The sequence below is a fragment of the Lactobacillus sp. B4026 genome, assembly GCF_026535825.1.
Taxonomy (GTDB): domain Bacteria; phylum Bacillota; class Bacilli; order Lactobacillales; family Lactobacillaceae; genus Lactobacillus; species Lactobacillus panisapium.
Window position 1 is genome coordinate 57,672 of sequence record NZ_JAFNPD010000004.1, and the last position, 89,121, is coordinate 146,792.

The following is an 89,121-nucleotide window of genomic DNA, read 5'->3' on the forward strand; positions in this document are numbered from 1 at the left end:
TTGCGACCGCATTTGGTGTGTCGATGGGTAAAAGTGCTGGGCTGGCAATTGGACTACCAGTTGGGATGCTGGGTGTCCAATTAGATGTCATTGTTAAAATCCTAAACGGCTTTGTTGCTAAAAAAGCTAAAAGCTATGCGGATGCGCATCAGTTTAAAAAAATGACCGCCGTAACTTGGCTTGGACCGTTGTTCTTTGGTTTATCGGCTGCCATTCCCGTTTTTATTGCGGTAACTTTAGGTCAATCGGCAGTAAACTTTATTTTACAGGTAATGCCCAAATGGTTTATGAGCGGTTTAACAATTGCCGGTGAAATGTTACCAGCAGTTGGAATTGCAATGCTGCTAAATTATATGCCTACGGGAAAACTGGTTAATTATTTGTTAATTGGCTTCTTCTTAGCCGCCTTTTTGAAAGTACCGATTATTGGTGCAGCAATTATTGGCTTTGCGGCTGCGTTTGCAACGTATAAGCAGGCTGAAAAAGAAGGACAAAATAGGGCAGCTGCTAGTGCAGTAAATACTGCTGGCATAGGAGAGGACGAATAAAATGACAAAGAAAAATGACCAGAAAATATACGGGCCAATCGTAACCAAAAAGGATCTGCACAAGGCAAATTACCGCTGGTTAATGAGTGTTGAAACCTTTAACTATGAAACTCAGCAAGGGGCCTCTGTTGCGTATGCCTTATCACCGATTTTACGAAAAATTTATCGTAACGATGACGACTACGTTGAAGCACTCGACAATCATTTTCAATACTATAATACCCAACCTTGGTTAGCCGCAATTGTTCTTGGTGCATGTGTTGCCATGGAAGAAAAGCAGGGACTGGCAGCAAAAAGCGCTATCAATGATTTTAAAGTGGGGACAATGGGCCCTTTAGCAGGAATTGGTGACTCACTTTTAATGACAATGATTCCGACTATCATGGGCTCGATTGCTGCTTACATGGCACTACAAAATAATCCGTTTGGCATTTTGCTTTGGGGAATTTTAATTGCAGTAATCTTTTTCTTACGAATGCATTGTTTTGAATTTGGTTATCGTCAAGGTTCAAAGATTATCACTGAATATGGCGATAAAATCAATTATTTAACGGAAGCAGCTTCAGTTTTGGGAATTACCGTAGTTGGCGCCCTAATTGGCTCGGTTATTTCCGTTACTTCACCATTAAAATTTCAGTTTGGCAAGGTTTCAATGCAGATTCAGCCGATGCTTGATAAAATTCTGCCGCAGATGATTCCTGCTTTATTAGTTTTATTGGCATACAAACTTTTAAAATCGAAAAAGCTAAGCATGACTTGGGTAATTCTATTATTCATTGTTATTGCAATGTTTGGTGCGGCTTTCGGATTTTTGAAATAAGGAATGTTTATGAAAAAAATAATTGTAATCACTCATTATAAGTTGGCACGTGGCTACCAAGAAACGCTTGCCGGTTTGACCGGTGACCAAGAAATTGTGACATCTGTCTGTGCCTATATGCATAATGAGGGAACAGAGGAATTAAAAGCGCAAATAAGTGCTTTGCTTAATCCAGAAGATGAGTTCTATTTATTAACGGACTTGGGCTTTGGCAGTGTGAATCAAGTTGTTAGCCAGTTTTTAGCAAATAATGTTCACGTGATTACGGGCGTCAATTTGCCCTTCACACTTGAATTAGCCTTGGCGGTTAAAAATAAGCAGCCAATTGATCTTGACCAAATGATTGCGGCTGCAAGACAGCAGCTTTTTCAAGTAACAATAACAGACACCAATGATGATAACGATGAATAGGTAAGCATAATGAGTACTTTAGATGACGTATTACATTTTAAAAATGAAAAAAGCAGGACAATTTCGGCTGAAAACAAAACTGGTGAACCAGGAAGGGCTGCAATGGCCACGGGAAAATTGGGCCCGCAAAGAAAGGGCAGCGCTGATATTTCACTTGACCAAGGCGAAACCGTTACTTTGGCCGATATTCAGGGCCCCGGTGAAATTAGGCACATGTGGTTTACCGTAACGGATAAAACGACCAAAGGCAGCTTTGTTTTACGGGATTTGGTTCTAAGAATGTACTGGGATAATGAAGAAAATCCGTCAGTTGAGGTTCCGCTGGGCGACTTCTTTTGTAACGGTTTTGCCAGTCGGTGCTTGGTTAATTCGGTACCAATTGTCGTCAATCCTTTTGGAGGGATGAATTCTTACTTTAAGATGCCTTTTAACCGCCATGCTAAAATCACGATTACTAACGAGCATCCTGGTTTTATCAAACATTTCTTCTACACGATTAATTATGTTGAAAAGCCCCAGGAAGATCCTGAATTATTATACTTTCATGCTTTTTGGAATCGGGAAGATCCGGTTAAAAAAGGGCGTGATTATACCTTGATTGATGGTGTTCAAGGCCAAGGTTATTATGTTGGTACTTACATGGCGATTTGTGCATTGCAAAGATATTGGTGGGGTGAAGGTGAGTTTAAATTTTACCTAGACAATGATGAGCAGTTCCCGACTGTTACCTCAACCGGCGCCGAGGATTACTTTGGTGGTGCGTGGGCCTTTCAAAAGCAGGAATACGGACAATTGCCACAAACTTACACTTATTCTACGGCGTTTCAGGGCTATCCATTTCATGAAACGCAGGATCATACCCGTGACCTGTTCAGCGCTGGGAAACCCGATCCTAATTCTGTTCATGCTTGTGGCAATGATGGACTGCCCCAGCATGGCTTGTACCGCTGGCACTTGTCAGATCCCATCGCTTTTTCCAACCGATTAAAAGTAACTTTTCAGGATATTGGCAATGATGATATTGGTTTATATGAGCGCTCAGATGATATTTCGACGGTTGCCTATTGGTACCAAACGGAGCCCCACAGCCCATTTCGGCCATTTTTAGCAAGAGCAGACAGACTGCCAAGATAAAGCACTGGTATAACAGAGCCCAGATTCTATGAATACGGTTTGATAGTTGTGTCAAAGATTTAAGATCTTAATTTAGTCATAATAAAAGCCCCGAAGTTGTTCTAACTTCGGGGCCTTATTATTTTTTCAATGAATTGCTAGGCTAGTATCTGGTAACAATCTTTGGCAACTTAGTGTGAAATCAATTAAATATCACATTCAAAAATTAAAGAGCCAATAATCTGTAAGAGTAATTCCTACAAATTATTGGCTCTGCGTCTTCGCGTCTGGCTCTTTAATAACTGTAATAATTCCATGTTTTAGATTAATTAGATTTTCGTGTCTACACTTGGGACAGAATAGTGGAAACCTTAATAGCTCCGTATCTTCACGTACCTTAATTCGGGTCTTGCTATTGCAAGTAGGACATAATACCCATGATTGTTTTTCCATTAATAACTTACCTTTTTCATTAATTTATCTCACAGGAACACAAAATTCGCATAAGTGTGCTGAAACTTTTGAAGAAGCATACCGCTCAATTATTGGTTTAGTGTTATCTACCGGTAAATCACTCGTTAAATTTTGAATGTTTTCCCAAAAATGTGATACTCCCTCAACGGTATGAGCAACTTCAAAGATTGCGTAACGTCCGTCAGGAATCTTACGAGTAGGTAAATCAATCTTTTTTTCGCCATCGGTGATAATAATGCCTACATCATATCTTTGCTTTTCTGGTGGCGTTTGGATTGGATCATCCATTGCTATCCCAAGTATGGTGCTATCGTCTGTGAGTAAGTTATGCTCTTTTAAGTGCGCTTTGAAATCATCCATTAATTGATTATTTCCCGGGCCATAAGCACCCGTTCTCCGCATATATGCGATTTCAATATCCTTAAATTCTTCAATACCGCTAAATTTTTCTTTCATCAATGCTTTGAACCTCCTACATCAAAATATCTTATCAAGCTTTGACAAAACCAATCGTAAGGGCAATTAAAATGATTTTCAAGAAAAATTTTAAAATATATTATTGTTTAGTTATTGTTATGACAATCAAAGATCTGCTAGATTATGGCTCAACTAGTCATTTTTTTAGGTTTAATTATTAGCTAAAACAAAAAATCCCAGTGCTGCTACCTAACCGCACTGGGGTATTTATTATTTTAACGGAAATAGTTAATTAATGCTATAACAAATTACTTATCTGGATAAATTAGCAATTATTTATCACCGCTCATAATGGTGTTTTTAACGATAACATAATCAACAAGCTTAATTGAACTAAGCGTTTTACCACCGGCATAAGAAATAGAAGATTGCAAGTCTTCTTGCATTTCGGTCAAAGTATCAGCAATTGAGCCCCGATATGGTACAAGCATTTGTTTACCCTCAACATTGCGGTAGGCTCCTTTTTGAACTTCAGATGCGGAGCCCCAATATTGCTTGTAGGTTTTACCGTCAATCTTAATAACGTTACCTGGGGATTCTTCGTGACCGGCTAGCATTGAACCAATCATGACCATTGTTGCACCAAAGCGAACAGATTTTGCTATATCGCCGTTATAACGGATACCGCCATCAGCGATTAGTGGTTTGCTGGCAACTTTACTGCACATTCTAAGAGCAGCTAGCTGCCAGCCACCAGTACCAAAACCGGTTTTAAGTTTGGTAATACATGCACGTCCAGGACCAACACCAACTTTGGTAGCATCAGCACCAGCGTTTTCTAGTTCACGAACAGCTTCTGGCGTGGCAATGTTTCCCGCGGTTAAGAAAGTATCTGGTAATTTTTCTTTAATGTATTTAATCATGTCAATGACATAGACGGAATGGCCGTGAGCGACATCAATCGTAATGTATTCGGGAACGATTTTTTCAGCTGCTAATTGATCAATAAAGTTATATTCGTCCTTTTTAATACCGACAGAAATTGAAGCAAAAAGGCCTTTTTCATGCATCATTTTGATGAAATCGAGCCGCTTTTCAGGTTGAAAGCGGTGCATTACATAGTAATAGCCGTTTTGCGCAAGCCAAATAGCCAACTCGTCATTAATGACGCTCTCCATGTTAGCTGGAACAACCGGGATTTTAAATGTTCGGTTTCCAAACTTAACACTAGTATCCGCATCATGACGGCTTTTGATGATTCCTTTGTTAGGAACAAGTTGAATATCATCGTAATCAAAGGCTTCTACACTAAAATAATTACTCATAAGTAAATCGGCTCCTATTTAAATATCTCTTTTCCAAACCAAGTTACTATAATCAAAAAGCATATTTTTGTCAATATAAAAATCGAACTATCTAAAATAGATTAGTCGGAATAATTCGCATTTAAATTTGACTATGATAGCTTAAATTGCTAGACTATTTACGTGATATTTGTAGATTTTTAATGAGGTGAAGGAAAATGACAGCAGTTACAGTTGTTGGTAGCCAATGGGGCGACGAAGGAAAAGGTAAAATAACCGATTTTTTGAGTAAGGAAGCAGCTTACTCCGTTCGTTCCAATGGTGGTAATAATGCTGGGCACACAATTGAAATCGATAATCAAACTTTTAAGATGCGCTTAATTCCATCCGGTATTTTCGCATCTGCTAAAGGAGCAGTTATCGGTAATGGTGTAGTAATTAACCCAGAGGTTTTATTAGGTGAACTTGAAAACCTTGAAAAAAATGGGATTGATACCAGCAAATTACGAATTTCCAACCGTGCTCATGTCATCATGCCTTATCATATTAAGCAAGACGAGTATCAAGAAGAAGCAAAAGGTGCAAATAAAATTGGCACAACCAAAAATGGTATTGGACCAACTTACATGGATAAGGCTTCAAGAATTGGTATCAGAGTTTGTGATTTACTTGAAAAAGATACATTTGCAGAAAAATTACGCGCTAATTTAGCTGCTAAAAACGAATTATTTACTAAAATTTATGGTAAGCCTGAACTTGATTATGACGAAATCTTCAACAAGTACTATGAATACGGCCAAAAAATGAAAAAATACGTAACTGATACTTCTGTATTAGTTAATGATGCGTTAGATAACGATGAAAAAGTATTGTTTGAAGGTGCACAGGGAATTATGCTCGACTTAGATGAAGGAACATACCCATTTGTAACTTCATCAAATACAATTTCAGGTGGAATTGCTAGCGGAATTGGGATTGGCGCTAACCGACTAAACACTGTGATTGGTGTTTGCAAGGCATACACTACTCGTGTTGGTGCTGGTCCATTCCCAACAGAACTTCTTGATGAGACTGGCGACCGCATCCGTGAAACTGCTCATGAATACGGCACAGTTACCGGTCGACCACGGCGGGTTGGCTGGTTTGACTCCGTTGCATTGCGTCATGCTAAACGAGTTGCTGGCATTAACGGCTTAAGCTTGAACTTGCTTGATATCTTCAGTGGTTTTGACACAATTAAGATTGCGACCGCATATGAACTAGATGGTCAAGAAATCGATTACTATCCAGCTAGTCTAAAAGAATTGGAGCGCTGCAAGCCGGTTTACGAAGAACTACCTGCATGGCAAGAAGATATTACTAATGCCAAAACCTGGGAAGATTTGCCTGAAAATGCGCAAAAATTCTTAAACCGTGTTGCTGAGTTAGTTGGCGTTCCGCTGGTAACCGTTTCGGTTGGACCAGAGCGTGAACAAACAATTGTTTTACGTAATCCTTGGGAAATGTAATTGATGTTAGAACGATACACTCGCCCTGAAATGGGCAAAATATGGTCAGATGAAAATAAATATGCGGCTTGGCTAAAAGTTGAGATTGCTGCGACAAATGCTTGGAGCGAAATCGGCGAAGTGCCACGAGAAGATGCTGCCAAAATTGCGCAAAATGCTCGTTTTACACCCGAAAGAGTGGCTGAGCTCGAACAAGTAACGCATCATGATGTTGTCGCATTTACTAGAACGGTTTCTGAAAGCCTTGGCCCGGAGAAAAAGTGGGTTCACTTTGGCCTGACTTCAACTGATGTTGTTGATACTGCCCAAGGTTATATTCTCAAACAAGCCGATGAAATCATTAGGCAAGACTTGCAGGAATTGAAAAAGACGATTGCAGAAAAAGCGCGTAAATACAAAAATACCGTTGAAATGGGTCGCACGCATGGTGTGCAAGCTGAGCCTACTACTTTTGGTTTAAAACTGGCTCGCTGGTATGCAGAAATCAACCGCGATATTGATCGCTTTGAACATGCTGCTAAAGGCGTAGAATCCGGTAAAATTTCTGGTGCGGTTGGTACTTTTGCGAATGTGCCACCAGAAATTGAAACTAGTGTGCTTCAACAGCTTGGGCTGACTCAACAGCCGATTACAAGTCAAATTTTACCCCGCGATTTGCACGCAGAATACATTGCTACACTAGCCTTAATTGCTACTAGCATTGAAAATTGGGCAACAGAGATCCGCAGCTTGCAACGGTCGGAAATTCATGAAGTTGAAGAGCATTTCCGTGCGGGACAAAAGGGCTCATCCGCGATGCCGCATAAACGCAATCCAATTGGTTCAGAAAATCTGTGCGGAATGGCGCGGGTTTTGCGTGGGCACATTGTAACGGCGTATGAGGATGTCACTCTTTGGCACGAACGTGATATTTCGCATTCAAGTGCCGAACGAATTATTTTGCCTGATACCACGATTGGCATTGATTATATGCTAAATCGGTTTAATCGAATTTTGACCAATCTTGATGTTTTCCCCGAAACCATGCTCAAGAATATGGATAAAACTTATGGCTTAATTTATTCACAAAGACTGCTGCTTAAACTAATCGATGAAGCAGGGCTTTCTCGTGAAGACGCATATGATATGGTGCAAAAGCTGACAACTAAATCTTGGAATGAAGGAATTTCATTTAGAAAATTAGTTGAGAACAGTAAAATTATGAATTATCTTTCGGAAGATGATGTTGCGGATGCTTTTGATTACCACTATCACTTGCGTCACGTTGACGATATTTTTAAAAAAGTCGGTTTAGAATAAAACAAAATATTTAATAAGGACTAATTTCCAAGTTTAATTTGGAAGTTAGTCTTTTTTTGTCCACATTTTTCATTTATCGGTGGCAAAAATATGAACCATGTGTGTACTTTTTCCAAATGAAGTGGAAACAAGAAACTCTTTTTTCAATGAAAGCGGTAACGTATTATTTGAACTGAGGTGAGGGAGATGAAGGACCGACAACTGTTGTTAATTAATAAATTGCTTAGCCAAGGAAAGCTAGCAATTGGTGAATTGAGTCACATCCTAACCGTTTCTTCACGGACAATTAGAAATGATGTGACGGAAATTAATCAAACATTAGGCGATTTGGCGCTTGCACAAATTACTAATAATCGTGGTCAGCTAACTTTTCATCTTAGTCTAAAAGAAAAACAGACATTGGCCCGCTATCTAGCAATAGGCGCGGATTCATTTCTTGATCCTAAGAAAAGACAACTTGATATTATCATCAGTTTCTTACGAGCACCCAAACAAGTGAAAATTTATGAGGAGCAAGAAAAGCTGCAGGTAAGTAAAAGTACGATGGCAAAAGATATCCGCCAGGTTAGGCGCTTTTTGGCCAAATACTCGTTGGTTTTAAATACCCAGCAAGGAGCAGAAATTATCGGTGCGGAAAGAAATATTAGAACAATGATTCAGCAACTGATTGTTGAAAATGTTGATATTTCAAGGCTAGTAGAAAAGAAAAACTTTAAGGGAAGTGATAGTTACCAAATTGTCATTGCTTATCTGAAAGCACAAGTTCTTCAGCAAACTAATAAAACTGCGCAAAAGTTAATTCATGGTGGGCGTTATGACGGTATTTCTGCTCGTCAGGCACAGATTTCCGTTTTAATGGCAATCTGGATTAGACGAATAAGTGAAAAGCACTACCTAGATGATGGTCAAGTTTCTAACTGGGAAGTTGCTAATACCAAAATTCGTGCGGAGCTTAAAATGTTGCTGCAAAAACTAAACTTAACCGCACCAGAAAACGAGCAAAGTTATATGACCTTTATTATCAAAACTTTCTTGGGTGAAAAAGAGGTGCGCTTAGATAAATGGAATCAGTCCGAACTACTAACTTTGCGGTTAATTGATTATATGAGTGCTGTGGAAAAAATCAATTACCGCGACTCTGAGCAATTATATGAACAACTTAACTCGCATATTTCAGCATTTTTGCAAAGACAAGAAGACCACATCGAAATCTTTAACCCCTTAACTGCAGTATTAAAAACCAACTATGCGGCAATTTACCATGATGTTTCGGCGTTTTTTACTAAACAATACCACCAAAAAGTTTCAGAGGGTGAACGAGCCTATATAACGGTTTATTTCAGTACTTATTATGAGGAAAGTAGTAAGGAAAAAGGTTTTTACCGCGTTGCTGTTTTGTGCAATTACGGTGAGGCGACGGGGCAACTCTTAGCGGCTAACCTAGCACGTAATATGAATATTGAAGTGGTTGCCGTATTGGGCACGCAGGATATTAACTCACTAAAAAGGTTAAAAATCGATTTTGTCGTGAAGACAATTGCAAAATCTACTGCTCCAATCCCCAGCTTTAAAATGTCGCCGCTGCCAATGCAGGGAGATTATGCCAAATTACGCAGTTTTATCGCTGAAACTGATATTAAAAAACACCACGAGCCGCTTAATAAGCAAGATAGCGGCCGCAACTTATTAAAAGACATTGTTTCCTTAGTTGAAGCTCAGACCGGGCATGCCGTTTCAGCCGGTGTAGTCGATCAAATAATTAGTATTCTTGCAGCTCATCAGATTGATATTAAAGAAAGGGAGGTGAAGCCATTGCTTCGAGACTTGTTAACTGACGATAAGATTCAAATCAAAATTGAGGCCAATAATTGGCGGGAAGCTATTGAAAAAGCTAGCCAGCCATTACTTGCTAACCAGTCAATCAATAGCCAATATGTAACCGCAATGGAGGATTCCGTTGCCAAGTTTGGGCCGTATATTGTCATTGGCCCGGGAATCGCTCTTGCTCATGCTCGCCCAGAAGATGGCGTTGCTAAATTGGACGTCAGTGTTGCATCCCTTGCTAAACCGATCAATTTTGGCAATAAAGCAAATGACCCAGTAAAAATTATCTTTGTTTTATCTGCAATCGATAGTTACTCACATTTAAATGTCTTAAAGGCAATTGTTAACTTAATTAACAAGCCTAATAAAATCAGTGAATTATTTGCTCAAGACAATCCAGCCGACTTTAAAAAGATCTTGCTAGGAACAACTAAATAAACAGATTAGGAGGATAAATTATGACTAAAGTACCAAACGTTTTCTTCATTTGTGGCAATGGCCTAGGTTCAAGCTTGGCTTGTCAGATGGAGGCGGACGATGTTTTCCAAGAAGCAGGCATTGCCGTCAATTCAGGCCACGATTCTATTTCAGACGCACCTTCATTAAATGCGGACGTGATTGTTTCCGCCAGCAATTTTAGATCGCAATTTGCAAATACCCAAATTGATCCAAAAACTAAATTAGTTTATCTGGATAACATTGTTGATAAAAATGAAATTAAGGAGAAGGTCTTACCTGTGGTAAAGAAAATCGCCGAAAGCTGAATGGAGAAGGAGTGAGAAAAAATGGTCGTTATTCAATGGATAATTAATAATATTTTGACTCAGGCTGCAATTTTAATTTCGCTAATTGCACTGCTGGGATTGATGTTGCAAGGGAAAAAACCAGGCGCAGTAATTAGCGGCACACTAAAAACTTTGCTTGGCTTCGAAGTTTTATCTGCTGGTTCTACTATTATTCAGCAAAGCTTAGCTTATTTTGCAGTTATTTTTCAACATGGTTTCCACACGCAAGGAATCGTGCCAAGTATTGAAGCAATCAATGGCCAAGCGATGAATAAGCTGGGCCTAGGAAATGATATTGCATTGACTTTACTGGGTATTTTTATCATCAATATTTTGATTGCCAGATTTAGTAAATGGAAATATGTTTTCTTAACGGGTCAAGCCTTGTTATGGATGGCAACAATGACGGTTATCGGTGGTCACTTTGCTGGTCTAAAAGGTTTTCCGCTAATTTTAATGGGTAGTATTGTTGGCGGCATTTTTGCTGTAGCAATGCCAGCTTTAGCGCAGCCTATTGTTCGTAAAATCACTGGCAATGACGCGATTGCGTTAGGACATTTTTGTACAATTGGCTATCTAGTGGAAGCTGGGGTTGCCTGGTTAGTGCGTGACCGCAAGGTTGATCAACATGTTACTAACATCAAGGAAAGAACGGACTCATGGGAACACGTTAAGTTGCCTAAGAGTATGTCTTTTTTACAGGATAACTCACTATCAATTATGGTCGTAATGATCCCGCTATACATTATTACAGCAGCCTTTGCAGGCCCCTACTGGTCAGCTAAAGCAGCCGGTGGTGCAGCCGGTAGCGTAAACTACATTATTTATGCCTTTTTGCAGGCAATTGAGTTCACAGTGGGCGTGTATGTCATGCTTTCGGGAGTGCGCTTAATGTTAGGAGAAATTGTTCCCGCATTCCGGGGCATCGCAATGAAAGTAGTACCGAACTCGATTCCGGCTTTAGACTGCCCGGTGCTGTTTCCTTATTCACCCAATGCGGTAATTATTGGCTTTATCACAACAACGATTGGGACCGTAATTGGGATGTTTTTATCGCCACTCGTAGGATTGGCAGTTATCTTGCCAGGGATGACCACTAATTTCTTTGCCGGCGGAACAGCCGGGATTTTTGGCAACGCAGTCGGCGGTAAGCGTGGTGCGATTATCGGGGGTATTGTCCATGGTCTGTTCATTACTTTATTGCCCGCTTTATTAGTTGGAACATTGTCGGCAGTCGGCTTTGTGAACGCAACTGCAACAGATGTTGATACAATCACGGCCGCTTTACTCTATTTGTGGGTTATTGCACCAGCATTTCATGCTTTTGGCTAAATAATGGGGGTAATGCAAAATGTCTTTTCTTAGTCGAATTTTTAATACTAATAAGAAAAAAGAGCCGGTTACTGCTAGTAGCCTGCAAAAAAAGGTGCAGCTAACGGATACGGACAAAAAGCAGTTAACAACGGACATTACTACTTTAAATAAGCAGATAGAGCAATCTACAGATGCTAATACTGCTGCAGGTAAAAAAGAAAAAGCAGCAGTTTTAACAAAACTTGGTCAAGATTACCAAAAACTGGGCGCAAATGATAAAGCAATTGCTGCTTATGAGCAAAGCTTACATTGCAATGAAGACTTTGGCCCGGCATTTGACGGATTGCTGCAGCTCTATGACGTTAAACGGCAAGAAGCAGCTTATGCTGGCAATAATGATGAGATCCAAAAATGGCTTAATAAAAGTGACGAATTGACGGCGTTATCGAAAAAAATAATGCGGTCAAAATAACGGAAATTAGTAAACAAGTTAAAGGAGAAAAAATGGCTTATCAAACTTTGAAAGAAGTATTAGCTGAAGCGGAAGAATTAGATTTTACGGTTGGTGCGTTTAATGCACATAATCTTGAAATGGTACCAGCAATGATTAAGGCGGCTCATGAAGAAGGTGCGCCAATTATTATTCAAACATCAGTTGGAACTGCTGAAACGGAAGGGATGAGAAATTTTGTGGCAGTCTGCAAGACAATGGCAGAACATGAGGCCGTTGACGTCGTTTTACACCTTGATCATGCGCGCAAATTAGAAGATATTGAAGCGGCGATTGCGGCTGGCTATAGTTCAGTAATGTTTGATGGTTCACTTTTACCATTTAAGGAAAATATTGAAAAAACTAAGCGGGTGGTTGAATATGCACACCAGCGTGGAGTGTCGGTTGAAGGCGAAATTGGAACAATTGGCGGAACCGAAGAAGGCTTTACCGTCAAAGAAGGCAATTATACCCGTCTTGAAGACGCTGTACAGTTTCTTCAAGAATGTGACGTAGATGCCCTAGCCGTTGGTGTTGGTACGCATCACGGTCAATTTCAGTCAAAGACTAAATTAAATTTCCCGTTAATCGAAGAGCTGCATGCTCATCTTAAAAAGCCGATGGTTATTCATGGCGGTACAGGTGTTGCAGAAAGTGACTATCATCGTTTGACCGAAAATGGTATTCGTAAGTTTAATGTCGGAACCGAATTGCTTGTGGCTTGGACTAAAAAGGCAAAGGAAAAGTTAAGCAAAACGGAAGTTAATGAGTCACTGCGAAATAATATGATTCCATGTAATGAGGAAGTTTATCAAATTATTAAGCACAAAATTGCGCTTTTTATGAACCAGAAATAGCAGGTGATGTTTCAGTGCAACACACAATGCTTTTACTAGCTGGCAGTCCCGGAACGGGCAAATCCTATTTGGCCAATTTGATCTGTCACGCTATTCCCAACTTTTTTCATGAGACTTCAATTGATGGTTTTAAAGAACAATTGTATGAAAAATACGGGTTTGATAATGAACAAGAGAAAAAGCAATTGGATGATCAAGCCTACGTACTTTTTTACCAAAAAATAGCGGACCTAATGGCTGAGGGAAAATCTATTATTGCCGATTACCCGTTTTCTTACCGGCAGCACGATAAATTACAACAAGTAGCCAGTCGGTACCAGTACCAAATAATTACCATTACGCTTACCTGTAATTTGAATATTTTATACAAACGGCAACAAAAGCGTGATCTTGATCCGGCCAGGCATCTGGGTTTTATCATGAATCACTATCATGCTGGTGACACTTTACCTGATCGGTCCAAAATGGATATTCACAAGACAAAAACCGAATTTGCCGAGTTTAATCGCAAGCGTGGATACGCTAATTTCAGACTGGGTAAGACCATATTCCTGGACGTATCCGATTTTGCTAAGGTTGATTATGCTCATGTGATAGCCCAAGTAAAAAACTGGCTACAATAACGGTTTTAATTAAGGTCAGTAAAGATTTTAATTTTCAATCTTTTGCACTCATCGTGTTAGCTCTTACTAGCAGTATGAGTGCTTTTTGCGTCCGGCAGTTTAACTCTTTTTGTTTAACCACTTAAGCAAAAAAAGTGACCACTTGAGAAAATAAACTGGCTTTTAAAAATTAATTAGCGTTTAATAAAAATATCAGATGAAAGGCAGGTGAGAATCTTGAAGGTGAAAATTGAGCTTGACCCAGAACAAGAAGAACCGTCAGTGACCATTCATGCACGGGAATTGTCCCCCGAAGTGGAACAAATTTATCGCCAATTGCAAGAATTGGATGGACGACCTGATCAGCTTGAGTGTCATAAAGATGAATTAACCTATTATGTAAATCTAGCGGATATTTTGTTTTTTGAAACTGAGGGGCGGCAGGTAATCGCGCATACAAAAACGGAAGCTTTTACTGTCAATTACAAACTTTATGAATTAGAAAATTTGTTGAGCAGCCAATTTATGAGGATTTCAAAATCAACAATTTTAAATTTAAAACAGATCTATGCGTTAACAAGGTCAATTTCAAATTGTCAGGTTCACTTTCGGGATTCATATAAAACCGTCTATGTATCGCGCCGCTATTATCACAGTTTAAGTGATCGATTAAACGAGAGAAGGTCATCATAATGAGAAAACAAAAAATTAAGGAAATACTTTGGGGCATTGGGTTAGTTGCTGCAGCAGTCTATATTGTTATGAACCAAATGCACCTTTTATCATTTCATTTAGGCTTAGGAACAATTTTTTGGACAGCCGTTTTTGGCATTTTACTGATTAATAGCATTGCTGGTAAAAGCATTTTTGGAATGGTTTTTTCAGTAACATTTTTACTAATTGTTTATGCTGGACCGCTTCATATTACTAAAATTGTCCCGTGGACCTTATTACTGGCCGCATGTTTGGTATATGTTGGCTTATGCCTGATTTTTGCTAAAGGTTGGCGTCGTGATACGCTATTTCGCATTAATCATCACCAAAATAAATATGACCAAATCTGGGAAGATGGAGAGTTTAAAACGACAGGTAATAACTTTTCTTCTAGAAGTAGGGATGAAAACGACCGCAATATTGTCATTAATCAGCGTTTATCTGAGGTCTCACGTTACGTTCATTCACAAAATTTAGAAAGTGTGACGATTAATTCTACTTTGGGTGAAACTAATGTTTATCTTGATTCTGCTAAGGTCGCTGGTGATACGGTGGTCATTAATCTGAATGTTTCAATGAGTGAAGTAGTAATTTATCTGCCATTATCTTGGCGAATAGAAGATCATTTAGCAGCTGTTTTTGGTGAAGTTGAAATCAATGGTACTTCTACCGGCGGTGGTCCTAAAGTGCTTTTGCAGGGATCAAGCAAATTCGGTGAAGTGACGATTAATTATGTTTAATGAGAGTTATCAAAATGAGCAAAGACCTACTTAAAAACGTGGCCGCTTATCGTATGATTAAAGAAATGATGGGTAAATTTTCCCAACATCAACCAAATTACTTTTTAGCGGGAAAAACGATTGGGACCAGCACCTATTGGATTAACGACTTTCATCCGACTGCACTTAATTTTGCTGCTTATCTTTCACCTCAAGTAGCCTTAGCTGAACAAGAACGGTTCTTTCAGCAAATGATCGAAGAACTGGAGCAAGTTGCTCGCAAAATGCAAAAAAAAGCCCTAATTACTTATGATTATGCTCCGCAACTAGTCTTTAATACTCTGGCCAAGGACAATGGCTTTCACTTAATTAGAACCACGGTTATGCCCAAGATGCCTTTATCTTCAGCTTTAGATCAGACCAAAGCTATTAAAATTGCAAGTGATTTTGAGCTGATAAGTCTGACCGCTTTGAAAAAATGTCCAGAACAATTAGCGGAATTAACGCGCCAAAGTTATGCCGATTACCAAGAAAATCACCAGGCTAACCCAGTGGCTGATCTTTCTTTAGAAGAATGGCAAGAAGTTATTTATGCCGATCAGTTGCTAGATGCGCCACTAGTTTTAAGAGTAAAAAATCAGCTTGCTGCCTACTGTTTTACCTTTGAAGATCATCCGCATGAATTAACGTGGGGCTGGATGGGAGCAGTAAAACCAGAACTACTAGATTTTTTACAACAACGGCAATTAAGCTGGGCGCAAGCAAAATATCAGACTTTAACTGGTGAATTTGATTCAACAGATAAGTTGGCAACTAGAACTTACCGTAATTATGCCTTTGAACTGTGTCCGGTCTATGAAACTTATTTAAAAAATGTGTAATAAGAATATTAGGGCTAAAGTAATATGAGACAGTAGTTAATTATTTAAAATTAAATCAATAAAAAACTCCGCTAATAAACGGAGTTTTTGTGTGCTTAAAATAGCGGGCAGTTTTAATGCTGCCAATTAGTGTTTAGCATTGCGGCCACAGTTTCTGCAATATTACTGCTTTGTGCAATCATTGAAATAACAGCGGCGCCGGCAGCTTTAGTGCCGGCAATTTGGGTTAAATCTTTTTCTGTGATCCCCCCAATTGCAACAATTGGACGGTCAGTTTGTTGGACCAATTTTGTCAGGCCAGCAATTCCAATTTCTGGATCAGCATCATCTTTAGACTGAGTAGCAAAGATGGGACCACTACCGTAATAATCAATTCCGCTAATATGATCCGCAAGACTTATTTCAGCACTTGTTGAACAAGAATAACCGACAATCATTTTTCCTTGCACATCTTTTATTACCCGGGAAATATCTTCATCGTCTTGTCCAACATGAATTCCTTCGGCACCAACCTTCTGGGCAAGTTTAACATCATCATCAACGAAGAAAGGAACATGGTATTTTTGGCAAAGTTCATGAAGTTCTTTTGCCATTGGTAAGCGGTCATCTTCGTTTAACGTTGACTTTGGCCCTTTATCACGAAACTGATAAGCAGTGATACCTGCTTTTAAAGCTTCTTCGACCAATTTAGGTAAAGTCTTTCCGGCTGGCAAGTCTTGTGTCCCGCAGACGAAATATGCGGTTAATTGTGTTGCGTTAAATTGAGCCATAATCTCCTCCTAATCTACCTTAACCCAATGATTAAGTGGTCCATGACCGTGACCAACCTGAATCGTTTGTTCAATCGCCTTGGTGACATACTGTTTGCCGATTTTAATTGCTTCACTGAGAGTATGGCCCAGAGCTAATTGAGCAGTAATGGCGGCTGCAAGAGTATCACCAGTACCGTGAGTCCTGTTAGTGTGCGTCCGTGGACTGCTAACCCAAAAGTCAGTGCCATCTGCTAATAAAGCGTAATCGCGCACAACTTCAGCGTTAGAATGTCCGCCTTTAATAAGCACGTTTTTTACACCCATTTTTTGCAGACTTTGTGCTAATTGGGGATATTCTTGTTCACTAGTAGCCTTAATTCCGGTAAGAGCTTCTGCTTCAGGCAAGTTAGGTGTAATGAGGCTAGCTAGCGGCAATAGCTCATTTTTAACGGTGGCAATAGCATCTTGGCTAAGAAGAGGCGCTCCGCCTTTAGCCACCATAACTGGGTCGATGGTTACCGGACCAAAGTCATATTTTTGCAGATTAAGAGCTACTTGATGGACGTGCGCTGCATCTCCCAACATACCAGTTTTACAAGCCTTAATCTTAAAGTCTGAGGCTAATGACGCAAATTGGGCATCGACCATTTCAAGTGGTAATAAAAACGAGCCTTGGACTCCGAGCGTATTTTGGGCAGTCACAGCTACAACCACCGCTGTCCCAAAAACATGTTGCATCTGAAAAGTTTTTAGATCCGCCATAATTCCGGCTCCACCACCGGAATCAGTCCCAGCAATGGTCAAAACTTGGGGAAATGAATTTAGTTCTTCTGTCATTATTGCTAACCTCCTTAATCAAATTTAGCAATAGCTGTAATCTCGGTTTCTTTGACTTTAGCTAAATAATCCATCAAATACATGCTAAATGTGCCAGGGCCTACTTCAGGATGATCATTAACGAGCAATTCTCCAGTAGCTGCAAAAACTAGGCAAGCTGTTTGCGCAGCTTCAAAAGAATTATCGCAGACGGCCGCAAAGGCGGCAACAATGCTTGAGAGCATGTCACCTGAACCAACGTGTGCCTGAAATAACGGGGTACCATTGTAAACATGAGCGATATTTTGGCCATCGCTAATTGTGTCTGTTACGCCACTGGCAATAATTGTACAATGCAATTTTTGCGCGGTTTTACGCGTAATTTCATCAAGATCGCCACTGCCTGAACCCGCATCAATACCTTTGGCATTCCAGGCAAAACCACCTAAAGCGGCAATTTCACCAGCGTTGCCACGAATGATTGTAGCTGGGAAAGCTTCTAGCAATTTTTGTGCGGTTTGCAGGCGGTAATTGACTGCGCCAACGGCAACGGGATCAAGGACAACCGGTTTTTGAGCTTGCGCGGCAAGTAGCCCCATTTCTTTCATTTGCATAATTTGCAATTTAGTCAAAGTCCCGAGGTTGATGGCAATGCTTGATGCCATCTGAACCATTTCTTCGACCTCAGCAATTTCCTTACTCATGATAGGCGAGGCACCCAGCGCATTTAAGCCGTTAGCGACATCTTGAACGGTCACAAAATTGGCGGCATTAAGGACAATTGGATTAGTTTCACGTAATTTAGCTAACAGATCTAGTTTCATAATCTCTCCTTTAAAAATCTCCTGCGCCGATTTCAGGTCAATAAAAAAGCTTTGACATATTTGTGTCAAAGCATAAGTGGATTTTGACACGTTCCTACGCAAGAATTAGCTTACAGGTTCAAAGGGTCTGGCTATCCGCCATCTCAGCCTTCAAAAAGGCACCCCTCGTGTTATCGGTTTCAATTATAGCTACTTTTGCTGGGCAAGACAATAACTAATTTAACCGAATTGCTGCAGTGACTCGACTAAGGTAAACTAACTACTAAAAAACACGCAACTATTAATTGGGCGAGGGAGATAATAATGACTGAATTTACAGCACAATTGCGTTATGCGGCAAAGGATCTGTGGGAAAAAAGCATGGAGCAGCCCTTTGTTAAAGAGCTGCAAAGTGGCCAATTGCCATTGGCTACTTTTCGGTTTTACTTATTGCAAGACAGGTACTATTTAGCTGAATTTAGCAAAATTCACCGGCTAATGGCAAAGAAAACTACTAGTCAAGAAGTGCAACGATTCTTGCTGGCAGGTGCCCAAGATTTGCAAGAATGTGAAATAACAATGCAGCAGCATTTTTTAGCGGAATTAAAAGTCACATCCAATGAGATTAAAGAAACTGACGCAGCGCCAACGGCGTATGCCTATGTTAATCATCTGTTTAAAACGCTTGAAAAAGATGGTCTTGCACCTTGTGTCTGTGCCATTTTGCCTTGCTACTGGCTTTACCAGGAAATTGGTCAAGCATTGGTGCAAACGGGTTCACCGGTTGCACTTTACCAGAAATGGATTGAGACCTATGATAGCGACTGGTATGACGTCAATGTTAGTCGCATGTTAAAGTTGACCAATGACTTAGCTGCGCAAGCTTCAGAACGAGAGCGTGGGCAGATGCAGAAAGCCTTTGTGCGTAGCAGCTATTATGAATGCCGGTTTTGGCAAATGGCGTATGAGCAAGAGCAGTGGCAATAGTTTTCTGCCTTAAAGAATTGTTTTAATTAAAAAAGCCTAGCTTCACTACAAATAGCAAAGCTAAGCTCGGAGAGCGCATAATAATTAGCGCTTGATTTGAACGAAAAATATAGTAAGAGAGTTTTTAATAATAGATTTTGGCCACGCGCTCGACTAAGTTAGTGCCATATTCAAAGCCATCAGCAGCAATTTTAAGTGTGTTAGCTGTTTGATCTTGTTTAAATGCTAATGGCTTTTGGTTGTCTAGCCAAGCGATATGGTCAATTTTTTGTTTTGCAAAATTAGTGAAAACTAATTCACGTGCCTGTTCGCCACCTAGAACGACGTTGCTGTTGCCAATATTTCCTAGGTCATCAACAAATAAGTAATTACCTTTAATAAAATCATGGTCATTAGAAATAGTGGAGTAGGTTGAATGCTCATAATTATTGGTATGGTAAATTGCTTCATGGTTGATAGCCATCCATTGACCAACTAGTTCGATTAGTGAACGACAGTGGATATTCAGTGAACCATCAAATTCTGGTCCAACATTAATTAATAAGTTAGCGCCGACCTTGCGCGTCCGGCAAATTTGCTCAATTAACTGGTGCCCAGAAAGATAATTAAGGTCATTTTGGGCATTGCCCCAGTGTTTATTGAGTGTTAGCGAAGTTTCAGCGGCTAAATAGCGTTGGTTTTGAACATGCTTAATTGCAGTTGGATTGCCACGCTCAAACGTTAATACGTCAACTTCTCGCCCTTCCGTTACGCCTTGTTTTTCTAGTCCGGTATTATTGGTAATAATGGCATTAGGTTGTAATTGCCGGATTTCTTGGTAAAGCAAATCTTCTTGCCAATCTGCATGTGGCTTATCCCAATTACCATCGAACCAGAAACCACCAATTTCACCGTAATTAGTGCATAAAAGTTTAATTAGTTGACGCATTTCGGCTAAATAGCCGTTAAAGTCGTCGCGGTACTTAGCGTTATTCCAATCATAAGTAGCGTAATAGATAAAGGGAGCAATCTTTTGCCGGTGGCATTCATCGGTAAAAATTTTGATAACATCTTTGTGAAATGGGGTATGGACGCTGTCAAAGTTATTAATATTCTTGGTATCAAAGAGGTAAAAGCCATCATGATGTTTGGCAGTAAGAACAATATACTTAAAGCCGCACTTCTTAGCTAGTCTAACTAAGCTGCGAATATTTTCTTCTTTTGGGTTGAATTCATTAAACGCCGCCTGATAGGTCGGAATATTTAAGATGTTCTGTGACCATTCGCCCTTGGCAAATTTAGAGTAGAGTCCCCAATGGACGAAAAGGCCAATCCCCATTTTTTCAAAATTGCTAATTTTTGTTTCTATTTTCATTATCTATATACTTTCAATTGCTTATATTATCATCTGGTCAATTGCTACTAACTTTAAACGAAAAATTACTGTTTTTTAGCTACTTCTTGCCGCAATTTGACCAATTCTTGGTTGGTCTTAATCAACTCGGTGGCAAAGTCTAAAAAACTTTCTGCTGTAATCATTTGATCTTCAGCATGCATATATAACGGATCAATTTTGTTATCACCAGTTTTAGCAAAATCAGCTAAAACCTTTAAGTGTAAGTTTTGCGCCTGCTTTAGTTCTTCTTTAGCGTCTTTCAGCAATGGCTCAGGGTCTTTAGCGTCAGACTTAGAGCAGGTAACTGCCTCCATAATTTCTGCTTTTGCTTGCCCCGAATGACTAATAATTTCAAAACTAATTTCTTCTAAACCTTCCATAGCGGCCTTTCTTTAATAATTATCTACATCAATAAACTTAAATTTGTCCCATGGTTGAATGAAGGCAATAAACTGCAAATCACTAGGGACAATTTGCGCAACAACGTTTTTGCGGTGGTCATGGTTGTCCATTTCCTGCTTGACAATGTTAAGCTCGCCCTTGTACTGGTCAAAGTCATTATTGCCAATTGTAATCATTCCCCGGGTCAAAGTGTTGACAGGGTTATTGACCGGTATGTCGCGTTTATTATATTTCAGCTTAACGAAGGTTGAACGAATCGCATAGCTATTGATATCTCCCCGGTTAAAGTGCAAATTAGCTAAGACAATTTCTTTTTCCAAAGCGGTTGCGTTAGGGGCAAACTTGACAAAAAATTGTGGTATTTTTGCCTCCAAGTTGGCTACTTTAACTAATTCGTCATCACTGGCAAATGCATTCCCAATAATAATGTCATCAATTAGCTGGGTATTAATTAAATACTGCGCCTGTTTTTCAAGGGGTAAACCGCGGTGGATTTCTAACGTTGGTAAACCAGCATTATAGGGATGCGGTCCAATTGCACCATGGTTTGATGAGATAAAAGCGGCTGTCCGCAAACCTAGGTCATGATATTTCCGTGTAGTCTTTAAAAAATAATCTGTATCTAGTCCCGTGTAGCGTTGCGGATAAAAATTATGACAACCGATAATTTTGTCCTTAAGCGGTCGGTAGGTGAGAATATTCGCAATATTGCCAGTATCATTACTAATATTGACCTCAATCGTTAAGTTCTCGGAATTATAAGTCATAATTGACTCTGGCATACCATCGAAATTTGAATCTAATCGTACGATGTCGGCACCTAGTTTTTTAAAAAAAGACAGGTCATTGTAACTAATGTTTAAGTTTGTAAAAAGGCCCGGATTAACATCTAAGCTGACCCACATCCCTTTTTCATGGGCATAGCTTAAAACGGTTTTAAACTTTTGTAAGACCGTTTCTTTGTCATCATTTAGCTCTAATAAGCTTGTAAAAAGCCTTTGGTAGCCAAGTTGAGCAGCACGATCAATGTATTCAAGACAGTCATCGACTTTAGTTTTGTTCGGATAAACTGAGATCCCCTTCATTTTCCTGAGCCTCTTTCTCTAATTTTACTTGGTTGTTGTCAAACATTTTGAAGAATGGGTAATAGATAATGAGAGAAATCAGAATGTTAACAAGACATAAAACGATTGCGCGCCAGTCAAAGCCGGTTGCCATCCAAGCACCGATTGGTCCGGGCAGCGTCCAAGGCGCAACGGCTGTTGTATAAGCCACTAAGTGCAGCTTCATTGCTACGTAGGTTACAGCTGCCATTGCGGTTGGCGCTAAGACAAATGGAATGGCAAAATACGGGTTCATGATGATTGGAATACCAAAAATCAGGGGTTCATTGATATTGAAAATAGCGGGCACGATAGTGACAGCACCCATTGTTTTACTAAATTTAGATTTTCCTAAAACTAATAACAGGATTGCCAGTGAAAGAGTAGCACCAGCACCACCAACCCAAACAAACCATTGGAAAAATTGTTCGGTCATGAAGTGAACTGGAGCGTGACCATGAGCAACAGCGGTAACATTGGCATTTAAGTTGGCATACCAGTAAGGGTAGAGAATTGGTGTAGCAATAACCATTCCGTGAACCCCGAACAACCAGATAATGGTAATTAAAAGAACGGGCACGATTGCTGATAAGAATGTGTCACGACCAAAGTAGCCAATCGGTGAGAAAATCCAGATCAAAATCTTGTTGATGTCTAAGTTGCAGAGTTCTTTTAGCACAAACGAAATCACAATAATTAAGATTCCTGGTAGCAGGGCACTGAAAGATTTACCAACTGCTGCAGGCACACCGTCAGGCATTTTAATTACCAAGTTGTGCTCGGTGAAAAAGCGCACAATTTCAACGGTGAAAATAGCACATAAAATGGCAGTAAACAGTCCTTGAGCACCCATATTGCTAATTGACATGTAAGTGCCAGGAGCCATGCCAGCTTTAGCCTTATCTAGTACAATTGGTTCAATTGCTAGAATAAAGAAAGACATTTCAGCTAAAACACTAGTTGAGATTGGGTCAATCTTATAGTATTTAGCTAAATGTGAAGTTATCGAGAATACACAGTAAATTGCCATCAAGTTGATGGAATAATACATTGGTACGGATAACATTGCGGCATATGGCTGAATAAAATTCTTCCAAGCATCAATTGGCAAGTTCAGTAAAATAGTGAAAAATGAGCCAATAATTGATACCGGAATAATAACCGACATTCCGTCTCTAATAGCGGTTAAATAGCGATTGTTAGCTATTTGGCCCATTTTTGCAGAAACTGTATCGAAGTTCATTATTTTGTCTCCTTGATAATTAGTTCATACAATTTATCTACTTTAGCTGGGTTGTACATCGTCATTGGAATTAAAATAAATTTGGCATGTTTTTGCTCGGCTTCTTCTTCAAAGTCCTTCTTTTTAAAAGAAACTTGGGGTGCTAGCAAAATCAATTGGTAGTCGCCTTCGTTCAGGTCATCAGCTACCTTGTCAATGCTGGTTTCGTGAACGTGCCAATTTTGCTGGTTTTTAGCAGCTTCTTTAGTTAAAGCAGTTGCCAAAATAGATGAGCTCATACCGCCACCACAGGCTAATAAAATATTCATAATCTTTCCTCCTTAACTTGAATCGGTTCAAGTTTAGCTAAAAAATAAAAAATCTAAAAAGTCCGCCTTTTTAAAGTAAGCAGTCTGTACTTCTTTAAAAAAATGAATCATTTCAAATTCACGCTAAATTATATTCTCATGTTGATAAAAAAGCAAGCGCTTTCTACATCTGGTGGAAAATGTTACGGCAGTAAACTGTTTGACAACTTGTTTCGTCAGGGTTGGTTAGCTTGGTAATTACCAGTTTGCCAGCAGTGGTTCCAATCTGTTTTACAGGCTGTTCAATTGAACTGATTTCTGGAAAGAAAAGATCATTCACGAAGAAATGATCATAGACAAGAAACTCAATGTTTGGCTGGTGATTTTTTTCCCGGTAGGCCTTAATGGCACCTAAAGACATGTAGTAATTAATGATAAAAATGGCATCGAGATTTGGATTTTGCTTAATCAGCCTGTTAAAGCCTTCATATCCGGACTTGATGGTATAATCGCCCGACCAAATATAACTATTTTTTACAGTGAGACCATTTTCTTTTAAGGCATCTTCATAACCTTGCTGCCTTTTTTGCGCAATATAGTTTTCAGATGAGCCGGTGATAATGCCAATATGACGGTAGCCCTTCTTAAGCAAATAATTTACGCCTGCTTTAGAAGAGTAGTAATTATTGACGACTACAACATCAGTCTTAAGACCATTAATGGGGGCATCGATAGCAACAATCGGGATGTTGTTGTTAGCAATTTTTTCAAGCATTGGCGTTGATTGATCTTGGTGAAAAACAATAATTGCGTCAATTGATCGTTTTAGTAGAAAATCAATCTTTTGTTCCAAGCGCTTTTTATCATCATGATAATCGCACACAATGATGCTGTAGCCGAACTTTTCAACATAAGCTTCGATAGCGGAAACAATTGACATAGAAAAAAAGTCAGTTAACTGATTGATAACAATCCCAATTGACATGGTTTTGTTTTTCTTCAGTCCACTGGCAATAATGTTTTGATGATAATCCAATTGCGTCATCGCTGTTTTGATTTTTTCAGCTGTTGCTTTTCTTTGATGCCTGCCATTGAGATAATTCGAAACTGAACCAATTGACACACCAGCTAGTGCCGCGACATCTTTTGCCGTTGCCACAAATATCACCTGCCTGAATTTTCTTAAATTAATGAGCGTTAAAAACGATTATACCGCCTTATCAGCCGCTGCTTTTTTCATGCGCTCATCGTGCCATTCTAAAATCATCTTAACGATAGCATTTGCCACGTTAAGATTTTTTAAGATTGGGCCATGAGAGTAGGTTCCGATAAAATTGCGGTAGCGCAGACCTTCAACGTGATCTTGGGGGTTGTTGCCGTAGCCTTCAATCATTGTGCCCAAAGGATGCAATTTATCGGGATCGTCAAAATAAGTTTGTCCCGAGTGATTTTCAAAGGCTCTGACTTCACCCCATTCACTCATGTAGCGGGTGTCGCCAATCATTCGTTTATCAGCTTTAAATACGGTATGGAAAGGTAAGATATCTAGTCCTTTGATGGTAACGCCTGAGTTGGTCTTATAATACGTTCCAACCAGTTGATAGCCACCACAAACGCCCAGCATTGGTTTGCCGTCATTAATATACTTTGTCAAAGTTTCTTTATGACGTGGAAGGTCTTTGGCAATGACGGTTTGTTCGAAGTCTTGTCCACCACCAAAAAAGACAAAGTCATAGTCAAAAGCATCGAACTTATCACCTAAGGAAATATTGTCTATTTGAGTAGAATAGCCCTGTTTTTTAAGTAAAAACCGAATGATTTTGACATCACCGGAATCACCATAGGTATTCATTAAATCTTCATATAAGTATGCAATTTTAATTGTCTTGCTTGCCATTGTGCATCAGCTCCTACTATCTTGTTAAAGTATATCTTAAAGGCGCAGTAGGGGCAAAAGATAATTATTTTTCTCGTTTTTAAAAAAACTTACATAAAATAAGCAAACACGTTATAAGATTAATTGTTTAAGAAAAAATTGTTCCGCTAAAATTCTGACCGTGTGAATTGTCAAAATAAAGCAGAACAATTATGTACTAATTAGTAATGTAATTGCCGAAATTATGTAATTATTTCGTATCTTCCTGCGCCGCAAAGTGATTAATCGGGCCATACTTAGAGCCAACTTCAATTGGGTGGGCAATTGCTTCGTAGGTGAAGTCTTTGGCCGTTTGGACACTGGCAATAATTGACCGGCCTTTAGCCAGTTCGGCGGCAATAACTGCGGATAAAGTGTCACCAGTTCCGTTAATTCTTTCTGTGTTGATAAATGGCTTAGTAAATTCGTAGAATTGACCGTCTTCAGCTAAGAGAATATCGGTTACTTCGCTTTGAGCAGCATTATCGTGCCGGCCCTTCATCAAGACGTTTTTAGCACCCATCTTCTGCAATTTTTCGGCGCCGCGGTGAATTTCTTCCTTAGTATCTAGTTGCATGCCCGTTAACTTTTGTTGTTCATAAAAGTTGGGCGTAATAATATCAGCAAGCGGCATTAAGTCGTCTAAAAAAGCTTGGTAAGCATCATCATCCAAGAGCGTGTCCCCGTGCTTGGTCATAATCACGGGATCAAGCACAATTTTGCCCATATCGTATTTGCGCAAATTGGCAGCTACACAGGCGATGACTTCTTTATTAGCTAGCATTCCCGTTTTTAAAGCGGCAATTTTAAAATCGTCATTTAGGACGTCAAATTGCTTTTGAATAAATGACACTGGCATTACTTCTTGTGCGTAAATACCGGTAGTGTTGCCAGCAACAGCAGCCGTTAAGAGCCCCATACCGTACACCTGTCTGGCATAAAACGAATGCAGGTCGGCTGTCATTCCAGCGCTGCCATCGCTATCATTGCCAGCGATAGTTAAAGTGATAATTTCTTTTTTCATTATTATGGATCCTCATTTTAATCGAAACTTTATGTTCACAGTATAACTTAAAATAAGGGTAATGCTATAATTATTTCTTGTAAAAATAGGGTCAAATAGTAAAATTATAGTGAACCGCTTTCTTAAGGAAGGATACATTATGTTAAAAAATTACATTATGGCAATTGATGAAGGTACCACATCAACACGCGCAATGATTTTTGATCACGAGGGGCATAAAGTTTCGTCCTCGCAAAAAGAGTTTCCCCAATATTTTCCCCAGCCTGGCTGGGTTGAACACAAGGCTGAGGAAATTTGGCATGCTGTTCAAACCACAATTGCTAATGCAATTATTAATTCAGGTATTCGTCCGGAGCAAATCAAGGGCATTGGCATTACTAATCAACGTGAAACCACGGTAATCTGGGATAAAAAAACCGGTAAACCGATTTACAATGCAATTGTTTGGCAATCGCGACAAACTACTGAATTAGCTGAAAAACTTAAAGCTGACGGTTATAGTTCAATGATCCATAAGAAAACGGGCTTAATTATTGACCCTTATTTTAGTGCAACTAAAATTCGCTGGATTTTAGATCATGTTGAAGGTGCGCAAGAAAAAGCCGAAAAGGGTGATTTGCTCTTTGGCACCATTGATACTTGGCTTTTGTGGAAATTAACTGATGGCGAAGTTCACGTTACCGATTACACGAATGCCTCAAGAACCATGCTTTATAATATCCATGACCTAAAATGGGATGATGACATCCTTGAGTTACTTAATATTCCGAAAAAGATGTTGCCGGAGGTAAGATCGAATTCAGAAATCTACGGCTACACTAAGTCTTACACCTTTTTTGGCGGCAAGGTACCCATCTGTGGGATTGCTGGTGACCAGCAGGCCGCCCTTGTTGGTCAATTGGCCCTGAAAAAAGGGATGGTTAAAAATACTTACGGCACGGGTTCATTTATTGTTATGAATACAGGAGAAGAACCCACAGAGTCTGATAACAACCTGTTAACAACGATTGCTTATGGGATTGATGGCAAAATTAACTATGCTTTAGAAGGCTCAATCTTTGTTTCTGGCAGTGCAATCCAGTGGTTGCGTGACTCAATGAAGATGATCAAAACGGCGGCGGAATCCGAAAAGGCGGCACGTGCGTCCAAATCAGAAAATGAGGTTTACGTTGTACCTGCCTTCACTGGACTAGGCGCGCCTTACTGGGATTCCGAAGCTAGGGGTGCAGTTTTTGGCGTTACACGTGGAACAAGTAACAATGATTTAATCAAGGCAACTTTGCAGTCACTTGCTTACCAGACTCGTGATGTAGTTGACACCATGCAAATTGATTCTGGAATACAGATCCCAACATTACGTGTAGACGGTGGGGCATCAAATAATGATTACTTACTGCAATTCCAAGCTGATATATTGGGTACTAAAATTGAACGATCAAAGACGCTTGAAACGACTTCAATGGGAGCTGCGTTTTTAGCAGGCTTGGCAGTAGGCTACTGGAAAGATGTTGACGAACTGAAAGATATTTTTGTTGTAGGCAAGACTTTCGAGAGCAAAATGGGACAAAAAGAACGTGAGCATCTGTATCAAGGCTGGAAGCGTGCGGTCAAGGCAACCCAAGTATTTGCTCACGGCGAATAAAAGTATGAATACAGTAGTGTGAGGTGAGAAAATTGGCACATGATCGAATTGTTAAATTAGATGGTCCGTTAAATTTTAGGGATGTTGGTGGCTACCAAAATCAAAATGGCCAAAAGATAAAGTGGAATAAAATTTATCGCTCCGATTCACTTAGTACCCTAACGGAAGCTGATCAAGAAAAATTGACGGAATTGCATGTCACAATTGATTGTGATTTACGTTCACAATACGAAAAACATTCTTCACCGGACAAAGCGTGGCCAAATGTTCATTATCTTGATTTACCGGTTTATTCAGAAAACCCTGAGGACCGACCCAATGGTCACAAAATTTATCGTTTTCTTCATCATATTCCGGATTTAAGCAATAATTTTATTGGTCAAATTTACCAACAGACTTTGCTTAGTGAGCATAGTCGTAAGATGTTTGCCCGCATTTTTAGTGAATTACTAGCAATGCCTGCTAACGAAGCTCTTGTTTATCATTGCAGTGCCGGTAAGGACAGAACGGGAATGGTTTCTGCTTTGATTTTAATGGCACTAGGTGTTGATGACGATACAATTGCTCGTGACTATTTATTAACTAACAAATTATATGACTTCGCCGTTTCACGCCAATTGCCAAGCAATGACGAAATTTCACAGATGGTTGCCAAAATGAATGTAACCAAAGGCGAAGGGATCGCTATTCGTGGCATTACCGAGACTGTCCGTGGTGGCTGGGGCGACTTTGATACCTTTTTTAAAAAAGAATTGGGCTTTAATGATGCCGACTTGGCAAGATTAAGGCAAATGTATTTAGAATAGGGGCATAAATCAGTGGTAACTTTGCTTGATGTCGCTAAAAAGGCCAACGTTTCAAAGATGACGGTTTCGCGAGTCATTAATCACCCCGAACAAGTGACAGATGAATTACGTGAATTAGTTGAACGGGCCATGCAGGAATTAAATTACCAACCGAATTATGTCGCACAAGCCCTAGTAAATAACCGGACTAATGTCGTTAAGTTCGTTACGCTTGAAGATATTGATACAACTGAGCCCTATTACATGAACCTGCTTTTCGGTATTGCTCAAGGTTTATCTAAAAAGCAATATGCTATCCAGCTAGTCACTGATCGCAAGCAAATCAAAGAAGGTAATTTTGACGGTTACTTAATTACTGGTGCGCGGTCATCTGATTATAGTTTGTTTGACGAACTAGCTAAGCCGTTCGTTCTTTTTGGTGAAAATCATCGCGGTTTTGATTTTGTTGATAACAATAATCAGCTCGGTGGCGAAATTGCTACTAAATATGCCTTATCGCGTTTATATCGCAATGTTATCTTTATTGGTATCGATGTTCGGGAGCCGTTTGAAGTTTCACGTGAAACAGGCTATGTTAACACATTACAGCAAAATAAATTAATTCCGCAAATATACAGGATACCTAATCATAGCCATGCGGCCCAGAAAATAATCAAGGAAAATTTCGGTAAGTTTCAACACGATACTTGCTTTGTTTGTGCCAGCGATCGGATTGCAATTGGTGTTGTACGCCAACTACTGAACGAAGGGGCCAAGGTACCCGAAGATTTTGGCGTAATCGGCTATGATGGGGTCTTTTTAGATCAGGTTTCAAATTTAAAATTAACAACGGTCAAGCAACCAATTTTTGCGATGGGTGAATTATTGGCTAAGATGCTGTTACAAAAAATTGAGCAAGACGGCTCACCCCAAGGCGAGGCAATGCTTAAGCCTAAGTTGATTCGCAGGCAGTCAACGAGGTAAAAATTAAAAAATAAAGTAGCTAAAGGTGCATTAATACTTTTAGCTATTTTTTATTCAGTATAAAATTATTAGAAAATTAAAAAATGTTATAAATGATGGCAATGATTTTGCATATACGCTAATATATATCTTATAAAGCAATTCGTTAAATATGAACTAACAGTGAGGTACATTGATGAGAGATGAGACTTATGGAAAGAAGTTCAGACGCATCAGAAAGCTTAAACGCTTAAGCTTGGTTAAAGCTTCTACTGGAGTAATTTCAAAATCAAGTCTAGCACGCTGGGAATTAGGCTACGATAATCTATCTTGGGGAAATGTTCTAAAACTACTTGATCAAAACAACATATACCCGGATGAATTTATAGAAAATAGTGAGATTTCTTATTTAGGAGTAAATATTAAAAAGATTCAGAGTGCTTTTGTTCGTGGTCAAACTTCGCTTTTAAAGAAATATGCACTTGATACTTTGAAATCTTGTAAATTAGATCCGTTAAATGAAAAAGCTTTCTTTGAGGCGGCAGTTGCATGTGACCTCTATAAAAAACACACTAATAAAAGCATTTGTCCAAAGCGTGTACAAGTAAAACTCAGATTGTATTTTTCTAATATCATCGCTGAAAATGATTATTGGAACTATGAAAATATTTTCTTCTTTAAAAATGTCGTAATGCTTTTAAATGGGAAAGAAGCTTATAAGTTTGCTTATGATTTACTTGACTATGCAAAACAAGAAAATCTTGAACAGAGCAGTTTTCGCCATATAGTATTACAAGCCCTGCTTGAAGCGACAAATGCATTATTAAGAAAAAATATTATCTATGCCAAAAAAATCTTATTTGAAGTAAAATCACTCATTTTTTCTGATTATGACTCACTAGAAAAAATTGAAATTAGTTTTTTAGATTCGGCAATCAAATTTATTGAGGAAGATGAGACAGCACAATTAAAAGCCCTGTACAATGTGTTAGATTATCTGGAAATGAAAGACCTCAAATATCATTTAGAAAACAATATAATGATACTAACAAAACTCTATAAAAATATAGAATTTGATTCTCAAATTTGGGAAAAGTAGGAAAAAATTAATTTTTCCTGTTGTAAACTAAAATTATCAAGAGGCATAGATTAAAAATGTTTCTTGAGTAATATATATAGTTGTATTGTTTAATAGAAATATTAGTAGGAGGTAATAAAAATGTTAAATTTAAAACATCATTTTTTTGGTAAGTTAATGTTATCTGCTGCTCTTCTTTTATCAGTAGGGGGCACATCAGTAGTAGCTGCTGCTACAGGCACAGATAATGATCCAAATACGAGCACGGATAAAAATCCAGCAGAAGAAGAGACTACTGGCATTGACGTGAGAAAAGGTAAAGGTACATGGACAATTGTTTCCATTGATGTACATAAAGCTGGTAGTTGGAGTAGAAGTGGTAGTAAATATTCTAATGTAAAGAAAACTAATTCAAATTATGCTTCCTTTAATGGCGATGCAATACCTGCCGCACTTGGCTATAAGGTCCGACTAGTAAACAATGCCAGTGTACCTAGATCAAATACGGTAGGCTTATACCTAAATAGAACTACACATGCAGCTAACAATTCTGGAACTATTAATAAACATTATTATGGTGGCATAAGATCTAGTGAATTTGAGATTAATACTACCAGACCTAAATTCCACTTTAGTGCAGATTATAAATAAAAAAATATTACATTTAAAAACATTTATTAATGAAGGGGAGATTCCCCCTTTTTTAATTATATGATCAGGTACACAAAATGTAAAGGTGATTGATAATGCTAAAGAAAACAAAAAGAATAATTATTATAAGTATCTTGCTTTATTTGCTTTTAATTACTTGGCAAGTATTCGCAGGTATCAATGATAATTTAGGCGTCCTTCCTAAAAATGGTAAAGTATCTGATGCTTCAGTACAGCTTTTCTTTTCGCTGCAACCCAATGGTTGGGATGAAAATGTTATTGTCGAAATAGTTATGATGGCATTGTTGCCAACTCTAGGAGCAGGCCTTTACATTTATTTGAAAAATAATGGTATGTTCGCTGATGTGCAGCAACGAATTGATTATTCTGCTTTTTTGAAAAAGGGGCTTACCAATAGTTTTTTAGTCGCAACATTAATTTCAGTCTTTACTAATATTTACCGTTTAGGATTAATTAATTGGTTCTATTATCCATTAGTCTTTCAAATGCAGCCTGCACAGATTTATCGGGATGCGCGACCTGGATATTTTTCTTCTAATGAACTAATTGATGTCATTTTCTATATTATTTTTGCTGCTATCGGCTGGGGTATTTTCGCAGTACTAATTTTTAGCGTTGGGCTTTTTGTAAAAAAGAATGCACTTTTTTATATAATGGGGCCTATTATAGCAATTGCTTTGATCTTGTTTGCATTATTGGGTAATCTCCAAAACCCTGTTTGGTATACAATTGCCAATATTTCCTTTCCTTTTACAATACTGGCTCCAGGCCAGTTTGCCTTGGGTAGCCGGATACCTATCTTAAATAGCTACTTAATTTTCTTCGTTACTGTGATTTTGTATTTATTAGTGACAATTACGTTAGTTACTACTTGGTATAAAAGAAAAAGAAAGTTAGGCTAACAGATGAAACAATTAAAACGAGTAAATAGTCGATTAATGCTAATTGGCCTTGTAATCATGTTAATTGGCTTAGCTGGCGCGATAAATCTTTTATTAAGAAATCCCGCTAAGACGATGGAACTTCCAAACGAATACCTTAATTTAAGTTTTGTTTCGTTATATCTACAACCAGTAATTTTAATTTTATTTTATAACCATGTGTTAACCTTTCACCGGATTAGATTACTCGTCGGCGTCAGACAAAAGACAAATTTAATGATATTAAAGCTGCTGGAATTAGGTACAATATATTGCACACTATTTTTAGTAGCCTTGTTTGTACCGTATTTCTTTTCAGATCATCCATTATTTAAGTATGGCAATCCGTTATTGGGTACAGCACTGATAGTTTTGCATATAGCTGTCCTATTATTTTTGTTCTGGCTATTGGTGGGAGCTTATAATTCACGTTATCCATATTTATTCTTGATTTTAGTGATTATCCTAGATTTGGTATATCACTACTATATTGAGAAGAAACTTTTAATAAATTATAGTCCTATGTATGATGAGGTTTATCGCATTATACACCATATACAAGGCGGCTTTTAAGGAAGGATCAAAATGTTAAAAATTACAGGAATTAAAAAATCATTTGGTCGTAAATCGGTTTTAAAAAACGTATCTATGATTGCTAAACCGGGCCAACTAATTCATATCTCGGGAATTAATGGTTCAGGTAAATCGACGATTTTTAAAATTGTTACTGGCTTGTTAGAAGCGGATAGTGGAAAAGTAGAGCTAGATCATGGTGATGTCATAGGGGCACTAATTGAAAATCCTAGTTTTTTGGAATATGAATCTGCTATGACAAACTTGCATTTTCTAGCTAACCTCAATCATCGTTTTAATGAAAAGCGGGTAAGAAATTTATTACAACAATTTGAGCTTGATCCTGATGATTCCCAGGCTATCGCGAAATATTCGGTAGGTATGCGTCAAAAGGTAGGTATTATTCAAGCGGTAATGGAGGAGCAAAACATAATATTACTTGATGAGCCCACACGCGGTATTGACCAAGAAAGTATTGGGCAATTTTTGACCCTCCTAAATCGACTGAAACAGGAAAATAAAACAGTAATAATTGCTAGTCATGATCAAATTGACGAGATTAACTATGATCAGGACTTAACACTACAAAATGGAATTTTGCTTAATGAATAAAAAATATTCTTTCACTATTTATGCCGTTATTTCTGCGTTAATCATTTTGCTGGCTAGGCAAAATTGGAATACGGTATATTTAAAGTTACCTCAATTGGTGCAGGCAAGTTTTGGCTGGATTAGAAGTCCAATGAAACTGGCATTAATAAGCGCTAATAATTTTGTTTTTGATTATGTCACGATTATCCTGCCCCGAATGGAAAGAAATTCAATCGAATCTTTTATTATTGTGCGTAAACCCAAGTTGCAGGCTTTAATAAGGGGCTTAGCTCCTAAAGAATATTCGTATTTACTTTTATTTGTCATAGTCCACTTAACTGCTTTTGATATAAGTAATCTTATTAGTTCACTATTAATATTGTTGGTAATGATAATAGTCTGGTTAGTATTAGTGTTTGTTATGACATATCGCTTGTCAGTGGTTAAACAGAATGTACTAGTTTTCTTGCTCTTATTGGGATTACGTACGTTAATATTTAGTTTGAATTTATAGTTTGAAAAATCGATCTGATCCGCACCTTGTTTGGTTTATGCATGAATTTCGATTTGAGGAGAAAGCGATTTTTCAGACTAAACCAAAAAACGTTGAGAGTTTTTTCTCAACGTTTTTTAGTATTGTCATATGACAGATTAGCTATTCTGGTTGGTAATCTGGATCGATAATTAATACGGGCTTAATCGTCTTACCAGAAATTGAATCGGCATTTGCTTGATTAATGTCTTCAAACTTGTAGAACTTTTCGGTTTCGTCAAATGGGAATTTACCTAATTGATAAAATTCAAGCAGTCGTGGAATGTCAACTTGTGGAATTGCGTCCCCCATGTTGACGCCGACAACTTTTTTATCATCGACACATAGATCATTCCAAGTAGAAACAGTGAGATTTTGAGCAGTAACTGCAATTGCCGCGCAGGTGCCGCCTTGTGCTAAGGCATCAACTGCATTCTTGATTACACCGCTAATCCCTGTAGTATCAACGGTCCAGTCGACGCCATAGCCATTAGTAAGCTCTTTTATTTTAGCAACTGGGTCATCTGTCTTGCTGTTAATTGCTGCTGTTGCCCCTAATTTTTTAGCTAATTCTAGCCGTTCAGGAACAACATCAACTGCAATTACCTTAGTGCAGCCACTAATTGAGCCGGCCATCATGGCAGCAAGACCAACAGCGCCCGTACCAAAGACAGCAATTGTATCGCCAGGTTTAGGTTGCAAAGTATTAAAGACGGTTCCAGAACCTGTAACATAACCACAGCCAAGAGGACCGGCTTTACGTAAGTCAACGCTGTTATCAACTTTAACTGCATTGCGCTGATCAACTACGGTAGTAGTGGTAAAGGATGATTGATTAAACATGTCACAAATTCGTTTACCATTTTTTTGAAAATGATCTTCACCATCAGCCCGGACGCCTGATAAGTTATAGTCACTGTAGTGGCGACATTGAGTAGGAATACCTTTGAGACAATTATCACAAATTCCGTCCGCATAAAACGACAAAATTACGTGATCGCCAACTTTGAAGTTTTTAACTTGATTGCCGACCTTTTCAACAATTCCAGCGCCTTCATGGCCTAAAATTACGGGATAACCAACACTGGAATCACCCTTGCGCAAGGCTTCATCTGAGTGACAAATACCGGTAGCAACCATATGAATTTGCAAATCGGTTGGGCCAACTTCGTGTAAATCGATATCATCTTCAATTTCGAATTGGCTACCCATTTTTTGAACGACAGCTGCTTTAATCTTCATCAAAATTTCCTCCTCTTATAATTTTTTAATAGTTTCAAAGTTATTGTGAGCTTTTTAACATTTAAATGCAATACTTTGCCCAAAAAATATATGCAGATAGTTAATTACCACCTAAAACCATTTTTTGATACCGGTAACATTCACTACTGTCTTGTAACTAACCGCAGTTCTTCGCTAAACTACAGCTGGAGGATTAAGCAAATGACGCATTGGTATGATAACGCAATAATTTATCAAATTTATCCCAAATCTTTTCAAGATAGTAATGGTGATGGGATTGGCGATCTGAATGGGATTAGACAGCGTATTCCTTATTTGAAAAAGCTGGGGATTAACGCGGTGTGGCTCAATCCAATCTTTGTTTCACCCCAAGTTGATAATGGCTATGACGTGGCAGATTACTTTGCGATTGATCCTGCAATGGGAACAATGGCAGATTTTGAGCAGTTAATTAAGCAGCTGCATCAAGAAAAAATTAAAATTATCCTCGATTTGGTACTTAATCACACTTCCGATCAACATCCTTGGTTTCAAAAGGCGATTAATAATCCAAAAAGCAAGTACCGCAATTATTATCTTTTCGCGGGCAGTAACAACAAGCGACCAAATAATTGGGGCAGCTTCTTTGGCGGTAGCGTCTGGGAAAGTGACCCGAAAAATAGCGGTCAGTCATATTTTCACTTGTTTGATAAACACATGCCCGATTTAAACTGGGCAAATCCGGCACTCAGACAGGAAATGATCCAAGTTGCTGAATATTGGCTGGCTAAAGGAATTGACGGTCTTCGGCTAGATGCATTTATTCATATTGCCAAGGCTGACTTGCGTCAAAATTTTCCGGCACCAAATGATGCTGAACCAGTTATTGCGGAACCGTTTTTTGCTAACTTGCCCCAAGTGCAAGAGTGGCTGCAACCATTTTGTCAGCAAATAAAGCGTGACTTTCCTGACGCCTTGCTCTTGGGCGAAGCAGCAAGTGCAAACGTGAACTTAGCAGCCGATTATACAAGTAAGAAAAATAGTTTGCTAGATAGTGTGATTACTTTTCGCTATTTCACGGATGATGAGAGCAAAATTAATCCGCGTTTACCAGCGCAGTATCAACCAAAAGAGCTTGACTGGCAAATCTTCAAGCAGACGCAAGCTATCTGGCAGCAAACTCTGGCAGAGATTTCGTTACCAACCCTTTATTGGAATAACCATGATATGCCAAGAATGGCAACTCGTCTGGCGCATACCAGAATTCAGATCCAAAGCCTAGCAATGTTGATGTATTTGCAGCGCGGCATTCCGATTATTTATTATGGCGAAGAACTGGGTTTACCAAATTTGCTTTTTACTTCAGACAAGGAGTTTGCCGACGAAACGGTTACCCAATTTATTACCCAAGCAAAGAGCATGGGAATAAGTGAGCAAGAAGCATTAAAAATGGTCAGTGCAACGCATAAATTGCCTGCTCGGGGAGTAATGCCGTGGACTGATGAACCGCACGCTGGCTTTTCATCCACTAAGCCGTGGCTTGATGGCCAAAAAATGGTTAAGGTTGATGCTTGTTCTGAAGTAGCAGACCCGGACAGTATCTTCAATTTTTACCGTCAATTGATTGCGTTGAAGAAAAGAAAATTGTTTCAGGCAGGCCGCTTTTATTTACGGGAAACTGGTCAAGACAGTTATGTCTATCAGCGTGATCTGGGCAATAGTAGTGCGCTTATTGCTGTTTCATTAAGTAGTCAAAAAACAAGAATAAAAATTCCGCGTGCTTATCACCATGAAGAATTAACTGCGGGTAAATATTATTTGGCTGATGGCGAGTTAGTGCTGATGCCATATTCTGGTGTTGTTTTAAGTAAATAAAGGAGAATAAAAGATGCAATTAGCAGCCTTAAAGCACCGAACAGAAAGTGAAGATTGCTTTGTTATAAGTCCGCACCACGTTCGAATCCGGTTTCATAGCGCAAAAAATGATGTTGCCAAGATAATTGTTCATTATACCGATAATTATCTGGATACTAAGACAGATAAAAAAGCGGACTTAAAATTACTGGGTCACGGACAAGTGAGTGATCACTGGGGTGTAACTTTAAAGGCCCCTTACCGGCGCCTTAAGTATACGTTTGAAGTGATTGGTAAAGACGGCAGCCATGTTATCGTCGGCGATCGCGGAATTAGCAGCTTTAATTCGCAAAATCTGAACGCTGACAGCAGCTATTTTAAATTACCCTATTTGCACACAATTGACATGACAACGGTACCTCAATGGGTAAAGCAGACGGTTTGGTACCAAATTTTCCCGGAACGTTTTGCTAACGGGGATACAAATAACGACCCGCAGGGAACGAAAAAATGGCAGCCTAGTGATCATCCCGGAAGAGAAGATTATTATGGCGGCGATTTGCAGGGAATCATCGACCATTTAGATTATTTGCAAGAATTGGGCGTTACAGGACTATATCTTTGCCCCATTTTTAAGGCAAGTTCCAATCATAAATACGACACGATTGACTATTTAGAAATTGATCCTGCTTTTGGTGACAAACAGCTTTTTGCCGAGCTAGTTGAGCAGGCACATAAGCGGGGGATGCGCGTGATGCTTGATGCCGTTTTTAATCACCTAGGGAGTCAATCATTGCAGTGGCAAGATGTAGTTAAAAACGGAGCGAAATCAAAATTTGCTGACTGGTTTCACATTAATCAATTTCCGGTTAACCCTATTCAAGCTGGTCAAAAAGCAATGCCCAATTATGATACTTTTGCCTTTGAACCAAGCATGCCTAAACTTAATACCGCCAACCCGGCAGTGCAGGATTTTCTCTTAGAAATTGCCACTTACTGGGTAAAATATTTCGACATTGATGCTTGGCGGCTTGACGTGGCAAATGAAGTTGATCATCATTTTTGGCGCAGATTTCATGCTGCTCTGACCGCTATTAAGCCGGATTTTTACATTGTTGGTGAAATCTGGCACAGCGCTAGGCCATGGCTAAATGGCGACGAGTTCACTGCTGTAATGAATTATCCGTATACTTTGCAGATTGAGGAGCACTTTTTTAAGAAAACAAAAACGGCGCAAGCATTGGTTGCGGCGCTAACTGATCAGTTAATGCTGTATCGCGATAGCACTAACCAAGCCATGATGAATATGCTAGATTCTCACGATACCGCCCGAATTTTAACGCTGGCACAGGGTGATCAAGAATTGGCCTTGCAGGCGTTAACTTTTATGTTTATGCAGACTGGTAGTCCATGTATTTATTACGGCACCGAAATGGGCATGACTGGTGGAAATGATCCAGATTGCCGTAAGCCGATGGATTGGAGTAAGAAAAATAGTGCAGTTTGGCAGCAGGTACAGCAATTAATTGCCTTTCGGAAAAAATACGCAGATACCTTGGGCCAAGGTGAAATATCTTTAACTGTTACTGCAACCGATTTAATTAAAGTTGTTCGGACAAAAGACGTCAAAATTACGGCATATTTCAACACAACTACCAAAAATATCGCACTTAAGGGGCAAGCAATCTTACAGCAAAACTTTGCCAATGGATTGTTAAAGCCCAAGGGAATTGCAATTGAAGTTGAATAATATCTGAGCAGCAGGCAAAGAAAGCCTGCTGCTTTTTTCGTAATTATTTTGATACCGTTAACAGAGGATTTTGGATTGCAAAGATGCTCCATTTTGGCGAATAATGAAAGCGTAAACAAAACCGCACAAGAGGAGATAAGCAGATGAAACGGATTTTTGAGATTAATCCTTGGCAAGTTACTACGCATGAGTTTAATCCGGCAGATAAACGTCTGCAGGAAAGCATTACGTCAATTGGTAATGATTACATGGGGATGCGTGGTAATTTTGAAGAGGGTTATTCAGGTGATAGCTTGCAAGGAACCTACTTGGCTGGAGTTTGGTTTCCGGATAAGACACGAGTGGGCTGGTGGAAAAATGGTTATCCCAAGTACTTTGGCAAGTCCATCAATGCCCCCAGTTTTATTGGCATCGGCATTAATATTAACGGCGAAAAGCTGGATCTAGCAACCAGCAAGATCAAAGATTTTTCTTATTCACTGGATATGCATCAAGGCCTCTTGACGCGGAGCTTTACTTATTTGGGAACAACGACCACGGTTAGGTTTGAATTTCAACGTTTTTTACATATTAAACAAAAAGAAGCGGCACTGATTAACGTTGTGGCGACAGTCTTAACGGGGAAAGCCAAAATTACCTTTACAGCAACGCTGGATGGCACGGTTACTAATGAAGACAGCAACTACAATGAGCATTTCTGGCAAAGCTGTGGTGAAGATAGCGATCAGCGCACGATTCAGGTTAAAACAATCCCCAATCCATATGGAGTTCCGCAATTTACAGTTCTTTTAAAGCAGGGATTGCGGCATAACAATCATTTTGTCAAAGGAATGGTCACAACAACTGAAGCTGGACTCAGTGAAAAGTTAACGGTTGACCTCAATTCCGGTGATAGCTATAACCTTGAAAAAGATGTAATTGTTGTTACTAGTCGCGATGTTGAGCCGGAAATACAAGCTCAAAAAGCCGCCGAATTGATGACACGCTTGCAGGCCAAGAGCTTTACCGAAAATCTAGCTGAGCATACTGCTATCTGGCAAAGACGGTGGGAAAAAAGTGACGTGGTAATCACCGGTAATGATTTGGCCCAACAGGGAATTCGGTTCAATATTTTACAGCTGTTTATGACTTACTATGGTGAAGATAAACGACTCAATGTTGGTCCCAAGGGTTTTACCGGCGAAAAGTATGGTGGTGCGACTTACTGGGATACTGAAGCCTTTATTTTCCCGATGTATTTATGCGTGGCTAAGCCAAACGTGACGAGGGCGCTACTTCAATATCGGCACGATCAGCTGGCAGGAGCCTATCAGAATGCTAAAGATCTTGGGTTAAAGGGTGCGCTTTTCCCAATGGTGACCTTTAACGGTCTTGAATGCCACAATGAATGGGAAATTACCTTTGAAGAAATTCACCGTAACGCTGATATTGCATTTGCAATTAAGCGTTATACCAGTTATACCGGGGATGAGTCTTATGTTAAAAACGAGGGAATGGATGTTTTAGTTGAAACAGCACGTTTTTGGGCAGACCGGGTTCACTATTCAAAATGGCGGCAAAAGTATGTCATGCACGGTGTAACCGGGCCGAATGAGTATGAAAATAATGTCAACAATAACTGGTTCACTAACCTGATGGCGCAATGGGTTTTGCAATACACCTTAGAGCGCCTGCCCCTAGCTGATCCCGCCGCCCAAAAGAGGGTTCACGTTAGTGAACAGGAAAAAGCTAACTGGCAGGACATTATCGCTAATATGTATTTGCCGGAAGATCATGAACGCGGCATCTTTTTACAGCAAGATGACTTTTTAGACAAAGATTTGCAGCCAGCAAAGGAAATTCCGGCAACTGAACGTCCAATTAACCAGCATTGGTCTTGGGATAAAATCCTTCGTTCACCGTTTATCAAGCAAGCAGATGTCTTGCAGGGAATCTACTATTTGGATGATCGCTTTACTAAAGAAGAAAAGGAGCGCAACTTTGATTTTTATGAACCACTCACCGTTCATGAGAGTTCTCTTTCGCCTTGTGTTCACTCAATTTTAGCGGCTGAATTAGGTAAAAAGAAACAATCGGTTGCTCTTTATGAACGAACAGCCAGATTAGACCTTGATAACTACAATAATGATACTGCCGATGGACTACATATAACTTCAATGAGCGGTTCATGGCTTGCAATTGTTCAAGGCTTTGCGGGAATGCGTTATGACAAAGAGCAGCTAAAGTTCAATCCGTTCGTTCCCGATAACTGGCAGAATTATAGTTTCAAACTTAACTACCGTAATCGTTTAATTAAAGTAGCCGTTAGCCATGATGAAGTTAAGCTTGATTTGATTAGTGGCAAGCAGCTCACAGTCATGGTTAAAGACCAACAGGTTGAATTGAAAGAAGGTGAAGTGGCATGCTTAAAGGTTTGATTTTTGATTTAGACGGCGTTTTGACAGATTCAGCGAAGTTTCATTTAGCCGCTTGGAATGATTTAGCTAAAGAATTAGGAATTAGACTGACAAATGAGCAGCTGAACTCGTTACGAGGAATTTCTCGCATGGATTCCCTAGATTTAATCTTGCAATATGGTCATCAAACTAATCAATATACTGAGCAGCAGAAAATGCAGTTTGCAGCAGCTAAGAACGAGAAGTTCTTACAGCAAGTAGATACGATGACGCCGAAAGACATTTTACCTGGCATTCCGCAACTACTCGCGAATGCACAAGAGGCCAATTTAAAAATGTGCATTGCTTCGGCTTCGAAAAATGCGCCTAAAATATTGCACAAATTGAAGATTGCCAGTAAGTTTGCTGGCATTGTCGATGCGGCAACGGTTAACAAGGGCAAGCCAGATCCGGAAATCTATCAAAAGGCGCAACAACTTTTGCACTTAAAGGCGAGTGAAGTGATCAGTTTTGAAGATGCCGCAGCTGGGGTTGCTGCAATTAAAGCGGCCGGGCAATTTGCCGTTGGTATTGGCGACCGCACCGTGTTGAAAGAGGCCGACTATCTTGTCGCTTCAACCAAAGACTTGCAGTTAGACAAGATCGTGGCTGCTTATATAAACAGCTAGTTAAGAAGGTAGGTAAAAAGAATGGTTGAAGTTGATTTAAACCATCTATGCAAAAAATATGAGGGTAATGACCAGTATTCTGTGAAGGACTTTGATTTACATATCAAAGATAAGGAATTTATCGTCTTTGTTGGGCCTTCTGGTTGTGGTAAATCGACTACTTTAAGGATGATTGCCGGATTGGAAGATATCAGCAAGGGCACACTCGAGATTGATCATCAGGTAATGAACGATGTAGCGCCAAAGGACCGCCATATTGCCATGGTATTTCAAAACTACGCGCTTTATCCGCACATGACAATTTACGACAATATGGCCTTTGGGCTAAAGCTGCGTCATTACAAGAAAAGTGAAATTGATCAGCGGGTGCAACATGCAGCTGAAATTTTGAACCTGAAAGAATACTTGGATAAAAAACCAGCTGAGCTATCTGGCGGTCAAAGACAGCGGGTAGCTTTAGGTAGAGCAATCGTGCGGGATGCACCCATCTTTTTAATGGATGAGCCTTTATCCAACCTGGATGCAAAATTGCGGGTATCAATGCGGGCCGAAATTGCCAAGCTGCATCAGGATTTAGGTACAACAACGATTTACGTCACGCACGATCAAACAGAGGCGATGACTTTAGCTGACCGTGTAGTTGTAATGTCGGTTGGTAAAGTTGAGCAAATTGGTTCCCCGCAAGAAGTATATAACCATCCCGTTAATCAATTCGTAGCAGGCTTTATCGGTTCGCCCCAGATGAATTTCTTTAATGTCCATTATCATAATGGGCGTGTGACTGATAATCGCGGCATTGACATGGGAATACCTGAGGGGAAAGCAAAATTGCTCGAAAAGAAAGGCTATAACGACCGTGATTTGATTTTGGGCATTAGACCTGAAGATATTCACGCTGAAGAAGCGTTTCTCGAAACTTGGCCGAACGCGGTGGTTAATTCGACGGTCGTTGTGTCCGAATTACTAGGGGCAACAATTCAGCTTTACCAAAAAGTTGCTGATACGGAATTCGTTGCCAATATTAATGCGCGGGATCTTTACCAACCCGGTGATCAAGTCAAGATGGGATTTGACCTCAACAAGGCCCACTTTTTTGATCAAGACACCACGCTGGCAATCGTTAATTAGGGAATAAATTCAGTTGCCAAATGGAAACTGAAAATAAAAAAGCATGTTGTTTTAAATTAGGAGGTAAATAACATGAAAATTTGGAAGAAAGTAGCATTAGGTAGTACAGCAATTTTAGCGGCAATGTCTCTTGCAGCTTGCTCAAATAATGATTCAAAATCATCAAGCGGAAATAGCAGCCAAAATACGAAATTGACGCTCTGGGTTGATACTAATCAAGTGTCATATTATAAGAAAATTGCTAGTGATTTTACTAAATCGCATAAAAATATCACTGTTCGCGTTACGCAAAATCCAACTGGTTCAGCTAATGCCAAAACTGATGTCGGCAAGGACCCATCAAAAGCTGCTGATGTTTTTGAAGCACCTAACGACCAATTGGGACAAATGGCAGACTCAGGTTACATTAACCCGCTCTCACCAAAAGATACCAGCAATATCAAGGCTAATTACATTGCCGTTGCTGCTAAGGGAGTAACCTGGAAAGGAAAAATTTATGCCTATCCATACGCACAACAGGCACAGACAATTTATTACGATAAGTCTAAGTTATCTGCTAATGATGTCAAAAATTGGAAAACCTTAACTTCTAAAGGTGTTGTTGCAACGGACTTTACTAACGCTTATGTTATGTGGCCAGTCTTCTTTTCAGCTGGTACAAAGTTGTATGGTGACAGCGGTGAAGATTTAAAGGGCTCAACGTTTAATTCACAAAAGGGTGTTAATGCACTGAAATGGTACGCTGAACAAAGAAATAACAAGGGCGTAATGCAGACTTCAAACGCATTAAACCAATTGAAGAAGGGTAATGCGCAAGCTATTTTAGATGGTCCTTGGAATGCTGCCAATATCAAGAAAATTCTAGGCAAGAACTTTGCGGTTGCGAAGTATCCAATGATTGAAGTTGGCGGTAAGTCAGTTCAAATGCAGGCATTCCTTGGAATCGAAGGTTTTGCAGTTAATGCTCACACCAAGAATCCAAAAGCTGCTTCAGAATTGGCTGCTTACATCACAAATAAGAAAGCACAATTAATCGCTCATAAGGAAGCTGGGCAAATTCCAGTTCTTAAAGAAGCAATTAACGATCCAGCTGTGAAGAAGGATTCAGTGGCTGATGCGGTAATTGAAATGTCTAAACCAGGCAACTCAGTCTTGATGCCAAAATTACCACAAATGTCAGTCTTCTGGAATGATGTTCCTCCTCTAGTTAACGGTGCTTATGACGGCAAAGTTAAACCAGCACAATATAAGGTTCAACTTGCTAAATTGGCCAAGGCTTCTGAAAAGAAATAGTTAATCTTAAGCACTAAAGGTTGGGCAGGCAGCGTCCAACCTTTTTGCTCAGGAAGAGGAGAAATTATGTTTAAAAAGAAAAAGCATGCTGCTGTTAAGGCAACTTTTCGTGAGGTTTGGTCTAAAGGCAGTATTGCAACCAAATTGTCCTTCTTTATTATGGGTAGCAATGCCCTTGAGAATAAGCAGTGGGTTAAGGGCTTAACACTGTTATTAGCAGAAGTTGCATTTATTATCTGGTTTATTTTTAGCGGAATATCGGCAATTAGTATGCTGACTACTCTGGGAGAAAATAAGACCAAAAAAGTAGTTTATGATAGTGCCCAAGGCGTTTATATCACTAAGCAGCCGTCAAATTCGGTGTTAATTCTGTTATTTGGGCTCCTTGCTGTCATTATCTGTATTGCAATGATTTATCTTTATATCGTTAACTTGCGGTCGACCAGAAAGAATTACGTCTTGAGTCGTGATGGCAAACACATTTTAACTAATAAAGAAGAGCTAGCAAGTTTGTTTGATTCACGGTTGCACGATACGTTAATGGCTTTTCCTATTTTAGGAATTCTGTGTTTTACCATTTTGCCAACAATCTTTATGATCTCAATGGCTTTTACGAACTATGACCGGCAGCATCCCATCGCTTTTTCTTGGACTGGTTTCCAGGCTTTTGGAAGTGTGATTAGCGGGGACTTATCCGGTACCTTTTTCCCAGTTTTAGGCTGGACAATTGTCTGGGCAATAGCCGCTACAGCAACGACTTTCTTCTTTGGCGTTTTATTGGCACTGTTAATTGAATCAAAGGGCATTAAGCATAAAGGCTTTTGGCGAACAATTTTTGTAATTGTTTGGGCTGTGCCACAATTTGTTTCTTTACTGATGATGGCACAATTTCTTGATTATCAGGGTGCGCTCAATAATATCTTGATGAATATTGGCATGATAGCTCACCCAATTCATTTCATTGATAGTCAGGCTTCGCCCTTGGTAGCGCGGATTACGGTTATTATCGTTAACATGTGGATTGGTATTCCAGTTTCAATGTTAGTATCCACTGCTATTATTCAAAACCTGCCGACAGATCAAATTGAGGCTGCTAAAATGGACGGTGCTAACGCAATGCAGATTTTTAAATCAATTACTTTTCCGCAGATTCTTTTCGTGATGGCTCCTTCCTTAATTCAGCAATTTATCGGCAATATTAATAACTTTAATGTCATTTACCTGCTAACTGGTGGTGCGCCAATGAATAATCGCTATAACGGGGCAGGTTCAACAGACTTGCTGGTAACTTGGCTGTACAATCTGACATTTGGTCAAGAGCAGCGCTACAATGCCTCGGCAGTTTTAGGTATTTTAATCTTTATTATTAGTGCCGTCTTTTCGCTGCTGGCTTATCGTCATACCAATGCTTTTAAGGAGGGCTAAAGATGAAATCTTATCAAAATCAAAAACGCCTTTCGCTATTTTTCCGTTATCTTTTATTAATTATCTTGGCGATTGTCTGGATTTTACCAATCATTTGGATTATTTTAGCGAGCTTCTCATACAATGATACTGGCTTTGTTTCGACTTTTTGGCCAGATAAGTTCACGTTTGATAATTATATTGGTATTTTTACCAATTCCCAGTATCCATTAGTTAATTGGATTATTAATACGTTGATTATCTCAATTTTATCAATGATTATTTCAACCTTTTTAACTATTTCAGTGGCGTATGTATTATCTCGATTACGCTTTTCATTTCGTAAACCGTTTATGCAAATTGCCCTGATATTGGGCATGTTTCCCGGTTTCATGTCGATGATTGCTCTTTACTATATTTTAAAGGGACTGAACATGCTCAATCTGGGTGGACTACTACTAGTTTATGTTGGTGGTGCCGGACTAGGATTCTATGTTGCCAAGGGCTTCTTCGATACGGTGCCGTTCTCAATTGATGAAGCAGCTGAAATTGATGGGGCAACCAAGTGGCAGATTTTTACTAACGTTGATTTACCTTTAGCAAAGCCAATGATTGTCTACACTGCTTTGACGGCATTTATTGCTCCGTGGACTGACTTCATTTTCTCCGGTATTATTTTATCGACTTCGGGTAATCCCAAAACATATACAATTGCCTATGGCTTGTACAATATGGTGCATAATACCAAGGGCAATGCAACTCAATTCTTTGCAGAATTTGTGGCCGGCTGTGTTATTATTGCCATTCCAATCACAATTTTGTTTATCTTCATGCAAAAATTTTATGTTAATGGCATTACCGCTGGTGCCGAAAAAGGTTAATTTACAATCAAAAACGCAAAGTGCGACCATAGGTAGTCGCACTTTTTGTTTACGTCCAAGATTTTTAATTGCGGTAAAATATAACTGAAAAAGAAGGTGAGCTAATGATTAAAATTATGCAGGGAGATATTACCAAATTAGCCGTAGATGCGATCGTCAATGCTGCCAATAACTCGCTTCTTGGTGGACTCGGTGTCGATGGCGCAATTCATCAAGCAGCTGGCCCCGACTTACTTCAGGAGTGTCGCGGACTTCATGGTTGTGAGACCGGTCAAGCGAAAATTACCCGGGGTTATCGCCTGCCTGCTAAGCATGTGATTCATACAGTTGGACCGATTTACTCGGGTTCACCTACCGATAATATGCTTTTACGCGCTTGTTACCTTAATTCGCTATCTTTAGCCAAGCAGAATAACTTACACAGTATTGCCTTTCCGGCTATTTCAACTGGTGCTTACGGTTTTCCTGCAAAAAGGGCAGCTGAAATTGCATTTGCAGCAGTAAAAGACTGGTTAAAGCAAAATCCTTCAGCTAAGATGGAAGTTACGATGTGTGCTTTTGACAACGCAACATTTCAGCTTTATCAAAAAGAACTAGCCAAATAAAAAAAACTCGTGAATGATTATCCATCTGCTAACTAGTAGACGGTTTTTATCAAGTTCACGAGTTTTTATTTAACTTAGTTAACAATTGCAGCAAAGGCTTCATATGGTTTTAAGGTAAGTGCCTGTAAAGTTTGCGGAGCGCAATAGTTACTGAGTAAAACCTGTTTAAGCTGATCTGGTGCAGTAAATTGCGCTTTATTTTCACTAAGATTAGCAACAATTAGCCAGCGCTGATCGCCTAATTCGCGGTAATATGCCAAAACATCAGCAGAAGTTGTTAGCGGCTTAAATGAGCCTGTAACAACAATTGCGTTTTCATGGCGCAAACGAATTAGTTTTTGGTAAGTGTAAAAAATAGAATTAGGATCAGCTAAAGCGGCTTGAACATTAATTTGCTGGTAATTGGGATTAACTTTAAGCCAGGGCTCACCACTGGTAAAACCGGCTTGCAGCCGATCCGACCATTGCATTGGCCGCCGAGCGTTGTCGCGACCTTTGGCATTAATTGCATTAAGGAGCTCTTGTTTAGAATAGCCCTTTTGAAGTCGGTCATGATACATATTGATGCTTTCAAGGTCTGCAACTTCAGCGATATCTTTAACCGGATAATTGGTCATCCCAATTTCTTCACCATTATAAATATACGGCGTGCCGCGCATTAAATGGAGGGCAATCGCGAACATCTTCGCTGATTGCACGCGGTAAGTAGTGTCGCTGCCCCAGCGCGAGATGACACGGGGAAGATCATGATTTTCCCAAAAAAGACTATTCCAAGCATGGCGGTAGTCTAGTTGCGTTTGCCATTTAAGCAAAATCTTTTTAAGAGCAGCTGGTCGATAGGGGGCAAGATCCCACTTTTCTTTGCCTGGCTGCTGGTCAACTTGCTGATTCTCAAACTGAAAGACCATTGAGAGCTCATGCCGTGCTGGGTCTGAATACTTAGTAACTGTTTCTAAATCGGCGCTCCATGTTTCGCCAACGGTCATGATATCACGATTGGCTAATACTTTCTGGTTCATTTCTTGCAAGTAGGGATGCAATTTGGGCCCATTTGCGTCAATCTTGCGATCAGGCTCTTTACCAATTAGCTCAATTACATCCATGCGAAAACCGCCAATGCCCTTATCAAGCCAAAAAGTCATCATCTCATAAATTTTTTGTCGTAATTCAGGATTTTGCCAATTTAAGTCAGGCTGCTCAGGAGCAAAAAAGTGGAGGTAGTATTGGCCAGTTGTCTGATCATATTGCCACGCAGAACCAGAGAAATTAGAAGTTAAGTCATTAGGCTCGTGCCCATTGATAGGATCACGCCAAATGTAAAAATCACGCTTAGGATTATTTTTACTTTTCCGTGCTTCAATAAACCATTGGTGCTGATCAGAGGTATGGTTAACCACGAGATCCATAATAATGCGGATATTTCTTTTTTTGGCTTCTGCAATCAGCCTGTCTAAATCCGCCATGGTCCCATATTGCGGGTCAATGGCCTGATAATCAGAAATATCATAACCGTTATCAACGCCAGGTGACTGATAAATGGGTGAGAGCCAGATGGCATCAATTCCCAATTTTTGTAAATAATCTAGGTGGTTAATAATCCCGTTTAGGTCGCCAATACCGTCACCATTGCTGTCTTGGAATGATTTAGGGTAAATTTGATAGATAACTGCGTTTTTCCACCAAGGTGTCATATTTTTCCTCCCACTTGTAAGCGTTAACTTGAGATGCTAGTCAAATTATAACATGGTGCAGCTTCAGTAGATTTTGTTACCGGTATCTAATTAAATCCCTAGTTCATTGCGTAAAGCTAGCGCATCTTGATCGTTACCTAATTGAGCAAGTGCATCTTTTAAGCCTAATAGCGGTTTACCATCACGGTCTGGCGTGGTTTTGCCATGAGCTAGTGAACTTAGGATAGCTTCATTAACAATATCGACAGTAATTCTGAAGTAGCGGTCAATCTTATCATCAGTAATTGCTTGAATCGAGCTCAATTCATGTTCAGGGAAATGACTAACCCGGTTTGCAGTTGAAAAGGCCAGTGTAATTTCGCCACTGCCATTACCACTAAATGAACCGCTGCGAGTAATGCCGATACTAGAACGTTTAGCGATTCTTTTTAATTGACGCGAATTAAATGGAATATCCGTTGCAATAATCGTGATAATACTACCTTTTTCTTTACTATCTTTATTATCAACAATCTTTTTGCCAATTGCCCGACCGTAAATATTTAAGTCGGTGCTGAGGCCAAAATTAGACATGACTAAAGCGCCCATTGTGAAAGTCTGGTCATCAATTTTAATTTTGCGTGAAGCAGAACCGATGCCGCCTTTAAGCTCATAGCAGCGCATTCCAGTACCAGCGCCTACGCCACCTTCAGCAAATTCAGACGAAGCAGCCGCAAAGGCCTCGTTAACGTCTTCTTCAGTAACGCCTAAATCGCGAATATGATTAATACTACTGTCATTGCATTCCATTACTATCGGATTAACACTACCCGTTGTCAAGCCGATTTCTGGATTTTCAGCAAGCATTCTTTTCACTAAAGCAGTAGTGGCGGTTCCGACACTTAGAGTATTAGTTAAGACTAGCGGTGTTTCAATTGTACCCAGTTCTTCTATCTGAACTAAACCAGTGCTTTTACCAAAGCCGTTGATAACATGTGCAGCTGCCGGCATTTTTTCACGAAAAATATTATCCTGGCAAGGCTTGATGACGGTTACACCTGTTTGCAAACGATCAGTAACAATTGTTTTATGACCAACGGTCACGCCAGCCACATCGGTAATTAGATTTCGTTGTCCGGTCGGTGCATCACTAAGCGCAAATAAAAGTGGTTTGTTAAGTCCCATGGTATCTCCTTTAATACTATAAATTGTAATTAATATCTTATTTTAAGCTTAAGGTTAAATTAATGAAAGACTTTAAAATTTATATGGGAAAAGAAAAAAGCCAAATTCGTCATAAAAATTGGCTTTCTTAGTTTAATATTTAGTTTTTCTTGCGACTAAACCAAATGCCTGCTAAGCTGCTAAGCAATAATGCCGCACCTGCTGAAATAACGGCAATTTGCGTCTTTTTATCAGTACCTGTTTGCGGTAGATGGCTAGGGTCAGAACTGCTTGCCGTGCTAGCTTGGGAGGAGCTAGCGGAAGAGGTTTGTTGGGTCACGCCAGTTGGTACAAGACCGAGGCGTGAATTGGTTTTACCTTTAGCAGTTGGTTTAAGGTTTAAGGTTTTACCATTCTTGCCTTTTTTACCGTTCTTGCCTTTACCGTTTGAGGCAATTTCAGCCGCACCAGCAGTACCTTCTTGAGCATAAACATAGGTTACTGATTGTGGGCTAGCAGAAAAGAAGCCGGTGGCATTGTCAGGACGGGCCTTTAACGTGTAGCCAGAAACGGTCTTTGCCATCGAAATATAACCATCGCCAACATTACCTTTAAGTACTTCATCAGGGGCAATGGTTTTACCATTTTCATCTTGGTAATGGACAGTTACATCAGCAGCTTGGACTGGAGTAGTAACAGCTGCAGGAATTTTCGCATAAATAGCAGTAACTTCACGGGACGTATTATAGTTGCCGGAAAAAGTTTTATCACCGCCCACAAGGTTATAGCCAGGAATTTGTTCGGCATTAAGACTGTAGCTATCGCCAATCGGGCCACGAAATACGGTATCGGACATAATTGACTTACCATTTTCATCCACGTGGTGTAAAGTGATTGGTTCACTTAGACGGACATAAGTGTCAGTAGGAAAATCTTTAAATTCTTCACTAGCAAAGAAAGCGTATAATTCAGTCAAGTCTTTAAGTGACAAATCAACTTTGCCTTTCGGCTCAAACACAGTACCGCCATGAGCGGTATCAACTTGTCGCCATGGTTCTTTATCGTTAGAATCAAGTGCAATCCCCCCTGTACTATCAAGACCATGGCTCCAATCAATTGGTGATTGATATTGGGTACACAATGCAGTTTTAGAGCCAAGAACTAACGTACTGAGATTAGGTAAGTTGCCCAACATTTTATCACTGGCTGTATTTCCGTTCATAAATTTAGAAGTTACTAAATCAAGCATACTAATGTCAAGCCTTCTTAGGCTAGTGCAGTCTTGAAACATACTGTATGTTGCCGTTAAACTGGGAGTAGTAGAAGGGAAAGTAAATTCGGTTAAGGCCGAACATCCTTGAAACATGGACGGAACCATTTGCAATTTCGGCGTCTTAAAGCTGGACAGGTTAATAGCAGTTAAGGCGGAGTCACCTTTAAACATACTGGTCATGTCAATAACTTGTCCAGTATCAAAGCCCTGTAGATTGACCTTTCTGAGACTAGGACAGTCTTGAAACATATAAGCCATGTCTGTAACATTTGAAGTAACTAAGCTGGATAAATCAAGGCTGGTGAGTTTGGGACAGTTGGCAAACATACTAGCCATACTGGTTGCTTGGGAAGTATCGAGCAGATTCAGACCAGTAATCTCAGTTAATTCCGCAAAATTACTGAAAAATCCGCTTGTAGCGTAACCACTCAGTTTAGTTGCAGCTGTAATACTTATTTTTTTGGTTTTTGCGAGAGGAATATTTGTACCATCGTTACCATTGATTATCCACTGGCTAATTCCGCCAGTATTTCCGTTGTTATCGACCATTGCTCCACCATTGATTGATAACTCGTCAGTATCTTGGTTATAGCTTAAGTTAAGGCCATTGACTTGACCCGAAACAGTTCTTTCGGCAGGAGCACTGTCGCGTTTTTCAATCTTAGCGGGCGTGTCATTAGATTCTGTAGCTGAAGGGTCGCTACTAGACTCAACTTCATTTTTGTCGGTGGCAGGACTATTTTCTTCTTCATTAGAAGAATCGTTCGGCACAGCTTCAGAAGAATTTTCTGTAGTTAAAGTTGTTGGTTGAATAGCAGCTTTCTTGGTAACTCGTTTTTTAGCTATATTAGCGGTCTTTTTAGCAGCTTGATTAGTAGGTTGTGTTGCAGCGCTAACTTTATCGGGATTAGCAGCAACAAGGCTAAGTGCGATGGCAGCAGCACTCGTAAACAAGACTTTGCCTTTTTGACCGTACAAATTATTTGACTTTTTCATATAATGTACCTCATATTTAGTTTATATTTAATGAGCATTATATATTTGCATATAAGTGAAATCAATATTAAAAATAAAAATAATTTATAGCATCAAACTATTTGTTTTTAAAATCACAAAGAAACGCTTAATACTGTTGAACTAGTCTTAAGATAATTCGCTATTTTAAATAACAATAATCAGAATTAATCCTGTTTTTATACAAAAGGTATACGTTTTGCTGAATTGTACATTAATTATATTGATAATATAATACATATAGTTAATTTAAGTAAATTTACAATTATAGATTAACTAGCTTTTTTGTGCATAAAAAAAGCGATCTATCTTAGTGATAAATCGCTTTTTGAATTCATGGATGAGTATCCTAGTGTAAAACGTAGAATAAAATCTTTTATCTAGTCTTAAGGAAGCTATGTAAAAAAGAAAACTAAGCAGCCAGTTGTTAATAAGATATTTTGTTTAGTTAATTTTTTTACTCCATCAATATCATAAAAATATACTGGCTACCTATTCAGTTTTTCCCTTTCGACTGAACCATGCACCTATCAAACCTCCAAATATTGATAGGAATCCCAGTCCTAACGCTTCCGCATGTGAACTGTTGTCTGCACCAGTTTGTGGCAAACGATGTTCTGAATCGTTGCCTGCAATTACAGCTGCTTTTTGCGTTGCATTCTTACCCTTAAAGTTTGCAACAGGAGCAGACTTAGCTACTTTTTTACCAGTAGCTGCAGCAGTCTTACTTACTTTTGTTTCTGGATCAACTTTAACTCCAGCACCAGCTTCGGCAAGACCGATACCAATTGCATCACCATCAACAATTGCGCCGTCAATGTCATAGACATAAGTTACATTTTGCAATTTATCGGTGAAGATGCCAGTTTCATTACTTGGCTTAGTAGTTAGAGTATAGCCTGCGATATTTTGTGCAGTTGCAGTATAGTTAGCACCCACTTTACCTTTTAAAAATTGGTCAGGTGCCAAGGTTTTACCGGTACTGTCACGGTAATGCACAACAACATTACCAGGAGCAGAGGAGACAGTTGAAGCAGCAAAATCTTCAGGAGCAGCTTCTAAAACAAAGGTTTTGGAGGCTGTTTTGGGACCTTTTTTATTGGCTTTTTTCTTTTTCGTACCAGCAGAAGCGGTGCTAGCAGCCTTTGAAACGGCAAAGTCTTCAGGAGCAGCTTTTAAAACAAAAGTCTTTGATGCAGTCGGACCTAAGGACTTTTTAGCTTTTAAGTGACTTGGAGCTGCAGTATCAGCTTTAACGGAAGTCACGTTAATTGAAGATACACCTAAAGTTGCAATCGCAACAGCACTAAGTAGTAATTTTCCCGTTTGTTGATATTTAGTTATTTTGTTATTCATTTTATATACTTTACTTCTCTATTTCTTTCGAATAATCAAGAAACACTTGTCATATAAATTAACTTTATGATGAATTCATTTTAGCATTTTTATGACCAAAAGTATAGTATAAACTAACAGAAAATTATAATTATTTATTTAACATAAATAGCTTATGTTATTAAAAGTTTAAAGAATTGCTGGTAACAGCGGTATATACCACTGCCTGTTGATCTAAATTGTTTTTTTATGAAACGCATTCACTATAAAACTTATTTATCTTACTTTACAAGTGAAAACAATATTGGCGTTATCCTTAATAAGGCTCAGCAAAGCGGAAAATACGAATTTTCATTTTGTAGACTTTGTGAAATTGTTAATTTAATTAGTAGAAGTGTTATTTATATAAAATATAGTTCGAGATTGTGACGCAATTTATGTTCACATATAGATAAATGGAAAAAGTAATTGAAATTTTAGTTAATTTTGTTTAATGTCTAATTATTTTAACGAATAAAAACAAAAGTTATTTTAAAATTTTTTTTCTGAAGGCAAATTTAGCCAAATTACCTCGTAGTTGAAGAAAAAATGGGCAAAAAAACACGTACACTCAATTTTTCATTGAATGTACGTGCATTAATTAGTTCGTTTTAAGATAGTTCTGAAAAGTGGTATTAGTATAGCGTAAGGCTACATGATTTTCTTGCGGGTATACCAGCCCCCGGCAAGACTTCCAATTATTGCAACCGATCCTAGACCCATTGCGATTGCTTTGGAGTGATCATTAGTGCCCGTATGAGGTAATTCTTGCACTGAACTACTATTTTTTTGAGTAGAGGAGGGTGAATTTACGCCAAAAGCACGAGTACGATTACTTACTTTGATTTTTTGAATCGCCTTTTTAGCCTTACTCGCTGCCCGATGCTTTTTGTGTCCCTTTTTATGGGGAGCATGCTTGCCGGCAGCGACATCATCGGCGATTACGCCAGCTCCGCTTTCGTCAATGCCAATCCCAACTACATCATTTCCATCTCCTGGAAAATGCTCCGCTTGTTTAGCAGCTTCAGCAGGGGTCATCTTGTGATAAACATAAGTTACGTTTTGCTTATCATTGCTAAAAGTGCCGGTTGCATTTTTAGGTTGTGAATCTAGCACATAGTCGGTAAATTCTCTTGGTGAAGTAGTATATTTTTCACCAACATTACCGCTGATAACTTTGTCTGGAGCAATTACATTACCTTTTGTGTCTACGTAATGAATTGTTATTTGATTATTAATAGTTGAACCCACTGATTCTTGATTTTGTGATGCGCTTGCTACAACGGCAGCACTACTTGAAGAACGTCCACTAGTAGCAATGTCTGAAAATGATTTGCTTGCTACTTTTTTAACCGCTTTTTTCAATTTATCTTTTTTAGCCAATAAGTGACTTGTAGATGATAGATTAGCGGCTTTAGCGGATTTGGCATTAGCACACATTAGACCCAAAGAAGTCATTGTAATAGCACTAAATAAAATTTTTCCAGCAGTGGGATGTTTGCTGACAAATTTATTCATTATTCTCCCCCTCTACGCTTATAATTTCTAAAAATATATAACTATAATCTAAAAAACATAACATAAGATACTTTTATAACCTTAGGAATTTCTCCGCACTAATCATACCATATGTATAGCTTGATGTGTAGCATAACATAATGCGCAGAAATAGCATTTTAATATTGATATTTGTTATTTTAATAATATTTAATTTTAGAAAAGCTTTAGGAGTAGAGCGATAACAGAACTTAGTTTTACCAAAATTGGTAATTTTGTTATTAATAATTAATAATTTAATAACGTATATTTTTGCTATTGCATCAAATTGACTTTCTTAATTCAATTGGTGTATTTACCGGTATTTAAAAATGACTTATACCTTATTTAGCATTATTGATTTTAATAATTATGTAGTTATTTGGTGCACTACAAATTAAAGACGATTTTTGCTAAATAACAATATGTCTGACCGGGCTAAGTACAAGTAGCATCAGGCTTAAAAATTGGTCATAATAAAACCCCAAAGTTTTATTCACTTCGAGGTTTTTATCATATGTAACTTAAAGCGGTCTTTTAATTACTTAGTTTTAAAAGTTAGCTTTCTTAACGAATCGGTTAGTGGCAATAATGTAAAATCTCTTACCATTTATTTTGACAGTACCACCATAGGTTACAACTTTATGATTCTTTTTGAGTACTTTACGAGTAACACGCTTGCCCTTAGCATTGTAAATATAAGCGTTGTGAGTCAGTTCCCGTTTGACACCAGTAATATTATTAGCTTTGACATAAGTTGTATCGTCTAATTGATAGTACTTCTTACCATTAATAATTTTAGTGCCGTATGTCTGAATGCTTTGACCAGCTAGATATTTACCATCTTTCCGGTTACCGTTTTGGTCATAAAGATAGGAGTTGTGCATTATGACTTTCTTAACTGCTTGTTTGTCGTTAGTAGCAGGTTTTTGTTCTTCGTGCTTTTCATTTGAGGTTGGAGGAACAGTTACGCTATTTGATGTGCTTGGTACACTTGGAGTGCTTGGTACACTTGGAGTGTTTGGTGCCTCAGCGATACGATGATAATGAATAGAACTAGAATCCTTGCTTGTGCCGTTGTATTTGGCTACTAATTGGCTTGAGGTTAATTTAGGATCATTGTTTTGATTAGCATTTTGCCAAATAGCTGGGGTATTCAAGCCTGTATCTTGCAGATTAGCGTTTTGCGGAAGGATTAAATCTTCTAATTTATCAAGACCTTCTAACATATTCTTACTTGAGATAGATTTTTCTGAATTTGAAAATTTAAAACCGCTAAGGTCCAAAGTTGTTAATGATTTATCACCAGTGAACATGTAATCCATATTATCGACTATGCTAGTTACAAAATTATTGCTAAATTTGATGCTTGTTAAACTTGAACAATCATTAAACATACTAATCATGTTAGTGACTTTTGATGTATCAAATTTATTTGATTCAGCTGAATCTTTAGCTAAATATAAGTCATGTAATTTTTCGCAGCCGTAGAACATGCCTCCCATATCCTCAACGTTACTGGTATCAAGTAATGATAAGTCTAGTTGGGGTTTATCAGCTCCCTTTGCAAATGAGCCGGCAAACATGTTACTCATGTCTGTAACCTCACTGGTATCGACATTAGTAAGTCCCTCAATACTTGATAAGTAAGGCAGATTAGCAAATAAACCTGAAGCGGATCCGGTAATTTTTAAACTACCGGCAATTTTAATATGAAAAATGTTTTCCGAGCTTATTTTGTCAATGTCACCAAGTGGTGTAGGTGTATTTGAAGAAATTTCGCCTTGAGGAATAGTAAGTGTTTGTGTTTTATCATTAAAGGTAACTGTTAAACCGTTCCATTCAGCTGTTCTAACGCCTTCCTCTGGTGTAGTGTTCTCTTTTTTGGCGCTATTAGTCATTTGACTAGTAGGAGCGACTTCATCAGCCTTAACAGAGTGAGCTTGACTTGCTGTCAAACCTACTGCCGCCAATGTCATACCACAAAGTAATATTCTTTCTCCTTTTTGGTAAATGCTATTTTTAATATGATGATTCATAGTATCCTCCTTTGTTGTCTCTAATATCTTTATTGTATCCGTATACATTAATTAAAACCAATAAATCTAATGATAAATTCAAAATAATACTATAAACAACTAATCATATTGGCGAAAAAAACTAATTTTCATTAAAAATAATTTATAGTTTGCGAATTGATTACTCATATTGATGCTTAAATTTAAAATACTTAAGTAATTGGGTATAAAACTATTTTATGTGTGTTAGTTATTTTATATATATATGAACATAAGACCAATAAAATTAACTAAAAATCTAGTATTCAGTTGAAAAAATATTTGCTAAAAATTAGGCTCTAATAGCAATATTATTTTTGGGTGTTATTGTAAGCAGCAGGTGGCTGCATGTTATATCCAAAGCAAAAAAGCCGTAACTGGCAAAAATAGTGCCAATTACGACTTAATAATGAGCGAATTAAATTAGTGTTACGCTCTAGTTATGAGCGCCAAATTCTAACTAGACGCCAGGCAATAATTAGGAAGAAGATAACGTTGAAAATAATAATGGCAGCCTTAATAAGAGTCATGTTTTGGAAAAACTTAGGCTGAGCTTTCGTGCGAATTTGTTGGCTCTTTTTAATAGTATGCCGTCCCTTTTTGGTTGGTAAAGCGACCTTTTTCTGGTCTTTTTTTGCAGAAAAATTAGCAGTTAATTCAGTCGCAGATAAATTCTTGTTGGTTGCCTTAATTTTGCTGATTAAATCACCCTGCACAACTGTGCGGTGCTGCCCATACCCGTACTTCGAAGTATTAAAGTCTGAGCATGTAATTAAGGTAATCATACTTCTATCCTTTATGTTGTTTTCGACTTCAACTTGTGTTGGCTTAATTGCAAAAGAAATTCTTTTAACTTCGTAAGCATAAATGTGATGAAGATCGGTCACATAGATTAAGTCGCCCCGTTTTGCCAAGTGTAAATTGTCTAATACAGCAGGGCCATATGCGCCCATATAATGTCCTGCCAGAACATAGTTGTTAGCTCCGCCCATTACACGATCCGGGAGGCAAGTAACAACGCCGTATTCCAAGTTTTGGTTTTCACTGCCATATCCGGCAAACAGCGGATTGTGAATGTTAACGGCTGGAAGCGAAATTCGCCCAATAGCATAAGCCTTAATTTTCTTTGACCGTAAAATTCGCGTTGTACTAATTGACTTGGTCTTACTAGCGTCATAAGTTGTTTTTCGGTGTTTATTTTGATCTGCTTTTTTAGGTGTTAATCCTGAAGAAGCTTGCTCTGCATTTTGCTGGACAAGGTAGGAGTCACCGAAACCAGAACCGAAGAAAATAAGTGTTACTCCTAAGTAAAAAAGTATACCTATAAATAGAACCTGGATTGTAGACCAGATTTTTTGTTTGGTGGTTAAATTTTGCTTTTTAGTTGCCATTGCTATTTGTCCTCTGATTTTGCGAAAGTTATTCAAATTACCTCTTATTTTAATGATAAATTGGTAAAATGACTAATTATTTGAGAAATAACTAGAAACACTGATAAAAAATCTTCAAATAACTATTGAAATCGCTTTAACACTGTTTTATAATCTTAAGAGTAAATAAGTGTGTTACTGATTCGATCAGGCATTAACCTATGAACAACAAGGCTTTAGTGTTGCTCATAGGTTTTTTTATTGAAAAGAGGAGTTTGCTGAGTGAAATTTATTAAAAATTTTAACAACAATGCTGCTTTAGTGTCGGATGAATCTGGTGTTGATTGGGTAGTAATTGGAAACGGAATTGGCTTTGGGAAAAAGCCCAATGATCCAATTGATGAAACAAAAATTACTCGTCGTTTTGTTGCTGTCGAAAAGAATATCAAGATGATTGATAGTGTTAGGGATATTGATAAACGTACTTTGTCTCTGACAACTGATGTAATCAATCTTGTTTCTAAGAGACTAAACGTTAATTTTACTGATTATCAGTACTTGGTTTTAGCTGATCACATCGATTTTATGCTTAAAAGAACCGATGAAGGCTTTGAATTAGGCCAAGGTACTGTGGGATGGGAATTAAAGAAGTTATTTCCTAAAGAATATTCAGCTGCGAAAGATGCGCTGAAGCTGCTTCAGGAAAAAACTAAGCTAACCTTTCCCAATTCAGAAGTTGTTTATCTGACCTATCACTTTATCAATGCTAGTTCTGATCAAACTAAGCTTCAAGATACAATCAAAATCACCAAGTTAATTCATGGTGTAATTGAAATCATTGAATATCAGTATGGGATGCAGCTTGATCCGGAATCATTTAATTTCAATCGGTTTATGACGCATTTACGTTCGTTCATGGTGCGGCACCTGTATGAAATTGGTGATGAAGATAGCGGCAGCGAGCTTGATAATTCATTGCTTGAATTAATGAAGGTCAAGTACAAGAAAGCATACGAGACGGTTTTAAAAATCGGCACTTATTTATCTAAACAGGCTGGTTGGAAATTGCAACCTGATGATGAGGTCTATCTGACGCTCCATGTCTGGCGGGTAACGCATAGACAAAAAGATGGTACTGATTCGGAAGCAAAGCAAGTTCCAGCCGATGAAAAATAATTTGTTTAAACGGTGTGTTACTGTTTTACAGGCATTAACCCGAGAACATAAAGAAAACTTCCTTGTTTCATCCTTAATTGAATGTTTGCAAGAGGTCTTCTTTAAGTCCCCGGGTTTTGTGATTTTTGGAGGAAAAGATGGCTTACGAAGAATTAAGTCGTGAAATTATCGCCAACGTTGGTGGTAAAGATAATGTAGCCAGCGTGGTGCATTGTACAACACGTTTGCGCTTTAAGTTAAAGGATGCTTCAAAGGCAAACGATGAAAAAATGAAGGCAACTGATGGTGTCTTGTCATTAGTTAAGTCTGGTGGTCAATACCAAGTTGTTATTGGTAATAACGTTGCTGATGTTTACGATACCCTAATTAAAATTGGTGGTTTCGGTGATGGTGGTTCAGTTCCTGATGATTATGTGGACACAAGCAACATGAGCATTGCAGATCGGTTCATTGATCTGATTTCTGGTATTTTCAACCCAATTTTAGGGCCAATGTGTGCTGCCGGAATGATCAAAGGTTTCAACGCCATGTTCTTGGCATTCGGTTGGCTTTCCGCAACCAATGGTACCTACATTATCCTAAATGCAATTGGTGACAGTTTATTCTACTTCTTACCAGTTATTCTAGGAATTTCAGCAGCCAAAAAATTTGGCATGGACGGATATATTGGTGCAACCATCGGTGCATCTCTTTGCTACCCAACAATTGTAGCAATGGCTGGTAGCAAGACTGCTTTATTTACAGTCTTTAAGGGCACTATCCTGCAAGCACCAGTTCATATGACTTTCTTAGGAATTCCGGTAATTTCGATGAACTACACTTCATCAGTTATTCCGATTATCCTATCAGTTTGGTTTGCTTCAAAGGTCCAAAAGGTTGTACGGAAGGTAATTCCAGATGTCGTTAAGACTTTCTTGGTACCATTCGCAATCTTACTAATTACAGTTCCAATTACCTTCTTAATTATTGGGCCAGTGGCTACTTGGCTTGGTAATGCGATTGCCGCAATTGTTAGTGCTGTATACAACTTCAGCCCAATCTTAGCTGGTATCTTGATGGGTGCTTTCTGGCAAGTATTTGTTATCTTTGGTGTTCACTGGGGCTTTGTTGCCGTTATGATGACCAATATTGCAGCCATGGGTTATGACCCAATCTTAGGTTTATCACTTGCTGCATCATTTGCTCAAACCGGTGTTGTTTTAGCTATTATTTTCCAAACTAAGAATGAAAAAACTCGTAGTATTGCGATTCCTGCATTCGTTTCCGGAATCTTTGGTGTTACTGAACCAGCAATCTATGGTGTGACATTACCACGTAAAAAACCATTTATCATCAGTTGTATTGCTTCCGCAATCGGTGGTGGTTTAATCGGATTCTTCGGTACTAAGGTTTACATTATGGCCGGAATGGGAATCTTCTCAATTCCTGATGCTATTGGTAAAAATGGTGTTGATGGTGCCGTTTATGGCTTAATCATTGCTATGGCTGTAGCAACTGTACTTGGTTTTGCACTGCAAATGATCTTTGGCCGCAAGACTGTTGACGAAACACTTGATGAGCAAGTTGCTTTGGCTAATGCGAATGCTGCAGAAGGTGCAGATTCCGCAGATGCTACTGCAGAAACTGCAACTACTGCTAAACCAGCTGAAGCTACTTACAATGAACCTGAAAAATTAGTTGCGCCATTAAACGGAACAATCGTTGCGTTAAAAGATGTTAAAGATGAAGTTTTCTCCAGCGGCTCAATGGGTCAAGGTGTTGCAATTGAACCAAAAGAAGGTAAAGTATGTGCACCATTTGACTGTGAAGTTGCCATGACTTTCCCAACAGGCCATGCAATTGGTTTAAGATCAGCTAAGGGTGCTGAAGTAATGATCCATATTGGTATGGATACGGTTGAATTAGATGGTGAAGGCTTTAAAATATTAGTTGAGAAGGATCAATCTGTTAAAGCGGGCGATCCACTCATTGAGTTTGACTTGGCAGCTATTAAGAAGGCTGGTTATGAAGTTACAACTCCGGTAATTGTGACAAATACTAACAATTACCACGAAGTTAATGTTGTTGCTAGTGGCGAAGTATCAATCGGTGATCAGCTGCTAGACTTAGAATAATCGGGCGAGAAAGAGGAGTATACACATGAATACAAACAATTTCCCTAAAGGCTTTTTATGGGGTGGCGCTACAGCGGCTAACCAACTCGAAGGTGCGTATCAAGAAGGAGGCAAGGGCTTGTCTCTTCCTGATGTTTTGCCTGGTGGTAAAGAGCGGATGAAGATTATTGCTTCACCAGATTTTGATTTCAAAATCGATCCTAAATATGTTTATCCTAACCACATTGGAATCGATCACTATCACCACTATAAGGAAGATATTGAACTATTTGCGGAAATGGGCTTCAAATGCTACCGTTTCTCAATCGCTTGGTCACGTATTTTCCCTAACGGTGACGAAGAAGAGCCAAATAAAGAAGGACTTAAGTTCTACGATGGGGTAATTGATGAGTGCTTAAAGCACAATATTGAACCTGTAATTACGATTTCACACTATGAACTTCCTTTGCACTTGATTACTGAATACGGTAGCTGGAAGAACAAGAAGTTGATCGACTTCTATGAACGTTTTGCTAGAACTGTATTAACTCGCTACAAGGACAAAGTTAAGTATTGGATGACTTTCAACGAAATTAACAGTGCTGCTCACTTCCCAATCATGAGCCAAGGCTTGACTGTAAGTAACGGTGCTCTTGACAAGAAGAATGTTTACCAATCATGGCACAACCAATTCGTTGCTAGTGCTAAAGCTGTTAAAATCGGTCATGAATTAAATCCTGACATGAAGATTGGTTGCATGATTCTTTATGCAACAACTTATAGCTATGATTCAGATCCAAAGAATCAAATTGCTACACTGCAAGAAAATCAAGCAAACAATTTCTTCTGCGCTGATGTACAAGTTCGGGGCCATTACCCAGCATACACGAAGAGCTTATTAGCTCGTCAAGGCGTTAAATTAAGCGACATTGACTACAGCGATGAAGAACTTGACTTGCTAGCTAAATACCCGGTTGATTACATCGGCTTTAGCTACTACATGTCATCTGTTGTTGATGTTACTCACGAAAACCAAGAAACAACTAACGGTAACTTGATGGGTGGCGTTAAGAATCCATTCTTGAAATCAAGTGACTGGGGTTGGCAAATTGACCCAACTGGCTTAAGAATTGCACTTAACGAATTATCTGATCGTTATGAAAAGCCATTATTCATTGTTGAAAATGGTTTGGGTGCCATTGATCAACCTGATGAAAATCACTATGTTGCTGATGATTACCGTATTGATTACTTGCGTGAACACATTGAAGCCATTTCAGAAGCCATTGATGATGGTGCAGACGTAATGGGTTACACTCCATGGGGCTGTATTGATTTAGTTAGTGCTTCAACCGGTGAAATGTCTAAGCGTTATGGCTTTATCTACGTTGATGAAGACGATGAGGGTAAGGGTACCTTCAACCGTTACAAGAAGAAGTCATTTGACTGGTACAAGAAAGTTATTGAAACTAATGGTGGCGATTTAGCCTAAATTTAGGGAATAACTTGGAGTGAGTAAGAAAATGAAACGGCGAGTAACAAAATTCTTGCTAGCATTAGCAAGTCTTATCGGAGCAGTCACAATTGGCACTAATCAAGCCGAGGCAAAAAGTAATAATAAACCGGTGACGATTTATTTGACCCGTCATGGCGAAACTACTGCTAATGTGATGCACCTTGCTCAAGGCTGGAGTGATTATACTCTAACTGATAATGGTGTAAAGGGTGCCGAGTATCTTGGTAAGGGTCTGAAGGGAATTAAGTTTAAGGCAGCTTATTCCGGTGACTTAACAAGACAGGAAAAGACTGCGCAAGGAGCCTTAAAATACTCTGGCAATCAAAAAGTTAAACTAAAAATTGATTGGCGTTTGCGTGAATGTAACTACGGTAGTTATGAAGGTCGCCCTGATGTAGCGCAGAATGTACCAGAAATTGCCCAATACTTTGGTTATGATAGTATTGCTGATTTTCAAGCTAAGACTGGCAAACTATTTCAAAATAAGATGCAAGACGGTTATTATGCCTTAGACCAGGAAAATAAGTTAAATACCAGCTTACCAGCACAATACCGTGCGGAAAGTACTGAAGCTGTCCAAAAGCGAATGACGGCGGTATTGACGAAAATTGCAAAAAGTCAACACAAAGGCGGCAATGTCTTAGTTGTGAGCTCTGGGATGGCAATTAATCTCTTCTTGTCGACGCAAAACTACCCTGCTTTTCAAGGGACTGGCCTTGCGAATGACTCAGTTACTAAATTAGTTTACCAAAAGGGTAAATTTAACTTAGTCGGCGAAATCGGCAGTTTGAAGTATTACAATGCTGGCCAAAAATAGAGTTTAGCTAATATTAGAAAAAGCGTGATTTTAAATCACGCTTTTTTTAACCCCAAATTAGCGGTTAGTTGGTATTTTCATCGATCAGTTTTTGACAGTGCTGACTAAATTTTTCCATTCCGATTAAGGAAAGCTGTTTAACCTGCATTTCACAATTATCAAGATAAACTTGTAGTGGCTCATAGTGATAACTAATTAAATTTTCCAGTAAGAAGAGCACCATTTTACTAAAACATGTACTGGGTTTAGTAGGCACTTTCTTCGACATTTTGATCATTTGTGTGGCATTTTCATAAGATTGATGCTTAATGCTGATACCAATCATGTTAATTAAAATACCAAGAACTAAAAATTGAATCTTTTCATCATTGCTTCTACTGAATTTTTTGAAAATCTTTTTCGTAATCGTTAAATTACTGGTAAAGTCAAAAAAATACATGTAATTGCAGAAATTTTTTAGGGACTCTTGGTCCAAATTATCTTCATTGTAGAACTTGTTTTTCAACTGCTGCTTTTCTTTTAAACTGAGTTTTTCAGGTGAACTGTTTGCAGTATAAATTAAGGTGTTAAGCTTAAGAATCAGGTCTTCTTTGTTATGCACAGCACTTTTGGCGATGGCATCTTTAATAGCGGAGAGCTGGTCGATATCGAACTTATAATAGGCATCAATTGATTTTGAAATTACGTTTTTCTTGAGTTCATCTTCAGATTTTGACCGGTAGTCTAATTTGCTAAAAAAACTAGCAAGATCAATATGGTTATAGCGCAGTATTTCAATCAAATCCTGAGCAGAAATCCTAGTAGTATTCTTCTCAATTTTAGAATAAAATGAGGGGCTAACAATATCACCGATCCATGCCCGCTGCGTCTTACCTGCTTCTTGTCGATATTGCCGTAGTAAGCTTCCAATAGTCATTAAAATTTCTCCGAAAAATTAGTTTCATATATGACACTTTCACTATTTAAAATTTTAACACAAATATAATTATGTTATCAGTAAATAAATAGAGGGAGTAAATTAATTCATGGACATATTTTTCAAAAATAAATATTATCGCCGATTTTCAATCGCTAGTATCCTATCAAGTGCTGGCGATATTCTTTTTTACTTAGCCTTGATGACTTATGCTAGTAAGTTAAAAAATTACTCATTAGCTCTTTCACTGATTGCCATTTCCGAGTCGGTACCTAGACTGCTTTCAAGTGTCGGGGGCTATCTTGCCGATCGGACGCATAACAAATACGAAAAGATTGTTTGGCTTGCAATGATTAGGGGGGCACTTTATTTATTAGTTGGTTTTCTTTTTAGTCAAAATATTGCCGGTTGGAATCTGGTAATGATGGTTATCGTCATTAACTTCATTTCTGATACAGCCGGAACGTATTCAAGCGGTCTGTCCACACCTTTAATAGTTGATTTAGTGGAAGAAGACCAAGTTGCCAAGGCAACGGGTTTTACAAGTGGCGTTTCCCAAGTGATTACGACCATTGCCCAGTTTGTCGGCTCAGGCCTGTTATTGTTCATGTCTTATTCAACTCTAGCAGTTATTAACGGCTTAACTTTTATTGCTGCTGGCCTAATTTATTTGTCGATTGCCCGTAAAAATAAGGATGCAGCAATTAATCAAGATGTTGATGAGCAGAGCTTTTTAAGTACGCTTGCCTTGTCTTTTCGCCAGGTTAAAAAGGCTAGTGGCCTGCTAACTACCGTGATGGTTATTGCTTTAATGAATGGTATTTTGAGTACAATTGAGCCAATATTATCGATTGTCGTTGCCGGCAATAAAAGCATAATGGTCATTGGCACCTATACTTTCACAATTGCAGTTATTGGCGCGGCAGCAGCGGTGGGCTCCGCTTTAGGCAGTATTGTCGGAACAATGATTTTCAAAAAGGTTTCGGTCTATGTGATCGTCTTACTGGCTTTATTCTCCGCAGCCTGCGTTCTCGTGTCCACGATGAGTAAACAAATAATTTTTTGTTTAGTTACTTATGCCTTATTAGGCTTTTTTGTAGGAACAGCTAGTCCGAAGTTAACGCAGTGGCTGGTGGCAACGGTTGACCGCAAGATTTTGTCATCATCAGTTGGCCTGTTAAATACAATTTTGTTAGTGATTACACCATTAATGACAATCCTGTTTACCAGTATTTCAGCGGCATCAAATGCTAACGTTGCGCTGATAGGGATGCTGATTACCAGTATTATAGTTTTCAGTATTACGGTTGTGGTTATGATTAAAACCAAAGAAAATTAAGTCCGGTTTTTTACTGAATTTAAGAACAAGTTAAAAGGACTAGTTCTAAGCTAATAGCTCGAACTAGTCCTTTAGTTTTTATTTGCTTTTTTAATAGTTATTGTCTACTGCCGTTTAGGTTGGTGAAAACTAAAAAAGATAATCAAAATAAAGTTTATCAATAAAGTTAAGCCAGTAGTCCAAAAGACAGTCGCATAATTAAATACTCCGGATATGGTTGACCCCATTAGTGAACCAAAGACTGATCCGACCGCCTGAAAGGACTGGTTGTAACTGAAAATGCGACCAAAGCTTTCTGGTGGCGTGTTAAGAGTTAAAACTGTCTGCGCTGCTGGCAGCATTGCGGCACTGGCAATTCCCAGCAAAAAGCGCAATCCAGCTAATACCCACGGTGAATGTGTGAGTGCCATTGGAACAAAGAGGATGGCGCCAACAATTAGCCCAACGCGAAGAATCTTTAGCGGACCAATTTCGTCCATTTTGTGGCCGATTTTGGAAGCGGCAATCAACGTACCAAGCCCCGGTGTTGCAGCAACGACACCAGCAACAAAGGCAATATTTTTACTGTTGGGCATCATCGATTTGACGTAAAGTGAAACAATCGGGTCAATTGACATGTTGGCGGCTTGAACTAACAGCGTTGTTGCAAACATCGCAATAATTAACTTAACATTAGGCAAAGTATGCATAATTTCTTTCATTGGTTTCATTTCTTCACGCGAAACTGGGGTGAATTTTTCGTGAACTAAGAAAGTTGAGCCAAAGAAGACTAACACCATTAAAAACCCAGTGATGAAGAAGGGAATCCGGTATCCCCAAGCTCCGCCAAGCCAGTTGCCAAAGAAGTTAGACAAAACCCCACCAAGTAAAGGTCCAACTAGGTTTCCAGCAGTTCCGGCGGTCATCATTTGGCTCATAACCCAGCCGCTTTTTTGATGAGGAGTTTCACCAGCAATCAATGCGGTAGCATTATTAATGTAGCCAGAAAAAGCTCCCTGAATAAACCGCATGACAATGATGTAAATTGCATTGGGAGCAAACCCAGTAGCTGTGATGGTCAGAGCCATTACGCCTGAAGCACGCATACACATCAATTTGCGGCCCTTACGGTCAGCTAAATTGCCCCAATAAGGTGAAACTATTGCCTGGGCAATAAATGTCATCGCAAAGGCCAAGCCTGAGTAAAGGCTGATTTGTAATTGACTATAATGACCAAGGTCGGCAATAAACAGTGAAATAAAGGGCATTGTCATTGAGTAACCCATTCCCGTAATGAAACAACCTAGCCACAGGGTATAAAAGGCTTTGTGCCATCCAGCTGGCAACTTATCTGAACTTTTCAAAGTATCCTCATCTTTCCGTTTGAATTTTTAACAAAAACATTATCTTTTTTATTCTAGCACAATAAAATTGCTAAGAATTTGCAAAAAAAGGTAAACTTAGCCCCAAAACGTGATAGGATATTGTTTCTGAAAGGAAGGGTGCTGTATGAGTCAGGATTCACATATGACCAGACGTGAATATCGCAAAAAGTATGCGAGTGAAAATGATGAAACGGTTAGTCCTGCTGCTACCCAGAGGCCCGTTAAAGAAAATCCGGCTGGATCAACGCGTGCTGATTACCGTCACCTTAAACTAAACTTTTGGGAAATCTTTTCTGATCGCCCTTATGTCGCAGTGGCGATTGTTGTATTAGCCATCTTTTTTGTGATGGCTAAATTATGGTGGTTATTACTGTTATTAGCAATAATAGTGGCTGTCGGCATTTTCATCATCGGTCATAGCCATCACCCAGATCGTGTTCTCAGCCTGGAATTTAAAATGAAGGCTTCCAGAAAGCTTAATATGCTGCGTGCACTGCAATTCGGTGGCTCTATTCTCATGTTTTTAGCAACTTATATGAAAAAAGTTGTCACTGTTAATTTCCCAGAAGCAGGCTCTACCGATGGCTTACAGGTTATCCAAGGCGTTTTATCGAATCGTGGCGGTGTTTATGGGCAACAAGGCTCATATATTCTTAGCTTGCTCAATACTTTTACTGGGGGACAGCTTTGGGGCAAGTACCGCTATGCGACTAATAGTGCGCAAATGATGAATAGCAGTGCCGGCAGATTGATTATTATTTGGGTTCTTGTGTTGATGATAGCACCAGCATTCTGCGTCATGGCACAATTTTTCCGTGAGCCTTATTCACGAAATACGGCACTAGTTGCGTCAGTCATTGCTACCGTAACTTTTATTTTGACTCCACGGTTATTGCGTAAATGGATTGTAGAATACGCGGTGGAAAACCGAATGGCTAGTCAGCAAGCACAAGCTGCAATTAGTGTTGGTCCTATGGCATACGTTGCCATGCTCTGTGCAATCTTAGTGTTGGTCATTTCCATTTATCGTGTAATTAAGAAAGACCGGTTTGAGTGACCAAGATTTAGTCATTTTTAACTGGCTCGTTAATAATAATTTTGGCTTTAAAGTAATAGAAAAATTGTTTTTGCCAGTTAAAAACTTTAACTTTAAAAATCATTTTAAAAGCACTGTAGGTGAGTAACTACAGTGCTTTTTTAGTACAACTAGATCTTGGGATAATTCTTTTTGAAATATATTTCAGCGCGCGAAACGCTTATTTCAAGTTATGAAATACTTATTCGCTTTTTCAGAAAGCGGATACAAAATGAGCAAAATCTGATATAAATATAAATAAGCTAGCTTATGAAGACAGCTCAAATTGGGCAATTTGATTAAAAAAGGAGAAAACAATGTCTGCAACTGATAAACGTTATTCTGTCGTAATTGCCGGTGGGGGTAGCACTTTTACACCCGGCTTTGTCTTAAGCTTAATTGCTAATGAGGATCGTTTTCCACTCAGAAAGCTGAAATTCTATGATAACGATGAAGAAAGACAAAAGAAAATTGGTGATGCCTGCGCAATTATTATGAAAGAACGCGCACCGCAAATAGAATTTTCGTATACCACTGATCCTGAAGAAGCATTTACTGATGTCGATTTCGTAATGGGCTCAATTCGGGTCGGTAAATACCATATGAGGGAACTTGATGAAAAAATCCCGTTAAGATACGGAGTTAATGGACAAGAAACTACCGGACCCGGCGGGATGGCTTATGGCCTGCGCTCAATTCCAGCCATCATTGAAATTATCGACTGGATGGAAAAGTATTCACCGAATGCCTGGATGATTAATTATTCTAATACTATTGCCATTGTTGCAGAAGCATGTCGACGCCTGCGGCCACACGCAAAAGTAATCAATATTTGTGATATGCCGGTTGCCTTGATGACGAGGATGGCACAGATTTGTGGCTTAAACGATTATCATGACCTAGATGTTAATTATTACGGCCTTAACCACTTTGGCTGGTGGAAAGAGGTTCGTGATAAAAAGACTGGCCAGGACTTGATGCCAAAATTAAGGGACCACATTGCTCAAAATGGTTATTGGATTGGTGGTCAATTTGATCAGGAAACCGAAAAGAGTTGGGCAGAAACTTACAAAAAAGCCAAAGACTGTTATGCACTTGATCCAGAGGCTTTACCTAACACTTACTTGCAATATTATTATTTCCCACAATACGAGGTTGCCAACGCTGACCCACACCACACTAGAACCGATGAGATCCGGGAGTATCGGCAAAAAATCGTCTTCGATGAATGTGCGCGTATTGTGCAGGCTGGCACTGCCAAAGGCAACATTTGGGAAGCAAGTATTGAACATTCTAATTATATTGTCGATATTTGCCATGCAATTGCCTATAATACGCACGAAAAATTCTTTGCTAACATTCCTAATAATGGTGCAATTGCTAATATTGATCCTGACTCGGTGGTTGAAGTACCGTGCTGGTTTGGTGCCGATGGTGTTCAGCCGATGGCAACAGGAAATGCTGGTGAATTTGAACGCGGAATGATGATGGAACAGCAAACTTGTGAAAAATTAGTGGTTGATGCTTATGAGCAACATTCCTATAACAAGATGTGGCAAGCTTTTGCACTGAATAAGACAGTTCCAGATGCCGCAATCGCAAAGAAAATTCTTGATGACATGATTCCGGTAAACAAGCCATACTGGCCAGAACTTAAATAATTGTTAGGGGGATGATTGCTTATGATGCAGAAATTCCAAAAATTTGGTGCTGCCATGTTTGTTCCGGTGCTGCTATTCTCATTTGCGGGAATTGTGGTCGCTTTAGGCAGTTTATTTACCAACCAAGCCGTTTTTGGCTCTTTGGCAAACCCAGGAACTACGTGGAATTCAGTTTGGGATACAATTAACGCCGGTGGGTGGACGGTATTCAAGCAAGAGGCATTATTATTCGTAGTTGGATTACCGATAGGCCTTGCTAATAAATCGCAGGGAAGAGCCGCTATGGAGGCGGTAATTACCTATCTAACCTATAACTATTTCGTCGGTGCTATCTTAGGTCATTGGGGAGCAAGCTTTGGCATTCCGAATTTTAACAAGATTCAGATTGTGGAGAATTCCACCAACCATGGTTTGACAGAAATAGCGGGAATTAAAACGCTTGATACCAGTATTATTGGCGCCTTAATTGTAGCCGGAATTGTAATTTGGCTGCACAACCGCTATTTTGATAAAAAATTACCGGAATGGCTTGGTACTTTTCAAGGCTCAACATATGTCTATATTCTTGGCTTCTTTGTCATGATCCCATTAGCACTTTTAACTTGCTGGGGTTGGCCGAAAGTACAATTAGGCATCACGGGGATGCAGCACTTTATTGTGAATAGCGGTGTTGTTGGTATTTGGATTTACAACTTTTTAAACCGAGTCTTGATTCCTACTGGGCTACACCATCTTGTCTATATTCCATTTCAGTTTGGACCTGCAGTTGTTGCTGGGGGACTGCAGCCTTATTGGTTAAAGCACCTAACGCAATTTGCTTTAAGCACTCATCCACTGAAACAATTGGCTCCGCAATTAGGTTTCCAATTATATGGCAATGAAAAAATCTTTCTTGCACCGGTCATTTGTTTAGCATTTTATGCTACTGCCAAAAAGAATAAGAAAAAGCAAACTTCAGCATTGCTAATACCTGCCGCTTTAACTTCATTTCTTGCTGGTATCACAGAGCCAATTGACTTTACTTATCTCTTTGCTGCACCAGTATTATGGATTATTTATTCTTTACTTTCAGCGACAATGAATACGATTATGTTTAGTCTCGGCGTCGTAGGTAACATGACAGGCGGTGCAATTGATATTGCCGCAGAAAATTGGATTCCGTTATGGAATAATCACTGGCAAACCTATTTGGTTGAGTTTCTTGTCGGTATTGTCTTTGCCGTTATCACATTCTTTGTTTTTAAGATTATGATTGAAAAGTTTAATTATATTACCCCCGGCCGAGAAGAAGACGACGAAGATGTTCATTTGCTAAATAAGAAAGAATATCAAGCCAAAAAGGCCAAGCAGCAGGCTCAAACTTCAGGTAATGCGGTGGAAAGTGATCCCTACATTACTAGGGCTACGGCCTTTCTCGACTTGCTAGGCGGTTCCGCAAATATTACTGAATTAAGTTCTTGTGCGACCCGCTTGCGAGTATCGGTCAAGGATCCCGCTAAAATGGGTTCCGATGATCAATTTAAAGAGGCGAAAGCAATCAACGTTGTGCATCATGGCAAAGCCATCCAAGTTATTGTGGGGCTAGATGTTGCTCAAGTTCTTGAAGCTATGCAAGAATTAATGAAAAACGATCTTAATTAGGATTAAAGCTCAATGACTTTAAAGCGCTTTTATAATTAAAAGTTAAGTATAATGAATTAGTAACTATTTTATATGGAGCGTATTAATGTCAAAATTAAAATCCCTAATTTATCAAAATAGTAGCAAGTTGAATGATTCTGAAATACGGATCATTCAATTTGTTCTAGACAATGCTAAATTGTGTAAGAACTTGAGTCTTTCCGAATTAGCAGAAAAATTGTATGTTTCGAGATCGGCAATTTTTCGTTTATGTAAGCATCTTGGTCTAAGTGGCTATACCGAATTAAAATTTTATTTAAATGAGGTTTGCTTAGAAAATGAGCAGAATAACAATAAAATGAACTTTGCCAATAACTTTGGTGCAGATTTGGAAAAAGAAACTGAGAATTTACGTAAATACTTTGACTCGCTTGATTTAGCCAAATTTTATACTGAGCTAAGCAATGCTAGTAACGTTTATATTTATTCAACAGGCTGGATTCAGCAAATGTTATCCAATTATTTATCGCATGAATTATTACTTTTTGGTATTTCTTCGATTGTACTGCCTGCCGCGATTAGCGAATTGGAAATGGTGGGTAAAATTGCGCAAAAAGGGGATATGCTGTTTATAATTTCATACACAGGCGATAATAAAGAAATTAATGACGAACTAACGAAGTTTGAATTAGTTAATAATAAGTTACGTTACGTTTCTTTCACGGACTTAAAGCAGAACGAACTTGCTTCGCTTTCTGACTATAATTTTTACTATCCTACAATTAAATTTACTACTACCAAAAACGCCTCATTTATTATGGCTTATTCATTAGTTGATTTTTTGGTAAATAAGTTTGATATTTGGCGGAAAGAAAAAAGTGAACAAAATGATAAGTAAAACGAACAATTTTGTTATTAGACTTTTAGATAGAGCACATTTAGATACCGGCAAAATTTTAAACACTTATATTGCTGCTTTAATTATCATACCGCTATTTTTTGCCGGCTTTGTTGCTTATGAAGCCAGTTTAACTGCACAAAGTTTAGCCGCGATCTTAACGGCAACTCCGATAATTGCGGTTGACATGATTATGATGATTATCAACTTTATCTTTGGTTATTATTTGTGGCTAAATAAGGAAAAAATTTTAGCCGATTTACCTACTTACCGCTTTTTTATGCTGTGCCAGGCAATTGGTCAAGTCATGGCGGGCAATTTTATTTGCGTATTATTGGCTATGGGTGGACTTGTTCGCACAAATGGTATAAACCAGAAAGAGCAGAGTAATAATAAACTGATTCGGGGAGCTTCAGTAATTTTTCTGCTTATATTTGGCTTGTGTTTAATTTTGACCATTTGGTTAAGTAGTAAGAAGTAAAAGGTGATAACAAATGTTTAATTTATTTAAAAAGAAAGATTTTACGGTAAGTGCGGCGGCAGACGGCGAGTTGTTGCCACTCACAGAAGTCAAGGATGAAGTGTTTTCGACTAAAATGTTAGGAGACGGCTTTGCGATTAAGCCAGCAGATGGGAAAATTTTTGCTCCAATTGCAGGTAAAATTACTACCATTTTTCCTACCAAGCATGCTATCGGAATCACGGCAAAGAATAATTTGGAAATATTGGTTCACTTGGGGATTGATACGGTTGAATTAAAGGGAAAACCTTTTAATGTCTTTGTCCAAGAGGGTGATTCAGTTAAACAAGGTACCCCGCTGGCTGAGATGGACACAGCGGCAATTACTGGAGCAAATTATGATGATACGGTGATTATTGTTTATACTAATATGGATATTATTGATTCTGTTTCACCAATTTCACCCGGTGAAGTCGAACACGGACAAGAAATTCAAACGATTAAGTTCAAGAGTTAATTTTTTGATGAATCATTAGCTTGAAATCATGATAGAATTTTGGTTATATATTAAAATTAAAACTGCTATGATTAGGGCGAACTAGTTCTAAAATACTATGTTATTAGGTATCGAAAAGATGGTAGTAAAAATGGATTTATTGAAGTTATTAGAAAAGCAGAACTTACCCAAGAAAAATGAACAAGCTTTAATTATTGCCGCAATTTTGCAATTAAAGCAACATGAAAATGAGTATCAGGTACGAAGCAGGCTATTAATCAAATTAAGTGAGCTTGCTCGAAGCATGACGCTATCTAAGGAGGGCATTGACCTGCTTACTAAGTTAAATCAGCCAGATAAAAATGAAGATATTGCTTTATCTTCGACTACCTGGTTTTAAGCTTACTAAGTTTTTAGAGACAAAAAAGAAAGGTTACAATTGTAGCCTTTCTTTTTGTTTTACTGCTATTTAGTTATCGTTTAGCTCTGAAAAAGATGATTTCACGTGCAGCAACCAAAGGTCCTGAGCTTTGATAAATGGTGAGGCGAACGGCCTTTGCCCGCACATCGCGTAAGCCAACTACTTTATTTTTACTGTCGGCTCGCCACTTTAGGTGCTCGGCATACAAGTTGTAATTTTCACCATCAGTTGAAACAGCAACACTGATATCGGTTGGGTCACCTTCGTGATCGATATTACGGGGAACAAAGGTCATCCGACTTAACTTTTCAATATCATTAAAGGTAAAAGTTAATTCCAGAGGCTTATCAGGCGCAATACTCTGCTCAGTTTGCCATTCACTGGCCATCTTGAGGTCGGTCAAGTATGCGAGTGGATGGTGCGGCTTGCTATCGCAGTTGCTGGAAATGGTAATCTCCTGAATTGCATAGTCCTCGGCTGCGTGCTTAGTAATTACGCCGAAAAGATCAGACCATTCTGATACGCGATTGCCCACAACATAGCGCATTCGGATGATATAGCGGGTATTAGGCGTCAGTTCATGGAACGTAAAACTATTACCCTTAATTCCTTCGTACAGGATATTGTTAATTTCAACTTGAACTTCGTCAGCTTGCGACCAAGCGAGTTCAAATGAATGAGCTGTGATTTTGCTGGAATCAACTGAAGGAAGTTTCGGTGAGGGAATAATCCCACTGGTAATTGAATGAACCATGACTTTGCTGCTGTAAGTAAAGTTACGCACCGTCACTTCAATTTTGGTAGTTGCAATTTCACGGCTAGCAAGCTTAATTTGGAGGGCCTTTTGCTTTTGGTCATGATATTGATCAAATTCATCTAAGGAATAGTTAGTATTATAAAAAATCCCTTCGTGCGCTAGGTTAAAGGCATCAAGCGAGCCGTAGACTTGGAGTGGAACAATTTGGTCATTTATTTTAACAATAACATTATCAGGATAAGAATCGCATAATAAAGTTAAATTGGTTCCTTGCTCTGCTTCCAGATCAGGGTATTCGCCTTTAACCGGATTAATAGTAACTGTCAGCTTTTCCTCATCAAGCTTGCTGGTAATCTGAGTCTTGCAATAGTTATGTTCAAAATCGGTTAAGCCATCATCGTCGTATATTTCTGCCTGGCTGTTTCCTTGCGGATAAATGACATAGTCACGCTTGCCAAAATCAAAGATACTGCCACCACGGACAAAGACCGGCAAATGCCAGGTTGGGTAGGTTAAGTTATTGTAAACACGACCACCAGCATATTTTTCGCCGGTAAAAAGATCAATCCACATCGTGTGCTTACCCGGCAGGTATAAATTGTCCTTGCGGGAATTGCCTTCTTCATCTTCGCGGCCATTAGTAATAGGTGCAATTAGCAAATTGTTGCCTAGCATGAACTCGGTACCGAATTGTTCGGTGTAATTAGTCCGTTCATCTGGAAAAGCAATAAATAGTGGCTGCAAGATAAGATTACCTTCGCGTGCCTGTGCATTAAGCGTGTATAAATAATTTTTCAGACGGCTGTGCAACTGCAAATAGGCACGATTAATTTCCGTAATTTTCCGATTATAAGCAAACGGTGTCTTGCTAAAATCTCCTTGGTCATCAATGTTGAAAAGAAGGGGTGTGAATGCTTTCCATTCGAAGTCGCGAACATTAATTTGCGCATTGCCACCGCCCAAAAGGCCGTCAACTGCCGCTCCAGCAAGTGGTTGTCCTGATAAATTAGAGCCTACTAAACCGGCAACTTGAGTGGCGATACTCTCCCAATTACCCCCAACATCACCATAGATTATGGCGGCGTCTTTTTGCATGCCGGCAAAACCAGAGTTACTTAAGACCAGTGGCCGCTTACGCTGCAGCTCTGTTTTCAGCTTCTCAGTATCCGAAGCAGTTAAGTTGGGGTTATTACTGTAAGTAAAGGCGGTTTTTGCTGGTAAAGTTGCGTCTTCTTCATGCCATAAGCCGGGATGAACGCCTTGATTTAACGCATAGTCGTTAAAAAAGGCGAGAGCTTGCTCATTAGTTGCTTGAACGCCGTAATTGGGTACAAACCAGCTTAATGGGATGTGCATGGCTTTATAACGGTCAATCATTGCCCTTGCTGAAAAGTGATAATTTTCTTCACCGTTAAGTGATGCTTTTCCCGAGGCAGAATTTTCATCGCTCGTCCGTAGATAAAAATTATTGTTAATTTTTGTTGCGTTGCGAACTGATGCTGCACTAGGCTGCCAAAGAGTGGTACAAAAATTACCTAGATGTCCTAAACCAAGCATATATTTAGGCAATAGGACGGGTTTTCCGGTTAGCTGATAAAATTTAGCGAGAAGTTCCTGCGGGGTGTTGCCTACCAGGTAAAAATTGTCAAAAAGTTGATCTTGGTGTGTCAACGTAGTAACGCTGTGATTTTTCTGCCCAAAATCATATATACCGCTTTGAACAGTATTACGTAATTCACCATAGCCTGCGTTGGACCAGAAGAATGGTACTTGCGTGACAACTCCGCCGTCGCCTGTGATCTGGTCATGCTTAATTTGAATTTTCCGGCCCTTGTGACTAAAATAGCCGTTTTGTAAACCGCCACCAAAGTAAAATTCGTTTTTATTTTGAACTAAAAATTCGCTAGTTTGCTCAGTACCAAGCTCTAATGGGCTAGATTGCGACATTCTCGTTCGGTGCAAAGTTTCATCGAAGATACTCATAATAGCCGGCTTTTGCCAAAAAATAACTTGGTAATTACCCGAATGAATAATTAATGAGTCGTTTGTTGCCCGTACCTGTGAACGCTCAAAAGCATTGTTATCAAATTTAGCTAGCTGAATAAATGAAGCTGGCTGTTCAGTGAAATTTTGTTCGGGATCAAGGATTAGACGAAAAATTCCATCGGCCAAAATGTAGAAGTGCGCCACTTCACCAGTTGCAAAGTGCAACTCATAATAGTTATCGCACTTACTTGCACCGGTCAATGCCCCTAATTGATGTCTATTTATTTGCGTGTCTTGTATCATGATTTTGCTTCCTATATAGTCTACCTATACCTATTATAACTAAAAAAACAAAACTTTCCGTACTATTTGTAATTCAACTGGTAATGACCAGTGCATTAAGCTAAAATGGACTTATAAAGACAAAGTTCGAGTTTTTAAGTGAAAGGCAAAAATTATGACGTATTATATTCATGCTGACAAGTTTTTTCTTGAAAATGTAACTGAAGATGGCGGTTACCTTGAAGTTCAAGATGATGGTAAGTTTGGTTTTTACTACCCTGAAAACGAAACCCCAACAGGTAAGATTGTTGATTATCCTGGTAAATGGATTGCACCCGGATTGGTTGATACGCATGTTCACGGTTCTTTAAAAGAAGATGTAATGGTAAGCGAATGGGATGGCATTAACCGTTTGTCTGAAGGCTTCTTGCGCTCAGGCGTTACTAGCTGGTTGCCTACTACTTATACTGCGGACGAAAATACTTTAACTAGAATTTGTCAAATGTTCGGTGCCCGTAAGGGTGAAGAAACTGGTGCTAAGATTCAGGGACTGCACTTTGAAGGTCCATACTTTACTGCAGAACATGCTGGTGCTGAGAACCCGAAGTACTTGCTAGATCCAAGTATTAAGCAATTTAATGACTGGCGTGATCAATCAGAAGGTTTACTTAACAAAATTTCCCTTGCACCTGAAAGAAAGGGTGCGAAGGAATTCATTCGCACTGTTGTTAAAGAGGGCGTTGTCGTTTCCTTGGGCCATTCAAGTGCAACTTACGCACAAGCTAAAGCTGGCGTTGAAGCAGGTGCAACCATGTTTACGCACACTTTCAATGGCATGCCTGATCCGTCACACCATGACTCATCAATTTCAAATGCAGCAATGGACTTGCATAATGTTACTGATGAATTGATTTGTGATGGGCACCACGTGAAAAAAGAATTGGTTCGATCATTAATTAAGATTAAGGGTGCAGAACATATTTGTTTAATCACTGACTGTATGGAAGCTGGAATGATGCCAGATGGTGACTATATGCTTGGTGAATTGCCAGTTTACGTCAAAGATGGCATGGCCCGTCTTAAGGACGGCGATAACCTTGCCGGTAGTATCTTGCAGTTAAATGTCGCTATTAAGAATGTGGTTGACTGGAATGCTGCCACCCCAGAAGAAGCAATTATGATGGCGTCATATGTACCAGCTAAAAGCGCAAATATCTTAGATAAATGTGGTTCAATTGCTCCTGATAAGCCTGCTGACTTTATCGTTTTGAACCCTGATATGACATTGAGCGAAACTTACTTGAACGGTAAGTCACGCTATCAGGCAAAAAAGTAATTTAATTCATTTAAATAATTAAAAGTAAACCCCTAATTAGAAGTGCTAATTAGGGGTTTTTGGTGTTCAAATTAATTTAAACAGTGTAATCGTTAGGCTGTGATTACTACCGTTTGCTGTTTAACTTTAGCTAACAGATCTTCTTCGGCATTTTTATTGGTAACTAAGCCGGTGATATTACTCCACTGGGTAATTTGATAGAGACTAGTGCGTTTGAACTTAGTCTTATCGGCTAAGATATATTTTTTCCGTGCTTGTTGCAAGATCACGGCATCAATTGAAGCATCTGAATATGATGGACTGGTTGGGCCCGCAAAATTATAAAAACCATCAGATCCTAAAAAGCAAATGCTAACTTGAATTTGCTTAAGCAGACTCTCTGTCCAACCGCCGTAAACAGAGGAACTCTTTGAGCGCAATTTACCACTGGGATTGGCGCGACCCTGTAAGCAACTTGAAAGCAATGAGAATTGAAGTTAAAAACATTCATTCTTTTATTGCTAATAAACAAAGTTTCAATATGGAAACTACTTTAGCTACTTCTAAAAAACTATGTAAGCATCTTAAGATCAGCTGAGGTATAGGTCGATACCAAGCTTGGTGGCAGTATTCTCACTCCTATACGCGTGGGCGACATGGTTATGCAGTTTTAAGCGGTAATATTGATTGCTTCTTAGGGAAAATCATGTTTCCACACACGTCCTTTTAAATGGTATGATTAAGAAATGAATGATGAGAAATTTTCGAAATTAAGAGAGTTAATGGAATTTTTTAAAAAGCAAGCTCCGACAGTTACTGTTAAAGAAAATATATCTAGTATAGACAATTGCAAGGCGGAGTCTGTTGAAGATTATAATAGAGCAAGAGTTTATCTTGGAGAAAATAATAATTCTTTCAAATCTTTAACCGTTTGTGTAAATTCAGGAAAAGATTTTTTGAATTTACTAAATCTTTTGGGAGCTATACATGCGAATTTTAACATTTCTTCAAAACCGTTTATAGCAGAATCAGACATAGACGAAGATGATGATAGTGAAACAATCAAAAGGTCGAAAACCTATAAAGACTTTGAAGACTATGACAATAATTGGATGTACTCTTTTGAGAACTATGTATTTAAAATAGTTAATTTTGATGAAACTGCTTTAGAGCATGACCAATACTATATCTAATTTTTATTAACCAGACAAAGGGCAGTGACTTCGCTGCCTTTTGTTATTGCACATTATGATCAATAGGGTACAATCAAATTAGAATGAGACATCGGAAAGTTTGAAAAATATTTTTTTAATTCCGTCTTGGCTTTCCACTAAAGAAGTATCAGTCTGACTAGCTTTTTCATTACGTTAAAAACGTTATCTATTTTATCAATATTATTTTTTTCCATTTTAATCGACTCAAAAACTACATATAATAAAAATGTACTATTAAAGTTGAGTAAAAAGAGGCAACTAATTATGAAGCAAAAAGTTAAATATTTGATAGTTGCAGCACTGTGTGCCATTTCTGTTGGTCTAAGCAGCCAACTAAATTCTGTTCATGCTGCAAGTCATTCTATTTCAAAGACAATTATGCATGATGCTCAGGCCTACTCTAAGGAAGGCAAAAAAGTTAAAGGGAAATACCATGCTTATTCCAAAGTTATTCTTGATGATCAGCCGATAATTATTGGAACTGAGCCGCATGCTCCTTACTATAAAGTAAAAAATAAAAAGCAGTACCTAAAAGCTAATAATATTGACGGTGTAAAGCGTAAAGTAAAACATAATTCGTATGTTTATGCTTCCAGCACGCGTAAAGCTGAACCAAAAGTCATCAAAGCTGGCAGTACGGTAACTACCTATGGCGATGCCTATCAATTTAAAAATGGTCTATTGTATTACCGCATCGGTGGTCCGAAAAAGCAATATATCAAAGCGCAAAATTTAGGAGCGATAATCGGCTCAAGTACTGAAGAAACCACAGTAACGGTCACCTTTACTCTAGGTACGCCAATTTATGAAGATAACGGTATGATTAGAGTTATAAAGCACGCTAAAAAGGGAACAAAATTCAAAGTCGATCGTTGTGAAGAAGGTAGCCGTGCTGATGCAATCAGCACGGCTGTGCCAAATGGGACGATTTATCGTATTAAAGGCACCCATGATTGGCTTTGGGGAGTAGATGTTAAGGCAGCCAAGAAATTACCTGTTCATGACTATGATAATGAGACTTTTTCGTACATCAAGTTTACTAAAGACGTAGATGTTTATAATGCAGACGGCACTATGCAAGACCATCACGGTCAAAGAATCAGAAAACAGGGTGGATTCATTAAAGTAGATAAGCTGCTATATCTTTGGGTACCTGCTGAAAATAAGGCAGAATTATTCTATCACCTTAAAGGTCATCAATTCTATGCTACTCAGCCAGACGTTAGCGAAAAAATTGATGTTGGCGACGCTTATGTAAAAAGTAACGAAGTAAAGTTCGTTTACGGGATTAAGTTAAAGCCAAGCAATACTGCCCAAGATGTAGAAAACATTATAACAGCTACTACCTATGTTAAAGCTGTTCCCAAATTAAGAAATATTCATACACTTTATGATAATAATAAAAATCAAGTAAAGTTAACTGGTGAAGCTAACGGACTAAAGAAAGTAAAAATATTTTATAATAAGCAAAATGTTAAAACAGCTAAAGTTAATAAATCAGGCAATTTTGCCGCTAACCTTAAATTTAAAGGTTACAAGAATTTCACTCTGTATGGTATAAATAAAGCTAGCAAGAAAGCAACTACCAAGGTAAAACTCACCAGTAAAGATTATGCTGCACCTGTGCCGTGCGCTGTTAAAGGCAATCGAACAAAAGAAAGTGTTACTTATGAAATAGCAACAAACAAGGGCTGTACACTGAATTTTTACTACAATAACCACAAAATGTATGCTGTTACGGCTGATTCAGAAAAAACGCAAATAGTTTTTCCTGCTGGCCTGCTCAAAGGCAAAACAGGGCATTTTACTATTCGTCAAGACCAAACTGGTAAAAAAATCAGCCAGTCTGCTAAAGTAGCAATTCCTAAAGTAGGCTATGCGTTTGAAGTAAACAGTAATAAAAGATAAAACCACTAAAACATAGTATTGAAAACAACTGGTTATTTAATATAAAGAATTAAAAATCTGCTCAAAAATTGATGTTGGCGATGCTTATGTTAAAAGTAGCGAAGTAAAGTTCATTTACGGGATTAATTTAAAGCCAAGCAATACTGCTCAAGATGCAGAAAAGCAAGCCCACCAGGATAAAACAAATTAGTCGATAAACAAATAGTAAAGTCTAAAGAGTCTAGAGTTAACTTCAACCATTGCACTTTTTAGATTTAAATTTAAAAGGAGATCGATAAAAATACAGTAAAAGTCTGACAAAGATTTAAATAGCCTTTGTCAGACTTTATTTGTTTAGCTTTGAAAAACTACCAATTCTTAGATAAGTTAAGAGCAATAGTTTCTACTACTTAAGCCAATCATCAATTCTTTTTGTACTACATTTATTTATTCTTTGGGTGCCTAATATATTTTCAATTGTTTTATTATCAATCTTTTTCCCATTTTCAGTAATTTCCTCAAGGTCAATTGAGTTAGTAATATTTATGATAAATTGATAACCACTGTCTATATTATCTCTGTTGACATATATATTATTCACTTTTTGGTATATCGTAAAGTATGCTTTAAAATCAAAATTCTTTTGTTTTCTAACTAGTCTATAGTCATTACCAATTTTTATTTTATAAAAATGATAGTTATTTGTTAGCTTTATTAGATACATTTTACCTTTAAAAGCCAAACCGTTTCTATTCCAGGAAAAAATCAAATTATTTTTATCTTCATTGCACTCTTCACATGTCAAAGCCCAATTTTTGTAGTAGTTATTGCCGCCTTCATTCTTAGGAACAATGTGATCTATTTGAAAATCATCTTTACGTAATTTTTTATTACAATATACACATCTATGATTATATAAATTATATATGCTTTTTCTATCGGGATCTTTTAAACCAAGATTGGTAGGTATTTTGAATCCGAATCTACAATGATATTGTGCTGATTTAATAATTTTACAGCCATTATTTTCCATTTTGTCGAGAGCACGATGCTTAGACCTAAAATTAGGATTTCTCAGATCATATATAACATAATCTTCTTCAATATAAATAAGAACTTTCGAATTTGCTATTTGATACGTTTGTTCTATGTCTTTAAAAATTTTATCTACATGGCGCAGATTTTTATCTCCCATTACTGACATCTTATGTAGTAGTTTGCCATCATAAGTGGAGTAAACATAAGAAAATTTATTACCCATGTATCCAATGGCATTAAACTGATCTAAATTGAGATCATTAATTTCTTGAAACTCACAAGTCGATAAACTTAGTTTAGATTGAGTTTGTAATTTGTCTATTATTTTTTGTCTATAATCAATCATAATAACTTCCGAAATAATAATTATAAAACTGAAAAATATAATACTTAACTTAGCTTATAATATCATAGTTAAATTAGAGAGGTGTTTAAAATGACTATAACCTTTATTAAATTATGTTAAATAAATGTTATGACTATATTGCTTAGATTTTGTAAAGATATAATTATAATTTTTTTAGAAATCGTGTACACCTATAATAAAATGAACTAATGAGATGATATTAATGGAAAAGAAATTAGGTAGCTTTTTTGCTAGAAAAGTTGGTAATTCTACTGTTCTCACGATTCCGAGTAAGGCAGATGTTAAACTTGGTCAACGATTCGAATTGACTCAAGAAAATAATGGCACTGTAATCTATAAGTCTATTGGCTATAATCCGTGGTTTAATGGGGAATATGATGATATTGACTTTAAAAAAGAAATTTAGAGGGCTTTACTATTGTTTAAAATATTATAGATAAAGCATAGAAAGTAAATACAAGAAGATTTGGATAAAGATTTAACTGATGTAGAATATAGTTATAATCAAAATTATTATGGCATTATGAGGAAATAATCGTGGATTTCTTTAAGCGGATTGAAAAATTTATTGTAGCTGCTATTGTATTTTATTTTATCCTAAATATGGGTATCAACTTATATCATCTTTCTTTGGAAACAATAGCCTATAACGCTTTTAAAAATGAACACAGTCTTAGGAAATATTCATATGATCAGAAAACATATGATGTATTGAAAAAAAGTAAAGACAGGTATTTTAAGATAACTAGTGAGAATCAAAGTACTGGTAATATACTTGAATATGACGGAATAATTAATCATAAGCATTGTGTTGTAAATTATGATATAAAGCCAATTTTTAAAATTAGCGTACGCGACGTTAGCCTTTTGGGAAATTAATTTATAAGAAATGGGTTGTAAGTTAACCACAAAATATTTGAGGGACATGTATTTCACAACATTACTGTTTGTTAAATTATATTTTTGTAGTAAGTCTCAAGAGTTAAAAAGCTTTTGAGACTTTTTGATACCCATATGTATATTTCTAAGTCTGTTATCAATAATGAAGAAATTAGGATTTTATTTTTTCTAAATTTGCTATGCAGAAAATATAACCACCAATCCGTTTAATGTACATTAAACGGATTGGTAGATATTTAAAGAAACACACAATAAATTAAAATATGTGTTATAATTTTCAAAAAAATAATCTGCAATTTATAATTACTTTTTAAAAAATGAGACGTAAAAATGAAATTTAAAAAAATCTTAGTTGTTTTAACGATAGTATCGGCGGGACAACTGTTGGCAACCACAAATATTACTGCAGTCCAAGCTGCACAAATTGAAAAACCTAAGCTTGTAACTAATAAAGCTTGGACTAAGAAGTTAGCTAAAGCTGGGTATGCTTTTGTATTACCTGATGCTGCTAAAGGTGTGTTATATAAGAATACAGCAGCCAAGGGTGGTAAATCATATAGCCGAAAGGTATTAAAGAAGCTCGTTAAAAACCATACACTATTTAAGGTCAGAAAGCTGACAACCATTAAAAACAGCATTTCCGTTGATTTGATTTCTAAGGATGGTAAATATAAAGGTTATACGAACTACGTGAATGGTATTTATAACAAAAATCTATTTAATAAGGACTTACAACCACTAATTAATGCTGAACTAAAAGTAATGGATGCTAAAGATAATAATGAACCTACTTCGGCTTTATTAGAGCAAGCGCAAACGTTAGCTAGCGAATTAACTGGTAAGAATAAGCAAATAGCTGATACTTCAATTAAACAATTAAAGCGTTATTTAAAGCATAAAGATATATCAGAAACACCGATACTTCTAATTGGTAAGTATCCAGGTGACTTATTAGCAAATTAAAAGAAGAGTGAGTAGATATTTGATATGAACCCCGAAGTTAAGACAACTTCGAGGTTTTTATTATGGCTAAATTATTGATAGAAGATAATTATTGGCATTGATAAAACTGTAATTTAACTTGATTAACTAGTGCTTTAAGGTTGAAAAAATTTTGGCAAGTAAGTTATACAAAAAAAGCAATGACTATTAATAAATACTAGTCACTGCTTGCGATTTGTTACATGTCGCTAATTAGTAAAAACATGTATATTAAAACTACAAAAGACTACATGCTAACGAAGTTATAAATGTCGATTAAACAAGTCTTCAAGCGTATTAGTCTTAATTATGTTTTAACCCAATAATAAAAAAAGCTTCATTCCGATTAAATATCGAAATGAAGCTTTAAACTGTATTAGCTTTGATTATTGCTATTCTATTTTATATAAAGATAGGGATTAGTGTTTATCAAAATATTATCTATTTGGTCTTGTTCAGGAGTACTATTAATTACTGCTTTTTGAGCTGTAGATAATAATGAAGTGGCTTTTTTAACTTCTGCTATACTTGCAGTATTTGAGTCATTTATGCTCTTAGCAAATTTTAAGGCATAGCTATAATATACGTCACAAAATCTGATAACATTATTCTTCTTATAGGCAACTATCGTATTTTCTTGACTAATTAAGTTTTGAAGCTCTTTTTTATCAGCTTCCTTGGCCACGTTAGCATCTGCTTTTGCCTGCTCAGGAGAATTATCTGGTTTCAGATAAGGTCCAGAACAGTAATTTACATCAGATGCTTTAACGTAGATAAGTCCTTGATAACTCTCATTCACAAAGTTACCCGGTATACTATTTTTGATACCATTTTTAGTCCAAGAATATTGTAGTAAGTAAAATAGTTCAGCCTTATTTTCTTCAGGAATCCAAATGTATGTTAAATCCTCAACCGGATATTTATCATTTTTATTAAAAGTAGAATGGGTACCTTCAATATGTAGGGCCTTTCCTTGTGCGTCATATGTACTTGTAGCTTTATTAAAACTTACATATGTGGCATACGTATATATTTCTAATCTTTGACGAGGCCTAGTTTTGACAAGGTTAGAACTAATAAAGGCATCGGTAGTACCACTAATACGATATTCTGTAAGACTAGATGGATCAGCGGTTACACCTGTAATCCTGTCAACGTTGTAGGTCTTACCATTCTGTATTTCTGTTTTGTCTTTGCCAGTACCAATCGTAAATGGCTGCTTAATATTTGAGTTTTCAATTGTAACAGAAGTTTCAGTAGTGTATAGGGGCTTATTGTCAATTTTATCTACATTCGAAGCATTGATATAGCCTCCAGCACCAATATTGTAGTAATATTTATTACCGATTTTTTCATATGGTAGCCAAGATTGATTGTAACCATCGTCATTTAAAAGATAAAAATGTTTACTATTTCGATCAACAGGCTCAATAGAAGTGGCATATTTTAAAGGAGTGCCTTTTTTGATATGGGTATTAGATTTACTCCCACGGTATGTAGATAAACGCTTGCCGTTTTTGTCGTAGACAAATGAATTATAATTTAACTGCAAATTGCCTTTTTGGACTTGATCATCAATCATCCCTACATTGCTAGCTTTAATATAAGCATTGTTAGTAATGGAATAATAATTCTTACCATTAATAGTTGAAATCTTTCCGTTTGAATTTACAACCGTACCTGTTTTTAAGGTCTTTTTACCATTAAAATAAGTACGCTTGCCATTAGAGCTGTAAATATAGGAATTATGATTTAAAGTAATAGTTGCTGATTTAGCAGATACAGTTGATGGATTTGAATTTTGAATTATCGGTACTACTGAGCCCAGCGCTAAAATACTTGCGACTGAACCGAACACTATTTTTTTATTTAGATTCATAAAATCACCTCAATATAAATTATTTTTCTAGAATATGATAAGTGAAATTAGACTAAGCGCTTAACATACTTAGAATTATTTTTAAAAAACATTTGATTAATAGCCAATCATTTAGTTACCACGCTAGAATAAAAATATCAGCCTAAATTTTTTAATTGAAGTGAATTAACGGTTACTAATATGATTAAGCTACGACTATGTTACATCTATAAATGTAAAAAAACACATTAATTTTGTGGAATCTTGGATTTGCTAAAGTTTCGACTTTAATAAGCTCCCAGTTGCTGTTTAAGATTACTTAATATTAATATCACCGCTTTTACTAGTGACTTTAAGAAGTGGTTGATGTGATAAAGTTTTAGAAAAATTATGATGATGAGACTTATTATGAACTTTAACTATGCCTGAATGTTTGGTAGCAAGCTTATAACTAAGTTTTGGCGCATTAGACATTTGGAAATTGCCCTCAGCTAATTTAAAAGAACTGTTACCAAGCAATTTTGAACTTTTGACTTTGGCATAGCCCATTTTGCCCATTGTTACATTGGCTTTAAAATTACTTTTGCTGATAGAAAAATCACCTTCATCTAAGGCGAATGAAGCCTTGTTAAAGTTCGAATTACTAATTTTAAGGTCGCCATTTTTTAGCTTAAGACGAATATTTTTTGCTTTAAGATGGTTAATTTTAACGTCACCGACATGGAATGACATGTTAACTTGAGGAATATTTAGTTGGTTCAAGCTGAAATCGCCGGAATCGCAGGAACCAGTTAGTTTTTTAATTGTTGTTGTATTAGGAACAGTAATATTTATATAGTAGTTTCCATCCCGATATGATTTTTCGGGTTGATCTGAGATTACTAATTGCTTGTTTTTAACTTCAGCCTTGATTTTATTGATATCTGCTCCTTGGTTCCCACTTACAGTAACTTGAAAATTATTTCCTGAAGAAATTTTTATGTCAGGTCGATAAGCTGCAAACTTAATACTATTGAACGGATCAACTTTAATTACTCGACTCGTTTCACCGGATTGAGTGGTTGAGGGATCAGCAGCTGTAACATTTTGCTGGTTGGATATTGCTTTGCCACCGCAAAAAACAGCTAGACCTAAAATTATTATAATTGACCATAATTTGATTTTTTTATTCATCGTATTTTACCTTCTAGCTATTAAACAATAAAATGTAAAAATAAACGCTTTTGTTTGAAATACCTGCTTGTTATTTTCTAATCTTTGATACTGATATAACCTTTCCTATCCTTAACAGTAAGCATTGGCTTATTATTGATGGTTCGCTCAAAATGAGTTGAGTGCGACTTGCCAAAGAATTTAATTTTATTCTTCTTACTGCATGATAGGTTATAACCAATTTTGGGTGAATCATACATGATGAAGTCTCCTTCATGCAGACTAAACGAACTGTTGCCAAGTATCTTGGAATCTTCAACTTCAACATCAT

At 38.2% G+C, this 89,121-nt stretch carries 82 protein-coding genes and 1 riboswitch (1 of these 83 cut by a window edge); of the genes, 52 read left to right on the forward strand and 30 right to left on the reverse strand.

Features of this window, described 5'->3' with window-relative positions; all coding sequences use genetic code 11:
* The 4 genes in view from J3U69_RS04955 to J3U69_RS04970 are tightly spaced (at most 9 nt apart) and all read left to right on the forward strand, a layout consistent with a single transcriptional unit that may run on beyond the window.
* Nucleotides 1-548, forward strand: the 3' portion of a protein-coding gene (locus J3U69_RS04955; RefSeq protein ID WP_220220345.1) for a PTS mannose/fructose/sorbose/N-acetylgalactosamine transporter subunit IIC. The gene continues 241 nt to the left of window position 1, outside the view; the window shows 548 of its 789 coding nt (coding positions 242-789); the start codon falls outside the window, past its left edge; it ends in the stop codon at nucleotides 546-548.
* A gap of 1 nt (nucleotide 549) precedes the next feature.
* Nucleotides 550-1,368, forward strand: a complete 819-nt coding sequence (locus J3U69_RS04960; RefSeq protein WP_220220344.1) for a PTS system mannose/fructose/sorbose family transporter subunit IID — start codon at nucleotides 550-552, stop codon at nucleotides 1,366-1,368.
* Between the two features lie 9 nt (nucleotides 1,369-1,377).
* Nucleotides 1,378-1,779 (forward strand): PTS sugar transporter subunit IIA, encoded by a 402-nt coding sequence (locus tag J3U69_RS04965; RefSeq protein WP_267413246.1) that lies wholly within the window; start codon nucleotides 1,378-1,380, stop codon nucleotides 1,777-1,779.
* Between the two features lie 9 nt (nucleotides 1,780-1,788).
* The gene (locus tag J3U69_RS04970; protein ID WP_267413247.1) at nucleotides 1,789-2,913 is read left to right on the forward strand and encodes a glycoside hydrolase family 172 protein; all 1,125 of its coding nucleotides are present in this window, start codon (nucleotides 1,789-1,791) and stop codon (nucleotides 2,911-2,913) included.
* Nucleotides 2,914-3,156: 243 nt separating this feature from the next.
* Here J3U69_RS04970 and J3U69_RS04975 read toward each other — a convergent pair whose 3' ends face one another.
* From J3U69_RS04975 to J3U69_RS04985, 3 genes are all read right to left on the reverse strand, one after another.
* The gene (locus J3U69_RS04975) at nucleotides 3,157-3,345 is read right to left on the reverse strand and encodes a cysteine-rich KTR domain-containing protein (protein ID WP_103752558.1); all 189 of its coding nucleotides are present in this window, start codon (nucleotides 3,343-3,345) and stop codon (nucleotides 3,157-3,159) included.
* A 24-nt stretch (nucleotides 3,346-3,369) separates the two neighbouring features.
* Nucleotides 3,370-3,822: an AraC family transcriptional regulator gene (locus J3U69_RS04980; RefSeq protein ID WP_267413310.1), complete on the reverse strand. Its 453-nt coding sequence runs from the start codon at nucleotides 3,820-3,822 to the stop codon at nucleotides 3,370-3,372.
* A 293-nt stretch (nucleotides 3,823-4,115) separates the two neighbouring features.
* Nucleotides 4,116-5,108, reverse strand: coding sequence for a GMP reductase (locus J3U69_RS04985; RefSeq protein WP_103752556.1), 993 nt, complete (start codon nucleotides 5,106-5,108; stop codon nucleotides 4,116-4,118).
* Nucleotides 5,109-5,305: 197 nt separating this feature from the next.
* Between J3U69_RS04985 and J3U69_RS04990 the strand changes: the two genes are divergently transcribed.
* From J3U69_RS04990 to J3U69_RS05040, 11 genes are all read left to right on the forward strand, one after another.
* Nucleotides 5,306-6,595, forward strand: a complete 1,290-nt coding sequence (locus J3U69_RS04990) for an adenylosuccinate synthase (RefSeq protein ID WP_220220340.1) — start codon at nucleotides 5,306-5,308, stop codon at nucleotides 6,593-6,595.
* Between the two features lie 3 nt (nucleotides 6,596-6,598).
* On the forward strand, nucleotides 6,599-7,894 hold the full coding sequence (gene purB / locus J3U69_RS04995) for an adenylosuccinate lyase (protein WP_267413248.1): 1,296 nt from the start codon (nucleotides 6,599-6,601) through the stop codon (nucleotides 7,892-7,894).
* A 186-nt stretch (nucleotides 7,895-8,080) separates the two neighbouring features.
* Nucleotides 8,081-10,156 (forward strand): BglG family transcription antiterminator, encoded by a 2,076-nt coding sequence (locus tag J3U69_RS05000; protein WP_267413249.1) that lies wholly within the window; start codon nucleotides 8,081-8,083, stop codon nucleotides 10,154-10,156.
* Between the two features lie 20 nt (nucleotides 10,157-10,176).
* Nucleotides 10,177-10,482, forward strand: coding sequence for a PTS sugar transporter subunit IIB (locus tag J3U69_RS05005; RefSeq protein ID WP_267410050.1), 306 nt, complete (start codon nucleotides 10,177-10,179; stop codon nucleotides 10,480-10,482).
* A gap of 21 nt (nucleotides 10,483-10,503) precedes the next feature.
* A complete protein-coding gene (locus J3U69_RS05010; protein ID WP_267410051.1) occupies nucleotides 10,504-11,835 on the forward strand; it encodes a PTS sugar transporter subunit IIC in 1,332 nt (443 codons plus the stop codon).
* A 19-nt stretch (nucleotides 11,836-11,854) separates the two neighbouring features.
* Nucleotides 11,855-12,289 carry a hypothetical protein gene (locus J3U69_RS05015; protein ID WP_267413250.1) on the forward strand — a complete coding sequence of 145 codons (435 nt, stop codon included), beginning with the start codon at nucleotides 11,855-11,857 and terminating at the stop codon, nucleotides 12,287-12,289.
* Nucleotides 12,290-12,321: 32 nt separating this feature from the next.
* On the forward strand, nucleotides 12,322-13,164 hold the full coding sequence (locus J3U69_RS05020; RefSeq protein ID WP_267413251.1) for a class II fructose-bisphosphate aldolase: 843 nt from the start codon (nucleotides 12,322-12,324) through the stop codon (nucleotides 13,162-13,164).
* Nucleotides 13,165-13,178: 14 nt separating this feature from the next.
* A complete protein-coding gene (locus tag J3U69_RS05025; protein ID WP_267413252.1) occupies nucleotides 13,179-13,787 on the forward strand; it encodes an AAA family ATPase in 609 nt (202 codons plus the stop codon).
* Between the two features lie 216 nt (nucleotides 13,788-14,003).
* Nucleotides 14,004-14,459 (forward strand): LytTR family DNA-binding domain-containing protein, encoded by a 456-nt coding sequence (locus J3U69_RS05030; protein ID WP_103752553.1) that lies wholly within the window; start codon nucleotides 14,004-14,006, stop codon nucleotides 14,457-14,459.
* Nucleotides 14,459-15,220, forward strand: coding sequence for a LiaF transmembrane domain-containing protein (locus J3U69_RS05035; protein WP_267413253.1), 762 nt, complete (start codon nucleotides 14,459-14,461; stop codon nucleotides 15,218-15,220). The genes J3U69_RS05030 and J3U69_RS05035 overlap by 1 nt, the downstream gene beginning before the upstream one ends.
* Nucleotides 15,221-15,234: 14 nt before the next feature.
* Nucleotides 15,235-16,080, forward strand: coding sequence for a hypothetical protein (locus tag J3U69_RS05040; protein WP_267413254.1), 846 nt, complete (start codon nucleotides 15,235-15,237; stop codon nucleotides 16,078-16,080).
* A 113-nt stretch (nucleotides 16,081-16,193) separates the two neighbouring features.
* Here the strand turns inward: J3U69_RS05040 and thiE are convergent, their stop codons facing one another.
* Genes thiE through thiM form a run of 3 tightly spaced genes read right to left on the reverse strand, consistent with a single transcriptional unit; the run spans nucleotide 16,194 to nucleotide 18,472 of the window.
* Nucleotides 16,194-16,850, reverse strand: coding sequence for a thiamine phosphate synthase (gene thiE / locus J3U69_RS05045; RefSeq protein WP_267413255.1), 657 nt, complete (start codon nucleotides 16,848-16,850; stop codon nucleotides 16,194-16,196).
* Between the two features lie 9 nt (nucleotides 16,851-16,859).
* Complete coding sequence (thiD, locus tag J3U69_RS05050) at nucleotides 16,860-17,669, reverse strand: bifunctional hydroxymethylpyrimidine kinase/phosphomethylpyrimidine kinase (RefSeq protein WP_267413256.1); 810 nt, start codon at nucleotides 17,667-17,669, stop codon at nucleotides 16,860-16,862.
* A 14-nt stretch (nucleotides 17,670-17,683) separates the two neighbouring features.
* Nucleotides 17,684-18,472, reverse strand: coding sequence for a hydroxyethylthiazole kinase (thiM, locus tag J3U69_RS05055; RefSeq protein WP_103752548.1), 789 nt, complete (start codon nucleotides 18,470-18,472; stop codon nucleotides 17,684-17,686).
* 74 nt (nucleotides 18,473-18,546) lie between these two features.
* Nucleotides 18,547-18,648: riboswitch (TPP riboswitch) on the reverse strand.
* A 127-nt stretch (nucleotides 18,649-18,775) separates the two neighbouring features.
* On the opposite strand from thiM, the gene tenA reads away from it, so the two are divergent.
* Complete coding sequence (tenA, locus tag J3U69_RS05060; RefSeq protein WP_267413257.1) at nucleotides 18,776-19,438, forward strand: thiaminase II; 663 nt, start codon at nucleotides 18,776-18,778, stop codon at nucleotides 19,436-19,438.
* A gap of 124 nt (nucleotides 19,439-19,562) precedes the next feature.
* Here tenA and J3U69_RS05065 read toward each other — a convergent pair whose 3' ends face one another.
* From J3U69_RS05065 to thiD (J3U69_RS05100), 8 genes are all read right to left on the reverse strand, one after another.
* Nucleotides 19,563-20,792 carry an alpha-L-fucosidase gene (locus J3U69_RS05065; RefSeq protein WP_267413258.1) on the reverse strand — a complete coding sequence of 410 codons (1,230 nt, stop codon included), beginning with the start codon at nucleotides 20,790-20,792 and terminating at the stop codon, nucleotides 19,563-19,565.
* A 65-nt stretch (nucleotides 20,793-20,857) separates the two neighbouring features.
* Entirely contained in the window at nucleotides 20,858-21,193 is a 336-nt protein-coding gene (locus tag J3U69_RS05070; protein WP_220234930.1) for a PTS lactose/cellobiose transporter subunit IIA, read from the reverse strand.
* 12 nt (nucleotides 21,194-21,205) lie between these two features.
* Nucleotides 21,206-22,300, reverse strand: a complete 1,095-nt coding sequence (locus J3U69_RS05075; protein ID WP_267413259.1) for a DUF871 domain-containing protein — start codon at nucleotides 22,298-22,300, stop codon at nucleotides 21,206-21,208.
* Nucleotides 22,266-23,561, reverse strand: a complete 1,296-nt coding sequence (locus tag J3U69_RS05080; protein WP_220220329.1) for a PTS sugar transporter subunit IIC — start codon at nucleotides 23,559-23,561, stop codon at nucleotides 22,266-22,268. Before J3U69_RS05080 ends, J3U69_RS05075 begins: the two co-directional genes overlap by 35 nt.
* Nucleotides 23,561-23,869: a PTS sugar transporter subunit IIB gene (locus tag J3U69_RS05085; RefSeq protein WP_220220328.1), complete on the reverse strand. Its 309-nt coding sequence runs from the start codon at nucleotides 23,867-23,869 to the stop codon at nucleotides 23,561-23,563. The genes J3U69_RS05080 and J3U69_RS05085 overlap by 1 nt, the downstream gene beginning before the upstream one ends.
* 163 nt (nucleotides 23,870-24,032) lie before the next feature.
* On the reverse strand, nucleotides 24,033-25,007 hold the full coding sequence (locus J3U69_RS05090; protein WP_267413260.1) for a LacI family DNA-binding transcriptional regulator: 975 nt from the start codon (nucleotides 25,005-25,007) through the stop codon (nucleotides 24,033-24,035).
* Between the two features lie 48 nt (nucleotides 25,008-25,055).
* Entirely contained in the window at nucleotides 25,056-25,745 is a 690-nt protein-coding gene (locus J3U69_RS05095) for a type 1 glutamine amidotransferase (protein ID WP_220220326.1), read from the reverse strand.
* A gap of 229 nt (nucleotides 25,746-25,974) precedes the next feature.
* On the reverse strand, nucleotides 25,975-26,787 hold the full coding sequence (gene thiD, locus J3U69_RS05100) for a bifunctional hydroxymethylpyrimidine kinase/phosphomethylpyrimidine kinase (protein WP_410476861.1): 813 nt from the start codon (nucleotides 26,785-26,787) through the stop codon (nucleotides 25,975-25,977).
* 139 nt (nucleotides 26,788-26,926) lie between these two features.
* Between thiD (J3U69_RS05100) and glpK the strand changes: the two genes are divergently transcribed.
* The 9 genes from glpK (at nucleotide 26,927) to J3U69_RS05145 (ending at nucleotide 34,525) form a co-directional block, all read left to right on the forward strand.
* Nucleotides 26,927-28,429, forward strand: coding sequence for a glycerol kinase GlpK (gene glpK, locus J3U69_RS05105; RefSeq protein ID WP_103752539.1), 1,503 nt, complete (start codon nucleotides 26,927-26,929; stop codon nucleotides 28,427-28,429).
* 32 nt (nucleotides 28,430-28,461) lie between these two features.
* Nucleotides 28,462-29,235 (forward strand): tyrosine-protein phosphatase, encoded by a 774-nt coding sequence (locus J3U69_RS05110; protein WP_103752538.1) that lies wholly within the window; start codon nucleotides 28,462-28,464, stop codon nucleotides 29,233-29,235.
* Nucleotides 29,236-29,247: 12 nt separating this feature from the next.
* On the forward strand, nucleotides 29,248-30,198 hold the full coding sequence (locus tag J3U69_RS05115; protein ID WP_267413261.1) for a LacI family DNA-binding transcriptional regulator: 951 nt from the start codon (nucleotides 29,248-29,250) through the stop codon (nucleotides 30,196-30,198).
* Nucleotides 30,199-30,373: 175 nt separating this feature from the next.
* Entirely contained in the window at nucleotides 30,374-31,276 is a 903-nt protein-coding gene (locus tag J3U69_RS05120) for a helix-turn-helix domain-containing protein (RefSeq protein WP_267413262.1), read from the forward strand.
* Between the two features lie 120 nt (nucleotides 31,277-31,396).
* Nucleotides 31,397-31,906 (forward strand): hypothetical protein, encoded by a 510-nt coding sequence (locus J3U69_RS05125; RefSeq protein ID WP_267413263.1) that lies wholly within the window; start codon nucleotides 31,397-31,399, stop codon nucleotides 31,904-31,906.
* Nucleotides 31,907-32,001: 95 nt separating this feature from the next.
* A complete protein-coding gene (locus tag J3U69_RS05130; RefSeq protein WP_267393555.1) occupies nucleotides 32,002-32,829 on the forward strand; it encodes a hypothetical protein in 828 nt (275 codons plus the stop codon).
* A gap of 3 nt (nucleotides 32,830-32,832) precedes the next feature.
* Nucleotides 32,833-33,420, forward strand: a complete 588-nt coding sequence (locus J3U69_RS05135; RefSeq protein WP_267413264.1) for a hypothetical protein — start codon at nucleotides 32,833-32,835, stop codon at nucleotides 33,418-33,420.
* Nucleotides 33,421-33,432: 12 nt separating this feature from the next.
* A complete protein-coding gene (locus J3U69_RS05140) occupies nucleotides 33,433-34,032 on the forward strand; it encodes an ATP-binding cassette domain-containing protein (protein WP_220268672.1) in 600 nt (199 codons plus the stop codon).
* Complete coding sequence (locus tag J3U69_RS05145) at nucleotides 34,025-34,525, forward strand: hypothetical protein (protein ID WP_103752533.1); 501 nt, start codon at nucleotides 34,025-34,027, stop codon at nucleotides 34,523-34,525. Before J3U69_RS05140 ends, J3U69_RS05145 begins: the two co-directional genes overlap by 8 nt.
* 141 nt (nucleotides 34,526-34,666) lie before the next feature.
* Here J3U69_RS05145 and J3U69_RS05150 read toward each other — a convergent pair whose 3' ends face one another.
* Nucleotides 34,667-35,785 (reverse strand): NAD(P)-dependent alcohol dehydrogenase, encoded by a 1,119-nt coding sequence (locus tag J3U69_RS05150; RefSeq protein ID WP_220220318.1) that lies wholly within the window; start codon nucleotides 35,783-35,785, stop codon nucleotides 34,667-34,669.
* 201 nt (nucleotides 35,786-35,986) lie between these two features.
* Here J3U69_RS05150 and J3U69_RS05155 point away from each other — a divergent pair, with 201 nt between their 5' ends.
* The 9 genes from J3U69_RS05155 to J3U69_RS05195 all read left to right on the forward strand — a co-directional run bounded on the left by J3U69_RS05155 (nucleotide 35,987) and on the right by J3U69_RS05195 (nucleotide 47,743).
* Nucleotides 35,987-37,639 carry an alpha-glucosidase gene (locus tag J3U69_RS05155; protein WP_267413265.1) on the forward strand — a complete coding sequence of 551 codons (1,653 nt, stop codon included), beginning with the start codon at nucleotides 35,987-35,989 and terminating at the stop codon, nucleotides 37,637-37,639.
* Between the two features lie 13 nt (nucleotides 37,640-37,652).
* Complete coding sequence (locus tag J3U69_RS05160; protein ID WP_267413267.1) at nucleotides 37,653-39,368, forward strand: glycoside hydrolase family 13 protein; 1,716 nt, start codon at nucleotides 37,653-37,655, stop codon at nucleotides 39,366-39,368.
* Nucleotides 39,369-39,511: 143 nt separating this feature from the next.
* Entirely contained in the window at nucleotides 39,512-41,785 is a 2,274-nt protein-coding gene (locus tag J3U69_RS05165) for a glycoside hydrolase family 65 protein (RefSeq protein WP_267413269.1), read from the forward strand.
* Entirely contained in the window at nucleotides 41,770-42,432 is a 663-nt protein-coding gene (gene pgmB / locus J3U69_RS05170) for a beta-phosphoglucomutase (protein WP_267413271.1), read from the forward strand. Before J3U69_RS05165 ends, pgmB begins: the two co-directional genes overlap by 16 nt.
* A gap of 21 nt (nucleotides 42,433-42,453) precedes the next feature.
* Nucleotides 42,454-43,560, forward strand: coding sequence for an ABC transporter ATP-binding protein (locus tag J3U69_RS05175; RefSeq protein ID WP_220232451.1), 1,107 nt, complete (start codon nucleotides 42,454-42,456; stop codon nucleotides 43,558-43,560).
* Between the two features lie 72 nt (nucleotides 43,561-43,632).
* Complete coding sequence (locus J3U69_RS05180) at nucleotides 43,633-44,853, forward strand: extracellular solute-binding protein (RefSeq protein ID WP_267413273.1); 1,221 nt, start codon at nucleotides 43,633-43,635, stop codon at nucleotides 44,851-44,853.
* Between the two features lie 66 nt (nucleotides 44,854-44,919).
* Nucleotides 44,920-46,278, forward strand: coding sequence for a carbohydrate ABC transporter permease (locus J3U69_RS05185; RefSeq protein ID WP_220232449.1), 1,359 nt, complete (start codon nucleotides 44,920-44,922; stop codon nucleotides 46,276-46,278).
* 2 nt (nucleotides 46,279-46,280) lie between these two features.
* On the forward strand, nucleotides 46,281-47,138 hold the full coding sequence (locus tag J3U69_RS05190) for a sugar ABC transporter permease (RefSeq protein WP_220220310.1): 858 nt from the start codon (nucleotides 46,281-46,283) through the stop codon (nucleotides 47,136-47,138).
* Nucleotides 47,139-47,242: 104 nt separating this feature from the next.
* On the forward strand, nucleotides 47,243-47,743 hold the full coding sequence (locus J3U69_RS05195) for an O-acetyl-ADP-ribose deacetylase (RefSeq protein ID WP_267413275.1): 501 nt from the start codon (nucleotides 47,243-47,245) through the stop codon (nucleotides 47,741-47,743).
* 74 nt (nucleotides 47,744-47,817) lie between these two features.
* Here J3U69_RS05195 and J3U69_RS05200 read toward each other — a convergent pair whose 3' ends face one another.
* The 7 genes from J3U69_RS05200 to J3U69_RS05230 form a co-directional block, all read right to left on the reverse strand.
* Entirely contained in the window at nucleotides 47,818-49,434 is a 1,617-nt protein-coding gene (locus J3U69_RS05200) for a glycoside hydrolase family 13 protein (RefSeq protein WP_267413277.1), read from the reverse strand.
* A gap of 90 nt (nucleotides 49,435-49,524) precedes the next feature.
* Nucleotides 49,525-50,598 carry a P1 family peptidase gene (locus J3U69_RS05205; protein WP_220232446.1) on the reverse strand — a complete coding sequence of 358 codons (1,074 nt, stop codon included), beginning with the start codon at nucleotides 50,596-50,598 and terminating at the stop codon, nucleotides 49,525-49,527.
* A gap of 139 nt (nucleotides 50,599-50,737) precedes the next feature.
* Nucleotides 50,738-52,846: a BspA family leucine-rich repeat surface protein gene (locus tag J3U69_RS05210; RefSeq protein ID WP_267413278.1), complete on the reverse strand. Its 2,109-nt coding sequence runs from the start codon at nucleotides 52,844-52,846 to the stop codon at nucleotides 50,738-50,740.
* A 510-nt stretch (nucleotides 52,847-53,356) separates the two neighbouring features.
* Nucleotides 53,357-54,220 carry a MucBP domain-containing protein gene (locus J3U69_RS05215; RefSeq protein ID WP_267413279.1) on the reverse strand — a complete coding sequence of 288 codons (864 nt, stop codon included), beginning with the start codon at nucleotides 54,218-54,220 and terminating at the stop codon, nucleotides 53,357-53,359.
* Nucleotides 54,221-54,889: 669 nt separating this feature from the next.
* Nucleotides 54,890-55,756 (reverse strand): MucBP domain-containing protein, encoded by an 867-nt coding sequence (locus tag J3U69_RS05220; RefSeq protein ID WP_267413281.1) that lies wholly within the window; start codon nucleotides 55,754-55,756, stop codon nucleotides 54,890-54,892.
* Nucleotides 55,757-56,325: 569 nt separating this feature from the next.
* The gene (locus J3U69_RS05225; protein WP_267413283.1) at nucleotides 56,326-57,813 is read right to left on the reverse strand and encodes an SLAP domain-containing protein; all 1,488 of its coding nucleotides are present in this window, start codon (nucleotides 57,811-57,813) and stop codon (nucleotides 56,326-56,328) included.
* A gap of 458 nt (nucleotides 57,814-58,271) precedes the next feature.
* Nucleotides 58,272-59,222: a class A sortase gene (locus tag J3U69_RS05230; RefSeq protein ID WP_267413285.1), complete on the reverse strand. Its 951-nt coding sequence runs from the start codon at nucleotides 59,220-59,222 to the stop codon at nucleotides 58,272-58,274.
* 261 nt (nucleotides 59,223-59,483) lie between these two features.
* Between J3U69_RS05230 and J3U69_RS05235 the strand changes: the two genes are divergently transcribed.
* From J3U69_RS05235 to J3U69_RS05250, 4 genes are all read left to right on the forward strand, one after another.
* On the forward strand, nucleotides 59,484-60,377 hold the full coding sequence (locus J3U69_RS05235) for a PRD domain-containing protein (protein WP_267413287.1): 894 nt from the start codon (nucleotides 59,484-59,486) through the stop codon (nucleotides 60,375-60,377).
* A gap of 137 nt (nucleotides 60,378-60,514) precedes the next feature.
* Nucleotides 60,515-62,491, forward strand: a complete 1,977-nt coding sequence (locus J3U69_RS05240) for a beta-glucoside-specific PTS transporter subunit IIABC (protein ID WP_267413289.1) — start codon at nucleotides 60,515-60,517, stop codon at nucleotides 62,489-62,491.
* Between the two features lie 25 nt (nucleotides 62,492-62,516).
* Nucleotides 62,517-63,962: a glycoside hydrolase family 1 protein gene (locus J3U69_RS05245; protein ID WP_267413291.1), complete on the forward strand. Its 1,446-nt coding sequence runs from the start codon at nucleotides 62,517-62,519 to the stop codon at nucleotides 63,960-63,962.
* A 31-nt stretch (nucleotides 63,963-63,993) separates the two neighbouring features.
* Entirely contained in the window at nucleotides 63,994-64,803 is an 810-nt protein-coding gene (locus J3U69_RS05250) for a histidine phosphatase family protein (protein ID WP_220221220.1), read from the forward strand.
* Nucleotides 64,804-64,867: 64 nt separating this feature from the next.
* Here the strand turns inward: J3U69_RS05250 and J3U69_RS05255 are convergent, their stop codons facing one another.
* Nucleotides 64,868-65,719, reverse strand: coding sequence for a helix-turn-helix domain-containing protein (locus tag J3U69_RS05255; RefSeq protein WP_103752516.1), 852 nt, complete (start codon nucleotides 65,717-65,719; stop codon nucleotides 64,868-64,870).
* 109 nt (nucleotides 65,720-65,828) lie between these two features.
* On the opposite strand from J3U69_RS05255, the gene J3U69_RS05260 reads away from it, so the two are divergent.
* The gene (locus J3U69_RS05260; protein WP_220220297.1) at nucleotides 65,829-67,058 is read left to right on the forward strand and encodes an MFS transporter; all 1,230 of its coding nucleotides are present in this window, start codon (nucleotides 65,829-65,831) and stop codon (nucleotides 67,056-67,058) included.
* 104 nt (nucleotides 67,059-67,162) lie between these two features.
* On the opposite strand, the gene J3U69_RS05265 is transcribed toward J3U69_RS05260, so the two are convergent.
* Entirely contained in the window at nucleotides 67,163-68,401 is a 1,239-nt protein-coding gene (locus J3U69_RS05265) for an MFS transporter (protein WP_103752514.1), read from the reverse strand.
* Between the two features lie 145 nt (nucleotides 68,402-68,546).
* Here J3U69_RS05265 and J3U69_RS05270 point away from each other — a divergent pair, with 145 nt between their 5' ends.
* The 7 genes from J3U69_RS05270 (at nucleotide 68,547) to J3U69_RS05300 (ending at nucleotide 75,032) form a co-directional block, all read left to right on the forward strand.
* Nucleotides 68,547-69,479 (forward strand): cytochrome C5, encoded by a 933-nt coding sequence (locus tag J3U69_RS05270; RefSeq protein WP_220220296.1) that lies wholly within the window; start codon nucleotides 68,547-68,549, stop codon nucleotides 69,477-69,479.
* 335 nt (nucleotides 69,480-69,814) lie between these two features.
* Nucleotides 69,815-71,158: a 6-phospho-alpha-glucosidase gene (locus J3U69_RS05275; RefSeq protein ID WP_220220295.1), complete on the forward strand. Its 1,344-nt coding sequence runs from the start codon at nucleotides 69,815-69,817 to the stop codon at nucleotides 71,156-71,158.
* Between the two features lie 21 nt (nucleotides 71,159-71,179).
* The gene (locus tag J3U69_RS05280; protein WP_267413294.1) at nucleotides 71,180-72,799 is read left to right on the forward strand and encodes an alpha-glucoside-specific PTS transporter subunit IIBC; all 1,620 of its coding nucleotides are present in this window, start codon (nucleotides 71,180-71,182) and stop codon (nucleotides 72,797-72,799) included.
* 85 nt (nucleotides 72,800-72,884) lie between these two features.
* Entirely contained in the window at nucleotides 72,885-73,676 is a 792-nt protein-coding gene (locus tag J3U69_RS05285) for a MurR/RpiR family transcriptional regulator (protein WP_220220293.1), read from the forward strand.
* Nucleotides 73,666-74,157: a hypothetical protein gene (locus J3U69_RS05290; protein WP_220234904.1), complete on the forward strand. Its 492-nt coding sequence runs from the start codon at nucleotides 73,666-73,668 to the stop codon at nucleotides 74,155-74,157. Before J3U69_RS05285 ends, J3U69_RS05290 begins: the two co-directional genes overlap by 11 nt.
* A 13-nt stretch (nucleotides 74,158-74,170) precedes the next feature.
* Nucleotides 74,171-74,653 (forward strand): PTS sugar transporter subunit IIA, encoded by a 483-nt coding sequence (locus tag J3U69_RS05295; RefSeq protein WP_103752511.1) that lies wholly within the window; start codon nucleotides 74,171-74,173, stop codon nucleotides 74,651-74,653.
* Between the two features lie 130 nt (nucleotides 74,654-74,783).
* Nucleotides 74,784-75,032 (forward strand): hypothetical protein, encoded by a 249-nt coding sequence (locus J3U69_RS05300; RefSeq protein ID WP_267413295.1) that lies wholly within the window; start codon nucleotides 74,784-74,786, stop codon nucleotides 75,030-75,032.
* Between the two features lie 73 nt (nucleotides 75,033-75,105).
* On the opposite strand, the gene J3U69_RS05305 is transcribed toward J3U69_RS05300, so the two are convergent.
* Nucleotides 75,106-78,099 carry a TIM-barrel domain-containing protein gene (locus tag J3U69_RS05305; RefSeq protein WP_267413296.1) on the reverse strand — a complete coding sequence of 998 codons (2,994 nt, stop codon included), beginning with the start codon at nucleotides 78,097-78,099 and terminating at the stop codon, nucleotides 75,106-75,108.
* A gap of 154 nt (nucleotides 78,100-78,253) precedes the next feature.
* Here J3U69_RS05305 and nagA point away from each other — a divergent pair, with 154 nt between their 5' ends.
* Complete coding sequence (gene nagA, locus J3U69_RS05310) at nucleotides 78,254-79,414, forward strand: N-acetylglucosamine-6-phosphate deacetylase (RefSeq protein ID WP_103752507.1); 1,161 nt, start codon at nucleotides 78,254-78,256, stop codon at nucleotides 79,412-79,414.
* A gap of 92 nt (nucleotides 79,415-79,506) precedes the next feature.
* Here nagA and J3U69_RS05315 read toward each other — a convergent pair whose 3' ends face one another.
* Nucleotides 79,507-79,833, reverse strand: coding sequence for a hypothetical protein (locus tag J3U69_RS05315; protein ID WP_267413297.1), 327 nt, complete (start codon nucleotides 79,831-79,833; stop codon nucleotides 79,507-79,509).
* Between the two features lie 342 nt (nucleotides 79,834-80,175).
* Here J3U69_RS05315 and J3U69_RS05320 point away from each other — a divergent pair, with 342 nt between their 5' ends.
* Nucleotides 80,176-80,586, forward strand: a complete 411-nt coding sequence (locus J3U69_RS05320) for a hypothetical protein (protein WP_267413298.1) — start codon at nucleotides 80,176-80,178, stop codon at nucleotides 80,584-80,586.
* Between the two features lie 285 nt (nucleotides 80,587-80,871).
* Entirely contained in the window at nucleotides 80,872-82,515 is a 1,644-nt protein-coding gene (locus J3U69_RS10405; protein ID WP_323848319.1) for an SLAP domain-containing protein, read from the forward strand.
* A gap of 385 nt (nucleotides 82,516-82,900) precedes the next feature.
* Here J3U69_RS10405 and J3U69_RS05330 read toward each other — a convergent pair whose 3' ends face one another.
* Complete coding sequence (locus J3U69_RS05330) at nucleotides 82,901-83,878, reverse strand: HNH endonuclease (RefSeq protein WP_267413299.1); 978 nt, start codon at nucleotides 83,876-83,878, stop codon at nucleotides 82,901-82,903.
* A 223-nt stretch (nucleotides 83,879-84,101) separates the two neighbouring features.
* On the opposite strand from J3U69_RS05330, the gene J3U69_RS05335 reads away from it, so the two are divergent.
* From J3U69_RS05335 to J3U69_RS05345, 3 genes are all read left to right on the forward strand, one after another.
* A complete protein-coding gene (locus J3U69_RS05335; RefSeq protein WP_267413300.1) occupies nucleotides 84,102-84,305 on the forward strand; it encodes an AbrB/MazE/SpoVT family DNA-binding domain-containing protein in 204 nt (67 codons plus the stop codon).
* A gap of 131 nt (nucleotides 84,306-84,436) precedes the next feature.
* On the forward strand, nucleotides 84,437-84,778 hold the full coding sequence (locus J3U69_RS05340) for a hypothetical protein (protein WP_267413301.1): 342 nt from the start codon (nucleotides 84,437-84,439) through the stop codon (nucleotides 84,776-84,778).
* Nucleotides 84,779-85,129: 351 nt separating this feature from the next.
* On the forward strand, nucleotides 85,130-85,762 hold the full coding sequence (locus J3U69_RS05345; RefSeq protein WP_267413302.1) for a hypothetical protein: 633 nt from the start codon (nucleotides 85,130-85,132) through the stop codon (nucleotides 85,760-85,762).
* Nucleotides 85,763-86,177: 415 nt separating this feature from the next.
* On the opposite strand, the gene J3U69_RS05350 is transcribed toward J3U69_RS05345, so the two are convergent.
* The 3 genes from J3U69_RS05350 to J3U69_RS05360 all read right to left on the reverse strand — a co-directional run.
* The gene (locus J3U69_RS05350) at nucleotides 86,178-87,659 is read right to left on the reverse strand and encodes an SLAP domain-containing protein (RefSeq protein WP_267413303.1); all 1,482 of its coding nucleotides are present in this window, start codon (nucleotides 87,657-87,659) and stop codon (nucleotides 86,178-86,180) included.
* Nucleotides 87,660-87,953: 294 nt separating this feature from the next.
* The gene (locus J3U69_RS05355; RefSeq protein WP_267413304.1) at nucleotides 87,954-88,811 is read right to left on the reverse strand and encodes a DUF4097 family beta strand repeat-containing protein; all 858 of its coding nucleotides are present in this window, start codon (nucleotides 88,809-88,811) and stop codon (nucleotides 87,954-87,956) included.
* A 77-nt stretch (nucleotides 88,812-88,888) separates the two neighbouring features.
* Nucleotides 88,889-89,121: hypothetical protein (locus J3U69_RS05360; RefSeq protein ID WP_267413306.1), on the reverse strand; the 233-nt coding region annotated here is incomplete at its 5' end.

Coding starts and splice junctions, on each gene's coding strand:
- J3U69_RS04960 (WP_220220344.1), top strand. CDS start 550: ATGACAAAGAAAAATGACCAGAAAATATACGGGCCAATCGTAACCAAA.
- J3U69_RS04965 (WP_267413246.1), top strand. CDS start 1,378: ATGAAAAAAATAATTGTAATCACTCATTATAAGTTGGCACGTGGCTAC.
- J3U69_RS04970 (WP_267413247.1), top strand. CDS start 1,789: ATGAGTACTTTAGATGACGTATTACATTTTAAAAATGAAAAAAGCAGG.
- J3U69_RS04975 (WP_103752558.1), bottom strand. CDS start 3,345: ATGGAAAAACAATCATGGGTATTATGTCCTACTTGCAATAGCAAGACC.
- J3U69_RS04980 (WP_267413310.1), bottom strand. CDS start 3,822: ATGAAAGAAAAATTTAGCGGTATTGAAGAATTTAAGGATATTGAAATC.
- J3U69_RS04985 (WP_103752556.1), bottom strand. CDS start 5,108: ATGAGTAATTATTTTAGTGTAGAAGCCTTTGATTACGATGATATTCAA.
- J3U69_RS04990 (WP_220220340.1), top strand. CDS start 5,306: ATGACAGCAGTTACAGTTGTTGGTAGCCAATGGGGCGACGAAGGAAAA.
- purB (WP_267413248.1), top strand. CDS start 6,599: ATGTTAGAACGATACACTCGCCCTGAAATGGGCAAAATATGGTCAGAT.
- J3U69_RS05000 (WP_267413249.1), top strand. CDS start 8,081: ATGAAGGACCGACAACTGTTGTTAATTAATAAATTGCTTAGCCAAGGA.
- J3U69_RS05005 (WP_267410050.1), top strand. CDS start 10,177: ATGACTAAAGTACCAAACGTTTTCTTCATTTGTGGCAATGGCCTAGGT.
- J3U69_RS05010 (WP_267410051.1), top strand. CDS start 10,504: ATGGTCGTTATTCAATGGATAATTAATAATATTTTGACTCAGGCTGCA.
- J3U69_RS05015 (WP_267413250.1), top strand. CDS start 11,855: ATGTCTTTTCTTAGTCGAATTTTTAATACTAATAAGAAAAAAGAGCCG.
- J3U69_RS05020 (WP_267413251.1), top strand. CDS start 12,322: ATGGCTTATCAAACTTTGAAAGAAGTATTAGCTGAAGCGGAAGAATTA.
- J3U69_RS05035 (WP_267413253.1), top strand. CDS start 14,459: ATGAGAAAACAAAAAATTAAGGAAATACTTTGGGGCATTGGGTTAGTT.
- J3U69_RS05040 (WP_267413254.1), top strand. CDS start 15,235: ATGAGCAAAGACCTACTTAAAAACGTGGCCGCTTATCGTATGATTAAA.
- thiE (WP_267413255.1), bottom strand. CDS start 16,850: ATGGCTCAATTTAACGCAACACAATTAACCGCATATTTCGTCTGCGGG.
- thiD (WP_267413256.1), bottom strand. CDS start 17,669: ATGACAGAAGAACTAAATTCATTTCCCCAAGTTTTGACCATTGCTGGG.
- thiM (WP_103752548.1), bottom strand. CDS start 18,472: ATGAAACTAGATCTGTTAGCTAAATTACGTGAAACTAATCCAATTGTC.
- tenA (WP_267413257.1), top strand. CDS start 18,776: ATGACTGAATTTACAGCACAATTGCGTTATGCGGCAAAGGATCTGTGG.
- J3U69_RS05065 (WP_267413258.1), bottom strand. CDS start 20,792: ATGAAAATAGAAACAAAAATTAGCAATTTTGAAAAAATGGGGATTGGC.
- J3U69_RS05070 (WP_220234930.1), bottom strand. CDS start 21,193: ATGGAAGGTTTAGAAGAAATTAGTTTTGAAATTATTAGTCATTCGGGG.
- J3U69_RS05075 (WP_267413259.1), bottom strand. CDS start 22,300: ATGAAGGGGATCTCAGTTTATCCGAACAAAACTAAAGTCGATGACTGT.
- J3U69_RS05080 (WP_220220329.1), bottom strand. CDS start 23,561: ATGAACTTCGATACAGTTTCTGCAAAAATGGGCCAAATAGCTAACAAT.
- J3U69_RS05085 (WP_220220328.1), bottom strand. CDS start 23,869: ATGAATATTTTATTAGCCTGTGGTGGCGGTATGAGCTCATCTATTTTG.
- J3U69_RS05095 (WP_220220326.1), bottom strand. CDS start 25,745: ATGGCAAGCAAGACAATTAAAATTGCATACTTATATGAAGATTTAATG.
- thiD (WP_410476861.1), bottom strand. CDS start 26,787: ATGAAAAAAGAAATTATCACTTTAACTATCGCTGGCAATGATAGCGAT.
- glpK (WP_103752539.1), top strand. CDS start 26,927: ATGTTAAAAAATTACATTATGGCAATTGATGAAGGTACCACATCAACA.
- J3U69_RS05120 (WP_267413262.1), top strand. CDS start 30,374: ATGAGAGATGAGACTTATGGAAAGAAGTTCAGACGCATCAGAAAGCTT.
- J3U69_RS05125 (WP_267413263.1), top strand. CDS start 31,397: ATGTTAAATTTAAAACATCATTTTTTTGGTAAGTTAATGTTATCTGCT.
- J3U69_RS05130 (WP_267393555.1), top strand. CDS start 32,002: ATGCTAAAGAAAACAAAAAGAATAATTATTATAAGTATCTTGCTTTAT.
- J3U69_RS05135 (WP_267413264.1), top strand. CDS start 32,833: ATGAAACAATTAAAACGAGTAAATAGTCGATTAATGCTAATTGGCCTT.
- J3U69_RS05140 (WP_220268672.1), top strand. CDS start 33,433: ATGTTAAAAATTACAGGAATTAAAAAATCATTTGGTCGTAAATCGGTT.
- J3U69_RS05145 (WP_103752533.1), top strand. CDS start 34,025: ATGAATAAAAAATATTCTTTCACTATTTATGCCGTTATTTCTGCGTTA.
- J3U69_RS05150 (WP_220220318.1), bottom strand. CDS start 35,785: ATGAAGATTAAAGCAGCTGTCGTTCAAAAAATGGGTAGCCAATTCGAA.
- J3U69_RS05155 (WP_267413265.1), top strand. CDS start 35,987: ATGACGCATTGGTATGATAACGCAATAATTTATCAAATTTATCCCAAA.
- J3U69_RS05160 (WP_267413267.1), top strand. CDS start 37,653: ATGCAATTAGCAGCCTTAAAGCACCGAACAGAAAGTGAAGATTGCTTT.
- J3U69_RS05165 (WP_267413269.1), top strand. CDS start 39,512: ATGAAACGGATTTTTGAGATTAATCCTTGGCAAGTTACTACGCATGAG.
- pgmB (WP_267413271.1), top strand. CDS start 41,770: ATGCTTAAAGGTTTGATTTTTGATTTAGACGGCGTTTTGACAGATTCA.
- J3U69_RS05175 (WP_220232451.1), top strand. CDS start 42,454: ATGGTTGAAGTTGATTTAAACCATCTATGCAAAAAATATGAGGGTAAT.
- J3U69_RS05180 (WP_267413273.1), top strand. CDS start 43,633: ATGAAAATTTGGAAGAAAGTAGCATTAGGTAGTACAGCAATTTTAGCG.
- J3U69_RS05185 (WP_220232449.1), top strand. CDS start 44,920: ATGTTTAAAAAGAAAAAGCATGCTGCTGTTAAGGCAACTTTTCGTGAG.
- J3U69_RS05190 (WP_220220310.1), top strand. CDS start 46,281: ATGAAATCTTATCAAAATCAAAAACGCCTTTCGCTATTTTTCCGTTAT.
- J3U69_RS05195 (WP_267413275.1), top strand. CDS start 47,243: ATGATTAAAATTATGCAGGGAGATATTACCAAATTAGCCGTAGATGCG.
- J3U69_RS05200 (WP_267413277.1), bottom strand. CDS start 49,434: ATGACACCTTGGTGGAAAAACGCAGTTATCTATCAAATTTACCCTAAA.
- J3U69_RS05205 (WP_220232446.1), bottom strand. CDS start 50,598: ATGGGACTTAACAAACCACTTTTATTTGCGCTTAGTGATGCACCGACC.
- J3U69_RS05210 (WP_267413278.1), bottom strand. CDS start 52,846: ATGAAAAAGTCAAATAATTTGTACGGTCAAAAAGGCAAAGTCTTGTTT.
- J3U69_RS05215 (WP_267413279.1), bottom strand. CDS start 54,220: ATGAATAACAAAATAACTAAATATCAACAAACGGGAAAATTACTACTT.
- J3U69_RS05220 (WP_267413281.1), bottom strand. CDS start 55,756: ATGAATAAATTTGTCAGCAAACATCCCACTGCTGGAAAAATTTTATTT.
- J3U69_RS05225 (WP_267413283.1), bottom strand. CDS start 57,813: ATGAATCATCATATTAAAAATAGCATTTACCAAAAAGGAGAAAGAATA.
- J3U69_RS05230 (WP_267413285.1), bottom strand. CDS start 59,222: ATGGCAACTAAAAAGCAAAATTTAACCACCAAACAAAAAATCTGGTCT.
- J3U69_RS05240 (WP_267413289.1), top strand. CDS start 60,515: ATGGCTTACGAAGAATTAAGTCGTGAAATTATCGCCAACGTTGGTGGT.
- J3U69_RS05245 (WP_267413291.1), top strand. CDS start 62,517: ATGAATACAAACAATTTCCCTAAAGGCTTTTTATGGGGTGGCGCTACA.
- J3U69_RS05250 (WP_220221220.1), top strand. CDS start 63,994: ATGAAACGGCGAGTAACAAAATTCTTGCTAGCATTAGCAAGTCTTATC.
- J3U69_RS05255 (WP_103752516.1), bottom strand. CDS start 65,719: ATGACTATTGGAAGCTTACTACGGCAATATCGACAAGAAGCAGGTAAG.
- J3U69_RS05260 (WP_220220297.1), top strand. CDS start 65,829: ATGGACATATTTTTCAAAAATAAATATTATCGCCGATTTTCAATCGCT.
- J3U69_RS05270 (WP_220220296.1), top strand. CDS start 68,547: ATGAGTCAGGATTCACATATGACCAGACGTGAATATCGCAAAAAGTAT.
- J3U69_RS05275 (WP_220220295.1), top strand. CDS start 69,815: ATGTCTGCAACTGATAAACGTTATTCTGTCGTAATTGCCGGTGGGGGT.
- J3U69_RS05280 (WP_267413294.1), top strand. CDS start 71,180: ATGATGCAGAAATTCCAAAAATTTGGTGCTGCCATGTTTGTTCCGGTG.
- J3U69_RS05285 (WP_220220293.1), top strand. CDS start 72,885: ATGTCAAAATTAAAATCCCTAATTTATCAAAATAGTAGCAAGTTGAAT.
- J3U69_RS05290 (WP_220234904.1), top strand. CDS start 73,666: ATGATAAGTAAAACGAACAATTTTGTTATTAGACTTTTAGATAGAGCA.
- J3U69_RS05295 (WP_103752511.1), top strand. CDS start 74,171: ATGTTTAATTTATTTAAAAAGAAAGATTTTACGGTAAGTGCGGCGGCA.
- J3U69_RS05300 (WP_267413295.1), top strand. CDS start 74,784: ATGGATTTATTGAAGTTATTAGAAAAGCAGAACTTACCCAAGAAAAAT.
- J3U69_RS05305 (WP_267413296.1), bottom strand. CDS start 78,099: ATGATACAAGACACGCAAATAAATAGACATCAATTAGGGGCATTGACC.
- nagA (WP_103752507.1), top strand. CDS start 78,254: ATGACGTATTATATTCATGCTGACAAGTTTTTTCTTGAAAATGTAACT.
- J3U69_RS05320 (WP_267413298.1), top strand. CDS start 80,176: ATGGAATTTTTTAAAAAGCAAGCTCCGACAGTTACTGTTAAAGAAAAT.
- J3U69_RS10405 (WP_323848319.1), top strand. CDS start 80,872: ATGAAGCAAAAAGTTAAATATTTGATAGTTGCAGCACTGTGTGCCATT.
- J3U69_RS05330 (WP_267413299.1), bottom strand. CDS start 83,878: ATGATTGATTATAGACAAAAAATAATAGACAAATTACAAACTCAATCT.
- J3U69_RS05335 (WP_267413300.1), top strand. CDS start 84,102: ATGGAAAAGAAATTAGGTAGCTTTTTTGCTAGAAAAGTTGGTAATTCT.
- J3U69_RS05345 (WP_267413302.1), top strand. CDS start 85,130: ATGAAATTTAAAAAAATCTTAGTTGTTTTAACGATAGTATCGGCGGGA.
- J3U69_RS05350 (WP_267413303.1), bottom strand. CDS start 87,659: ATGAATCTAAATAAAAAAATAGTGTTCGGTTCAGTCGCAAGTATTTTA.
- J3U69_RS05355 (WP_267413304.1), bottom strand. CDS start 88,811: ATGAATAAAAAAATCAAATTATGGTCAATTATAATAATTTTAGGTCTA.